The 85,390-nt window shown below is 56.0% G+C and carries 72 protein-coding genes and 1 pseudogene; 16 read left to right on the top strand and 57 right to left on the bottom strand.

Going from position 1 to position 85,390, the window contains the following annotated elements; translation table 11 throughout:
• Positions 1 to 86: 86 nt before the first annotated feature.
• Positions 87 to 398 (top strand): annotated as a pseudogene (locus ACOTWU_RS21110) (Rrf2 family transcriptional regulator); the annotation flags it as partial.
• Between the two features lie 66 nt (positions 399 to 464).
• Here the strand turns inward: ACOTWU_RS21110 and oqxB are convergent.
• Complete coding sequence (gene oqxB / locus ACOTWU_RS21105) at positions 465 to 3,617, bottom strand: multidrug efflux RND transporter permease subunit OqxB (RefSeq protein ID WP_017692935.1); 3,153 nt, start codon at positions 3,615 to 3,617, stop codon at positions 465 to 467.
• Between the two features lie 23 nt (positions 3,618 to 3,640).
• Positions 3,641 to 4,816, bottom strand: coding sequence for an efflux RND transporter periplasmic adaptor subunit (locus ACOTWU_RS21100; RefSeq protein WP_023304204.1), 1,176 nt, complete (start codon positions 4,814 to 4,816; stop codon positions 3,641 to 3,643).
• Between the two features lie 337 nt (positions 4,817 to 5,153).
• On the opposite strand from ACOTWU_RS21100, the gene ACOTWU_RS21095 reads away from it, so the two are divergent.
• Positions 5,154 to 5,507: a helix-turn-helix domain-containing protein gene (locus tag ACOTWU_RS21095; protein WP_015572178.1), complete on the top strand. Its 354-nt coding sequence runs from the start codon at positions 5,154 to 5,156 to the stop codon at positions 5,505 to 5,507.
• 101 nt (positions 5,508 to 5,608) lie between these two features.
• On the opposite strand, the gene guaA is transcribed toward ACOTWU_RS21095, so the two are convergent.
• Entirely contained in the window at positions 5,609 to 7,186 is a 1,578-nt protein-coding gene (gene guaA / locus ACOTWU_RS21090; protein ID WP_006811514.1) for a glutamine-hydrolyzing GMP synthase, read from the bottom strand.
• A gap of 67 nt (positions 7,187 to 7,253) precedes the next feature.
• Positions 7,254 to 8,720: an IMP dehydrogenase gene (guaB, locus tag ACOTWU_RS21085; protein ID WP_003860601.1), complete on the bottom strand. Its 1,467-nt coding sequence runs from the start codon at positions 8,718 to 8,720 to the stop codon at positions 7,254 to 7,256.
• Positions 8,721 to 8,879: 159 nt separating this feature from the next.
• On the opposite strand from guaB, the gene xseA reads away from it, so the two are divergent.
• The 3 genes from xseA to ACOTWU_RS21070 are packed head-to-tail and all read left to right on the top strand — an operon-like array spanning position 8,880 to position 11,682.
• Positions 8,880 to 10,253 (top strand): exodeoxyribonuclease VII large subunit, encoded by a 1,374-nt coding sequence (gene xseA, locus ACOTWU_RS21080; protein WP_032654466.1) that lies wholly within the window; start codon positions 8,880 to 8,882, stop codon positions 10,251 to 10,253.
• Positions 10,254 to 10,311: 58 nt separating this feature from the next.
• A complete protein-coding gene (locus ACOTWU_RS21075; RefSeq protein ID WP_032654468.1) occupies positions 10,312 to 11,331 on the top strand; it encodes a M4 family metallopeptidase in 1,020 nt (339 codons plus the stop codon).
• Positions 11,332 to 11,682: a protealysin inhibitor emfourin gene (locus ACOTWU_RS21070; protein ID WP_006811517.1), complete on the top strand. Its 351-nt coding sequence runs from the start codon at positions 11,332 to 11,334 to the stop codon at positions 11,680 to 11,682.
• Here the strand turns inward: ACOTWU_RS21070 and ACOTWU_RS21065 are convergent.
• The 17 genes from ACOTWU_RS21065 to ACOTWU_RS20985 all read right to left on the bottom strand — a co-directional run bounded on the left by ACOTWU_RS21065 (position 11,679) and on the right by ACOTWU_RS20985 (position 35,987).
• Complete coding sequence (locus tag ACOTWU_RS21065; RefSeq protein WP_015572176.1) at positions 11,679 to 11,900, bottom strand: zinc ribbon domain-containing protein; 222 nt, start codon at positions 11,898 to 11,900, stop codon at positions 11,679 to 11,681. The two genes, ACOTWU_RS21070 and ACOTWU_RS21065, sit on opposite strands and share 4 nt — an antisense overlap.
• A gap of 50 nt (positions 11,901 to 11,950) precedes the next feature.
• The gene (locus ACOTWU_RS21060) at positions 11,951 to 12,985 is read right to left on the bottom strand and encodes a Gfo/Idh/MocA family oxidoreductase (protein ID WP_220719667.1); all 1,035 of its coding nucleotides are present in this window, start codon (positions 12,983 to 12,985) and stop codon (positions 11,951 to 11,953) included.
• Between the two features lie 61 nt (positions 12,986 to 13,046).
• Positions 13,047 to 14,588 (bottom strand): peptide MFS transporter, encoded by a 1,542-nt coding sequence (locus ACOTWU_RS21055; protein WP_126498886.1) that lies wholly within the window; start codon positions 14,586 to 14,588, stop codon positions 13,047 to 13,049.
• Positions 14,589 to 14,887: 299 nt separating this feature from the next.
• Complete coding sequence (gene der / locus ACOTWU_RS21050) at positions 14,888 to 16,360, bottom strand: ribosome biogenesis GTPase Der (protein WP_022648998.1); 1,473 nt, start codon at positions 16,358 to 16,360, stop codon at positions 14,888 to 14,890.
• 112 nt (positions 16,361 to 16,472) lie between these two features.
• Positions 16,473 to 17,651 carry an outer membrane protein assembly factor BamB gene (gene bamB / locus ACOTWU_RS21045; RefSeq protein WP_017383525.1) on the bottom strand — a complete coding sequence of 393 codons (1,179 nt, stop codon included), beginning with the start codon at positions 17,649 to 17,651 and terminating at the stop codon, positions 16,473 to 16,475.
• A gap of 10 nt (positions 17,652 to 17,661) precedes the next feature.
• A complete protein-coding gene (locus ACOTWU_RS21040) occupies positions 17,662 to 18,282 on the bottom strand; it encodes a YfgM family protein (RefSeq protein ID WP_126498887.1) in 621 nt (206 codons plus the stop codon).
• Positions 18,283 to 18,295: 13 nt separating this feature from the next.
• Positions 18,296 to 19,570, bottom strand: coding sequence for a histidine--tRNA ligase (hisS, locus tag ACOTWU_RS21035; protein ID WP_022649001.1), 1,275 nt, complete (start codon positions 19,568 to 19,570; stop codon positions 18,296 to 18,298).
• An 81-nt stretch (positions 19,571 to 19,651) separates the two neighbouring features.
• Positions 19,652 to 20,770 carry a flavodoxin-dependent (E)-4-hydroxy-3-methylbut-2-enyl-diphosphate synthase gene (ispG, locus tag ACOTWU_RS21030; RefSeq protein ID WP_126498888.1) on the bottom strand — a complete coding sequence of 373 codons (1,119 nt, stop codon included), beginning with the start codon at positions 20,768 to 20,770 and terminating at the stop codon, positions 19,652 to 19,654.
• A gap of 26 nt (positions 20,771 to 20,796) precedes the next feature.
• Entirely contained in the window at positions 20,797 to 21,807 is a 1,011-nt protein-coding gene (rodZ, locus tag ACOTWU_RS21025; protein WP_032649072.1) for a cytoskeleton protein RodZ, read from the bottom strand.
• A 291-nt stretch (positions 21,808 to 22,098) separates the two neighbouring features.
• On the bottom strand, positions 22,099 to 23,265 hold the full coding sequence (locus tag ACOTWU_RS21020; protein WP_003860623.1) for a bifunctional tRNA (adenosine(37)-C2)-methyltransferase TrmG/ribosomal RNA large subunit methyltransferase RlmN: 1,167 nt from the start codon (positions 23,263 to 23,265) through the stop codon (positions 22,099 to 22,101).
• A gap of 147 nt (positions 23,266 to 23,412) precedes the next feature.
• Positions 23,413 to 23,844 carry a nucleoside-diphosphate kinase gene (gene ndk, locus ACOTWU_RS21015; protein ID WP_003860625.1) on the bottom strand — a complete coding sequence of 144 codons (432 nt, stop codon included), beginning with the start codon at positions 23,842 to 23,844 and terminating at the stop codon, positions 23,413 to 23,415.
• A 124-nt stretch (positions 23,845 to 23,968) separates the two neighbouring features.
• Positions 23,969 to 24,844 (bottom strand): 4Fe-4S binding protein, encoded by an 876-nt coding sequence (locus ACOTWU_RS21010; protein ID WP_126498889.1) that lies wholly within the window; start codon positions 24,842 to 24,844, stop codon positions 23,969 to 23,971.
• Positions 24,844 to 25,623 (bottom strand): dimethyl sulfoxide reductase anchor subunit family protein, encoded by a 780-nt coding sequence (locus ACOTWU_RS21005; protein WP_220719665.1) that lies wholly within the window; start codon positions 25,621 to 25,623, stop codon positions 24,844 to 24,846. Before ACOTWU_RS21005 ends, ACOTWU_RS21010 begins: the two co-directional genes overlap by 1 nt.
• Positions 25,616 to 26,245 (bottom strand): DMSO/selenate family reductase complex B subunit, encoded by a 630-nt coding sequence (locus ACOTWU_RS21000; RefSeq protein WP_045333754.1) that lies wholly within the window; start codon positions 26,243 to 26,245, stop codon positions 25,616 to 25,618. Before ACOTWU_RS21000 ends, ACOTWU_RS21005 begins: the two co-directional genes overlap by 8 nt.
• Entirely contained in the window at positions 26,242 to 28,620 is a 2,379-nt protein-coding gene (locus ACOTWU_RS20995; protein WP_304529361.1) for a DMSO/selenate family reductase complex A subunit, read from the bottom strand. The genes ACOTWU_RS21000 and ACOTWU_RS20995 overlap by 4 nt, the downstream gene beginning before the upstream one ends.
• Before the next feature lie 88 nt (positions 28,621 to 28,708).
• Positions 28,709 to 31,033: a peptidoglycan glycosyltransferase PbpC gene (pbpC, locus tag ACOTWU_RS20990; protein WP_126498891.1), complete on the bottom strand. Its 2,325-nt coding sequence runs from the start codon at positions 31,031 to 31,033 to the stop codon at positions 28,709 to 28,711.
• 1 nt (position 31,034) lies between these two features.
• Positions 31,035 to 35,987 (bottom strand): alpha-2-macroglobulin family protein, encoded by a 4,953-nt coding sequence (locus ACOTWU_RS20985; protein ID WP_126498892.1) that lies wholly within the window; start codon positions 35,985 to 35,987, stop codon positions 31,035 to 31,037.
• A 286-nt stretch (positions 35,988 to 36,273) separates the two neighbouring features.
• Here ACOTWU_RS20985 and ACOTWU_RS20980 point away from each other — a divergent pair, with 286 nt between their 5' ends.
• The 4 genes from ACOTWU_RS20980 to ACOTWU_RS20965 all read left to right on the top strand — a co-directional run bounded on the left by ACOTWU_RS20980 (position 36,274) and on the right by ACOTWU_RS20965 (position 40,903).
• Positions 36,274 to 37,818, top strand: coding sequence for a PTS transporter subunit EIIC (locus ACOTWU_RS20980; RefSeq protein ID WP_040117987.1), 1,545 nt, complete (start codon positions 36,274 to 36,276; stop codon positions 37,816 to 37,818).
• A 12-nt stretch (positions 37,819 to 37,830) separates the two neighbouring features.
• On the top strand, positions 37,831 to 39,198 hold the full coding sequence (locus ACOTWU_RS20975; protein ID WP_220719663.1) for a 6-phospho-alpha-glucosidase: 1,368 nt from the start codon (positions 37,831 to 37,833) through the stop codon (positions 39,196 to 39,198).
• Positions 39,199 to 39,287: 89 nt separating this feature from the next.
• Positions 39,288 to 40,133, top strand: a complete 846-nt coding sequence (sseA, locus tag ACOTWU_RS20970; RefSeq protein ID WP_017383536.1) for a 3-mercaptopyruvate sulfurtransferase — start codon at positions 39,288 to 39,290, stop codon at positions 40,131 to 40,133.
• On the top strand, positions 40,133 to 40,903 hold the full coding sequence (locus ACOTWU_RS20965) for a MurR/RpiR family transcriptional regulator (RefSeq protein ID WP_023295150.1): 771 nt from the start codon (positions 40,133 to 40,135) through the stop codon (positions 40,901 to 40,903). Before sseA ends, ACOTWU_RS20965 begins: the two co-directional genes overlap by 1 nt.
• A 17-nt stretch (positions 40,904 to 40,920) precedes the next feature.
• Here ACOTWU_RS20965 and sseB read toward each other — a convergent pair whose 3' ends face one another.
• The 11 genes from sseB to trmJ form a co-directional block, all read right to left on the bottom strand.
• Positions 40,921 to 41,697, bottom strand: coding sequence for an enhanced serine sensitivity protein SseB (sseB, locus tag ACOTWU_RS20960; protein ID WP_023325069.1), 777 nt, complete (start codon positions 41,695 to 41,697; stop codon positions 40,921 to 40,923).
• A gap of 141 nt (positions 41,698 to 41,838) precedes the next feature.
• Entirely contained in the window at positions 41,839 to 43,125 is a 1,287-nt protein-coding gene (gene pepB / locus ACOTWU_RS20955; protein WP_023304219.1) for an aminopeptidase PepB, read from the bottom strand.
• A gap of 61 nt (positions 43,126 to 43,186) precedes the next feature.
• Positions 43,187 to 43,387: a Fe-S cluster assembly protein IscX gene (gene iscX, locus ACOTWU_RS20950; protein WP_003860650.1), complete on the bottom strand. Its 201-nt coding sequence runs from the start codon at positions 43,385 to 43,387 to the stop codon at positions 43,187 to 43,189.
• 1 nt (position 43,388) lies between these two features.
• A complete protein-coding gene (gene fdx, locus ACOTWU_RS20945; RefSeq protein WP_003860652.1) occupies positions 43,389 to 43,724 on the bottom strand; it encodes an ISC system 2Fe-2S type ferredoxin in 336 nt (111 codons plus the stop codon).
• A 1-nt stretch (position 43,725) separates the two neighbouring features.
• Positions 43,726 to 45,576, bottom strand: coding sequence for a Fe-S protein assembly chaperone HscA (gene hscA, locus ACOTWU_RS20940; protein WP_032654486.1), 1,851 nt, complete (start codon positions 45,574 to 45,576; stop codon positions 43,726 to 43,728).
• Positions 45,577 to 45,590: 14 nt separating this feature from the next.
• Positions 45,591 to 46,106, bottom strand: coding sequence for a co-chaperone HscB (gene hscB / locus ACOTWU_RS20935; protein WP_003860657.1), 516 nt, complete (start codon positions 46,104 to 46,106; stop codon positions 45,591 to 45,593).
• A 76-nt stretch (positions 46,107 to 46,182) separates the two neighbouring features.
• A complete protein-coding gene (gene iscA / locus ACOTWU_RS20930) occupies positions 46,183 to 46,506 on the bottom strand; it encodes an iron-sulfur cluster assembly protein IscA (protein WP_003860659.1) in 324 nt (107 codons plus the stop codon).
• Positions 46,507 to 46,519: 13 nt separating this feature from the next.
• Complete coding sequence (gene iscU / locus ACOTWU_RS20925; protein ID WP_003860661.1) at positions 46,520 to 46,906, bottom strand: Fe-S cluster assembly scaffold IscU; 387 nt, start codon at positions 46,904 to 46,906, stop codon at positions 46,520 to 46,522.
• A gap of 24 nt (positions 46,907 to 46,930) precedes the next feature.
• Positions 46,931 to 48,145, bottom strand: a complete 1,215-nt coding sequence (iscS, locus tag ACOTWU_RS20920; protein ID WP_003860663.1) for a cysteine desulfurase — start codon at positions 48,143 to 48,145, stop codon at positions 46,931 to 46,933.
• A gap of 117 nt (positions 48,146 to 48,262) precedes the next feature.
• On the bottom strand, positions 48,263 to 48,754 hold the full coding sequence (gene iscR / locus ACOTWU_RS20915; RefSeq protein ID WP_015572158.1) for a Fe-S cluster assembly transcriptional regulator IscR: 492 nt from the start codon (positions 48,752 to 48,754) through the stop codon (positions 48,263 to 48,265).
• Between the two features lie 236 nt (positions 48,755 to 48,990).
• Entirely contained in the window at positions 48,991 to 49,716 is a 726-nt protein-coding gene (gene trmJ, locus ACOTWU_RS20910) for a tRNA (cytosine(32)/uridine(32)-2'-O)-methyltransferase TrmJ (protein WP_015572157.1), read from the bottom strand.
• A 132-nt stretch (positions 49,717 to 49,848) separates the two neighbouring features.
• On the opposite strand from trmJ, the gene suhB reads away from it, so the two are divergent.
• Entirely contained in the window at positions 49,849 to 50,652 is an 804-nt protein-coding gene (suhB, locus tag ACOTWU_RS20905; protein ID WP_003860668.1) for an inositol-1-monophosphatase, read from the top strand.
• Between the two features lie 61 nt (positions 50,653 to 50,713).
• Here suhB and ACOTWU_RS20900 read toward each other — a convergent pair whose 3' ends face one another.
• Both ACOTWU_RS20900 and ACOTWU_RS20895 read right to left on the bottom strand, forming a co-directional pair.
• Positions 50,714 to 51,694: a nickel/cobalt transporter gene (locus ACOTWU_RS20900; protein WP_040117989.1), complete on the bottom strand. Its 981-nt coding sequence runs from the start codon at positions 51,692 to 51,694 to the stop codon at positions 50,714 to 50,716.
• Positions 51,685 to 52,323, bottom strand: coding sequence for a DUF1007 family protein (locus tag ACOTWU_RS20895; protein WP_017692913.1), 639 nt, complete (start codon positions 52,321 to 52,323; stop codon positions 51,685 to 51,687). Before ACOTWU_RS20895 ends, ACOTWU_RS20900 begins: the two co-directional genes overlap by 10 nt.
• A 125-nt stretch (positions 52,324 to 52,448) precedes the next feature.
• On the opposite strand from ACOTWU_RS20895, the gene csiE reads away from it, so the two are divergent.
• Positions 52,449 to 53,726, top strand: a complete 1,278-nt coding sequence (csiE, locus tag ACOTWU_RS20890; protein ID WP_015572154.1) for a stationary phase inducible protein CsiE — start codon at positions 52,449 to 52,451, stop codon at positions 53,724 to 53,726.
• On the opposite strand, the gene ACOTWU_RS20885 is transcribed toward csiE, so the two are convergent.
• Positions 53,727 to 54,866 (bottom strand): 3-phenylpropionate MFS transporter, encoded by a 1,140-nt coding sequence (locus tag ACOTWU_RS20885; protein WP_023295157.1) that lies wholly within the window; start codon positions 54,864 to 54,866, stop codon positions 53,727 to 53,729.
• 172 nt (positions 54,867 to 55,038) lie between these two features.
• Here ACOTWU_RS20885 and ACOTWU_RS20880 point away from each other — a divergent pair, with 172 nt between their 5' ends.
• The gene (locus ACOTWU_RS20880) at positions 55,039 to 55,461 is read left to right on the top strand and encodes a DoxX family protein (protein WP_003860675.1); all 423 of its coding nucleotides are present in this window, start codon (positions 55,039 to 55,041) and stop codon (positions 55,459 to 55,461) included.
• A 52-nt stretch (positions 55,462 to 55,513) separates the two neighbouring features.
• Here ACOTWU_RS20880 and glyA read toward each other — a convergent pair whose 3' ends face one another.
• Complete coding sequence (gene glyA / locus ACOTWU_RS20875) at positions 55,514 to 56,767, bottom strand: serine hydroxymethyltransferase (RefSeq protein WP_003860678.1); 1,254 nt, start codon at positions 56,765 to 56,767, stop codon at positions 55,514 to 55,516.
• Positions 56,768 to 57,071: 304 nt separating this feature from the next.
• Between glyA and hmpA the strand changes: the two genes are divergently transcribed.
• On the top strand, positions 57,072 to 58,262 hold the full coding sequence (gene hmpA, locus ACOTWU_RS20870) for an NO-inducible flavohemoprotein (RefSeq protein ID WP_040117990.1): 1,191 nt from the start codon (positions 57,072 to 57,074) through the stop codon (positions 58,260 to 58,262).
• 80 nt (positions 58,263 to 58,342) lie between these two features.
• Here hmpA and glnB read toward each other — a convergent pair whose 3' ends face one another.
• The 5 genes from glnB to purL form a co-directional block, all read right to left on the bottom strand.
• On the bottom strand, positions 58,343 to 58,681 hold the full coding sequence (gene glnB / locus ACOTWU_RS20865; protein ID WP_003860685.1) for a nitrogen regulatory protein P-II: 339 nt from the start codon (positions 58,679 to 58,681) through the stop codon (positions 58,343 to 58,345).
• Between the two features lie 80 nt (positions 58,682 to 58,761).
• Positions 58,762 to 60,099 carry a two-component system response regulator GlrR gene (glrR, locus tag ACOTWU_RS20860; RefSeq protein WP_040117991.1) on the bottom strand — a complete coding sequence of 446 codons (1,338 nt, stop codon included), beginning with the start codon at positions 60,097 to 60,099 and terminating at the stop codon, positions 58,762 to 58,764.
• Positions 60,096 to 60,848 (bottom strand): two-component system QseEF-associated lipoprotein QseG, encoded by a 753-nt coding sequence (gene qseG / locus ACOTWU_RS20855; RefSeq protein ID WP_252049246.1) that lies wholly within the window; start codon positions 60,846 to 60,848, stop codon positions 60,096 to 60,098. The genes glrR and qseG overlap by 4 nt, the downstream gene beginning before the upstream one ends.
• Positions 60,845 to 62,278 carry a two component system sensor histidine kinase QseE/GlrK gene (qseE, locus tag ACOTWU_RS20850; protein ID WP_003860691.1) on the bottom strand — a complete coding sequence of 478 codons (1,434 nt, stop codon included), beginning with the start codon at positions 62,276 to 62,278 and terminating at the stop codon, positions 60,845 to 60,847. Before qseE ends, qseG begins: the two co-directional genes overlap by 4 nt.
• 532 nt (positions 62,279 to 62,810) lie before the next feature.
• Positions 62,811 to 66,698: a phosphoribosylformylglycinamidine synthase gene (gene purL / locus ACOTWU_RS20845; protein WP_421625794.1), complete on the bottom strand. Its 3,888-nt coding sequence runs from the start codon at positions 66,696 to 66,698 to the stop codon at positions 62,811 to 62,813.
• A 267-nt stretch (positions 66,699 to 66,965) separates the two neighbouring features.
• Between purL and mltF the strand changes: the two genes are divergently transcribed.
• Positions 66,966 to 68,516: a membrane-bound lytic murein transglycosylase MltF gene (gene mltF, locus ACOTWU_RS20840; RefSeq protein ID WP_017383549.1), complete on the top strand. Its 1,551-nt coding sequence runs from the start codon at positions 66,966 to 66,968 to the stop codon at positions 68,514 to 68,516.
• On the opposite strand, the gene tadA is transcribed toward mltF, so the two are convergent.
• Genes tadA through murQ form a run of 4 tightly spaced genes read right to left on the bottom strand, consistent with a single transcriptional unit; the run spans position 68,404 to position 71,877 of the window.
• Positions 68,404 to 68,943, bottom strand: coding sequence for a tRNA adenosine(34) deaminase TadA (tadA, locus tag ACOTWU_RS20835; RefSeq protein ID WP_023295164.1), 540 nt, complete (start codon positions 68,941 to 68,943; stop codon positions 68,404 to 68,406). The two genes, mltF and tadA, sit on opposite strands and share 113 nt — an antisense overlap.
• A gap of 24 nt (positions 68,944 to 68,967) precedes the next feature.
• Positions 68,968 to 69,603, bottom strand: a complete 636-nt coding sequence (gene yfhb, locus ACOTWU_RS20830) for a phosphatidylglycerophosphatase C (protein WP_023295165.1) — start codon at positions 69,601 to 69,603, stop codon at positions 68,968 to 68,970.
• Between the two features lie 3 nt (positions 69,604 to 69,606).
• The gene (locus ACOTWU_RS20825; protein WP_015572146.1) at positions 69,607 to 70,971 is read right to left on the bottom strand and encodes a PTS transporter subunit EIIC; all 1,365 of its coding nucleotides are present in this window, start codon (positions 70,969 to 70,971) and stop codon (positions 69,607 to 69,609) included.
• A 9-nt stretch (positions 70,972 to 70,980) separates the two neighbouring features.
• Entirely contained in the window at positions 70,981 to 71,877 is an 897-nt protein-coding gene (gene murQ / locus ACOTWU_RS20820) for an N-acetylmuramic acid 6-phosphate etherase (RefSeq protein WP_220719659.1), read from the bottom strand.
• A 118-nt stretch (positions 71,878 to 71,995) separates the two neighbouring features.
• On the opposite strand from murQ, the gene ACOTWU_RS20815 reads away from it, so the two are divergent.
• The gene (locus ACOTWU_RS20815) at positions 71,996 to 72,844 is read left to right on the top strand and encodes a MurR/RpiR family transcriptional regulator (protein ID WP_003860702.1); all 849 of its coding nucleotides are present in this window, start codon (positions 71,996 to 71,998) and stop codon (positions 72,842 to 72,844) included.
• Between the two features lie 56 nt (positions 72,845 to 72,900).
• Complete coding sequence (locus tag ACOTWU_RS20810) at positions 72,901 to 73,161, top strand: YfhL family 4Fe-4S dicluster ferredoxin (RefSeq protein ID WP_003860704.1); 261 nt, start codon at positions 72,901 to 72,903, stop codon at positions 73,159 to 73,161.
• Here the strand turns inward: ACOTWU_RS20810 and acpS are convergent.
• The 12 genes from acpS to ACOTWU_RS20750 form a co-directional block, all read right to left on the bottom strand.
• Positions 73,158 to 73,538, bottom strand: coding sequence for a holo-ACP synthase (gene acpS, locus ACOTWU_RS20805; protein WP_015572144.1), 381 nt, complete (start codon positions 73,536 to 73,538; stop codon positions 73,158 to 73,160). The genes ACOTWU_RS20810 and acpS overlap by 4 nt on opposite strands.
• On the bottom strand, positions 73,538 to 74,269 hold the full coding sequence (gene pdxJ, locus ACOTWU_RS20800; RefSeq protein WP_015572143.1) for a pyridoxine 5'-phosphate synthase: 732 nt from the start codon (positions 74,267 to 74,269) through the stop codon (positions 73,538 to 73,540). Before pdxJ ends, acpS begins: the two co-directional genes overlap by 1 nt.
• 75 nt (positions 74,270 to 74,344) lie before the next feature.
• A complete protein-coding gene (gene recO, locus ACOTWU_RS20795) occupies positions 74,345 to 75,052 on the bottom strand; it encodes a DNA repair protein RecO (protein ID WP_015572142.1) in 708 nt (235 codons plus the stop codon).
• Between the two features lie 17 nt (positions 75,053 to 75,069).
• The gene (era, locus tag ACOTWU_RS20790; RefSeq protein ID WP_003860709.1) at positions 75,070 to 75,975 is read right to left on the bottom strand and encodes a GTPase Era; all 906 of its coding nucleotides are present in this window, start codon (positions 75,973 to 75,975) and stop codon (positions 75,070 to 75,072) included.
• Complete coding sequence (gene rnc / locus ACOTWU_RS20785) at positions 75,972 to 76,652, bottom strand: ribonuclease III (protein ID WP_003860711.1); 681 nt, start codon at positions 76,650 to 76,652, stop codon at positions 75,972 to 75,974. The genes era and rnc overlap by 4 nt, the downstream gene beginning before the upstream one ends.
• Positions 76,653 to 76,875: 223 nt before the next feature.
• Entirely contained in the window at positions 76,876 to 77,850 is a 975-nt protein-coding gene (lepB, locus tag ACOTWU_RS20780) for a signal peptidase I (protein ID WP_006811565.1), read from the bottom strand.
• A gap of 15 nt (positions 77,851 to 77,865) precedes the next feature.
• Positions 77,866 to 79,671, bottom strand: a complete 1,806-nt coding sequence (lepA, locus tag ACOTWU_RS20775; protein WP_003860714.1) for a translation elongation factor 4 — start codon at positions 79,669 to 79,671, stop codon at positions 77,866 to 77,868.
• Between the two features lie 204 nt (positions 79,672 to 79,875).
• Complete coding sequence (locus ACOTWU_RS20770; RefSeq protein WP_165768118.1) at positions 79,876 to 80,049, bottom strand: hypothetical protein; 174 nt, start codon at positions 80,047 to 80,049, stop codon at positions 79,876 to 79,878.
• A 598-nt stretch (positions 80,050 to 80,647) separates the two neighbouring features.
• The gene (locus tag ACOTWU_RS20765) at positions 80,648 to 81,580 is read right to left on the bottom strand and encodes an RNA-guided endonuclease InsQ/TnpB family protein (RefSeq protein ID WP_048240400.1); all 933 of its coding nucleotides are present in this window, start codon (positions 81,578 to 81,580) and stop codon (positions 80,648 to 80,650) included.
• A 145-nt stretch (positions 81,581 to 81,725) separates the two neighbouring features.
• Positions 81,726 to 83,450, bottom strand: a complete 1,725-nt coding sequence (locus ACOTWU_RS20760) for a FliC/FljB family flagellin (protein ID WP_063978957.1) — start codon at positions 83,448 to 83,450, stop codon at positions 81,726 to 81,728.
• Between the two features lie 769 nt (positions 83,451 to 84,219).
• Positions 84,220 to 84,642: a hypothetical protein gene (locus ACOTWU_RS20755; RefSeq protein WP_006811569.1), complete on the bottom strand. Its 423-nt coding sequence runs from the start codon at positions 84,640 to 84,642 to the stop codon at positions 84,220 to 84,222.
• A gap of 116 nt (positions 84,643 to 84,758) precedes the next feature.
• Entirely contained in the window at positions 84,759 to 85,307 is a 549-nt protein-coding gene (locus ACOTWU_RS20750) for a recombinase family protein (protein ID WP_006811570.1), read from the bottom strand.
• Positions 85,308 to 85,390 lie beyond the last annotated feature (83 nt).

Genomic DNA, 85,390 nt, shown 5'->3' with positions numbered 1-85,390 from the left:
GATTTTTCGCGAAACCATTTGATCATATGACAAGATGTGTATCCACCTTAACTTAATGATTTTTACCAAAATCATTAGGGGATTCATCAGCGCTTGGCCGCAACGGCTCTATTCACCTTGGCCGCCCGGCGGAAGAGATTACCCTGCGTGATATCTACCTTTCCGTCACTGAAGATAAAAAGCTGTGGGCGTCCCGTCCTGACGTCCCGGCCCGCTGCGTGGTCAGCGCCAACGCCTGCTGGTACTTCAAATCAATCGCTGATGAAGCGGAGCAGGCTTCGTTAGCGGTTTTAGCGCGCCATACCGTCGCCAGCGCGCTGGAAGAGGTGAAAAAAGCCGATACCAGCGGGTGCGATCCGGTGCCGGAACTCTGCACACAGCATAAAAAAGCGCCCTAATCCTGACAGACTGCGAAAAAAAAGCCGCCTTCATTGTGAAGGCGGCTTTTTGCTATCTGCTACGTCCTACGCAGGCAACACCTCTCTTTCCGCTTTACCGCGCGTCACGAACTTACGCAGCGTCACGTAAAAGACCGGCGTCAGGAACAGACCAAACAGCGTCACACCCAGCATCCCGGCGAACACGGTGATCCCGGTGACGCCGCGCACTTCTGCCCCTGCCCCGTGACCAAGGATCAGTGGAATGGTCCCGGCAATAAAGGCGATAGAGGTCATTACAATCGGGCGTAAACGTAGGCGGCACGCTTCCAGCGCGGCCTCCATAATGCCTTTGCCCTGAATTTCCAGCTCGCGGGCAAACTCCACTATAAGAATCGCGTTTTTACAGGCCAGCCCCATCAGTACCACCAGCCCTACCTGCACGAAGACGTTGTTATCGCCCCCGGTCAGCCAGACGCCGAACAGCGCGGAGAGCATCGTCATCGGCACGATGAGGATCACCGCCAGCGGCAGCGTCCAGCTTTCATACAGCGCCGCCAGCACCAGGAACGCCAGCAGCACCGCGACCGGGAAGACGATCAGCGCCGTGTTGCCCTGGGTGGCCTGCTGGAAGCTCAGGTCCGTCCATTCAATATTCATCCCGTTCGGCAGGATCTGCTTAGACATACCGTCCAGTTGCGTCATCGCCTGCGCGGAAGAGAGCACGCGCGGGTCAGCATCGCCAATCAGATCCGCCGCCGGGTAGCCGTTGTAGCGGATCACCGGGTCCGGACCGTAGGTGGTCGTGATTTTCACCATACTGCCAATCGGCACCATTTCACCCTGACTATTACGGGTGCGTAAATTCGCGATATCTTCCACGCTGTCGCGGAACTGCCCGTCGGCCTGTGCCATTACGCGCCAGGTGCGACCGAACTGGTTGAAGTCATTCACATAAGACGAGCCCAGATAGGTTTGCAGCGTCCCGAAGAGATCGGTGAGCGACACGCCCTGCGCTTTCGCCTTATCACGGTCAACCTGTACATCCAGCTGCGGAACGTTTGCCTGGTAGGTTGAGATAGGGAAATGCATCCCCGGCGTCTGCATAATCGCCCCGGACATGGTGTTCACCGCGTTTTGCAGCGCGCCATAGCCCAGACCAGCACGATCCTGAATGTACAGCGAATAGCCCGATCCCTGGCCCAGACCTAAAATCGGCGGCGGCAGAATCGAGAAGCCAAAGCCCTGCTGGATTTGCGCGATTTTCGCGTTGATCTCCGCGTTTATTTCCGCCGCAGTATGTTTACGCTGGTCGAAAGGCTTCAGGCCAAAGAAGACCGTCCCGGTGTTCGGCGTATTGGTGAACTGGAGCGCATTCAGGCCAGGAAACGCGACCGCATAATCCACGCCTTCGGTATTCATCCCGATTTCGCTCATTTTGCGGATCACCGCATCGGTGCGCGCCAGCGACGAGCCTTCCGGCATTTTCACGCCGCCGATCAGGTACAGCTTATCCTGCGTCGGAATAAACCCGCCGGGAACGGCTTTAAACATCACGCCCGCAGCGCAAAGCAGCAGCAAATAAACCACGAACACTGCCCCGCGTCGGCCGAGCGTTTTGCCCACCAGCCCCTGATAGCCAGTCGAGCTGCGGTGGAAAAAGCGGTTAAACGGACGGAAAATCCAGCCGAACAGACGATCGATAAGCCGGGTCGGGAAATCTTTCGGGGCGCCATGCGGCTTCAACAGCAGCGCGGCCAGCGCTGGCGAGAGCGTCAGCGAGTTGATCGCGGAGATCACCGTGGAAATGGCTATCGTTACCGCAAACTGCTTGTAGAACTGACCGGTCACGCCGGAGAGGAACGCCATCGGAACGAATACCGCACACAGCACCAGCGCAATGGCAATAATCGGTCCGGACACTTCACGCATCGCCTGATGCGCTGCCGCAAGTGGGGCGAGCCCCTCTTCGATATTTCGTTCGACGTTTTCCACCACCACGATGGCATCGTCCACCACGATACCAATCGCCAGCACCAGCCCGAACAGGCTCAGGGTATTCAGCGAAAAGCCCAGCAGGTAGAGAATACTGAACGTGCCCACTACCGATACCGGCACCGCAATCAGCGGGATTATCGACGCGCGCCAGGTTTGCAGGAACAGGATCACCACCAGCACGACCAGCACCACCGCTTCCAGCAGCGTTTGCACCACAGCGCGGATCGAGTCGCGTACAAACACCGTCGGGTCGTAAGGCGCCGCCCATTTCATATCGTCCGGGAATCGTGTGGACAGTTCGTCCATTTTGGCGCGTACCGCGTTAGACAGATCGATGGCGTTTGCCCCCGGCGACTGGAAGATACCAATCCCGACCGCGTCTTTATTGTTCAACTGGGAGCGCAGCGCGTAGCTGCCGGACCCCATCTCGACACGCGCCACGTCGCGCAGTCGGACGACCGTACCATCCTGCGTGGTTTTCAGGACAATGTTGCCGAACTCGTCTTCGGTATGCAGGCGGCCCTGGGCGTTAATGGAGATCAGGAAATCGCTCTCTTTCGGCAGCGGCTCGGCGCCAAGCTGCCCGGCGGACACCTGCACGTTCTGCTCCTGCATCGCCGTGACCACGTCCGAAGCGGTCAGCCCGCGGGCCGCGACCTTGTTCGGGTCCAGCCAGACGCGCATCGCGTATTCACCCGAGCCGAAAATCTGAATCTGCCCCACGCCGGGCAGACGCGCCAGCTCGTCCTTCACCTTCAGCGTGGCGTAGTTACGCATATACAGTGAATCGTACTTACCGCCAGGCGAAAACAGATGCACCACCAGCGTCAGCGTTGGCGACTGTTTCTGAGTCGTGATGCCCAGACGCCGCACGTCTTCCGGCAGACGCGCTTCGGCCTGCGCGACGCGGTTTTGCACCTGAACCTGCGCCTGATCCGGGTCGGTGCCCGGACGGAAGGTGACGGTAGTCACCAGCACGCCGTCGGAGCCCGCGACGGATTTCATGTACATCATGTTCTCAACGCCGTTGATCGCCTCTTCCAGCGGCGTCGCCACGGTCTCGGCAATCACTTTCGGGTTGGCGCCCGGGTACTCGGCGCGCACCTGCACGCTTGGCGGCACGACGTCAGGGTATTCGCTCACCGGCAGCAGCGGGATGGCGATTAATCCTGTGATAAAAATCAGAATCGACAGTACGGCGGCAAAAATCGGCCTGTCGATGAAAAAACGGGAAAAGTCCATGGATTGGATTCTCAGGTAAGGGATCAGTTGAGGGCGGCGCTGGCGGTCATGGCAACGGTTTTCGCGTTAACCGGCATACCCGGCATAAACACTTTTTGTAAACCATCGACGATGACTTTATCCCCGGGATTCAGCCCCTGCTGTACGATACGTAAACCGTCGGCCAGACGCCCGGGCGTAATGTCGCGGCGCTGCGCTTTCCCGTCTTTATCCACGATATAGACATATTTACGATCCTGATCGGTCAGCACCGCCTTATCGTCAACAAGCGTGGCTTTAAATTCCGCACTGCCCGGCAGACGCACGCGGGCAAAGAGTCCTGGCGTGAACTGACGCTGTGAGTTATCCAGCAGCGCGCGCATGCGGATCGTTCCGGTACCCGGTGTGAGCTGGTTATCCAGGAAATCCACTTTGCCCTGATGGGGATAGCCCTCCTCGCCCGTCAGGCCAATCTCCACCGGCAGCGCCGCATGATCGCCGGACACCCGCTGCCCGCTGCGGGCCAGGTTCTGATAGTGAAGGTAGGTTGACTCGTCCACGTCGAAGTAGACATAAACCGTTTTCTGCGAGACCAGGGTGGTGAGCACGCTGGCGCTGTCGCCCGCCGTCACCAGGTTACCGCTGGTGATCAGCGCCCGGCTGGCGCGACCGTCGATAGGCGCGGTCACTTTGGTGAAGTCGAGGTTAAGTTGCGCAGCGTCTACCGCCGCCTGCGCGGCGCGAATATCGGCCTGCGCCTGGGTAGCGGCGGAACGGCGCTGCTCCCACTCTTCGCGGGACACCACGTTGGTATTGACTAATTTATCGGTACGGTTAGCCTCGCTTCGCGCCAGACTGGCCTGCGTTTTGGCTCTCGCCAGGTTCGCCTGCGCCTGTTCCAGCGCGGCGCGATAGGTTCGGTCATCAATCGTGAACAGCACCTCGCCCTTTTTCACCTCCTGGCCGTCGGTGTAATTCACTTTCTCAATGTAGCCGGAGACGCGCGGACGCAGCTGAACGCTTTCCACCGCTTCAATGCGACCGTTAAAGCTGTCCCACTGGCTAATGGATTTCACCACCACGTCAGCAGCGCTGACAACGGGCGCTTGCGGCGCGGCATTTTGCGCGACGCTGTCATCGCACCCGACGAGAAGCGCGGAGAGTAAAACCACCCCCATCGCGCTCAGATGAAAGTTAACCCAGGTTTTTTGCAGGCTCATTATTTTTATTCCGGTTATTGTAGCCGCCGGGCAAGACGCAGCGGGAGGCGCCGCGCCACTTCCTTTGTCCGGTAGCTGGCTGAAGGCCATTTGTGTCGTTCATCGCCACAAAACTGTAACAGTTGCGAATACACTATCGTGGCGATTGTAGGAAGGCGCTTAATTAAGTGCAAGAATAATTGTTGCACTTTATGTGCTATTTGCGGCGAAGATAAATCACGCGTTTTGAGAGGGGATTTAAATGCAACAATAAAACTTGCAATTAATGTAAAAACGGGTCACCTTTAAGTGCAACAAACAAAGATGCTTTTTAATGCGCGGCGTAGGGGGAAGCAAAATGAACACGGGTGCATTCATTCACGATTTACTCGACTGGATCGACAATAACCTCGATAGCCGTCTGGACATTGAAACCGTCTCCAGGCGAGCCGGCTATTCGAAATGGCACCTCCAGCGGCTTTTCAAAGAGCATACCGGCTCCCCTCTCGCCGAATATATTCGCGCGCAAAAGCTGCAAAAATCGGTTGAGCGCCTGGCCCACAGCGATGAACCGATTCTGAACGTGGCGATCGCGCTGGGCTTTGACTCTCAGCAGTCCTTCAACCGCAGCTTTAAGCGTCAGTATGGTCAGGCACCCGGCGCATGGCGACGCAGTATCGGCTGCCGTGAATCGCGGCAGATGAGCCAGTAGTTCACCGCCGGGCCGGATATCGGCCAAAAAGAAAAACCCTCTGTAAACAGAGGGTTTTATCAGTCTTACCTGCTTATAACTTCGCAGGAAAGGTTATGGGCTTACTCCCACTCGATCGTCGCCGGTGGCTTACCGCTGATGTCATACACCACGCGGGAAATACCGTTCACTTCGTTGATGATGCGGTTAGACACGCGGCCTAAGAAGTCATACGGCAGGTGCGCCCAGTGCGCGGTCATGAAGTCGATGGTTTCCACCGCACGCAGGGAGACAACCCAGTCGTACTTGCGGCCATCGCCCATTACGCCGACGGAGCGAACCGGCAGGAATACGGTGAACGCCTGGCTCACTTTGTTGTACAGGTCAGCTTTGTGCAGTTCTTCGATGAAGATAGCGTCCGCGCGACGCAGCAGGTCGCAGTACTCTTTCTTCACTTCGCCCAGCACGCGCACGCCCAGACCCGGACCCGGGAACGGGTGACGGTAGAGCATGTCGTACGGCAGACCCAGTTCCAGACCGATCTTACGCACTTCGTCTTTGAACAGCTCGCGCAGCGGTTCAACCAGGCCCATCTTCATCTCTTTCGGCAGGCCGCCCACGTTGTGGTGAGATTTGATGACGTGCGCTTTACCGGTTGCGGAGGCCGCAGACTCGATCACGTCCGGGTAGATGGTACCCTGCGCCAGCCACTTCACGTCTTCCAGCTTCAGCGCTTCTTCGTCGAACACTTCCACGAACACGCGACCGATGATTTTACGTTTCGCTTCCGGATCGTTCTCGCCTTTCAGCGCGTCCAGGAAGCGCTGCTCGCCTTCCACGTGAACGATGTTCAGACCGAAGTGGTCGCCAAACATGTCCATAACCTGCTGGGCTTCGTTCAGACGCAGCAGACCGTTGTCCACGAAGACGCAGGTCAGGTTTTTACCGATGGCGCGGTGCAGCAGCATCGCGGTCACGGAGGAGTCCACGCCGCCGGAGAGGCCGAGGATCACTTTGTCATCGCCAACCTGCTGGCGGATACGCTCCACGGCATCGTCGATGATTTTTGCCGGGGTCCACAGGGCTTCACACTGGCAGATGTCACGCACGAAGCGCTCCAGCATGCGCATACCCTGACGGGTGTGGGTCACTTCCGGGTGGAACTGCACGCCGTAGAAACGTTTTTCTTCGTTCGCCATGATGGCGAACGGGCAGCTTTCAGTGCTGGCAACGGTCACGAAGTCGGACGGGATAGCGGTGACTTTGTCGCCGTGGCTCATCCACACGTCCAGCAGCGGTTTGCCGTCTGCGGTCAGGGAGTCTTCGATACCGCGCACCAGCGCGCTGTCGGTGACGACTTCAACCTGTGCGTAGCCGAACTCACGCTCGTTAGAGCCTTCTACGTGGCCGCCCAGCTGCATCGCCATGGTCTGCATGCCGTAGCAAACGCCGAACACCGGTACGCCCGCTTCGAACACGTACTGCGGCGCACGCGGGCTGTTCTCTTCGGTGGTGCTTTCCGGGCCGCCGGACAGGATGATGCCGCTTGGATTGAACTCGCGAATCTGTGCTTCCGTGACATCCCACGCCCACAGCTCACAGTAAACGCCCAGCTCACGCACGCGGCGCGCCACCAGCTGAGTGTACTGAGAACCAAAGTCCAGGATGAGAATGCGATGTTTATGAATGTTTTCCGTCATTGACGCTAATTCCGAGGCAAGTGAAACAAAACAAAGCGCCCGGCATTGAGCCGGGCGCGGAAATTTATCAGGAGCCCAGACGGTAGTTCGGGGACTCTTTGGTGATCGTCACGTCGTGAACGTGGCTCTCCTGGATACCCGCACCGCTGATGCGTACGAATTCCGCTTTGGTACGCAGCAGGTCAATGGTACCACAGCCGGTCAGCCCCATACAGGAGCGCAGGCCGCCCATCTGCTGGTGAATGATCTCTTTCAAGCGGCCTTTATACGCCACGCGGCCTTCGATACCTTCCGGCACCAGTTTGTCTGCGGCGTTATCGGTCTGGAAGTAACGGTCGGAGGAACCTTTGGACATCGCGCCCAGGGAGCCCATACCGCGGTAGGATTTATAAGAACGACCCTGGTAGAGTTCGATTTCACCCGGGGATTCTTCGGTACCGGCCAGCATGGAGCCCACCATCACGGCTGCGGCACCTGCGGCGATCGCTTTGGCGATGTCGCCAGAGAAACGGATACCGCCGTCCGCGATTACCGGAATACCGGTACCTTCCAGCGCTTCAACCGCGTCAGAAACCGCCGTGATCTGCGGCACGCCTACGCCGGTGACGATACGGGTGGTACAGATAGAGCCAGGACCGATACCCACTTTCACCGCGCTGCAACCCGCTTCCGCCAGCGCGCGAGCGCCTGCGCCGGTTGCCACGTTACCGCCGATGATCTGGAGATCCGGGTATTTAGCACGGGTTTCACGAATACGTTGCAGAACGCCTTCGGAGTGGCCGTGGGAGGAGTCAATCAGCAGTACGTCAACGCCCGCAGCAACCAGCGCGTCAACGCGCTCTTCATTACCCGCACCGGCGCCCACCGCAGCGCCGACGCGCAGACGGCCATGCTCATCTTTACAGGCGTTCGGTTTACGTTCTGCTTTCTGGAAATCTTTAACGGTGATCATGCCGCGAAGGTGGAAGTTCGCGTCCACAACCAGCGCTTTCTCAACGCGTTTTTCGTGCATTTTCGCCAGCACCACGTCGCGGGTTTCGCCTTCACGCACGGTCACCAGACGCTCTTTTGGCGTCATGTAGACGCTGACAGGCTGGTTCAGGTCAGTCACGAAACGCACGTCACGACCGGTAATGATGCCGACCAGTTCGTTGTCTTCAGTGACTACCGGGTAGCCTGCGAAGCCGTTACGCTCTGTCAGAGCTTTCACTTCGTGCAGCGTGGTGGTTGGCAGAACGGTCTGAGGATCGGACACGATACCGGATTCATGCTTCTTCACGCGGCGAACTTCTTCCGCCTGACGCTCGATAGACATGTTTTTGTGGATAAAGCCAATGCCGCCTTCCTGTGCCAGGGCGATAGCCAGACGCGCTTCAGTCACGGTGTCCATTGCTGCGGAGAGCATAGGAATGTTCAGACGAATGGTTTTCGTCAACTGCGTGCTGAGGTCGGCAGTATTCGGCAGAACGGTGGAGTGAGCGGGAACGAGGAGGACGTCGTCAAACGTCAGTGCTTCTTTAGCGATACGTAGCATGGGCAATATCTCTGACCTGGGTGGTTAAATATTGCCGTGGCATTATACAGAGCGTAACCGATTGCATCCACACTTTTTTGAAAAAAATGCTTGCGCTCACCTCTCAGCAGGTTACTATCGACTGAATAACTTGCTGATTTAGAATTTGATCCCGCTCACATGTTATCCTCTCAATCCCCCTCAATTTATACTGTCAGCCGCCTTAATCAGACGGTACGTTTGCTGCTTGAGCAGGAAATGGGACAGGTCTGGATCAGCGGTGAAATCTCTAACTTCACGCAGCCTGCTTCCGGTCACTGGTACTTTACGCTGAAAGACGACACCGCTCAGGTACGCTGCGCGATGTTCCGCAACAGCAACCGTCGCGTGACGTTCCGTCCTCAGCATGGACAGCAGGTTCTGGTTCGCGCCAACATTACCCTGTATGAGCCGCGCGGCGATTATCAGATTATCGTCGAGAGCATGCAGCCCGCGGGCGAAGGCTTGCTGCAACAGAAGTACGAGCAACTCAAAGCCATGCTTTCGGCTGAGGGATTGTTCGACCAGCAGTTTAAAAAGCCCCTGCCCTCACCCGCTCACTGCGTTGGGGTCATTACCTCGAAAACCGGTGCGGCCCTGCACGATATTTTGCACGTCCTGAAGCGCCGTGACCCTTCCCTGCCCGTCATTATTTACCCAACTGCCGTTCAGGGTGACGATGCGCCGGGGCAGATCGTGCGCGCGATTGAACTGGCAAATGCCCGTCAGGAGTGTGATGTATTAATCGTTGGGCGCGGCGGCGGCTCGCTGGAAGACCTTTGGAGCTTTAACGACGAGCGCGTGGCGCGGGCAATCTTTGCCAGCCTTATCCCGGTGGTAAGCGCCGTCGGCCATGAAACGGATGTGACGATAGCGGATTTTGTCGCGGATTTACGCGCGCCCACGCCGTCCGCGGCGGCAGAGGTAGTCAGCCGTAACCAGCTGGAGCTGCTGCGTCAGATCCAGAACGGGCAGCAGCGCCTGGAGATGGCGATGGACTACTTCCTCGCCAACCGTACCCGCCGCTTTACCCAGCTTCACCATCGTCTGCAACAGCAGCATCCGCAATTGCGTCTGGCGCGTCAGCAAACCGTGCTGGAACGTCTGCGTCAGCGGATGAACTTCGCGCTGGATAACCAGCTTAAGCGGGCGGTATCTCGCCAGCAGCGCGTCACGCAGCGTCTGAACCAGCAAAACCCGCAGCCGAAGATTTATCGCGCACAAACGCGTATCCAGCAGCTTGAGTTCCGCCTCGCGGAAAATATCCGCTCACGCCTGAGCACCACGCGCGAGCGTTTCGGCAATGCGGTCACCCATCTGGAAGCCGTCAGCCCGCTCTCCACGCTGGCTCGCGGCTATAGTGTGACCACCGCGACGGACGGCAAAGTGCTGAAACAAACGAAACAGGTTAAAGCCGGGGATGTGCTCACCACCCGGCTTTCTGACGGCTGGGTCGAGAGTGAGGTGAAAGAGATCAAACCGGTGAAAAAAACGCGCCAGCGTAAAAGCGGATAAATCTTCGCCGGTTACAAACTATACTGCTGCTATTGCCTTTTTTAATAAGGAGAGCAGCATGCCCCATTTTCATAGCGTCATCCCTCCGTATATTCTTCGCCGTATTATCGAAAGCGGTTCTGAGCCGCAGCAGCGCTGCGCCCGTCAGACCTTAACCCACGTCCAGACGCTGATGGCCCATATGCCGGGCAAACCCGCCGCCCCGCATGTTAATAAAGCCGGTCAGCTTGAGCGTGACATCTACGATGCGAAACAGACCCAGGAGCTGCCGGGTACCCAGGTGCGCTATGAAGGCCAGCCCTCCAACGGCGATGTGGCGGTGGATGAAGCGTACGATTATCTGGGTATCACCCATGATTTCTTCTGGAAAGAATATCAGCGCGATTCGCTCGATAACAAAGGGCTGATCCTCACCGGCACCGTGCATTATGGTCGGGAATATCAGAACGCCTTCTGGAACGGCCAGCAGATGGTCTTTGGCGACGGTGACGGAGAAATCTTCAACCGCTTCACCATTGCCATCGACGTGGTGGCGCATGAGCTGAGCCACGGCGTGACCGAGACCGAAGCCGGACTGATCTATTTTGAACAGTCGGGCGCGCTGAACGAGTCGTTATCCGACGTGTTTGGCTCGCTGGTGAAGCAGTATCATCTGAAGCAAACCGCCGATAAAGCAGACTGGCTGATTGGTGAAGGGCTGCTGGCAGCGGGGATTAACGGCAAAGGGCTACGTTCCATGTCTGAACCCGGTACCGCCTACGACGATCCCCTCCTCGGCAAAGACCCGCAGCCCGCGCACATGAAAGATTTCATCAAAACGCGCGAGGATAACGGCGGCGTGCATCTTAACTCCGGCATCCCCAACCGCGCGTTTTACCTGGCCGCAACGGCGATCGGTGGCTACGCCTGGGAAAAAGCGGGTTATGCCTGGTACGACACGGTTTGCGATCGCAACCTGGCGCAGGATGCGGATTTTGACGCTTTCGCAAAACTGACGATAGCGCACGGCGAGAAACGATCCGGTAGCGACGTTGGGGCGGCCATTAAACAAGCCTGGGAACAGGTGGGAGTACTGTAAATGCAGGTTCCGGAACTGACGGATGACGCCGTGGTTGAGCTGGCCCGGGAAGGCGGCGTCGCCTTTATCCCTAAGCTGAGCGGCCAGCGCACCATTGCGCTCTCCTCGCTTAATGAGGCCCAGCGCCAGCGCCTGGTGAGCATTCTTGAGCAGGCTTTCCCGCGCGGCCAGCCGCCCGGGCAAGCCTCTTCCCCCGGCAGCGGTGATCAGCGCTATTTCCGCATCCAGATTATCTGGACCGGCCAAAATCAGGCGCACTACGCCGATATCATCGTGCTGGTACCCGAGCAGGAAGCACCCGAGTCGCTGGTGGAACTGTGGCAGAAAGGTGAAGGCTGCGTGTGCGATTAACCTTCGGCCCGAACAAACTCCACGCGTTTTTTAGAGATAAGACCGTGGCCGTTCTGGCAAAAATAGTCCACCGCACCGCAGGCTTTTAGTACCTGGAGTGGCTGATGACACTCCGGGCAGCGGGCTTCGAGCGCGATATCTTTATTACAACTTTCGCAGTGCGCTACCCCGTTCAGGGGCTCCAGCGGTGTCTGGCAATCCGGGCAGGTAATCGTCATGGTGACTCCTTCAAAGCGTTCAGGTCTGCGATAATTTTACCACGTCGTGTTCAGTGCGGGCCACGCAACTGTTGCTGTAAGGTCAGCAGCAGCGTCACCTCCTCGACCCTGCGGCGCGTCGTGCGGCTCACCTCGTGCGGATCCCGTTCAAAGAGACTTTTTGCCCCCAGAATATGCTCCGCAAGGCAATGCCCGTAGATCGTACCGGGAATATGCCAGCGCTGAATTTCTTTACCCTTAATCAGCTCCAGCACATCTTCTGCGCCGCGTCGGTCGTGGCTGACGATACGCCCGTCGCGCAAATGGAAGCGTAATCCCTTTTGCCCACCCGCAGGTCCCGCGTATTTGTTAAGCCAGATGTCCACCGGCACGCCGCTGATGCTTCCCTGCAAATGCGCCTCGCCTTCCGCCGTGGTCAGATCGCCCGTTGCGATTTCGCGGTCCAGGCGGTCTTTTGCTGTCACCACCTGCAACGTCATATCGTCACTGCCGCCCAGGTAACGCACCGTTTCACGCAGCATCGCCAGCACGTGCGTACCGATATCCAGAATCACACCATCTGGATGGCGAAGCGTTCGCGCGTCTGGCTCGCCGGTGGCGAAGTTGAGCGCAATGGGCTCTCCTTCGGCGTTATACCCGCTTGGCTCCTGCAAAAAGCCTTCGATTTTGACGATGTCAGAAACATGAGCGACCAGTGATTGCTTTACGCTATCGAGACGCGCCATCCAGTGATCGAGCGCCAGCACGCGGTCGGCGGCTCCCGGTTGAGCCAGCAGCGCTTTCAGTTTTTCAATTTGGGGCAGCGTGGCGACAATCGGTTTTTCTACCACAATACGCGACGCGGGTGAGGCCAGCGCCTGCTCAAGTACCTCGAGATGGTACAGGGAGGAAGTGGTGATAAACAGGGTATCCAGCGGGTGGGAAAGAAGTTCACCGAGCGACGCGCAACGTGTGACCCCTTCAGGCTGCTTCTCGGGATAAATATCAAAACCTAAACAGCGCGGAGTATCAGGAAAAAGATTTCGTATTGCCGGTAAGTAAGCCGTTTCAACCACAGCACCAAGCCCAACAAACCCTAACAGCATGTTCTTACCTCGTTAAGTCAATTGCCGGGGCATAACGCCACCCCGGCAAGGTCGAGGCTTATCAGGCGTTAGCGGCCGGTTTAGTCTGCGCATTTTCCAGCATGCGGCGCACCGGAACAATGAGGACGATCAGCACCGCAGCACAAATCAGCAGCGCAATGGAGCAACGGGCAAAGAGGTCTGGCAGCATATCCAGCTGGTCGGCCTTCACGTGACCACCAATCAGCCCCGCAGCCAGGTTACCCAGCGCACTGGCGCAGAACCACAGGCCCATCATCTGGCCGCGCATTCTCTCCGGCGCCAGCAGGGTCATGGTCGCCAGACCAATCGGACTCAGGCACAGTTCCCCGAGCGTCAGCATCAGGATACTGCCCACCAGCCAGAACGGAGAAACCCCTGCCCCACCGTTGCTCAGCACGTTCTGCGCCGCCAGCATCATCAGGCCAAAGCCCGCCGCCGCGCACAGAATACCGATCACGAACTTGGTGATGCTGCTCGGACGAATGTTTTTGCTCGCCAGCTTCGGCCATGCCCAGCTAAATACCGGGGCCAGCAGAATGATGAACAGGGCATTGATCGACTGGAACCACACCGCCGGGATCTCAAAATCACCGATCATGCGGTTAGTGTAGTCGTTGGCGAACAGGTTGAAGGAGGTTGGCTTCTGCTCGAACGCGGACCAGAAGAACGCGGCGGAGACCAGCAGAATAAAGCACACCAGCAGCCTTGCGCGCTCTTTGCGATTCAGCCCGGCGAAGATGAACAGATAGATGAAGTAGAGCGCGACGGAGGCGGCAATCACATACACCAACACGCTGGCGACCGCGACCGGATTAATCACAATCACGCCCTGGGCAATCAACGTTACGATGATTGCAGCACCCACAGCCAGCGCCAGCAGCCAGGCACCCACGCCGTTACGTTTCACTACCGGACTGTTCCAGGTGGAGTCCAGACCGACTTCACTGTCGTAGCGCTTCATGGCCGGAACGGCAAACACGCGGAAGATAATCAGGGCGACCAGCATCCCGATACCACCGATACCAAAGCCCCAGTGCCAGCCGTGGGTTTTAATCAGCCAGCCGGAAATCAGAGGGGCAATGAACGAGCCCATGTTGATGCCCATATAGAACAGCGAGAAACCGCCGTCACGACGCGCATCGCCTTTTTTATACAGGGTGCCGACCATGACCGAGATACAGGTCTTGAACAGGCCGGAGCCGAGCACGATAAACATCAGGCCGATGAAGAACAGGTTGTCGCCCATGATGGCCGACAGGGCGATCGACAGGTGCCCGAGCGCAATCAAAATCGAACCGTACCAGACGGCCCGCTGCTGGCCGAGCCAGTTATCCGCCAGCCAGCCGCCCGGCAGCGCAGCGAGGTACATGGTGCCGGCAAAGATGCCGACAATCGCCGAGGCGTTTTCACGCGCCAGGCCCATCCCGCCGTCATAGACGGTGGCGGCCATAAACAGAATCAGTAGCGGGCGAATACCGTAAAACGAAAAACGCTCCCACATCTCGGTGAAGAACAGCGAACCGAGCGGATAAGGATGGCCGAAGAAGGTTCGGCTCTCTTTTTGATTAACAGAGGATTGCATAATTCTCCCGAAAAGGTATGTGTCGTGCTTGTAAACACCAGCATGTACGCCGAACGGTTACGTATCCGATCGATTTTTTACATGCGGCGAAATGTTGGTTAACCATTTGATAACCAGGCGCTAGTTTTGTCTAGTACCGAACCCTGGACTTTAAGACGAAAATTCGATGATTGTCTACTTTCTTAGATATAAACATGGTTAAAAGCGAATAGTGATTGACATCACACAGGGAAGGCAGGCCTTTTGAATGGGCGAAAAAAACCCGCGACAGGCGCGGGTTTTAGTGAGTTCGGTAAGAATTATTTGCTTTTCTTAATGTGCTTAATCAAACGCTTACGCTTACGCATCTGGTTCGGCGTCAGGGTGTTGCGTTTATTCGCAAACGGGTTCTCCCCTTCCTTGAACTGAATACGGATAGGCGTACCCATCACGTCCAGCGACTTGCGGAAGTAGTTCATCAGGTAGCGTTTGTAGGAGTCCGGCAGATCCTTCACCTGGTTACCGTGGATCACCACGATAGGCGGGTTATACCCCCCGGCGTGAGCATATTTCAGCTTCACGCGACGACCGCGCACCAGCGGCGGTTGGTGGTCTTCAGCAGCCATGTTCATGATACGGGTCAGCATCGCCGTGCTCTGACGGCGGGTAGAGCTGTCATAGGCTTCACGAACGGATTCGAACAGGTTGCCAACACCACTCCCGTGCAGGGCAGAGATGAAGTGAACGCGGGCAAAGTCGATAAAGCCCAGACGGAAGTCCAGCGTCTCTTTCACCTGCTCGCGCACTTCATTGCTCAGGCCGTCCCACTTGTTGACGACGATAACCAGTGAGCGCCCACTATTGAGGATAAAGCCAAGCAGAGAGAGATCCTGATCGGAGATACCTTCACGTGCGTCGATGACCAGCAGCACCACGTTGGCGTCTTCAATCGCCTGAAGGGTTTTGATCACCGAGAATTTTTCTACCACATCGGTGATTTTCCCGCGCTTACGCACCCCTGCGGTGTCGATAAGTACGTACTCACGTTCATCGCGCTGCATTGGAATGTAAATGCTGTCACGCGTTGTGCCTGGCATGTCGTAAACCACCACGCGCTCTTCACCGAGAATACGGTTAGTAAGCGTAGACTTACCTACGTTTGGGCGACCCACGATAGCCAGCTTGATAGGCAGATCCTGCGGGTTGAAGTCGTCTTCCGGCTCTTCCTCGCCTTCCTCTCCGGCTTCAAACTGCGCCCAGTATTCAGCGTCCTCGTCCACCTCTTCCGGCGGGTTCACTTCATCTACCCACGGCAGCAGAACGGTTTCCAGCAGGCTGGTGACGCCACGACCATGCGAGGCCGCGATAGGATAAATATCGCCCAGGCCTAAAGACCAGAAATCCGCAACAGCCTGATCGGCATCGATGCCGTCAGTTTTGTTCGCCACCAGGAAGGTAGGCTTTTCGCGTGAACGCAGATGTTTAGCAATAGCAGAATCCGCGGGCATCAGGCCAGCGCGAGCATCCACCATAAACAGAACCACATCCGCTTCTTCGATAGCCAGCAGAGATTGCTCTGCCATGCGGGTTTCTACGCCGTCTTCCGTACCGTCAATACCCCCGGTATCGATACAGATGAACTCGCGTCCTTCCACCTCTGCACGACCGTACTTACGGTCACGCGTCAGCCCCGGGAAATCCGCAACCAGCGCATCACGGGTGCGTGTTAAACGGTTAAAAAGAGTGGATTTTCCAACGTTAGGGCGCCCGACAAGCGCGACCACAGGTACCATGTTTGAAGCCTCATAAAATTCAAAATAACGTCGCTTTCGCAGCGTTTTTAAAAATGTCAAAACGGCTCCTGAGTGAACAGGAGCCGTTTAGTATACTACAACCGCCGTGTAATTAACGCGTGATCGCGTACAGCGTGCCGTCTTTTGCCTGAATCAGCAGTTTGCCGTCAGCCACAACGGGCTCCGTCAGGAAGCCTGAGCTATCCACTTTCTGCTGTGCCACGAAGCGACCATTCTCTGGATCGATCCAGTGCATATAGCCTTCGCTGTCGCCCACCACCAGGCTGCCGTTATACAGTGCCGGTGCGGTCAGCAGACGGTGCAGCAGATCGCTCTGCGTCCACAGCGTCACGCCACCTTCGGTGCTCAGCGCCAGCAGACGGTCGTTCTGATCCACCATATAAATACGGTTGCCGTCGACGATGAAATCGTTCACGGAACCCAGCTCACGTTTCCACATGATCTGGCCGCTACGCAGGTCCAGCGCCGTCAGGTTGCCGTTGTATGCCAGCGCGTAAACCACACCGTCGACGATAACTGGCGTGGTGTCCACGTCACTCAGACGGTCAATTTCAGTTGAACCGGTCGCCTGGGAAATACGCTGCTGCCAGATCATCTGGCCCTGCTGCATCAGTACCGCGCTGACACGGCCGTTGTCACCGCCCACAATGGCGGCGCCAAAGGCGGTCGCCGGAGCAGATTCGCCACGCAGAGACAGCGCTGGCATATCCAGGTTAACCGTCCATTTTACCAGACCATCGGCTTCGTTCAGCGCCTGCAACTGGCCGTTGCTGGTATGGATCAGCACCAGGCCGTCGCTGACAACCGGACGCGACAAGGATTCACCGGCAACGGTGGTCTGCCATGCAACCGAACCGTCGCTGGCATTCAGCGCGTAAACCTGCGCTTTTTCGCTGCCCACATACACGTGACCGCCAGCAACGGTCAGGCCGCCAGAAAGCAGTGCAGGTTTACGGGAGAACCAGCCGTCTTTTTCCGCCAGGTTAATGGACCACACTTCTTTTCCGTCATCAGCGTTCAGCGCTTTAACGGTGCCTTTGCGATCGGCCGCATAGACAACGCCGTCAGCAAATGCCGGGTGCAGGTTGGAATAAAAATCGCCAATACCATCTCCCACGGAGGTGTCCCAGGCGGTGGATGGGGTGAACTGGTTTTCAACCGTCGGCAGCGGGGACATTTTAACAACGTCTTCTTCGCCACTGAACAGTGAACAACCACTCAATAACGTAACAGAAAGCAGTCCTGGCAGAAGTAATTTACGCAATTGCATTGGGTCCCTCTCAGACGGACAAATTATTTATTTTCATCTGCATCATTTCGCTCAGCGCAGGTGAAGCTTTACTATCCACGCCAGCTTGCCACGCTTTACGCGCGCCCGCTTTATCACCTTTACTCAGCAGTGCTTCACCGCGAAGATCGGCAACAATAGCGGCAAAGCCTTCGCCTTTGATGGTATCAAGCGTTTTCAGCGCGTCGTCGGCTTTTTTCTGCTGAACCTGGATACGCGCCAGACGCAGATTGATCACCGCTTTCAGATTTTCGTCACTGGCAGCAGCAAGCCCCTGAGACAGTTGCGCAGCGGCTTTGTCCAGTTCGTTTTTATAAACATACTGCTGAGCCACTTCCAGCGCAGCCAGCGCGCCGTAGGTGTTTTTGTTGTCAGCGGCAAATTTCTCCGCAGCCGTCAGCGTTTGCGGCTGATCGGCACGGATTGCGCTAACGGTATTTTCGTAGTTCAGGGACGAACCGCGAGCAGAGTCAGCCTGATGATTGTTCCAGTAACGCCAGCCTACCAGCGCACCAACACCTAAAATAACCCCTACAACCAGTGCCTTGCCGTTTTCAGCAAAGAAGCGCTTAACCGCATCAACCTGGTCGTGTTCGTTCTCGTAAATTTCCACGCAGTCCTTCTCCTTAGCCCAATAGAGTGCGCAAGTGCGCCGCAACGCCATCCTGCGTTACCGTAGTTTGCTCACCAGAGCGCAGGTCTTTGACTACCACTTCGCCGTTGGCCACTTCGGACTCACCCAGCACCAGTGCGATACTTGCGCCCCACTTATCGGCACGAGCAAACTGTTTTTTAAAGTTGCCGCCGCCGTGGTTGGTCATCAGCTTAACGTCCGGCAGCGCATCGCGCACGCGTTCGGCAAGCTGCATCGCCGCAGACTGCGTATCCGCACCTGAGGCCACCAGGTATATATCGACAACAGGATCGGCTTTAAATTCCGGATTAACTGCCTGAACCAGCAAAACAAGTCGCTCAAGGCCCATCGCGAAGCCTACAGCCGGTGCTGCGCGACCACCCAGTTGTTCGACCAGACCGTCATAACGACCGCCGGCACAGACGGTGCCCTGCGAACCGAGGCTGGTGGTGACCCACTCAAATACGGTGCGGTTGTAGTAGTCCAGACCGCGCACCAGACGCTGGTTAACGGTATAAGCAATGCCCGCCGCTTCAAGCAGCTTGCACAGGCCGGCAAAGTGTTCGCGGGAATCCTCATCCAGGTAGTCACCCAGCGCTGGCGCATCGTTCAGCAGCGCCTGTACGTCAGGATTTTTGGAATCGAGTACGCGCAGCGGGTTGCTGTACATACGACGCTTACAGTCTTCGTCGAGCTTCTCTTTGTGCTGTTCCAGGAACGCCACCAGCGCATCGCGATAGTTCGCACGCGCTTCCAGAGAACCGATAGAGTTCAGCTCCAGGGAAACGTGCTCAGAAATACCGAGCGCACGCCACCAGCGGGCAGTAAGCATAATCAGTTCAGCATCGATATCTGGTCCTTGCAGACCAAACACTTCCACGCCAAGCTGGTTGAACTGACGGTAGCGGCCTTTTTGCGGACGTTCGTGGCGGAACATCGGGCCGATATACCACAGGCGCTGCTCCTGATTGTACAGGAGACCATGTTCGATGCCGGCGCGTACGCAACCCGCCGTCCCCTCAGGACGCAGAGTCAGGCTGTCGCCGTTGCGGTCCTCAAAGGTGTACATCTCTTTTTCAACCACGTCGGTTACTTCGCCGATCGCGCGTTTGAATAACGGGGTCTGCTCTACAATCGGCAAACGAATTTCGCTGTAACCGTAGCTGCCGAGCACCTGCTTCAGTGTGCCTTCAATGCGCTGCCAGATGGCGGTTTCGCCAGGCAGATAATCGTTCATGCCGCGGATGGCTTGAATGTTTTTTGCCACGTTTATTCTCTTTCTATATACAAAAAAGAACCCAAAGAATGGGTTCAATCATACATGGGAAGCAGCCTGCTTCCCATCACGTTATTTTTCAACCTGCTGAACGCTGATGCGCTTCGCTTCGTCCATCATCGTCGCTTTCGCGCGAATCCGGGCTTCGAGCTGGTCGATCATATCACTATTATCCAGACGATCTTTACGAACGCCATCTTCATAGAGACCACTTTTCTTGTTACCGCCGGTCACGCCCAGCGTGGACACCAGCGCTTCACCCGGACCGTTCACCACGCAGCCGATGATGGAAACGTCCATCGGGGTGATGATGTCTTCCAGGCGCTGCTCCAGAGCATTCACGGTGCCGATCACGTCAAACTCCTGACGTGAACAGGTTGGGCAGGCAATGAAGTTGATCCCACGCGCGCGGATACGCAGTGATTTCAGGATGTCGAAACCGACTTTGATCTCTTCCACCGGATCGGCGGCCAGGGAGACGCGTAACGTGTCGCCGATGCCTTCAGAGAGCAGCAGGCCGAGACCAATCGCCGATTTTACCGAACCGCTGCGCAGACCGCCCGCCTCGGTGATCCCAAGGTGGAGCGGCTGATCGATCTGTTTTGCCAGCAGACGATACGATTCAACGGCCAGGAAGACGTCAGACGCTTTCACGCTCACTTTAAACTGTTCGAAGTTAAGGCGATCCAGATGATCGACGTGACGCATTGCGGATTCGAGTAGCGCCTGCGGCGTCGGCTCACCGTACTTTTCCTGGAGATCTTTTTCCAGAGAGCCAGCGTTCACGCCGATACGGATTGGAATGTTTTTGTCGCGGGCGCAGTCAACCACCATGCGAATGCGCTCTTCGTTGCCGATGTTGCCTGGGTTAATACGCAGGCAATCGACACCATATTCAGCGACTTTCAGCGCGATACGGTAATCGAAGTGAATATCGGCAACCAGCGGAACGCTCACCTGCTGCTTGATCAGTTTGAACGCCTCGGCGGCATCCATGGTCGGTACAGAGACGCGAACAATGTCCGCGCCTACGCGTTCTAATGCTTTGATTTGATTGACCGTCGCTTCTACATCCGTAGTACGCGTATTGGTCATCGACTGGACGGCGATAGGCGCCCCATCGCCGACTGGCACGTTCCCAACGTAAATCCGTTTCGATTTTCTACGTTGAATAGGAGCCTGGTTATGCATGTAAAATCTCCCGCATTGCCCGTCTGTTACTGTGCTGCTGATTGTTCGGCATTAACGGTAAGACGCGCAACCTGGTTAGTTCTGATAAAGCGGCTCAGATCGACAGGTTTTCCTTGATACTGGATCTGTACCGCTGCCGGTGCGCCGATTTTAAGCTTGTAAGGTGCCTGGCCCGTTAGATTTAACGTGCCATCTTTACGTTGCAGGCCGCTGAACAGCTTTTTACCTGTCGCATCAGTCACTTCCAGCCAGCAATCCGCCGTGAAATTCATCACCAGCGCATTCGGGTCAACGGCAGGTGCCGCCGTACCCGCCGGGTCAGTTGGCAGTGACGCCGCGGTGTTATCTGCCGGTGCCGTTGCCGCAGGGGCGGTATCAACATTGGCCTGTGAAGGTGATACGACCGCGTTCTGATCCTGGGCCTGGGTGGCTGGTGCGGTATTCGCCGTCGCTTCTGGCGTCGTCGCTGGCTCGGTTGCAGGCGTGCTGCTTGCTGCCGCTTGAGGTTCGCTGGAGGTCGCAGCTCCTTCGGTGCTCAGCGGCACGCTTTGCGCGCCGTTATTACCAGACTGATTGAGCTCAGCGGAGGACTGATCGGCCATCGTCGTGATCTCTTCCTGCTGCGCTTTGTGGTTTTGCCACCACCATGCGCCCGTCAGGCCGACAACCACGAACAGGACCAGCCAGGTAAAGCTCATCAGCCAGCCATCGCGTTTTTTACGACGTTTACCCAGAGAGAAGCTCTGCATCGGCGCAACTTTTGCCGCACGCACAGGCGCCTGCTTCTCCATCATCGGCAGTAATTCGTCTTCAGGGATATGAACCAGTTTGGCGTAAGAACGGATATAACCGCGCAGAAACGTTGAAGCCAGATCGGCGGGTGCCTTATCTTCTTCAATATCGCGAACGGTGGAAACCTTCAGGCACAGGCGTTCTGCAACGGCTTGCTGGCTGAGTCCGAGTTGTTCACGGGCGTTGCGAAGACGAACGCCAGTGGAGAGTGCTGCATTTTGATCGTGAGTGGCTTCAGTATTCATTCGCTACAACTACTGGTACGTGAAAATAAGGGTTCAGGTGCCGGTGAGTCACAATGCCACCCGCACCGCGAAACTTTAGGTCAGTTAACCTGGAACAAACAGTATAAGACTGTCGGGCCGCAGATGACAGCGCTGGCAGGCCTTCACGCTAAACTGTTGTTACGTCGTTACATACTGCCCGAAAGTCGTATGAAACGCACCGTAATTATTAATCAGTCATAATGATTGTGACTGAATATTCAGTAAATTAATGCTTCACGGCGCAAAAAACGCGCCGTGTCTGCATAATAATCAAACGGTTTTGACCGCGATTGACTCACCCTGCATGCGCTTACGCAGCGTACGTTTGGTACGGTCAATAACGTCACCCGCCAGCTGACCACAGGCTGCGTCGATATCATCGCCACGCGTTTTACGAACGATGGTGGTGAAACCATACTCCATCAGCACTTTTGAGAAGCGATCGATACGGCTGTTCGAGCTACGGCCATACGGCGCGCCCGGGAACGGGTTCCATGGGATCAGGTTGATCTTACATGGCGTATCTTTCAGCAGTTCAGCCAGCTCGTGTGCATGTTCGGTACCGTCGTTAACATGATCCAGCATCACGTATTCAATGGTCACGCGGCCCTGGTTCGCGTTGGATTTCTCCAGGTAACGGCGCACGCCAGCCAGGAAGGTTTCGATATTGTACTTTTTGTTGATCGGCACAATTTCGTCACGGATGGCGTCGTTTGGCGCGTGAAGGGAGATGGCCAGCGCAACGTCAATCATGTCGCCCAGTTTGTCCAGCGCAGGCACAACGCCGGAAGTAGAGAGCGTAACGCGGCGCTTGGACAGACCAAAGCCGAAATCGTCGAGCATGATTTCCATCGCCGGAACGACGTTGGTCAGGTTGAGCAGCGGTTCACCCATCCCCATCATCACCACGTTGGTGATTGGACGTGTACCGGTGACTTTCGCCGCGCCCACAATTTTCGCGGCACGCCAGACCTGGCCGATAATTTCCGACACGCGCAGGTTACGGTTAAAGCCCTGCTGCGCCGTAGAGCAGAATTTGCACTCCAGCGCACAGCCCACCTGAGAAGAGACGCACAGCGTAGCGCGATCGTCTTCCGGGATATACACGGTTTCAACGCGCTGATCGCCAACGGCAATGGCCCACTTGATGGTGCCATCTGAAGAGCGCTGCTCTTCCACCACTTCCGGTGCGCGGATTTCCGCCACTTCTTTAAGCTTATTGCGCAGCACTTTGTTGATGTCCGTCATGTCATCAAAGTTGTCGCTGCAATAGTGGTACATCCATTTCATGACCTGATCGGCACGAAATGGCTTCTCGCCCATCTCTTTAAAGAACTCGCGCATCTGCTGACGGTTCAGGTCCAGCAGGTTAATTTTTCCATTTTTATTGGGAACCGCAGGAATGGCGACTTCGGAGGTATTCACTAATTCAGACATAATGTTTTCCGGCCTCGTTGTTACACGTTGTGGCCCTTGGTGGGTTGAAAAGAAACGCCCCGGTAAGCAGTCTGCTCGTCCGGGGCGTTGCATTGTACAAAGTCTGGCGCAGGGATGCCACGTTTGCACGCGGCATTTACGAAATTATTAGCGAGTGCGCGGGCACACTTCGCCTTCAGCGAAGAAGAACGCGATTTCGCGCGCAGCAGATTCAACAGAGTCGGAACCGTGGGTGCCGTTCTCGGTGAAGCTGTCTGCATAGTCGGCGCGCAGAGTACCTGCCAGCGCGTTGTCCGGGTTGGTTGCACCCAGCAGATCGCGGTGACGCTGTACCGCGTTTTCGCCTTCCAGTACGGATACCACGATTGGGCCAGAGGTCATGAACTCGACCAGACCATCAAAGAATGGGCGACCTTCGTGCTCAGCGTAAAAACCGCGAGCCTGCTCAACGGTCAGGTGCAGCATTTTGGTGCCAACGATCTTAAACCCTGCTGATTCAAAGCGAGCGAAGATGCTGCCAATAACGTTTTTTGCCACCGCGTTTGGTTTGATGATGGAAAAAGTACGTTCAATAGCCATTGATAACCTCTGTAAAATGTTCTGTTGTTTTTGCATACCTGAGTATGGTGTGGCGCGGATTATAAAGAGCAATAGCGCCATTGCCTATGGTTATGCATAACATTTTTTTAAAATGAGACGAAGATTAGCAACAGCTCGTATTTCGCATACCGTGTTGATGATGAAAACAGAGCGGACACTGCTTTTCATCAGACGTAAATGACCAGAAATGACGGTGGCACGTCAGGCAAACGGCTTCATATGCCGGTATGGTCACGCTTTTCGCTGTTCCTTCTGTTTGCGTCACGTTTATCGCCGCATGCTGGCATACCGCTTCGCAGCCGCCGCACCCCGTACAGCGTCCGGTTTCCACGACCAGTTCAGCGTTCTCAAACCGAATCGCGTTTTCCGTACAACTCCGCCAGCACGCGCCGCACAGTACGCAGGATTCGGTATCGAGAGTTATCTCTGCCTCGCTAAACGCAGAAAACGCCCTGCGCAGTTCACGCTGACCGGGCACGACGCTACAGGCCTGGACATCCTCTCGGGGAACGTGCATCAGCACACGCCGGGCGGTATTAACCTCGTTGACGGGTATATATTTAAACGCCCACGCCGCTTCACCGCGTCGGCGAAGCGCCAGATTCAGCCGAGCAATCGCCAGCAACCAGTCAGGATTCTGCTCCGCGTCGATACTGATAAAACGAACGTGGTACTGCGCGTGCCACAGCAGAAGCTCATTCACCCCTGGCGCACGGTCAGTAAACGGCTCAACAAGCGTATCGCCACACAGAAAGCGTTTTCGCGGCGTGATGCCGGTGATGGCCTCAGCGGGGCAGACGAACAGGCAGTCACCGCATTCAATACAGCGGCTGTCATCAACCGAGACGCTTGAGTCGGTAAAAGAAAAAGCCTGCACAGGACAGACGTCCGCGCAGGCGAGGCAGGAAGCGTGGCGAAAACGGCGACGGACGCACGCATGCGTCACGTCCATCGCCGGGGCAAAGGTCAATCCGCCCATCAGCCAATACTGAAGAAAACGAAGCGCAGCATCAGCTCACCGACAATCAGCAATGCGCTTCCCAGCAGCATGGGAGATCGCGCCGCTTTCAGACCGCCCGCAGCAAAGCACAGCATACCCGCAACGGATACGCACCAGCTCAGCAGATGAACGGTTCGCAGTTGCTCCAGCATCTGTAGCGGTGCGTGAGGGAACGTCACCACGGTGTTGTCCATAGCCGTAATATCTGCCAGCCAGACGGGCTGCATCACCAGACGCACAAGCACCACCAGCGTAATAATGACAACCGCCGCACGCACGGTTGTCTGAGTACGCGTCCCAACGGCCATGCAGGCTGAACCGATAATCCCCACCGAACCGAAAAACAGCACCAGCGTGTTTACGTGCTGCCATGTCACCACGGATGCGTGCATGTAGATCTGCGCCATGCAGAACACGTCGACTAAACCAACCAGACCTGCCACAACCAACAGTGGCTTCCAGCCTGGCTTTTTGACAAACATCAGCAGCACGGCGAGACCAAGCGCCGCAAGGTAAAGACTGGCAAAGATAATCTCACGGCTCAGCCAGGAGCTGGATACGTGGCGCAGCGCGTTAAGAGCATTAAGCGGATAGCCCATGTGCAGCGCGGAGGCGAGCAGCCCCAGGCTCGCCAGCACAAACGCTCCGGCAGCCGGCAGCAGCGCGCTGCGTTGCGTGCTTCCGAACGCCAGCCACAGCGTAACGCCAACCGATCCTTGCAGGAACAGCGTAAAAATCAGCAGCGGTAACTCATGCATGACGTTTCCCCTCTTTCTCTGCGCCCTGATGCGCTTTGATCACCAGGTTTGGTTTGGTGATGGAGGAATCAGGCAAGCCTTTCACATCACAGACCGCACCATACTTCGCCCGCAGTTCATCAATCGGCCCGAATTTAATCGCTTCGAGTGGACAGGTTGCCACACAGACGGGCTGCTCTCCCTTCGCCTGGAGATCCACGCAGAAATCACATTTGGACATCTGCCTGGTCTGCTCGTTGAGCTGTGGCGCGCCGTAAGGGCAAGACCATGCGCAGTAGCCGCAGCCGACGCACTTATCAGTATCAACGCGCACAATGCCGTCCCCCGGACGCTTATGCATCGCGGTGGTCGGACAGTTCTTGGTGCAGACAGGGTCTGCGCAGTGGTTACAGGAAATGGAGAGCGTGTAGGCAAAAACGTTGTTGCTGACGCCGCCCTGCCCGGTCGGGATAAAACCCCCGCCGTTAACTTCATAAACGCGACGGAAACGACGTCCGACTTCAAGGTTGTTTTTATCTTTGCACGCCACCTGGCATGCCTTGCAGCCCGAGCAGCGAGAAGAGTCGATATAAAAACCCAGCTGTTTGTCGCTCACCGGTGCGTAATGTTTAAACTGACTCATGCTTTAGCTACCTCCACCAGCATGGTTTGATGGGAATTCCCTTTCGCAAGCGCGGTAATACGGGCGGAACTGAGCACGTTCGCGCAGCCGCCTTTATCGATACCCTGCGCGTCCGGCTGCCACCAGGCGCCTGCCTGCATGGCCACCACGCCTGGAATGATGCGCGGCGTGACCTCCGCCGGGATCTCGCAAATGCCGCGCGCGTTATGAATACGCACGGTATCCCCCTGCGCAATGCCGCGCTTTTGCGCATCCTGCGGGTTGATCCACAGCTTTTGCTGCTGCGCCTCAATTAACCACGGGTTGGCGTACTGGGTGGAGTTCGCGCGGTTTTTCCCTTTCCAGGTGATCAGCTGGAGCGGGAAGGTTTTCGCCAGCTCGTCTTCCGGCCCTTCATGGGCTGGCACGTAGTGCGACAGCGCCGGAATTTCCGGGTGATGCATGTCGTACAGACGCTTCGAGAAGATCTCAATTTTTCCGGACGGCGTCGGGAACGGATGATTCTGCGGATCGCGAATGTTGTCTTCAAAGGCAACGTACGGCGCGCTTTTGAAAAGATGCTGACGCGTCTTCTGTAGCGTCGCGAAGTCCGGCAGGTTTTCATCCGGCATGGACAGCCGCGTCTGCTCCCAGATGTGCTCAATCCACGCTTTTTCGTCACGGCCCTCGCTGAACGCTGGCTCGACGCCAAGCTTAGCAGCGACCTCCCGTAGCCAGTCGTAGTCTGAACGGCGTTCAAATTCAGGTTCAATCAGCTTTTCTGACAGGATCAGATAGCTTGCCGTGCCCCAGGTTTCGCCGATATTCCAGCGTTCCATGAAGCTGGTTTCCGGCAAAAGCAGGTCGGCGTATCTGGCGCTCGGCGTCATAAACAGATCGCTTGCGACGATAAACTCGATTTTCGACTCGTCTTCCAGGACACGGGTTGCCTGATGAAGATCCGGGTTCTGGTTAGCCAGATAATTGCCCGCCAGCGAGAACAGGATGCGGATATTGCTGTCCAGCTTCTCAGCATCCTTCAGGCCATCTTCCGCGGTTACCTTAGAAGCATCATCCGCGGCCTGGACCCAGTTCATGACCGAAATTTTGGCGTTGACCGGGTTGTCCGGCATCTCTGGCCCGGCCGCAAATTTGCGGTTTGCGCAGCCGCCATAGCCTGCTGCCCAGCCGCCTTTCACCCCGACGTTACCCGTTAGCGTGGCCAGTATCGTCGAGCCGCGCGCGGTGCGCTCGCCGCAGTTGTGACGCTGCGGTCCCCAGCCCTGGATCAGCGCGGCGGGTTTGGTGGTTGCGTAGTCACGCGCCAGCTGACGAATAGTTTGTGCAGGCACGTGGGTGATTTTCTCTGCCCACTCAGGCGTTTTCGCCACGCCATCCTTTGCACCGCTCAGGTAAGCCATCAGGGATTCATTGGCCGGAACGCCCTCTGGCATGGCGTCTTCGTCAAAGCCCAGGGTGTAGCGTTGAATAAAGTCGCGATCGTGCAGATTCTCCGTGACGATCACATACATCATCGCGTCCATCAGGGCGTTGTCTGTTGTGGGAAGCAGCGGGATCCACTGATCGGCAAGGGAGGAAACCGTATCGGAATAGCGTGGGTCGACAACAATGAAGCGCGTGCCGTTTTGCTTCATCTTCTGGTAGAAGTGGTTGCTGTGCCCGAAGATGGTTTCCGTCGGGTTATGCCCCCAGAGAATGACCAGTTTGGTGTCCAGCAGCGTGTCCAGAGAGCTGCCGCTGGCGGCGGTGCCATAGGTATACGGCGTTGCCGCCGCCGTGTTACCCATACTGACCGAGTGATAGCTTTCGAGATAGCCGCCGGTTAAGTTGAGCAGACGACGAACCATTTTATCGCCGGAAAAGGTCCCGCCGGACACCGCGGTGCCCACATGAACATAGCGTGACGCAGCACCATATTTTTGCGTAATAGTTTTTAATTGATTCGCAATGAGGGTGGTGGCTTCATCCCAGGTAATACGCTCAAATTTTCCTTCGCCACGTTTACCTACACGTTTCATTGGATATTTCAGTCGATCGGGGTGATAAACAAATTTCCGATAAGCCCGACCACGAACGCAGGCGCGCATTACTGGCATCTGCGGATCCAGCGCGTTATCCGGACGCGTTGAAATTCGGGTCACAACGCCATCACTGACGTGAGCACGAATATCACATTTGCCGCCGCAGTCAAACGTACTACAGGTTTGCACCACTTTTTCTTCAGGCGTAGCGTCTGAAACCGCCGCGCCCTGTGCCTGTACTTTGCCGGTTTTGACGACAAACGGCAGGGCGGCGAGCGCCGACCCTGCCTGAATAAACTGACGCCGGGATATGGCGGGAATAAGCCCTTCTCCCTGATGTTTATTTTTTTTCATTGCTCGTTCCTTCAAATAAAAACGCATTCTCGTTTTTTTTCAGGAACGAATATTGATAATTATCAAGCTAACTCTTGAGGGGTAATACTTAGCGATCTAATTCAAAATTCACTGTCGCCGTTTGTCCTGTTTCATCTAATACAATTAATTGATATTTACCCGGCAAATATAATTGCAGTGAATAATTCTTCTGATGCCCGTCCAGCGGTTCGCCATTCAAAAACCACCATCGTTGTCCCTCCCCGCCGCTGGTTGAAACGTTGAGGGTCATATTTTTCTCACCCGGAAGACGTTTAATTACCGCCCCTTCTCTGACGCCTGACAACATCATCGGCGCCGCATTATGGTTATCCAGCGGAGGGCAAATAGCTGAACGGGCGGGGAGACGAGCAGCCCGTTTTTCGGCAGCAGGCAGCCAGGGCTCCAGCGGCAGCGGCCAGACATCCAGCACTTTCTCTGTCGCATCAGGACAATCCGCCGCAACGCGCTTGCCTTCTTTATCCAGCCAGACCGGGAAACGGATCCCGCGAATACCTTCCTGTTCCGGCAGCAGCAGCGTAGGCGGTTCACTGCCTTCCAGCAGCCAGGTTGACAGCCGACGCCGACAGTTTTCGCTCCCTTCAGGCAGGGACTGGCCACCCGGCCAGCAAATCACGCCCCGTCCTACGCTTGCAGGACGCGGATCGCGCGGCAGGCGCGCTTCCACCATCGAGCGGGACTGAAGCATGTTATTGACCTGATTCAGGAGCGGTACCGCGCTGGCGAAACCAAACTGCCCGGCAACGGGCGTGCCGTCCGGGCGTCCGGTCCAGATTCCAATGACATACCGGGCATTCAGGCCGATGGCCCAGGCATCCCGGTAGCCATAGCTGGTGCCCGTTTTCCACGCCAGCGGCGCAACCTGGGGCAGCGCACTGTCCGGCAGGGGCTGTGCTTCATTAGCGAGAATGCGTCGAATGATCCACGCCGCCCCCTGCGATAACAGCGGACGTTCGATCAGCGGATCGCCCGGCTGTAAACGCAGCCGGCCCGCCTTACCCTGACGCGCAAAGGCGCTATAGGCGGCAGCGATATCAGCCAGGCGTGCGCCTGCGCCCCCCAGGATCAGAGAGAGGTTGGGCTGTGCCCCCGCAGGCAGAATGAGCGGTAATCCCGCGTTGCTCAGCATTCCGGCAAAACGTTTTGGGCCGTACGCTTCGAGAACCTGCACCGCAGGCAGGTTGAGGGAACGCACCAGGGCTTCGCTCATACTGACCGGCCCATGGAAGCCGCTGTCAAAGTTGCCGGGACGATAATCCCCCGTTTTTCTTGGCACGTCCTGCAATAACGAAGCGGGATGGATCAGACCATCGTCCAGCGCCATGCCATAGATGAATGGCTTGAGGACCGATCCCGGCGATCGGATCGCATTGACCATATCCACGTGGCTGAAACGGCTGTCATCATTGATATCTACCGAGCCTACCCAGCCACGCACTTTCATGGATGTATGATCCACGACGATCATCGCCAGCGAACTGCGGGCAGGCAGGCGTGATTTCCAGTTCATTGCCAGCTCTTCAAGCTGTCGTTGCAAAGCTGCATCCAGCGTGGTGACTATTTTTGTGTCACGACTTTTACTCAGCATCATGCGGGAAAAGAGCGGCGCCAGCTGCGGCATCTGCCGGGGAGCCAGCCAGACCGGCTCTTCACGGGACTCTTTGACCTGCTTTTCAGACCAGACGCCCTGAGTCAGCATGCGGTCGAGCACTTTGTTCCGCGCCGCTTCGGCACGCTCCGGCCAGCGGTCCGGGCGCAGACGGCTGGGTGCCTGCGGCAGTACAGCCAGCAGCGCCGCGTCGGAATAGCTCAGCTGCGACGGCGGTTTGCCAAGATAAGTCCAGCTTGCCGCGCCCACGCCCTGCAACGTGCCGCCAAACGGGGCACGGTTAAGATACAGCGTCAGGATTTCACGCTTGGAGAGATGCCACTCCAGCTGCATCGCCCGCCACAGCTGACGAATTTTACCGCCAAAGGTACGCGGATGCGGATCCAGCAGACGCGCCACCTGCATGGTAAGCGTGCTCCCGCCGGAAACCACTCTCCCGGAGGTGAGATCCTGCCAGGCGGCACGCAGTACAGAAAGCGGATTGACGCCCGGGTGATCCCAGAACCAGCGATCTTCATACTGGATCAGCGCCTCGAGATAGCGTGGTGAAACCTCTTCAATGGTAACCGGATAGCGCCAGATGCCTTCGCTGTCGGCAAAACGCCACAGCGGAACACCCTGCTCATCCACGACCACTCGCGCAGGGTTGACCTCTTTCAGGGGCAACGGCCACACGCGGTCAGCGACGACAATCAGCCCCCCTGAAACGAGAAGCGCTCCCGCCAGCCACAGCCAGCGGGAGCGAATCAGGCGTGCTATCCGCATTTTACGGAACAACGATCAGCGGGCCACTGGCCGCCCCCGTTGCCCGCCACTGCGGAACATACATGGACTCGACCATCGGAACAGGCACCTGGTAGGTTCCCGGCGTAACGGCACGGGCCAGGTAAACCAGCGTGACCGGCTGACCTTCATTGACCGGCACCGCGGCCACAAAGCGATCGTCGCGGAATTCCATGTGCTGAATATCAGACTGTTGCATCTGATTCAGCAGGTTTTGCACTTCACTGCCGCTGTCCTGCAAGCTGGCGCTGCTGCTCGCCAGATTCTGGTTTTCCAGCTCCAGACCTGCCGGGAGCAGATCCACCACCAGCGCATCCGGCACGTTCTGGCTGGCCTTCACTTCCAGCCATACCAGAACCAGTTCACCGCTCTTCAGAGAAGAGAGCGACTTGCTGCTGCCGTCTGTCGCCAGGATATGACGTTCAATCTGCAAGACATTAGAGGATGGCTGAGGCGCATACTCCGGATAGCCAGTAGTGTCCAGTCGTACCCACAGCGGCGTAGTGCCGGTATTCGTCACCTGCAACTCACCAAGCTGAGCGCCGTTCAGGTTTTCTACCTGCGCTTTATCACTGCTCTGGGTCTGTTCAGAGAGGCTGGTCGTTGCCTGCCACGCACCTGACAAGGTTTGCAGTGAACGTCCGGCCAGGAACAGCGCATTGCTCTCCTGGGTAGACAGCCAGCGCTGGCTGAACGCGTCTTCAGATAACGCGTTCAGCAGCCTGTTTTGCGCATCCGGCAGCAGCTTGTACTCTTCCAGCAGGGAGAGCATCAGGGCATTATCACGCAGCTGGCTGCCGTAATCCGCCATCCAGTTTCGGCTGTCGTTACGGGGAGTTTTGAGAGCCAGATCCAGCGCCTGCTGGCTGCGCGGTGCATCCCCCATCAGTTTGAGTGCCATGCCCAGCTGCATCAACGGAAGCCCGGAAGCAGCCTGAGCGTGGCGATCCCAGATTTCACGCAGCGCACCGAGCGGCGCTTTTTGCTGACGAGCCAGCACAAGTGAAGCATACGCCTGGACAGCAAATTTGCTGGCCTGGGTGTCGTCGCTGTAGCGGATGGACATCATCCCCGGATCCTGTAAATAGCGCAGCAGTCGGCTGTTGGCGTTATTCACTGCCTCGGCAGGCACGCTGTAACCCTGCTCACCTGCCCGCACCAGGAAGTCCGTGACGTATGCGGTCAGCCAATACTCTTCCGGACCGTTTTTATCCCACAAGGCAAAACCGCCATCGTCACGCTGCATTTGCAGCAGACGGGAGATCCCGATATCAATGGCCGCACGGCGTTTATCGTCGGTGTCGCCTTTAATGCCCAGTGCCTTCAGTTGGGCCGCGTTGGTGTAGAGGGACGGGAACAGGCCGCTGGTGGTCTGCTCAAGACATCCATACGGATAGGCCTGAAGTTCACGAATGTAGCGTGCCAGGTTCAAAGGTGGTTTACCGCTGAGCAACAGCTGCCCCTGTAGCGTGGCAGGCGAGAAACCGGCGATATGCTGTGCTGGCGCGCTCCAGGATTCGCCAGGGTTCAGCATCGTGCCCGTATTCACCGTTTGCGCTGGGAATGCGGGACGCACGCCAATTTTCCAGCTCTTCTGCTGCGGCGCAAACGTCTCACCAGGGAGCTGAAGTCCCGTCACCTGAGCAGTCACTTCCCCATCGCCATAGCCCTCCAGGGCACGCACCGGAATAAACAGCGTGGTACGTGCGCCAGGCGGCAGCTTAACCGGCTCTGGCTGAGCGCCTTCGAGCGACAACTTATCGGTTGCAGTTAGCGCAATGTTCAGCGTTTGCGGCTGGTCCGTCAGGTTAGTCAGGTCCAGCGTCAGGCGGGAGGTATCGCCACTTGCGAGGAATCGCGGCGTATTAAGCTCGGTAATAATCGGAGCCGCTACAATGATTTTGCTTTCGCTACTGCCGAAATCGTCTTCCGTCCAGGCCTGTGCCATCAGACGCAGTTCGCCGTTGAAATCGCCAATCGGCAGCGTGATGGTGCCTTCGCCGTTGGCATCAAGCGTAACCGGCTGCGCCTGCTGGGCAATTATGGTGACATGGTTCACCGGTGGCTTACCGCCGCGTTTCAGTTCATCGCCGTCTCCGCCGAAGCGCAGTGCGGCCAGACGTCCCTGACCTTCAATCACCTGGCCGTAAACATCATAGATGTCCGCGCCATAGCGCTTCTGACCGAAGAAAGCTTCCCACGGATCCGGCGTGACATAGTCGGTAATGTTCAGCACGCCGCTATCGACAGCCGAGACCAGCACGTTCACCTTCTGTGGCACAGCCCCCTCTTTTACGCTGGCTTTCACTTTCACAGAAAGCGTCTGGTTCGGACGCATTTTTTGTGGGTTATCCAGTGCGATGTTCAGGCGTCGATTTTCGTCTCCCATTGGCAGATGCAGCAGACCAACCGCCCGTTTTGGCGTGGCGGATTTGGATTTATCGCCAGGACGAACCACCAGCGTGCTGAGGTAGAGATCGTGACGTTTCCAGGCCTTATCCACCGGTATGGCGAGATCCAGACCGTTTGCTGGCACGTCAATCTCTTTCCACCACAGCGGCCCTTCGCTGGATTCGATCATTGCATAGCCCTTGCCTGCGGCTGGCGCTGCAATATGCAGGTTGATGGTATCGCCTGGCTGATAGGATGGCTTGTCCAGTTTCAGCGTCACACGATCCGGGCGTGCAGCGCCCGTGCCATCGCTGTTATCCTGCCAGCTGTACCCCGCCCAGAAGCGCACGCTGCTGACCATTTCATCAGGGGCTTTCACTTCCAGACGGTATGAGCCCCACTCCACCGGGAAGGTGACTTTACCGGTTTCATCGGCCTTGAGGTTTAGCTCCTGTTGGCCCTCAACCAGATCTTTTTGATCAAACTGGGACTGCCAGCCCTCACTCTCGGACCAGTTCCAGAAGTAGTCGCGACGCTCACGGATCAGACGCACCTGCAAACCGGATACCGCTTTTTTCGCCCCGCTGGCATCGGCATAGACGATGTCAAAGCTGGCGTTGCCGTTTTCATCGACAATCGGCTGATTGACGGTGGTATCGGTACGGTAGTCGTAAACGGCCTTGCTGGCGAACTGTGGGCGGATCCCCGGAAGTTCAGCCGCAGGCCAGATAGTCTGCTCGGCGCGTCGCGTTACCGGACGCCCACCTGATTCCAGCAGGCTGGCCTGCAAAATCAGTTGCAGCGGCGAGTGCGCCTCTTTCCACTGGCTTTCGGTGGTAACCTGCCCACGCCCCTGTTCGTCCAGCGTAAGCTGCACTTCATCCAGGCTGCGGCTCAGGTTCTCCTCGGCAATATCACCGAACTGGAAGCCAGGCAGCGCAGGCACCGCGTCACGTAGCGGACGCAGGAAAAGCTGGCCTTGCAGAGAATTGCCGTTAGCCGGCGCGCCATACAGGTAATAGCCCACAACGTTAAAGTCGACATTATCCTGCGGGGAAACCGGCGTTTTTTGCCCGGTCAGATTCAGCGCCATACGCTCAGGCATAAAATCTTCGACGTGGAAATCCCACATGCGCTGCTGGTTATCGCCCGTATTCGCGCGAATATGCCACATGCCGGTCTGGGCGCCGCTATCGAGCGGATAGTTGAAGCGATAAAGGCCGTTCTCAGGTTGCACAACGACCGTACGCGCCACCTGTCCGTCCGGGCGCAGCACGTCAAGTTTTACCGGCTGATCGGGAAGCGGTTTGCCATCGCTGTCGCGAAGCAGGCCGTTCAGGATCACCGTTTCACCCGGACGATAGAGATCGCGCGGGCCAAACATAAAGAACTGTTTGCTGTAACCCGGGTTACCGGCGATATCAAACTCCGCCAGATCCAGCGCCGGAAGTTTGAGGTCGAGAAGCGTCGTCTGGCCATCTTTACTGGCCAGGATCAGCGCGGCTTCTTTATCGGTTTCCAGTTTCGCATGACCATCGGCGTCGCTGTTCGCCTCGGCCAGGGTCTGCCCTTTATCGTTCAGAAGGGTAATGGCCACACCTGACTGCGCCGCACCGTTTTCAAGACTCTGGGTGAAGATGTCCAGGCGGTTATGATAACGGTGAGCGGACAGCCCAATATCACTTAAGGTAAAGAGCGTCGCGGCGTTACTGTAGTTATAGTGACCAGCCTGATTCATCACGGCGATATAGACGCCAGACTGCTGGAGCGGCTTAATATCTTTGAGCGGCAGGAGCAGTTTTTCACGCGTATTGCGCGCCGGGTTGAGGTCGAAACGGCCGGTGTAGACCAGTTCCGCCATCTTCAGCAGGTTGTCAGATTCCCAGTTGGTCAGCAAGTTACGGTACTCCCACTGGCTGACAAACGAGGCCAGCGACTCCGGCTTCACGCGATAGAAGTTCACATCCACATTGTTGACGTTGAGCGCCATCACCGGCAATCCTTCCACCACCTTACCCGGCAGCAGCGATCCGCGGCTGGCGAATCCGACCGTCGGTTCAACATCCCGGGTGGTGATCGCTTTTTCATAGTCGATGCCGAATGTCGCTTTGTTCAGCGCCAGCAAATTACGTTCGACGGTGACGACCAGATTACGATTCGGCTCCAGATGGCGCAGGCGCAGCTCTTTCAGATTGGGGGCCAGTTCCCAGGCGCCGTCCACTTTGCCGCTTTTTTTATCCACCACATGCACCGTTTTCGCAAAATCCTGGCTGGGCTCCAGCGGTACAGAGAAGGTCAGAACCAGCGTCGCAGCGCCGTCGAGTTGCACTTCAGAGGCATCCAGCAGCGTCAACGCCTTGCCCTGACTCTGCGCGGCCAGCTTAGCCAGCTTTTCAGGATCCGGTTTTGCCGGGGTTTTCTGTTCTGATGCAGTAGACGCTGCGGGGGCAGCGGCCTGAGGTTTGTCGTCGCTGTTATCACAGCCGACAAGCGTAAAGGTGGTGAGCAGCGCGAGAGAGATCGCAGCTAAGCGAAACGGTTTCATCCTGTGTCCCTGGCCTGAGGGGCCTGTTGGTCATCGTCCGGATAAGTATTATCCGCAAGTTTCGTTAATACAAAAAGTCCAATTTTATAATCTGGAAAGCACCTCGCAGAATGGCATCACGCAGCCAAACCGTGATGGAACGGCGATCACAGCGCATAACGTAACATGTTACCTTTCGCGTCATTTGTTTTTAAAACAAGAAGATAGCTGGATAAGCTCGCATCAGGCCTGCTAGTTTTATGACCATGACGCACCCCGAGTGCGCGGTTCAATAAGAGAGAAAGCCATGAAACGAGCCGTGAACGCCCTACAAAATTTCGGAAAATCATTGTACGGACCTGTACTTATCTTACCCATCGTCGGCCTGTTTATCGCCTTCGGGAATGTGCTGGGTAACGGCAATCTGGCCGAGTACCTGCCGTTTCTCGGCCACCCGCTGATCCAGAGTGTCGGCCAGCTGATCGCCAAATCTGCCGTGTCGGTGCTGGTCAACCTGGCGCTGGTGTTTGCCGTCGGGATCCCCATTGGACTGGCAACACGAGACAAAGGCTACGCGGCGCTGATTGGGCTGGTGACCTTTATCGTATTCATTAACGCGATGAACGTGACGTTACAGCTTCAGGGGGAACTGGCGCCTGCGGACCAGATGAAAGCCGCCGGACAAAGCATGGTGCTGGGCGTTCAGGTGCTGGAGATGGGCGTTTTCGCCGGGATCCTGACCGGGGCGCTTTCCGGTTATCTGTACAACAAATATTCCGGTGTCCAGTTTAACGGCGCGATGGCGATTTACTCCGGCCACTGCTTTGTCGCGATTGTGATGCTGCCTGTCTCTATGCTGCTCGGCGTGGTCATGAGCGAACTCTGGCCGTACGCACAGCATGGAATAAGCGCTCTGGCGCTGGCGATCAAAGGGTCCGGTCCGTTTGGCGTGGCGATCTACGGTTTCCTTGAACGCATTCTGGTGCCGACGGGCCTGCATCATCTGGTCTATACGCCGTTCCTGTATACCGAACTGGGCGGTACGCAGGAGGTGTGTGGCGCAACCTATCAGGGCGCGCGCAATATCTACTTCGCCGAGATGGCCTGCCCGGACGTGAAGCAGCTCAGCAGTACCGTGGTGTGGGATGCGCGCGGCATCAGCAAGATGTTCGGCCTTCCTGCCGCCGCGCTGGCGATGTACATGACCGCGAAGCCAGAGCGTAAAGCGATTGCGAAAGCGATTCTGATCCCGGCGGCGCTGACCTCGCTGCTGGTCGGCGTAACCGAGCCGATTGAATTCTCCTTCCTGTTCGTCGCCCCGCTGCTGTTCGTGGTGCATGCGGTGCTGACCGGCATCGGCATGATGCTGTTCTCGCTGTTTGGCGTTCACGCCATCGGCGCCAACGGGATTATCGATTTCATCCTCTACAACCTGCCGCTCGGCACGGAGAAGTCCAACTGGCCCATGTACATCGTGGTCGGGCTGATCATGTTCGCCCTTTATTTCGTGGTATTCCGCTTCCTGATCCTGCGCTTCAACATGAAAACGCCGGGGCGTGAAGATGAGGACCAGGAGACACGCCTTTACAGCAAGCAGGAGTACCAGGCGAAGGGCAATAACGACGAGCTGGGCGAATCCATCGTGGTGGGTCTGGGCGGTCGGGAAAATATAGAGGTAGTGGATAACTGCTACACCCGCTTACGCGTCACGGTGAAGGACGTCGCCATCATCGACGAACCGCGCCTGAAAGCGACCGGCGCGAAAGGGATTATCAAACAAGGTAACAACGTTCAGGTGGTCTACGGGCTGCATGTCAAAAAAATGCGAGAAGCCGTTGAGACGTTTCTCTGAAAGGAGCTAAAGATGTTTACACCCCCATTTATTCTGTCGATTGCCGGCGGCGGTAGCACCTACACGCCAGGTATTGTGAAAAGCCTGATGGTACGTCTGCATGATTTCCCTCTGGCAGAGATCCGCCTGTATGACATTGACGAGGCGCGCCAGAACACCATTGCGCCCGTGGTGGAGAAGGTTATTCGCGACCACAGCCAGAGCATCAAATTCACCGTCACCAGCGATCCGGAAGTGGCCTTCAGCGGCGCGCATTTTGTTTTTGCTCAGATGCGCGTCGGACAGTACAAAATGCGCGAGCAGGATGAAAAGATCCCGCTGCGCCACGGGGTGGTCGGCCAGGAAACCTGCGGACCCGGCGGGCTGGCATATGGCCTGCGTACTATCCTGCCGATGGTAGAGCTGATCGATCGGGTGGAACGCTACGCGCACGAAAAGGCGTGGATCGTGAACTACTCCAACCCGGCGGCGATCGTCGCCGAGGGCGTGCGTCGCCTGCGTCCCAACGCACGCGTGCTGAATATCTGCGATATGCCTGTCGCCGCGATGCGCAATATGGGCGCCATTCTGGGCGTGGATCGTCATAAACTGGAGGTGGACTATTTTGGCCTCAACCATTTCGGCTGGTTTACCCGCGTGCGGGTGGACGGCGAGGACAAGCTGCCGGAGCTGCGTAAACATATCGCGAAGTTTGGCCTGCTGACGGAAGATGCCGCGAAAACCGACCCGCAGCACTCGGATCCGTCGTGGGTGAAAACCTGGCGCAACATCAAGCCGATTATGGATAACTTCCCGGAGTACCTGCCGAACCCGTATCTACAGTACTACCTGATGCCAAACCAGATTGTGGAGCATCAGAACCCGCACTATACCCGCGCCAACGAAGTGATGAACGGGCGTGAGAAAAAGCTGTTTGCCGCCGCCGAAGAGTACCAGCGCACCGGAATTTTACCGGACGCCTTCCACGTAGGTGTTCACGGCGAATTTATCGTCGATGTCGCCTGCTCACTGGCGTTCAACCTGCGCCAACGCCATCTGGTGATGGTGGAAAACCGCGGGGCGATTACCAACCTGCCGTACGATGCGGTGGTGGAAGTGCCTGCCTATATCACCTCCGAAGGGCCGGAGCCTGTCCGCGTGGGTCAGGTACCACTGTTCCACCAGACGCTCCTGCAACAGCAGCTGGCCTCTGAACAGCTGCTGGTTGAGGCAACCATCGAAGGCAGCTACGAGAAAGCGTTGCAGGCGTTCACTCTGAACCGCACCGTGCCGACCATGGAGCACGCGAAAGCGATTCTGGATGAGATGATCGAAGCCAACCGCGACTACTGGCCTGCGCTGCAAAAGGCCTGGCAGGACGGTGAAGCGGTGAAAAAATAGGGGCTTGCTCGCGAGTTGAACGTGGTTAGCTTGTCGGTGTCAGAAAAAACACCGACAATCCTTTTTTACGGAAAAGAATGGAGGCAACCATGTCCACCTCATATTTTGTCGCTGCCGACTGGCTGATTGAGCACGGCGACGACCCGGAAGTTCAGATTATCGACGCGCGCATGGCCCCTCCGGGCCAGGAGCATCGTGACGTTCCCGCTGAATACCGTGCAGGGCACCTGCCTGGCGCGGTATTTTTTGATATCGAAGCCCTCTCCGATCACACCTCTCCCCTGCCGCACATGCTGCCTCGCCCGGAAGCGTTTTCCGTGGCGATGCGCGAGCTGGGCATCAGCAAAGATAAACATCTTGTTGTTTACGATGAAGGTAATCTGTTTTCCGCGCCGCGAGCGTGGTGGATGCTGAAAAACTTCGGCGTGGAAAAGGTATCGATTCTGGCGGGCGGACTTGCAGGCTGGAAGCGCGACGAACTACCGCTTCAGCAGGGTGACGTCACGCTGCCGGAAGGGGAATTTGATGCCACGTTTGACGCTAACGTGGTCAAGCGCCTGACCGACGTGCTGGTCGTGAGCCACGAAAACACGGCGCAAATCGTCGATGCGCGTCCCGCTCCACGTTTCAACGCAGAAGCGGACGAGCCGCGTCCGGGACTGAAACGCGGACATATCCCGGGGGCGCTGAACGTACCGTGGGGCGATCTGGTGTTTGAAGGCGAGCTGAAAACCACCGATGAATTGCGTGCCATTTTTGAACGTCAGGGCGTGGATTTGCATCGTCCGGTTATTGCCAGCTGCGGCTCCGGCGTGACGGCCTGCGTGGTGATCCTGGCGCTGGCAACCCTTGGCGCGAATGACGTGACTCTGTACGACGGCGCCTGGAGTGAATGGGGTGCACGGGACGATCTGCCGGTTGAACCGGCGAAATAATGGATAACCGCCTGGCAACGCTGTTAACGCGCGGATCGTCGCTGACCCGCGCGGAGTATCGCGTCCTCGCCCACCTCACTGAGCATCCATTGCTGGTGGGCAACATCACGGTGCGCGAGCTGGCGCAGGCGACATTTGTCTCTACCGCGACGATTATGCGGCTGTGTCAGAAGCTGGGGTTTAGCGGCTTTAGCGAGTTTATCTGGCACTGCAAGCAGCTGCTTTCTGACACGCCGCATATCACCGTACAGCCTGAGCAACATGCGGAAATGCCCGCGCTTTTTGCCCGGTTCATTGCTAACTATCAGCAGACCTTCCAGTGGGTCACCCAGGACAAACGCCAGCAGTTTGCCAGCCTGCTGCGCCAGAAAGAGAGCTTCTTTCTCTACGGCGCCGGGTTTTCATATCTTTTTGCCGAATACCTGACCAAGAAGTTGCAGGTGCTGGGAAAAACGGCGTTCATCTCCGGACCGGGGGACAGCCGGAATATTTTCCTCAGCAACGCCGCGCGCTATCAGGTGTTTATTGCCGTTTCGCGCAGCGGCGAAACGGAGCAGGTACTGGATAAAGCGCGGATCGCCAAAAACGTCGGCATGACCATCGTCGCGTTTACCCGCGCGTCGGCCAATACGCTGGCGGGTATGGCGGACGTGCATTTTGCCCTCTATGACGAAGCGGTACATTTCGCCGCCGAAGCCGCAGGGGTGACGTCGTTTGAGTCGAATCTGGTGCTGCTGATGGATTTACTGCTGCTTGAAGCAACGGGGTGAAGATCACCCCGCCGTAATCAGATAATGCGGTTGGTCTTGAGATCGCGCAGGAAGCCGCCCCAGCGACGCTCGTAGAACGGGGTGATGTGCTCGGTAATAAAGTGGCTGATCCCCTTCTCACCTTTCTTCACCTGACAGATATCAATCGGCTCATCGCCCGGCAGGGTGTCGGTTGCTACGCTTCCCGCCGCCTGGATGATCTCGTCGATATCGCCGTCGGCCTCAATCCCTATCAGCAGAACAGGTTTTTCGTCAGCGCTCTCTTTGATGGAGCAGAGGAACGCGCGTTTTACCGGCTTGATAGTTTTAAACAGCGTGGTCAGGGAGTCAATCATCTGCGCGGGCGGCTCGGCCACTTCAGACAGCAGCAGCGTTTCGCCCCCTTCCAGCACCTCCTGAGTGCTGAGCGGGTTGCCCTCGTCACCAATCAGGTGGCTGATTTCGCGCGGAGTAAACTCTTTCCCGGTCGGCAGTTTGGCGTTGAGGAACAGCGTCTGCCCCAGGGTCATTTCGAACAACGTGCGCACCGGCATCACCACGAACGCCTGTTCGTCTTCTACCGCTTCCTGCAAGGCCTCGAGCGAAGTAAAGAACGGGATCACCGAGGTGCCGTCGTCTTTCTCCCAGTGCAGCAGATCCAGCGCGCTGTCTTCGACAACCTGCTCCCCTTCCGCCGCGGTGCCCGGCACCCAGACGGTGGATTCCAGCAGCGTGCGGAAAAAGGCCGGACGGTGGGCGGGTTCGGTCGCCGCCTGCTCCAGCAGGGTTTCTAATTCGTTTTTGGTTTCTGACATAGTTTGGCTACTTCAAAAAACGCCGGGTGGCGCTTCGCTGACCCGGCCTACAAAACCGTAGGCCCGTGCAAGCGCAGCGCCGCCGGGCAATACGATGACTCCGAAGGCGCGCGTAAGCGTAGCGCTACCCGGCAAAAAAGATCACTCAGCCGTCAGCAGGTTCGCCACGGTACGCACGCCCAGACCGGTCGCACCCGCAGACCACTGCTCAACCGCCGCTTTACGGTAGGTTGCGGAGCAGTCAATGTGCAGCCAGCCTTCATGGTAGTTCTCAACGAAGTGAGACAGGAAGCCTGCTGCGGTGCTTGCCCCCGCCGGGTACGCCGCGCTCGCGGTGTTGTTCAGCTCGGCGAAGTTAGACGGCAGCTGGCTGCGGTGGAACTCGGCCAGCGGCAGACGCCAGAACGGTTCGTTTTCCGCCGCCGCGCTGGCCAGCAGGCGAGCGGCCAGCTTGTCGTCGAAGCTGAACAGGGCGTGATAGTCGTTACCCAGCGCCGTTTTCGCCGCGCCGGTCAGGGTTGCCATGTCGATAATCAGCTCCGGCTTCTGCGCAGAGGCGTCGATCAGGCCATCGGCCAGCACCAGACGGCCTTCGGCGTCGGTGTTCATCACCTCAACGTTTTTACCGTTGCGGTAGCGAATGATGTCGCCCAGCTTGAAGGCGTTGCCGCTCACCATGTTGTCCGCGCAGCACAGGTAGAGCTTCACGCGCTTGTTCAGGCCACGGGTGATGGCGAACGCCAGCGCGCCGGTAATGGTGGCCGCACCGCCCATGTCGGACTTCATGGAATCCATGAACGCGCTCTGCTTCAGGCTGTAGCCGCCGGTGTCGAAAGTGATGCCTTTTCCGACCAGACAGGCAAAGACCGGCGCTTCTTTATCGCCGGTTGGGTTGTAATCCAGCGCCAGCAGGACCGGAGGACGCTCGGAGCCACGGCCCACGGTGTGAATGCCCATGTAGTTTTGCTCGCGCAGGTCTTCACCTTTGGTGATGCGGTAAGACATCTTGTCGCCCGCTACGCCGCACAGCAGGTCAACCGCGCGCTGCGCCAGCTGCTCAGGGCCTAACTCTTCCGCCGGGGCGTTGATGGTGTCGCGCACCCAGTCGATGATTTGCAGGCGGCTTTCCAGCTCTTTCTGACCGGCTTCGTCGAGGTTCGCCCACTCGATTTTGCGGGTGCCTTTCGGGCCTTTGTAGCCTGCCCAGAACGCCCAGCTGCGGTCGGTGTCCCAGCCTTCGCCTTCCAGCGACACATGCTTAATGCCAAGGCCGTCAATTTTACGCGCGGCGCGCTGGATCAGGCCCAAATCATCATTGCCCGTCAGGTGCAGGGTAATACCGTCGTTGTTGATGCTGTAGGTGGCTTTTTCGCCCCAGCGTGAGTCGGCTGGCTGCGTGGAGAGCGTAATCTTCATCGCTTCGGTCATTTTATTTATCCTTATTAGCAACTAGCAAACGGGCCGCCTGAAGGCAGCCCGTTTATGTTATCTATTCTGCTTCATCTAACCAGACTAACAGAATCGCCTCCAGAATTTTTTCATTGGATGCGTTTGGATCGTCGTCAAAATCTTCCAGATCGCAAATCCACTGATGCATATCGGTGAATCGTACGGTCTTCGGATCGAGATCCGGGTTCGCGTCGTAGAGCGCCTCGCCGATTTCACGGCTGTCTGTCCACTTCAGTCCCATATCAATGCTCGCGTGCGTGGTTGATGGTGTAACGTGGGAACTCCACGACCAGATCTTCATCGGTCACCGCGGCCTGGCAGCTCAGGCGGCTGTCTGGCTCCAGACCCCATGCTTTATCCAGCATGTCGTCTTCGTCTTCGGTGCTCTCGGCGAGAGAGTCGAAACCTTCACGCACGATGCAGTGGCAGGTGGTGCAGGCACAGGATTTTTCACAGGCGTGTTCCACTTCGATACCTGCACGCAGGGCAACATCGAGAATGGTTTCACCGGTCTTCGCTTCCAGAACAGCGCCATCCGGACAGAGGTCCGCATGAGGCAAAATTACAATCTTTGGCATATTAAACCTCGTCCACGGACTGGCCTTTCAGCGCGACGCGGACAGATTTGTCCATGCGGCGAGCAGCGAAGTCCTGGGTTTGTTTATCAACGTTTTTAATGGCTTCTTCTATTGCGTCAGCGTCATTGCCTTCGGCGACTGCGCTTAAGCGCGCGGCAGCATCGTCAATCACCTGGCGCTCAGCGGCGCTTAACAGCGCGGCATCGGCAGCGAGCGCGCCGTTCAGGCTTTCCAGCACGCGTGCGGCTTCCACTTTTTGTTCGGCCAGCATACGCGCCTTCACATCCTGCTCGGCGTAGCTCATTGAGTCCTGAATCATGGAGGCGATTTCGCCATCGGTCAGGCCGTAGGACGGCTTCACCTGGATGGACGATTCCACGCCGGTCGATTTTTCCATCGCCGTGACGCTCAGCAGGCCGTCCGCATCCACCTGGAAGGTGACGCGAATATGCGCCCCGCCCGCCGGCAACGCCGGAATTCCGCGCAGCGCAAAGCGCGCCAGAGAGCGGCAGTCCTGCACCAGCTCGCGCTCGCCCTGCATCACGTGGATGGACATCGCGGTCTGGCCGTCTTTGAAGGTAGTAAACTCCTGCGCGCGCGCCACCGGAATGGTGGTGTTACGCGGAATGACTTTCTCCACCAGGCCGCCCATGGTTTCTAAACCCAGAGACAGCGGGATGACGTCCAGCAGCAGCATTTCGCTGTCCGGCTTGTTGCCGACCAGGATATCGGCCTGGATAGCGGCGCCCACGGCAACCACTTTGTCCGGGTCGATAGAGGTCAACGGCGTGCGGCCAAAGAATTCGCCCACGCGCTCGCGCACCAGCGGCACGCGGGTTGAGCCGCCAACCATAACCACTTCCAGCACCTCGCTGGCCTCCACGCCCGCATCTTTCAATGCGCGACGGCAGGCCAGCAGGGTACGCTTAACCAGAGGCGCGATCAGTTCGCTGAACTGATTGCGGGTGATCTCACCCTGCCAGCCCGCAACGTTAACCGTGACCGATTGCGCGTCGCTCAGGGCGATTTTGGCGTCGATGGCCGCATCCAGCAGTTCACGCTGTACGCGCGCATCGCTGCGATCGCTGATGCCCGCCTGCTCGCGGATGTAGTCCGCCAGCAGATGGTCGAAGTCATCGCCGCCGAGCGCGGAATCCCCGCCGGTCGCCAGCACTTCGAACACGCCGCGGCTCAGGCGCAGGATTGAAATATCAAACGTCCCGCCGCCGAGATCGTAAACCGCAATCACCCCTTCCTGACCGGAATCGAGGCCGTAGGCAATGGCCGCCGCCGTCGGTTCGTTCAGCAGACGCAGCACATGCAGGCCCGCCAGACGCGCGGCGTCTTTGGTGCCCTGACGCTGTGCATCGTCGAAGTAGGCCGGAACGGTGATTACCACGCCGTCGAGATCGCCGCCGAGTGTCGCCGTGGCGCGCGCCGCCAGCGCTTTGAGGATGTCAGCGGAAACGCGAATCGGGTTCAGCAGACCGGCAGACGTCGCGATCATCGGCAGGCCGTTTTCGCTGGCCTGTAGCTGATACGGCAGATGCGGGTAACGGGTCTGGATATCAGCCAGCGAGCGGCCCATCATGCGCTTAACCGAGCTGATGGTATTGGCCGGATCGCGCGCGGCGTTGGTGCGGGCATCAAACCCGACCGCGTGACCCTGCTGCTGGTAGTGGACCACGGAAGGCAGCAGATGGCGGCCCTGCTCGTCAGCCAGCGTTTCCGCCTGGCCGCTGCGCACGGTCGCCACGAGGGAATTGGTGGTGCCCAGGTCAATACCGACGGCCAGACGACGCTGGTGCGGTGCGGCGCTTAAGCCTGGCTCACTAATTTGTAATAAGGCCATAATTGCTTCCGAAATTAAAAATCGAGCAGCTTTTCTTCGAGTTGTTCAGCACTGCTTCGCAGTTTATCGAGAAAACGGAGTTTGCGCACAGTGTCTGCCGCCACGTCCCAGGTCTCGTTGTTCAGTTGCTCCACCATCTGCTGATGGCGGGTATCGAACATGCCCTTTACGCGCGTGATAAAGCTTTCCAGGCGCGCTTCGTCTTTAGCCTGTTCAATTTCATCCAGCTCTTCGCGCAGCTCCAGCTGTTCCATCAGAAAGGCGGTGTCGCGCACGGTATGCTGTTCGCTCGCCAGATCGAAACCGTGAAGCGAGAGCAGATATTCTGCACGCGCCAGCGGATGACGCAGCGTTTGCCAGGCCTGGTTGATGGTTGCGGAGTGTGATACCGCAGCCAGCTGCTCTGCCTGCGTCCCGCTGGCGAATTTATCCGGATGGTACTGACGCTGGAGATCCTGAAAACGGACCGTCAGCGCCTGGAGATCGATCGGGTATTGAGCGGGTAGTCCGAAGAGAGTGAAGTAATCCATAACAATCTCAGGGGTAGCCTGTTAGAACAAACCCCACGCGTAGCAAAGCCACGGTGGGGTTTCGGATGACGCGCGGTTAAACGTGGAAGCTTTCGCCGCAACCACACTCGTCTTTGACGTTCGGATTCGTGAATTTGAACCCTTCGTTCAGGCCTTCTTTTACGAAGTCCAGCTGAGTGCCGTTGAGGAATTGCAGGCTTTTGCCATCGACCACCACCTTCACGCCCTTGTCTTCAAACACGGTGTCATCAGACGCCGGTTCGTCAACAAACTCCAGTACGTAAGCCATACCAGAACAGCCGGAGGTACGTACGCCCAGTCGCAGGCCAAAGCCTTTACCACGGTTCGCCAGAAAAGAGCTTACTCGCGCGGCAGCGCTGTCGCTAAGGGTAATCGACATACTCAAACCTCAATTATTTTGCTTCACGTTTGCTTTTGTAATCCGCAATGGCGGCTTTGATCGCGTCTTCTGCCAGAATTGAGCAGTGAATTTTCACCGGCGGCAGTTCGAGTTCTTCAGCAATATCCGTGTTCTTGATTGCCTGTGCTTCGTCCAGAGACTTGCCCTTCACCCATTCGGTGACCAGGGAGCTGGACGCGATAGCTGAACCGCAGCCGTAGGTCTTGAAGCGCGCGTCTTCAATGATACCTTCATTGTTGACTTTAATCTGCAACTTCATCACGTCGCCACACGCTGGCGCGCCAACCATACCGCTACCGACAGATTCATCGCTGTTGTCAAAAGAGCCAACGTTGCGCGGGTTCTCGTAATGATCGATAACTTTTTCGCTGTATGCCATGATTGAATTCTCCTTATGTACCGATTAGTGATGTGACCATTCAATGCTGTTCAGATCCACGCCCTGCTTGAACATTTCCCACAGTGGAGAAAGGTCGCGCAGACGGCCAATGGAGTTACGAACCAGTTTGATGGTGTAGTCAATCTCTTCTTCGGTAGTAAAACGACCTAAAGAGAAACGGATAGAGCTGTGTGCCAGCTCGTCAGTCATACCCAGCGCGCGCAGCACGTAGGATGGCTCCAGGCTTGCAGACGTACAGGCAGAACCGGAAGAAACGGCCAGGTCTTTCAGCGCCATGATCAGCGACTCGCCTTCAACATAGTTGAAGCTGACGTTGAGGATGTTTGGCGCGCCCTGCTCGAGATCGCCGTTCAGATACACTTCTTCCATATCTTTCACGCCGTCCCACAGACGGTTACGCAGCGTACGCAGGCGTGCCATCTCGGTTTCCATCTCTTCTTTCGCGATGCGATACGCTTCGCCCATGCCCACGATCTGGTGAACAGGCAGCGTACCGGAACGCATGCCGCGCTCGTGACCACCGCCGTGCATCTGTGCTTCGATGCGGATACGTGGCTTACGACGAACGTACAGCGCGCCGATACCTTTCGGACCATAGATTTTGTGACCGGAGAAGGACATCAGGTCCACTTTCAGCTGGCTCAGGTCGATAGGCAGTTTGCCCACGCTCTGGGTCGCATCCACGTGGTAGATGATGCCGCGCGCACGGCACATTTCGCCGATGGTTGCGATGTCCTGCACAACGCCGATTTCGTTGTTAACGTGCATGATGGAAACCAGAATGGTGTCATCACGCATGGCCGCTTCGAGCTCTTTCAGGTCGATGATCCCGTTGCTCTGCGGCGCCAGGTAAGTCACTTCGAACCCTTCACGCTCCAGCTGACGGCAGGTGTCCAGCACGGCTTTGTGTTCGGTTTTGCTGGTGATGATGTGCTTGCCTTTTTTCTGATAAAAGTTGGCAGCACCTTTGATCGCCAGGTTGTCGGATTCGGTCGCACCGGAGGTGAAAACAATTTCACGCGGGTCGGCACCGACCAGGTCAGCAATCTGATTACGGGCGATATCAACCGCCTCTTCAGCATGCCAGCCAAAACGGTGAGAACGGGAAGCTGGGTTACCAAAGTTTCCGTCCAGGGTCAGACACTGCATCATTTTCTCGGCAACACGCGGGTCCACCGGCGTGGTTGCGGAGTAATCGAGATAAATCGGTAATTTCATTGCTCTATAAACTCCGTACATCGCTTCAATGCAAGGAATCAGGCAACCGGCTGGATGTACGACCGAGTACGCGGGGTGTGACCACCCCGGCCTGATTCTGAATACTTATCTTTTTAATTACGCGCGCAGTTTAACGTCGATGGCGTCCTGCGAACGGGTGCTGCGCTGTGATTCATGGCTTTGCTGACGACCCGACACGTCCAGAACTTCCTGGTTATTCACCAGTTCACCCAGGGTGATGTTGTTCAGGAAGCCGGTCAGACGGTCGCTCAGATCGCGCCACAGCGCGTGGGTCAGGCACTTATCGCCGCCCTGGCAGCCGCCTTTACCCTGGCAACGGGTCGCGTCGACGGATTCGTCAACGGCGCTAATCACTTCGCCAACCGCAATACTGCCCGCGTCTTTACCCAGCAGATAACCGCCGCCCGGGCCACGAACGCTGGACACCAGTCCATTTTTACGCAGTCTGGAGAACAGCTGTTCCAGGTAAGAGAGGGAGATCCCTTGTCGTTCAGAAATATCAGCCAACGGAACCGGGCCCGCTTCGGAGTTGAGCGCAACGTCCAGCATCGCGGTCACGGCATAACGCCCTTTAGATGTCAGTCTCATGTCTTACTTAACCTCAAACTCGCCCCTGCCCGGGGTTTTTTATTGTAAAATGGGGGTATTGCATAGCAGGGCCAAGTCTGACATTCCTGACTAAATTGGTCAACTATTTACTTGACTGTTTTAGTCAGGTATTTAACCTTCTGTGCCGTTTTTTTTGCCCGGCGGCGCTGCGCTTGCAGGGGCCTACGGGCTTTGTAGGTCGGGTAAGCGCAGCGCCACCCGGCGAACAGACGACACTATTCCTTATTCTTCTGCTCAATCGACGCCAGAATCCCGCGCAGGATGTTCAGCTCCTGGCTTTCCGGGCGCGCGCGGGTGAACATACGGCGCAGCTTATTCATCACCTGGCCCGGGTGGCCTTCACGGATAAAGCCGGTTGAGAGCAGCGTCTGCTCCAGATGACCGTAGAAGCGCTCGAGGTCGTCCACCAGCGGGTAGGCCGTCTCTTCTTTAGGTTCCACCGGTTTCTCCTGCGTTGCCAGCCATGCCATGCGCACTTCGTAGGCGATCACCTGCACCGCCATCGCCAGATTCAGCGAGCTGTATTCCGGATTGGCGGCAATCGCCACGTGATAGTGGCACTTCTGTAATTCCTCGTTGGTCAGGCCAACACGTTCACGGCCAAACACCAGCGCAACCGGCGCCTGTTCCGCTTCTGAGATGCTTTTCAGGCCGCATTCGCGCGGGTCCAGCATCGGCCAGGGCAGCGTACGGGAGCGCGCGCTGGTCCCCACCACCAGGCTGCAACCGGCCAGGGCTTCATCCAGGGTGTCCACGATCTGCGCATTCCCGATCACGTCGCTGGCGCCGGCCGCCAGAGCAATAGCCTGAGAGTCTGGTTTCACCAGCGGATTCACCAGCCACAGGTTCGTTAAGCCCATGGTTTTCATAGCGCGGGCCACAGAGCCCATGTTGCCGGTGTGCGATGTTTCGACCAGCACGATTCGAATGTTTTGCAGCATAATTTTTAAATGTCTGGATTCAGTGTCTGAAGAATATTCGGGCATATTATCATAAACGAGAGACATAATCCGATCCCGCTGCTATACTCTGCGCCGATTTTCCTGTTCTTTAACATCCAGTGAGAGAGACCGATGCATCCGATGCTGACCATCGCCGTGCGCGCAGCGCGCAAGGCGGGTAATGTAATTGCCAAACACTACGAAACCCCAGACTCCGTAGAAACCAGCCAGAAAGGCAGCAATGATTTCGTGACGAACGTCGATAAAGCCGCAGAAGCGATTATTATCGAAACGATTCGCAAATCTTACCCGCAGCACACCATCATCACCGAAGAAAGCGGTGAACATGAAGGTACCGATCAGGATGTTCAATGGGTTATCGATCCACTGGATGGCACCACCAACTTCGTCAAACGCCTGCCACACTTCTCTGTGTCTATCGCAGTACGCATCAAAGGCCGTACTGAAGTCGCCGTTGTTTACGATCCAATGCGTAACGAACTGTTCACCGCAACCCGCGGTCAGGGCGCGCAGCTGAACGGCTACCGTCTGCGTTGCAGCAATGCACGCGATCTGGACGGCACGATTCTGGCGACCGGCTTCCCGTTCAAGGCGAAGCAGCACGCAACCACTTATATGAATATCCTGGGCAAGCTGTTCACCGAATGCGCGGACTTCCGTCGCACCGGCTCTGCTGCACTGGATCTGGCCTACGTGGCGACCGGCCGCGTTGACGGTTACTTTGAGCTGTCACTGAAGCCGTGGGACTTTGCGGCGGGCGAGCTGATCGCTCGTGAAGCTGGCGCGATTGTTTGCGACTTCACCGGCGGCCATAACTATATGTCTACCGGCAACATCGTTGCAGGTAACCCGCGCGTTGTTAAAGCCATGCTGGCAAACATGCGTGATGAACTGAGCGATGCGCTGAAGCGTTAATTCAGTCTGTTAAGCCCGGTGGCGCTACGTTTACCGGGCTTACAACACGCCTCAGATACGGCTAGAAAGGCCGCAACCCCCTACCCACCGGCACCGCGCTCATCCACATTGTCACCGCAGCCACCAGCAGAATCACCCCGCCCGCCAGCGCAAGCGTTATCCAGCCAACCTGTCGCCACAATACCGGCGTTTTATTGCCGCTGAGTTTTACCGCCAGCTGACGGAAGCTGTGCACCAGCAGGGCTAACGAAGAGATCGTCAGAGACGTTCCCGCCGCCATCGCCAGCGCCGAAAGCATGCCCCAGCCAAATACGCCTGTCACTTTGCTGAACAACAGCACCAGGATTGCGCCCGAGCACGGACGCATCCCCATTGAGAGAACAATCATCAGGCGCGCACGCCAGTCCTCACTGTTCTGTAATTGTTCCTGCGTCGGCAGATGCTGATGCCCGCACCCGCAGTTTTCATGGTGAACGTGATGCGGTGTAAAGGATTTGAATTTTGGTTTTCGCAGCAACGCGCGCAATTTTTTCAGCGCCCGCCAGCAGAGGATCAGCCCCAGCACGCCTACCAGCGCGTAACTCCCCTTCTCCAGCCAGAAGCTGCTCATATGCAGCTGGCGGGCCGGCAGCTGTAGCAGCGAAAGGACGACCACGACCAGCGCAATCGCCACACCGCCCTGAAGTAAAGAAGAAGCCAGCGTCAGGCCGATACTCGATTTCAGCTTCGACGGATGCGTGGCAAGCCAGGTCGTGATGACGATTTTGCCGTGCCCCGGTCCCAGGGCATGCAGCACGCCATAGATAAAGCTGAACGCCAGAAGAGCGCCGCCCGCTTTGGTCGGATTTTCCGCCACGGCTTTCAGCAGACCGCTCATCTGCTGATTAACTTCCCGCTGCCAGAGGATGCTTTTCATCATCACCTGCGGCCATGCCTGCCACAGCCAGAGCGCGCCGCCAACCGCTAACAACAAAAAGAGCGCCAGAGGCCAGAGGTGCAGCCAGCGACGCGGCTTACTGACGGGAGAGGAGATCACTGACATTGTAACGTCACCTCCTGCGCAAACTGTTTACCTAACTCCATGTCTTCGGGGGGCGCATCCTCTTTATCAAGAGAAACGGCAAAGTTCAGCATCTCTTCGCTGGGTTTCGGGGTGTGCACGGCAATTTTGCAGCTTTTTTGCAGCGCGTCCGGCAGCCGTACGTCGCTGTCATTGTCATAGCGCATATCGACATAGTAGGTTGGGTCAAACGTGGAAAACCTGTACTTCTGCCCGGCCAGGGGTTGAGGGTGCGCCAGCGGAAGGATAAAGGTCAGCACCGCCTGATGTCCGTCGCGGGTCATACCGTACACCGTGGGACGGTTGAGAAATTTCACCTTTTGTCCGTTGTGCCAGAACTCGGTGAAGTAGTGCTGACCCAGCACGTTGGCCATCACTTCCGCCGCCAGCTTTTTCCAGATCTCATCGCCGGGCTTTGCGTTTCCGGCATCGTACAGCAGGTCGGCGGAGGTGATTTCATCCATCGTCCAGCGCATTTTCAGGCCGCTGAGCTGCGTGCCGTCCGTCACCAGTTCGGTTTTCAGGCTGATAAAACTGTGAGGATGTGCGCCGGCGGCACAAGTGAAAACCGCCAAAAATAACGCTACCGCGCTTTGTTTAACTATTTGCATCTGTTCCTCACGTCAAAAATTCTGTGATGTTCGCCAGCAATCCTGAGTGAAAGGCCTGCCGGTGCGCTTTTCAGCGCCCATCCTTTAGCTATTCTTATCAAACATTCACACTGGATACCCGACAGATGATGACGACGCTTGAAATTCCATCTGTGCTTTCCAGTTCGCAGCGCCGCTGCCAGGTGCTTTTGATGCTTTACCTGCCCGATGCTGCCATCACCGCACAGAGCATAATCGCTGCCAACGGCGTGGACGACGTCATGGCACGGCAAGATATAGCCGAGACGCGCGATGAAATCCAGCGCTATCATCGGCTTGATATCGTCACGCACCATGATGGCTGCTACCGAATTGAGGGTTCCGCCCTGAATCAACGTTTGTGCCTGCTGCACTGGCTGCGCAGGGCGCTTCGGCTCTGTCCACATTTTGTCGCCCAACAGTTTACCCCTGCCTTAAAAACCGCGCTTAAACAGCACGGCATTGCCCGCCCGCTTTATGACGATGCGAACCTTCGAGCGCTTATCAACTTTTGTGCGCGCAAGCTTCAGCGCCAGTTTGAGTCCCGCGACGTACAGTTTTTACAGCTTTATCTGCAATATTGTCTGATTCAGCATCATCTGGGCAATACGCCAGAGTTTTCGCCCGTTCAGCGCAGCTGGACGCAGTCCCGAGGGGAATACTTTACGGCGCAGGAAATTGTCCGCCACTGGAAACGGCGCGTCCCGCAGGGAACGCATAGCGATGAACAGCTGTTCCTGGCGCTGCTGTTTATGATGCTTCGCACACCCGACCCGGTGATGGATAAACACCAGCAGGATCAGCGCCTGCGTCGCGCCATCGTGCGTATGATTGCCCGTTTCCGGGCGCAAACCGGGATGAACTTCAGTGATGAGCAAGGGCTGACCGATCAGCTTTATATTCATCTGGCTCAGGCGCTGGACCGCTCCTTATTTGACATCGGCATCGACAACAGTCTGCCGGAAGAGATCCACCGTTTATACCCCCGGCTGCTGCGCACCACTAAAGAGGCGCTGTTTGAGCTGGAAGCCGAATTTGGTCTGCGATTCTCCGGTGAAGAGATGGCTCTGGTGGCGGTGATTTTTGGTGCCTGGCTGATGCAGGAGACCGACCTGCATGAAAAACAGGTGGTCCTGTTAACGGGGGAAGATAAAGCCTGCGAAGCGTTAATTGAGCAGCAGCTTCGCGAGCTGACGCTGCTGCCGCTCAATATTCGTTATCTTAGCCTGGAGGCGTTTAAGAAGGAGGGCGCCCCCCGCGAGGCGGCGCTGGTCATTACGCCTTATCCAACCGCCTTGCCGCTGTTCTCGCCGCCGCTCATTCATGCCGTTGAGGCCCTGAACACGCAGCAGCAGGAACATATTCGCGTTATGCTCGAATCATAGTTACGTGCGAGCAGCGACTTTAGGGCGGATGACGATGGCCGGTAAAGCGACCAGCGCCATCACCCAGAACACACCGTGCCCCAGGTGCTGATAGAGGAAACCGGCAAATACGGTCATCACCGCAATACTGCCGCCCATCGCCACCGCTGAATAGACCGCCTGAAGACGAATAACGTCCCCACCTTCTCGCGCCGCGATGTAGCGCATAGCCGCCAGATGGCACACGGTGAAGGTTCCGCAGTGCAGAATTTGCGCCACAATCAGCCACGGCAGCTCAGTCGTCCAGCCCATGATGCCCCAGCGCACCACGCCGCATACGGCGGAAAGCAGCAGCAGGTCACGCGCCCCGAAACGACGGAAAAGTTTTTGGCTCAGCGCGAAGATAATGACCTCCGCCACCACGCCGAGCGACCACAGGTAGCCTACCGCAGAAGCCGAGTAGCCCGCCCCCTGCCAGTAGATGGCGCTGAAGCCGTAATAGGCCGCATGTGCCCCCTGGAGCAGACAGACGCAGGCCAGGAAACGCCAGCTTTGCGCCACCAGCGAGCGCCAGGCGGGCCAGCCGGCGCTCTCCTGATGGCGGCTTTCGCCCTGCGGCATCACCGACGGACGCAGCAACATACCGAGCAGCATCGAGGCGATGCCGAGCGTTAACAGCGCCAGAATGGCACGATAGTCATAGAGGCTGACCAGTTTCCCGACCAGCGCAGAGCCGATCACGAAGGCAATCGATCCCCACAGGCGCACGCGGCCATAGTCCATGGTGATCTGCTTTTGCCAGGTGTTCGCCAGGGCATCCGTCAGCGGCACCAGCGGGGAGAAGAACAGATTAAAGCCAACCATTACCACCATCAGCCAGGCAAACTGATGGCTGACCCAGAAACAGGCCGCAAAGACCAGCGTCAGCAGGGCCAGAATTCGCACCGCTTTAATCAGTAAGGAGGGATCGCTGACGCGGGGCGCAATCAGCAGGCTACCCAGGAAACGTGCCACCAGCCCCGCGCCCAGCAGGATGCCAATGGTCTCAGGCGTCAGACCAATTCCCTTGAGCCAGACGCTCCAGAAAGGCAAAAAAATACCGTAACTAAAGAAATAGGTGAAATAGCTGAGCGCCAGCCAGCGCGTGGAATGCAAGACCATGAATCCCTCCCGAAATGGAGGCGATAGTCTGGCGTTAATCCCTGATTTTAGCAAGTCGTTAGCGCGCTATAAATTAACGATAAATTAACATCATGGACAGCCGGTCGGCGTATGGCGAGAGCGGCAAAATTGTATTACGTTTAAAGAACATCGCCTGAAGAGGTCGTTTGTCATGAACAGCTTACGTTATTTCGATTTCGGCTCCTCTCGTTCTCTCCTGCTTTTAATTGCCCGCATTGCTATCGTGGTCCTGTTTATTATTTTCGGTTATCCCAAGCTGACGGGGTTTAGCGGCACCGTTCAGTACATGACGTCGCTCGGCGCCCCCATGCCCATGCTGGCCGCCATTATTGCGGTGGTGATGGAAGTCCCCGCCGCGATTCTGATCGTGCTGGGCTTTTTCACCCGCCCCCTCGCTGTGATCTTTGTCTTCTATACGCTGGGAACGGCGGTGATTGGTCACCACTACTGGGATATGACGGGCGATGCGGTTCTGCCAAATATGATTAACTTCTACAAAAATGTGAGTATCGCTGGCGCCTTTATTTTGCTGGCGATTACCGGGCCGGGGGCCATCTCCCTCGACCGACGTTAGCCATAAAAAAAGGCCGCATGAGCGGCCTTTTTCAGTTCTGCGACGCAGAGAATTATGCGTACACCGGGAAACGTGCGCAGATGTCCAGAACTTTACCTTTAACGCGCTCGATAACCGCGTCGTCATTGATGTTGTCCAGAACGTCACACATCCAGCCGGCCAGCTCTTTCACTTCCGCTTCTTTGAAACCGCGGCGAGTGACGGCCGGAGAACCGATACGGATACCGGAGGTCACGAACGGGCTCTTCGGATCGTTTGGCACGCTGTTTTTGTTGACGGTGATGTTGGCGCGGCCGAGGGCAGCGTCAGCTTCTTTACCGGTCAGGTTCTTATCAACCAGGTCCAGCAGGAACAGGTGGTTTTCAGTACCGCCAGAGACCACTTTGTAGCCACGGTTCAGGAACACTTCCACCATCGCTTTGGCGTTTTTAGCAACCTGCTGCTGATACACCTTGAACTCTGGCTCCATCGCTTCTTTCAGCGCCACCGCTTTTGCCGCGATAACGTGCATCAGCGGGCCGCCCTGGGCGCTTGGGAACACGGCGGAGTTCAGTTTTTTATACAGCTCTTCGTCACCGCCTTTCGCCAGGATCAGGCCACCGCGTGGACCTGCAAGGGTTTTGTGGGTGGTGGTGGTCACAACGTGCGCATGTGGAACCGGGTTCGGGTAAACGCCTGCCGCAATCAGACCGGCAACGTGCGCCATGTCGACGAACAGGTACGCGCCGATGCTGTCAGCGATTTCACGCATTTTTGCCCAGTCAACGATGCCGGAGTAAGCAGAGAAGCCACCGATGATCATCTTCGGCTTGTGCTCTTTGGCCTGCTTCGCCATGTCTTCGTAGTCAATTTTGCCGGACTCATCAATACCGTAAGGGATGATGTTGTACAGTTTGCCGGAGAAGTTAACCGGGGAGCCGTGAGTCAGGTGGCCGCCCTGCGCCAGGTTCATACCCAGAACGGTATCGCCCGGCTGCAACAGCGCGGTGTAAACAGCGAAGTTAGCCTGAGAGCCAGAGTGCGGCTGGACGTTCGCGTAGTCAGCGCCAAAGAGTTCTTTCGCACGGTCAATCGCCAGCTGCTCGACGATATCAACGTATTCGCAACCGCCGTAGTAGCGCTTGCCCGGATAACCTTCAGCATATTTGTTGGTCAGCTGAGAACCCTGCGCCTGCATTACGCGCGGGCTGGTGTAGTTTTCGGAGGCGATCAGTTCGATGTGCTCTTCCTGACGTACTTTTTCCTGCTCCATAGCCTGCCACAGTTCGGCATCATAATCGGCAATGTTCATTTCACGCTTTAACATCCGCATCTCCTGACTCAGCTAACAAGTAAATTTTTGGCCTGAAAAGGCAGTCCTGTTGGACGACGGGCAACAGTATAACTGAATAGTTCTGCGATAACAGGTCTTGACAAACGATTTTACGCAAACGTTTACCTCCACGCCACGCAAGGGTTTGAGCAATAAAGCTCTCACCATTTTCAACGGATTTCTTTTCAGCTTTGTGATGCATATTTTTCACGATGCAAAGAACCATTTACATTGCAGGGGTATTTTTATAAGATGCATCTAAAATACATCATTAAAGTAACATCAGAAGGAAGCTGCTATGCTCGACGCCCAAACCATCGCTACCGTGAAAGCCACAATCCCCCTGCTGGTTGAAACGGGTCCTAAACTGACCGCCCATTTCTACGATCGCATGTTCGCGCATAACCCGGAGCTCAAAGAGATTTTCAACATGAGCAACCAGCGTAACGGCGATCAGCGCGAAGCGCTGTTTAACGCTATTGCCGCCTATGCCAGCAACATCGAAAACCTGCCGGCTCTGCTGCCTGCGGTGGAAAAAATCGCCCAGAAGCACACCAGCTTCCAGATCAAACCTGAGCAGTACAACATCGTCGGCAGTCACCTGCTGGCAACACTGGACGAAATGTTCAGCCCGGGCCAGGAAGTGCTGGATGCCTGGGGTAAGGCCTATGGCGTGCTGGCAAACGTATTCATCAACCGTGAAGCGCAGATCTACAGTGAAAACGCCAGCAAGAATGGCGGCTGGGAAGGCACGCGCGCCTTCCGCATCGTTGAGAAAACCCCGCGCAGCGTACTGATCACCAGCTTTGAGTTTGAGCCAGTGGACGGTCAGCCGGTTGCCGATTACCAGCCGGGCCAGTATCTGGGCGTCTGGCTGAAGCCTGAAGGCTTCCCGCACCAGGAGATTCGCCAGTACTCCCTGACCCGCAAGCCAGACGGCAAAGGCTATCGCATTGCGGTTAAACGTGAGGAAGGCGGTCAGGTATCCAACTGGCTGCATAACGAAGCCAGCGTGGGCGACGTGGTCCATCTGGCGGCACCGGCGGGCGATTTCTTTATGGCCGTTGAAACGAATACCCCGGTGACGCTGATCTCCGCAGGCGTAGGTCAGACGCCAATGCTGGCGATGCTGGATACGCTGGCGAAAGCAAACCACAGCGCGCAGGTTAACTGGTTCCACGCGGCGGAGAACGGTGATGTGCACGCCTTTGCGGATGAAGTCAAAGCGCTCGGAGCGACCCTGCCGCGTTTCACCGCGCATACCTGGTATCGCCTGCCGACGGAGGCAGACCGCGCAGCGGCTCGTTTCGACAGCGAAGGCCTGATGAATTTAGGGCAGCATGAAGGGGCGTTCAGCGCACCGGGGATGCAGTTCTACGTTTGTGGGCCAGTAGCGTTTATGCAGTATGCCGCGAAGCAGCTGGTAGACCTGGGCGTGAATAAAGACAACATTCATTACGAATGTTTCGGCCCGCATAAAGTGCTGTAATCGCCCGGCGGCGCTGCGCTTGCACGGGCCTACGAAGGGTTTTTTAGGCCGGGTACGCGCAGCGCCACCCGGCAAGAATGTTAAATCGCCGCGTCGTCTTCTTCGCCGGTACGGATACGGATCACGCGCGCCACGTCAAAGACGAAGATTTTCCCGTCGCCAATTTTACCGGTCTGCGCCGTGCGGATGATGGTATCCACACAGGTATCGACGATATCATCGCTCACCACGATCTCGATTTTCACTTTCGGCAGAAAGTCCACCATGTACTCTGCGCCACGGTATAGCTCGGTGTGGCCCTTCTGACGACCAAAACCTTTCACTTCAGTTACGGTCATCCCGGTGATGCCTACTTCTGCCAGCGCTTCACGTACATCATCCAGTTTGAAAGGTTTAATAATCGCATCAATCTTTTTCATGGTGGGTCCTTAAACTCTTGCCAGTAAGCAGCCTCGTAATCGGTTGCTCACAGTATCATATTCAGGCGAATTTTGCGGTATTACTCTTTAAAATCGTTCGCTTCCAGCTCGTGGCGTGAGAGCAATTTATAAAACTCGGTACGGTTACGCCCGGCCATGCGCGCCGCGTGGGTCACGTTGCCTTTGGTGATTTGCAGCAGCTTGCGCAGATAGTTCAGCTCGAACTGGTTTCGCGCTTCCGCAAACGTCGGTAAGGCCGTGTTTTCCCCCTCGAGCGCCTGCTCCACCAGCGCATCGCTGATCACCGGTGATGAAGTCAGCGCCACGCACTGCTCAATCACGTTCACCAGCTGGCGTACGTTGCCCGGCCAGCTTGCGGTCATCAGGCGTTTCATCGCATCGGTGGAGAACGCGCGCACGAATGGTTTGTGGCGGTCAGCGGCCTGGCGCAAAAGGTGATTTGCCAGCAGCGGGATATCTTCCGCACGCTCGGCCAGCGCCGGGATTTTAAGGTTGACGACATTCAGTCGATAGTAAAGATCTTCACGGAACTCGTTGCGCGCCATCACCTTGGGTAAATCGCGATGGGTAGCGGAAATAATACGCACGTTGATATCGATATCGCGGTTGCTGCCAAGCGGACGCACTTTTCGCTCCTGCAACACGCGCAGCAGTTTGACCTGCAACGGCGCGGGCATATCGCCAATTTCATCAAGAAACAGCGTGCCCCCCTCAGCCGCCTGGAACAGCCCTTCACGGCTGCTCACCGCGCCGGTAAAGGCGCCGCGGGCATGGCCGAAGAGCTCAGACTCAAGCAGCTGTTCCGGCAGCGCGCCACAGTTGATGGCAATAAAGGCATTTTTACTGCGCGGGCTGGCGTTGTGGATAGCCTGGGCCAGGATCTCTTTCCCGGTCCCGCTCTGGCCGTTGATCAGCACGCTAACGTCGGATTGCGCCACCATCCGCGCCTGTTCCAGCAGGCGCAGCATCACAGGGCTACGCGTCACGATGGATTCACGCCAGACGTCGTCGCCGGATGGCGCCGCATGCTCAAGGGCGCTGTCGATTGCTTTATAGAGGGCGTCTTTATCCACTGGTTTGGTGAGGAAGCTGAATACCCCCTGCTGCGTCGCGGCCACCGCATCAGGAATAGATCCGTGAGCGGTGAGGATAATCACCGGCATCCCGGGCTGCTGCTTCTGGATCTCCGTGAACAGTTGCAGGCCATCCATTTCATCCATGCGCAAATCACTGATCACCAGATCGATTTTCTCGCGGCTGAGCACTTTCAGCCCCTCCTGCCCGCTTTCAGCGGTGACCACGCTGTAGCCTTCGCTGACCAGACGCATTCCCAGCAGCTTTAACAGCCCGGGATCGTCATCCACCAGTAACAGATGGGCAGGTTTACGGCTTGTCATGGCTTCACATCCTCTTGTTTCGGCGTCTCACTGTCTGGCGTCGTGGCAGAGTTGCCTTTCGACCCATCGGGCAGATAGCTGCCTGCCGGCTTACGCGTCGAGAGCTGTCTTTCGATATCGGTCAGATTTTCGAGCTTGCGGGTGGTGGTTTCCAGCTGCTCGCGCAGCGACTCCTGTTGCTGGCGAAGCGCATCAAGCTCGCTGTCGCTCGACTGCTGCAATTTGCTGTAGCGGAAACGCTCTTCAGACAGTTGTAATTGCAGGGTTTGTCCATCCCGCCAGAGCTGATAGACCGGGCGCACCTGCGGGGGAATATTGATCACATAAGTATCCAGCCGCGTCACGTTGGCGCGGCGTTCGACAGGCGTGATTCTGGCATCCGCCATCACGATCCCACGTTTAAACGCGTCCTGCCAGGTATCGTCCACCATCATCGCCGCCTGGGCACGGGCCTCGGCGGGCGCCAGCCGCTGGGCGCAGTCTATTCCGCGCAGCCAGAACAGCGGATTGGATTCAACATCACGCCCCGACAGGTTCCAGATATCATCGCAACGTGTTGAAAGGAAATCGGCCAGCTGTTTTTGCGGCCATTTATCTTCCTGTTTGTGGCTAATTGCACTTTTCGGCGCATGGGTTACACAGCCGGCCAGCAGTAAGCAGGGCAGGCTCAGGCGCACATTTTTGCTGGAAAACACCGCGCGCAGTGCGCGGTAAAAGACGTGTGACATACTCACCAGGTTGTTATTCATTTCATTGATTTTTCCGGCTCAAGAGGCAGTTCGATACGAAAACAGACATCGGCGCGTTCATCACTCACGATGTTAAGCTCACCCTGCATGCGTCGTATGCAGTCGCGGGCAATACTCAGCCCCAGACCACTTCCTTTTACCGCACCTTTTCGCTGATGACTCCCCTGGAAGAAGGGCTCAAAGATCATCGTTTTTTCATCATCCGGAATCGGGCTTCCCGTATTCGCTACGTCAATAAATACCCGCGAACCGTTGTTATTGCTTCTGATATAAATGGTACCGGATTCAGTACCATAGTGCACCGCATTGGAATAAAGATTATCCAGTACGCTCATTAACAGCATCGGCTCTGCCAGGCAGGAAGGCGCATTGAGATCCACCTGGGTATGCATCATTTTAGCTCTTGCTGGCAGGCTATGGGCGGAGATCACCATGTCCACCAACGGTTCAATCTCAACGCTTTCAAGCACCACAGCACCATCCGCCAGCTTGCGGTTATAGTCCAGCAGTTGTTCAATAAGTTTTTGTAAATTGCGGCTACTGGCATCCAGAATCGCCACGATCTCTTTTTGCTCAGGGGTTAACGGCCCCGCTACTTCGTCTGCCAGCAGCTCCGTGCCTTCACGCATACTGGCCAGCGGTGTTTTGAGTTCGTGTGAGATATGGCGCAGGAACTGATGACGCTGCGATTCCAGCCACGCCAGGCGTTCAGAAAGCCAGATGATACGCTGACCGACCGAGCGCAGCTCGCGCGGGCCTTTAAAAACAACCGTATCCCCGAGAGATTTGCCCTCCCCCAGGCGGTTAATCATCCGCTGGATCCCTTTTACGGGGCCGATGATCATGCGGGTAAAGAGCAGTACCAGCCCAAGGCTGACGAGGAACAGCACCAGCGCCTGCCAGCCGAAGAACTGGCCGCGCTCGGCAATCTCCTGCTGGAGTTGCTGCCCACGGGAAAAGATAACCGTACGGGTGGACTGCACCATCTCCGTATTGGCGTTCGCGAAGGCTTCAAGTCGGGCGGCGGCGGCAGCATCAGGACCGCTGTTTTTGCACTGGAGCTGCGCCAGATCGTTCAGATCCTGACGCAGCGCCTGATAGAGTTTGTCATCCGGCAAGACCCCGGCATGGGCATCCAGCATTTCGCTGTAGCGTTTACGCTGGTTCTGATAGACCCTCTCCAGCGTGCGGTCGTCCAGCACGCAGTACTGGCGATAGCTACGCTCCATCTCCAGCGCGGCGTTGGTCATTGCCTCGCTACGGCGGGCATCAATAAGCGTGGTGCGGTTAGTCAGGGCCGCCTGGGCACTTAACGCATTCAGGCTTTGCCATGCCTGCCACGCCAGAACCAGCAAAGGTAGCAGGATCAGCAGGAAGGCCATCATAACGAGCTGTCGCAGGGAGCGAGGGAAAGCGGGCCAGCGTTTCAACACATTACTCTCATCATCCGGGTTTGAGGAGAGCGTAACTGAGTCTGCCCTTCAGATACAACAAAGCCGGGTAAAAACCCGGCTTTGTCATGGAATAAGGCGGTGCCTAACTCGACGTTTCGCCCTGGCCTGATAAAGCATTGCAATAATCAGTAGTTGGACGGCAGGCACCTTTTTGTGCGTCATTCGAAGTTTATGTAGCACGTCCCGAAGGGGCTGACATAAGAAGGTGAATGAGCCACTGGTTACTATTATGCAACGCGCGTGCCAGATTGCAAAAATTGATACTATCCTTATGATTAATAATCATTTTATTATTAAAATGCATTGATTGTCAGGTGAATGATTTCCAGGCTAAGTGTCGCTATTAAGCAACACCTTAACGGGAACCTGTCCTGACATATATAAATCAATAAGTTAAATGTCTCTTATTGGAGACACTCAACCCAGAGGATTGTCGCGATTTTGCGACAGGTACAAAAAAGCCCGGTGGCGCTCGCGCTTACCGGGCCTACAGTCAGTGCGTTGAAACTTAACCCAGTTGTTTACGCGCGTTGCGGAAAATGCGCATCCACGGGCTGTCCTCGCCCCAGTTTTCCGGGTGCCAGGAGTTGCTCACGGTACGGAAGACACGTTCCGGGTGCGGCATCATGATCGTCACCCGACCGCTTTCGCTGGTGACTGCGGTAATGCCATTTGCCGAACCGTTCGGGTTAGCCGGATAGGTTTCGGTGACCTTGCCGAAGTTATCAACAAAGCGCAGCGCTACCAGTCCTTTGCTTTCAAGCTGAGCCAGGTGCGCCGCATCACGCACTTCAACCTGACCTTCACCGTGCGAAACCGCGATTGGCATCTGCGAACCCACCATTCCCTGCAACAGCAGAGACGGGCTTTGGGTCACTTCCACCAGGCTGAAGCGCGCTTCGAAACGATCAGACTGGTTGCGCACAAAGCGCGGCCAGGCTTCGCTGCCCGGGATCAGCTCGCGCAGGTTAGACATCATCTGGCAGCCGTTACACACGCCCAGCGCCAGCGTCTGCGGACGGTGGAAGAAGGTCTCGAACTCGTCACGCACGCGGCTGTTGAACAGGATGGACTTCGCCCAACCTTCGCCCGCGCCCAGCACGTCGCCGTAGGAGAAACCGCCGCAGGCGACCAGCACCTGGAAATCATCGAGCCCGGTACGCCCGGCCTGCAGGTCGCTCATGTGGACGTCGATGGCGTCAAAGCCCGCCCGGTGGAAGGCCGCCGCCATCTCAACGTGGGAGTTAACGCCCTGCTCGCGCAGCACGGCCACTTTTGGCCGCGCGCCGGTCGCAATGTACGGCGCGGCAATGTCTTCGTTAATGTCGAAGCTGAGCTTCACGTTCAGGCCAGGATCGTTGTCGTTCGCCTTCGCGTTGTGTTCCTGATCGGCGCATTCCGGATTGTCACGCAGGCGCTGCATCTGCCAGGTGGTTTCCGCCCACCACATACGCAGCGTGGTGCGGCTTTCGCTGAACACCGCGTGGCCGTCGGCTTCAATCACGAAGCGGTCGCCCTGCACCGCTTTACCGAGATAGTGTACGCAGTCTGCCAGACCGTGCTGCGCCAGAATCGCTTCCACCGCGTCGCGATCTGCGGCGCGTACCTGAATGACCGCGCCAAGCTCTTCGTTAAACAGCGCCGCCAGGCGGTCTTCGCCAAGCGTTGCAATGTTTGCTTCAACGCCGCAGTGACCGGTGAAGGCCATCTCTGCCAGCGTCACCAGCAGGCCACCATCGGAACGGTCGTGGTAGGCCAGCAGCTTACGCTGCGCCACCAGCGCCTGAATTGCGTCGTAGAAGCCTTTCAGCTGGGCGACGTCGCGCACGTCGGCTGGCTTATCGCCGAGCTGGCGATAAACCTGCGCCAGCGCGGTGGCGCCCAGTGCGTTATGGCCTTTGCCGAGGTCAATCAACAGCAGGGCGTTATCTTCAGTGGAAAGCTGCGGCGTAACGGTATGACGCACGTCTTCCACGCGCGCAAACGCGGTGATCACCAGCGACAGCGGAGAGGTCATCTCGCGCTGCTCGTTACCTTCCTGCCAGCGGGTTTTCATCGACATGGAGTCTTTACCCACCGGAATGGTCAGGCCGAGCGCAGGACACAGCTCTTCACCCACCGCTTTCACCGCTTCGTACAGGCCGGCATCTTCGCCCGGGTGACCGGCAGCGGCCATCCAGTTCGCGGAAAGTTTGATGCGTTTGATATCGCCAATCTGCGTCGCGGCGATGTTGGTCAGCGCTTCACCGACCGCCAGACGGGCAGAAGCGGCGAAGTCCAGCAGCGCCACTGGCGTGCGTTCGCCCAGCGCCATCGCTTCGCCGTAGTAGCTGTCGAGGCTCGCGGTGGTCACGGCGCAGTTAGCGACCGGGATCTGCCACGGGCCGACCATCTGATCGCGCGATACCATACCGGTCACGGTACGGTCGCCGATGGTGACCAGGAAGGTTTTCTCTGCCACGGCAGGCAGGTGCAGCACGCGGTTAACCGCTTCTGCCACGGTGATGCCCTGGCGATCCAGCGCTTTGCCCGCCGCTTTGCGAGTCTGCACGTCGCGGGTCATCTTCGGCGTTTTGCCGAGCAGCACGTCCAGCGGCAGATCGATCGGCTGGTTGTCAAAGTGGGTGTCGCTTAAGGAAAGGTGCTGCTCTTCGGTCGCTTCACCGATGACCGCATACGGCGCGCGCTCGCGGCGGCACAGCTCGTCAAACAGCGGCAGCTGATCGGCGGCAACCGCCAGCACGTAGCGCTCCTGGGATTCGTTACACCAGATTTCCAGCGGGCTCATGCCCGGCTCATCGCTCAGGATATCGCGCAGGTTGAAGCGTCCGCCGCGACCGCCGTCGCTCACCAGCTCAGGCATAGCGTTAGAGAGTCCACCCGCGCCCACGTCGTGGATGAACAGAATCGGGTTGGCGTCGCCGAGCTGCCAGCAGCGGTCGATCACTTCCTGACAACGGCGCTCCATTTCCGGGTTGTCGCGCTGCACGGACGCGAAGTCGAGATCCGCATCAGACTGGCCGGAAGCCATAGACGAGGCTGCCCCGCCGCCCAGACCGATGTTCATTGCCGGGCCGCCGAGCACGATCAGCTTCGCGCCGACGACGATCTCGCCTTTCTGCACGTGATCGGCGCGAATGTTGCCAATCCCGCCCGCCAGCATGATCGGTTTGTGGTAGCCGCGCAGCTCTTCGCCGTTGTGGCTGTCCACTTTCTCTTCGTAGGTACGGAAGTAACCGTTCAGCGCCGGACGACCAAATTCGTTGTTGAACGCCGCGCCGCCCAGCGGGCCTTCGGTCATGATATCCAGCGCGGTGACAATGCGCTCTGGCTTGCCGAAGTCTTCTTCCCACGGCTGCTCAAAGCCCGGAATACGCAGGTTGGAAACGGAGAAACCGACCAGACCCGCTTTTGGTTTCGCGCCGCGACCGGTCGCACCTTCGTCACGGATTTCACCGCCGGAGCCGGTCGCTGCACCCGGCCACGGGGAGATCGCCGTCGGGTGGTTGTGGGTTTCCACTTTCATCAGGATATGCGCAGGCTCCTGGTGGAAGTCATAGCGCCCCGCTTCGCGGTCGGCGAAGAAGCGGCCCACCTCGGAACCTTCCATCACCGCGGCGTTGTCTTTATAGGCAGACAGCACGTGGTCAGGGGTTTGCTCCATGGTGTTTTTGATCATTTTGAACAGCGACTTCGGCTGCTGTTCGCCGTCGATAATCCAGTCGGCGTTGAAAATCTTGTGGCGGCAGTGCTCGGAGTTGGCCTGCGCGAACATATACAGTTCGATGTCGTTCGGGTTGCGATTCAGCTTAACGAATGCATCCTGAAGGTAGTCGATTTCATCTTCTGCGAGCGCCAGACCAAGACGCAGGTTTGCGTCGATCAGCGCCTGACGCCCCTGCCCCAGCAGATCCACGCTCTGTACCGGCGCAGGCTGATGGTGGGAGAACAGTTTCTGCGCATCATCCAGAGAATCAAACACGCTCTCCATCATGCGGTCGTGCAGCTCTGCGGCAACCACCTGCCACTGCGCGTCGCTCAGGGTTGACGCTTCCACATAGTACGCCACACCGCGCTCCAGACGGTTAATCTGGCTCAGGCCGCAGTTGTGAGCGATGTCGGTGGCTTTGGAAGACCAGGGGGAGATGGTGCCAGGGCGTGGCGTGGCGAGGATTAATTTGCCGGTCGGCGTATGGCTGCTCAGGCTTGGGCCATATTTAAGCAGGCGTTCCAGCTGTACGCGCTCCTCTGCATTCAGGGGGGCGTTCAGGTCAGCAAAATGGACATACTCAGCGTAAATATTGCTTACCGGAAGGTCGGCCGCCTGAAAACGTGCCAGCAGTTTGTTAATACGGAAGGCAGACAGTGCAGGCGAACCACGCAGAATTTCCATCATAAGTCTCTCGTCTTCGAAGCGCCGGGGCGCTTACAGTGTGCGCAAGGGGGGAAAACGGGCGTCATTATAGAGAATCCTGAGCGCCGACGAAACCGTTTGCGTCGAAATAAAATCATCCTTTATGTTTAACAATAGATGTGACCTGTCTCTCTAATTGGTTGCCAACTGGCGCTACTTTGCGCAAAATGCCGCTCAATCAATGGCAAACTCTATTCTTAACATGACTACAGCACACTGAGGCAACCGGCGTCGCAGAGAATTAACTAATTGAAAAAATTAAAGATTAATTATCTGCTCATCGGCATTGTTACGTTGCTGCTGGCAGTGGCCCTCTGGCCGTCTATCCCCTGGTTCGGCAAGGCCGAAAACCGTATCGCCGCCATTCAGGAGCGGGGGGAGTTGCGCGTCAGTACCCTCTCCTCCCCGCTTATTTACGACGATATCAACGGTAAAACTATCGGTCTTGATTACGAACTGGCACAGCTGTTTGCGGACTATCTGGGCGTGAAGCTGAAAGTTACCGTGCGGCAGAACATCAACCAGCTGTTTGATGATTTGGACCATGACCGTGCCGATATTCTCGCCGCAGGTCTGGTGTACAACAGCGAACGCAGCAAAAACTATCAGCCGGGCCCGACCTATTACTCCGTGTCGCAGCAGGTGGTTTATCGTGTGGGTAGCCTGCGCCCGCGCTCACTGGCCGACATCACCGACCAGCAATTGACCATTGCGCCAGGCCATGTGGTGATTGACGATCTGCGGGCGTTGAAAGAGAAAAAATACCCGAACCTCAGCTGGACGGTCGATCCTAAACTCGGCACGACCGAATTACTGGAGCAGGTAAAAGATAAAAAGCTGGCCTATACCATTGCTGATTCGGTGGCGATCAGCCTTTTCCAGCGCGTTCATCCTGAAATCGCCGTGGCGCTGGATGTGACCGACGAACAGCCGGTGACCTGGTTTACCCAGCTAGACGACGATCAAACCGTCTCTGCGGCTATGCTCGATTTCTTTAATTCCATCAATGAAGACGGCACCCTGGCGCGCCTGGAAGAGAAATATCTCGGTCACGGGGACGATTTTGATTACGTTGACACCCGCACTTTCCTGCGCGCGGTGGACAGCGTGCTGCCGGATCTGCAACCGCTGTTTGAGAAGTACGCCGAGGAGATTGACTGGAAGCTACTGGCGGCGATTTCCTACCAGGAATCGCACTGGGATGCTCAGGCCACCTCCCCCACGGGCGTGCGCGGGTTGATGATGCTGACCAAAAATACCGCTCAGAGCCTCGGCATCAGCGACCGGACCGATGCGGAACAGAGCATCAGCGGCGGCGCGCAGTATTTACAGGATATGATGGCGAAAGTGCCGGAGACGGTCCCGGAAGGGGAGCGTATCTGGTTTGCGCTGGCCGCCTATAACATGGGTTATGCGCACATGCTCGACGCGCGGGCGCTGACGGCGAAAACCAAAGGTAACCCGGACAGCTGGTCAGATGTAAAACAGCGCCTGCCGCTGCTTAGCCAGAAACAGTGGTACCAGAAGCTGACGTACGGCTATGCGCGCGGGCATGAAGCGTATGCCTACGTGGAAAATATTCGTAAGTACCAGATAAGCCTGGTGGGATATCTGCTGGAGAAAGAAAAAGAGGCGGCCGAGGCGCAACAGCTGGCTGAAAGCTATCCGGTGGTCGCACCGGACGAGCTTAATCATCCTGCGGTTTCAATTCTGCCTTTTGTTGCTTTTTCTGCTGCCGACGCATTCGAAAAAAGTCACTTAACAGACCCGAACATTCTGGTGCAAGTACCCCGCCGATAGTTTTCACCTGGTGGTTCATCCCCGGATGCCCAAGTACGTCCATCAGTGAACCAGCAGCGCCCGTCTTTTCATCCCGCGCGCCAAACACCAGCGTACCGATTCGGCTGTGCACCATCGCCCCGGAGCACATTACGCACGGCTCAAGGGTGACATACAGGGTGGTATCAAGCAGACGATAGTTTTGCAGCACCAGTCCGCCCTGACGCAGCGCCATAATTTCAGCATGCGCGGTAGGATCGTGACGGCCAATCGGACGGTTCCACCCTTCCCCAATCACCTGGTTGTTATGAACCAGCACCGCGCCCACGGGCACTTCGCCCTCGTCCCAGGCGCGCTGAGCCAGCGCCAGCGCGTGACGCATCCAGTATTCATGATTGTGTTCAGGGTTGGACAAGGGTTGATACTCCAGTCGAAAAGCGGGCGGCATTATACACAGCCCTTATAGATAAGACTATTCGAGTTGCTGAAGTTCACCGAGGGGAGTAACGCGCCAGCGATGCTGGCAAAAATAGAGCAGCGGGTTGTCCTGCTTGCTGTCGCTGTAGCCGCTGTACAGACGCAGCGGCGTACCGATACGTTTCTCCAGCTGTACCACTTTTTCATGTCCGAGGCAGCGCATAGTCAGCACCCAGCCGCCGTAGCCGCGCGCGATCTGTGTCGCAATAAGATTCACGCGCGGCAGCCAGGGCGTATCAAAATAGACCTTCTCCACCAGCGTCTGCGGGGAGCCGGTAATCAGCCAGATATCAGCATCGTTGGCGTCGAGATAGCTGGTCAGGCGCGCCTGTACCACGGGAAACGCGGCGACGTGCCCGCGAAACCAGTGCGCAAAATCCTGTTCGAGCTGCTTAAGGCGCGCTTCGCTATGACCAAACGTGCATCCCCAGAGCAGCAGGCTCATCGGCCAGCGCGCTGCACGGCCTTTCACCAGCAGCGCGATACCAATAACGGGTAACAGGGGTAATACCAGCAACGCGTTAAGGGGCTGGCGCCGCAGCAGGTAGCGCATAAAGGTGCCGAACATATCCTGCTGATGCAGCGTTCCATCCAGATCAAAAAAGACAACGCGACGCTCGTGACTGGCCAAACCTTACTCCTCTGGGTCGTTGAATCCTAACAGCCAGGTAAACAGGAACCCGGCGATCACCGCTACCAGATAGCCTAACAGATAGAGCATCACTTTTCCGGTCACGATGGTTAATGCCAGCGGTAAACCGGAGATCCCGAAGGTAATGACGGTCGCCACTTTCCAGTAGCTGATTAACGCCCCGCCCACCGCGCCACCGAGACAGGCGGCCAGGAACGGCTTACCCAGTGGCAAGGTCACGCCGAAAATCAACGGTTCGCCGATACCGAGTAACCCGACCGGCAGCGCCCCTTTAATGACCTTTTTCAGACGCGCGTTGCGGGTTTTCATCAGCACCGCGATGGCCGCGCCGACCTGCCCAACGCCCGCCATCGACAGGATCGGCAGCAGTGCGTTATAGCCGTGCGCCTGTACCAGTTCGACGTGGATCGGCACCAGCCCCTGATGCAGACCGGTCAGCACTAACGGCAGGAAGGTCCCGGACAGCACGGCCCCCACCAGCAGCCCGCCGCGATCGATCGCCAGAGACGCGCCGTGGGCGATGGCTTCAGAGATCGCGCCGCCTAACGGTTGCAGCGCCACAATCGCCACGCTCCCGGTAATCAATGTGGTCAGCAGCGGGTTGAGGATCAGCTCAATCGAGCCTGGCAGCAACGCGCGCAGCTTTTTCTCGATCCAGCACATCAGAATGACCACCAGCAGCACGGCAATCACCCCACCGCGGCCTGGCTGAAGCGCCTCGCCAAACAGCGTAATCTGCGCCAGCTGCGGGCTGGAGAGGATACCCGCCATTACGCCGCCCATCGCCAGCGAGCCGCCGAACACTTTGGCCGTGTTTACCCCCACCAGAATGTTCATGATGGCAAACACCGCGCTGCCGAAAATCGCCAGAATACCCAGCAGGTTCGGATACTGGGTGGCGAAATTCCCGACAATATCCGGACGCTTGAGGATATTGATAATCCCGGTGATCAGCCCCGATGCGATAAACGCCGGGATCAGAGGAATAAAGACGTTTGCCAGCTGGCGCAGCGCATCGCTCATGGGGGCTTTGTATTTGGCTTTCGCCTGCGCTTTGGTGCGTTCCGCGTCGTCAAAGGCGGGAGCCGTTTCACTGCCCGTCATCAGGGCGCGCATGGCATCAACCACCTGCGCCGCTTTGCCCGGACCGACAATCAGCTGGTGCTGTTGCCCCTGTTTAACGTACCCGCTCACGCCGGGGAGCTGCTTCAGGCGCGTTAAATCAAGCTTTTCGTCGTTGTGCACCTCGACGCGTACACGCGTCATGCAGTTTTCCAGACGCTGAATATTTTTTTCCCCACCGATCCCAAGCAGGATGTCGCTGGCGAGCGCTGCTGTTTTGTCCATACACGCCTCTTATTGGTGTTCTAATGCCGCCCGTAAAAACCCGTGATGGGCTTCGAGCCTGGCTCTGGCCGCGGCTGCATCCAGCCCGGTTAATATCATCAGAATGGCGGGTTTGACGTCGTAATCGGTCTGTTTGAGTACCGCTTCCGCCTCTTCCCGACCTGCCCCTGTCGCCTCTATCACCATGCGGCAGGCTCTGTCCACCAGCTTGACGTTGGTGGCCTGCATATCCACCATCAGGTTTTGGTAGACCTTGCCGAATTTCACCATCGCGCCGGTGGAGATCATATTGAGCACCAGCTTCTGCGCGGTTCCCGATTTCAGGCGCGTGGAGCCGGTGAGCGCTTCCGGCCCGACGACTGGAGAGATGGCAATGGCGGCCACCTGCGCAATCGGCGAACCCGGGTTACAAGAGATGGCCACCGTGGTACATCCCGTCTGTCTGGCGTATTCCAGCCCACCAATGACGTACGGCGTACGACCAGAAGCCGCCAGCCCGACGACCAGATCCTGCGCGGTCAGGTTCAGCGCCCTGAGATCGTCTTCCCCAAGCTGTTTATTGTCTTCTGCCCCTTCCATCGCTTTCAGCAGCGCGCCGGGGCCACCGGCAATCAGGCCAACGACCAGACCGTGCGGAACGCCAAAGGTCGGGGGACATTCTGAGGCATCCAGCACACCGAGTCGCCCACTGGTACCCGCCCCCATGTAAATAATGCGTCCTCCTGCTTTCAGAGCGTCGGCAGCGGCGTCTACGGCTTTCGCCACCTCGGGCAATGTCTCTTTGACTGCCAGCGCGACGAGGGTATCCTGTTGATTAAAGCGGTTTACCAGCTCCAGCGTGGACAGTGCATCAAGATCCATGGTTTGCGGGTTACGCGTTTCAGAAACAAGAGAGCCTAGATTCATGTTATTTACCTCTGGAATTTTTAATTCATAATAAACGCACTATAATGGAATATAAAATTCATTCAGGCGAGCAAAATTCGTATTTGCGCGGGTAATCACATTTTCGCCAGGAGACCGTATGAACTGTTTAATTCGTATTCGCCAGCGCTACGCAGGGTTTGCCCAGAGTGACAAAAAGCTGGCGGATTATTTACTTTCCCAGCCCGATCGCGCGCGACACCTCAGCTCCCAGCAGCTGGCAGGCGAAGCCGGGGTGAGCCAGTCGAGCGTGGTGAAATTTGCCCAGAAGATAGGCTATAAAGGCTTTCCGGCGCTAAAACTGGCGATCAGTGAAGCACTGGTAAGCAACCCTAATCCGCAGTCAATGCCGGTGCATAACCAGATCCGCGGCGACGATCCGATGCGTCTGGTCGGCGAAAAGCTGATCAAAGAGAACGTGGCGGCAATGCATGCCACGCTGGATGTGAACACGGAAGAGAAGCTGCTGGAAAGCGTAGCCATGCTTCGCGACGCGCGGCGTATTGTATTGACCGGGATCGGCGCCTCCGGACTGGTTGCGCGTAACTTTGGCTGGAAGCTGACAAAAATCGGCTATAACGCCATCGTTGAACAGGATATGCACGCGCTGCTGGCGACCGTGCAGGCCATGGATCCTGACGATTTACTGCTGGCCATCTCCTATTCCGGCGAGCGTCGTGAAATTAATATGGCTACCGACGAAGCCCTGCGCGTAGGAGGAAAAATTCTGGCGATTACTGGCTTCAGCCCGAATGCGCTCCAGCAACGGGCCACCCGCTGTCTGTATACCATTGCCGAGGAACAGGCCACTCGCAGTGCGGCGATTTCGTCGACGAGTGCGCAGATGATGCTGACGGACCTGCTGTTTATGGCGCTGGTTCAGCAGGATCTGGAGCGTGCGCCAGAGCGTATTCGTCACAGCGAAGAGCTGGTAAAAAAACTGGTCTGAACAACGAATGAGCGTATAATGCCCGCCCTGTTTGTGATGTTTCTGAGAATTTCCTGATGGCGCTGTTAATCACCAAAAAATGCATCAACTGCGATATGTGCGAACCCGAATGCCCGAACGAGGCGATTTCGATGGGCGACAGCATTTATGAGATTAACAGCGACCGCTGCACCGAATGCATCGGCCACTATGAGACGCCGACCTGCCAGAAGGTGTGCCCCATTCCCAATACGATCTTAAAAGATCCGGCACACGTCGAGAACGAAGAACAGCTGTGGGATAAGTTTGTCCTGATGCACCATGCGGACAAAATTTAACTCTCGATGATCACCGTCGCACAGGCGTAGTGGCGTTCATCGGCAAGCGTTACGTGCATGTGCGCCACGCCCAGCTTTTCCGCCAGCTTAAGCGCCTCGCCCCATAAACGTAGACGTGGCTTACCCAGCTCATCGTTAAACACTTCAAACTGGTTAAACGCCAGGCCGTTACGAATGCCCGTGCCGAACGCTTTCGCCGCCGCCTCTTTTACCGCGAAACGCTTTGCCAGAAAGCGCACCGGCTGTTGATGCGCCTCCCAGATAGCCCATTCGTTATCGCTCAGCACGCGTCTTGCGAGGCGATCGCCGCTCCGGGCGATCACCGCTTCAATGCGGGCTATTTCAACGATGTCGGTGCCTAAGCCCAGAATAGCCATTACTGACGCGCTTCCAGCATCAGGCGCTTCATCTCGGAAACCGCTTCTTTAAGACCGCTCATCACCGCGCGGCCAATGATGGCGTGGCCGATGTTCAGCTCGTGCATTTCCGGCAGGGCAGCGATGGCTTTTACGTTGTGATAGGTCAGGCCGTGACCGGCGTTAACCTTCAGTCCCAGGCTCGCGGCGTAGGTTGCCGCTTTGGCGATTCGCTCCAGCTCTTTCGCCTGCGCTGCATCGTTTTCGGCATCGGCATAGCAGCCGGTGTGAATTTCAATATACGGCGCACCCACGTCGGCAGCGGCTTTAATCTGGGTGAAATCGGCGTCGATAAACAGAGAAACCAGGATACCGGCATCCGCCAGGCGTTTGCAGGCATCGCGCATTTTGTCGAGCTGCCCGGCCACATCCAGACCGCCTTCGGTGGTCACTTCCTGACGCTTTTCCGGCACCAGGCAGCAAAAATGCGGTTTGGTCTCGCAGGCAATCGCCAGCATCTCTTCGGTGACCGCCATCTCCAGATTCATGCGGGTGTCCAGCGTCTGACGCAGGATGCGCACGTCCCGGTCGGTGATGTGGCGACGATCTTCACGCAGGTGAACGGTAATGCCGTCGGCGCCAGCCTGCTCAGCGATAAACGCCGCCTGAACCGGATCGGGATACGCGGTACCGCGTGCATTACGTAACGTGGCGATGTGATCGATGTTGACGCCTAACAGTAATTCAGCCATGACAATCCTCGGTATTTTTGTTCATTTACCTTCTCCCTCCCCCTCCGGGAGAGGGCTGGGGTGAGGGGTAAAACATTAGCGTTTCGGCATAAACTGCCTGAATAATTCGCGGCTCTTTAAAGGTTTGCCCCCAAGATACGGCTTGAGCGCAATTCGGGTAAAGCGTTTTGCCGCACGCAGAGTGTCGGCGTCCGGGAACTCGCGTTCATACAGTGCTCTGAGCTGGCGCCCGGTAAAGGTGCTGTTATCGACGACGACACTGGCAATAAAGCCCTTTTCCTCACGATAGCGATAGGTCATGGTGTCTTCTACCTCGTCTCCGCTTCCCGCACAGTGCAGAAAATCAACGCCGTAACCAAGGTGTCCGAGCAGCGCCAGTTCGAAACGACGCAGCACAGGCTCAGGGGTGCCGGTTGCGCCAGCAAGTGCCTGAATACAGTGCAGGTAATCAAAGAAAAGTTCAGAGAAGCGGGTCTCATGTTCAAGAACCCGTGAGATGAGTTCGTTAACATACAAACCGCTGTAGAGCGTGATACCAGAAAGAGGAAGCGCCAGGGAGACGGCTTCAGCACTGCGCAGGGTTTTGACTTCCCCTCGCCCGCCAAAGCGGACCAGCAGCGGGGTGAAAGGCTGCAAGGCACCTTTCAGATTAGAACGTCTGGAACGTGCGCCTTTGGCAACAAGGCGCACGCGACCGGACTCTTCCGTGAAGACGTCCAGCATCAGGCTGGTTTCGCTCCAGGGACGACTATGCAGGACAAAGGCGCGCTGCCATCCATCCATATGCTCGTCGTCTTAGGTTACTGATCTTCGCCGTAACCGAGGCTGCGCAGCGCACGCTCATCATCGGCCCAGCCAGATTTCACTTTCACCCACAGTTCCAGGTGAACCGGTGCTTCAAACATGTCCTGCATGTCTTTACGGGCTTCGATTCCGATAGTTTTGATCTTGGCGCCTTTATTGCCGATCACCATCTTCTTCTGCCCTTCACGCTCAACGAGGATCAGACCGTTAATATCGTAGCCGCCACGCTCGTTGCTCTGGAAACGCTCGATCTCCACCGTCACAGAGTACGGCAGTTCAGCGCCCAGGAAACGCATCAGCTTCTCACGGATGATTTCAGACGCCATAAAACGCTGAGAGCGATCGGTGATGTAGTCTTCCGGGAAGTGATGAGTCGCTTCCGGCAGATGCTTGCGCACGATACCCGCGATGGTATCAACGTTCAGACCCGTTTCCGCAGACAGCGGGACGATGTCCAGGAAGTTCATCTGGCTGCCCAGCCATTGCAGGTGCGGCAGCAGATCGGCTTTTTCCTGCACGTTGTCCACTTTATTGACTGCGAGGATCACCGGCGTTTTGCCGTCGCGCAGCTTGTTCAGGACCATTTCGTCGTCCGGCGTCCAGCGGGTGCCTTCCACAACGAAAATCACCAGCTCTACGTCGCCAATGGAGCTGCTCGCCGCCTTGTTCATCAGACGGTTGATGGCGCGCTTCTCTTCCATGTGCAGGCCCGGTGTATCGACGTAGATCGCCTGATACGCGCCTTCAGTATGGATACCGACGATGCGGTGACGCGTGGTCTGCGCCTTACGCGAGGTGATAGAAATCTTCTGCCCAAGCAGATTATTCAGCAGGGTGGATTTGCCAACGTTCGGACGTCCGACGATGGCAATAAATCCGCAATAGGTTTTGTCGATGCTCATTCCAGCTCCAGCATTTTTAACGCCTGTTCGGCGGCAGCCTGTTCAGCCTTACGACGGCTTGAACCCGTGCCGACCACCGGTTCACTCAGGCCACTGACCTGGCAATGGATGGTAAATTCCTGATCGTGGGCTTCGCCACGCACCTGCACCACCAGATAGGATGGCAGCGGCAGATGACGACCCTGCAAATATTCTTGCAGACGCGTTTTAGGATCTTTTTGTTTATCGCCCGGGCTGATTTCGTCCAGGCGGGTCTGATACCAGTTAAGGATCAGCTTTTCTACGGTCTGGATATCGCTGTCCAGGAACACGCCACCGATCAATGCCTCGACCGTATCGGCAAGGATGGATTCACGACGGAAACCACCACTTTTCAGCTCACCTGGCCCCAGACGCAGGCATTCACCCAGCTCAAATTCGCGTGCGATTTCAGCGAGGGTATTGCCGCGCACCAGCGTGGCGCGCATGCGGCTCATATCACCTTCGTCCACGCGCGGAAAACGATGATAAAGCGCATTTGCAATCACGAAACTTAAAATAGAGTCGCCTAAAAACTCGAGACGCTCATTATGTTTGCTGCTGGCACTGCGATGGGTTAATGCCTGTTGCAACAACTCCTGATGATGAAAAGTGTAGCCCAGCTTCCGTTGAAGCCGATTAATTACGATGGGGTTCATGCGATACCAATAAATGAATGCGTCAAAAATGCAGCACACGAAACCGACCTGAGAAAACCAACGCGGTTTCGTGTGCCGTGGCACCCTTGCAGGGCCAACCTTAAACTTCGGGGGAATATTCTATACACAACGACAGGGGATGTCGTTAGTTCAAAGAGATTTATCGCTGAAATAATTCACGTAGCGGCGAATAAAAGCCGCTACGTGTTATTTTTGGCGAAAATTAATGAATTCCGCCAATACGATTCAGGCGAACGCCGGTCGGCCACTCGCCTTCCTGCTTCTCAAAACTCATCCAGATAGCGGTTGCTTTACCGACCAGATTCGCTTCCGGCACAAAGCCCCAGTAACGGCTGTCCGCAGAGTTATCGCGGTTGTCACCCATCATGAAGTAGTGTCCCGGCGGCACAATCCAGGTCGCCAGCTGTTGGCCTGGCTGCTGGTAGTACATTGCCAGCTGATCCTGTGCGATGGGCACGGTCAGAATGCGGTGAGTAACATCGCCCAGCGTCTCTTTGCGTTCAACCAGACGAATGCCATTCTCTTTGGTTTCACCTTTTGGCACCTGGAAGAATCCGCTGGTCGCTTCACCGCCGTTACGGCGGGCGAAGGTCTGCACAAAATCAGCTGGCTCAACGTTGGAGTAAGTGACTGGCAGCGCATTTTCACATGCGGTGCCAGAGCTACAGCCTGGCTGAATGGTCACCTCTTTCGCCACCGGATCGTAGGTCACTTTATCGCCCGGCAGACCTACCGCGCGTTTAATATAATCCAGCCGCGGATCTTCCGGATATTTAAACACCACGATGTCGCCACGTTTCGGATGACCCGTTTCGATCAGCGTTTTCTGGTAGATCGGATCTTTGATGCCATAGGCAAACTTTTCAACCAGAATGAAATCACCGATCAGCAGCGTTGGCATCATCGATCCTGACGGGATCTGGAACGGCTCATAGATAAATGAACGCACCACCAGCACAATCGCCAGCACCGGGAATACCGATGCCCCTGTCTCCAGCCATCCCGGTTTTGGGCCGACTTTTTTCAGGGTTTTCGCGTCCAGCGCATCGCCCGTGGCTGCCTGCGCGGCAGCCTGACGTTCACGGCGTTTTGGGGCGAAGATAAACTTATCCAGGCACCACAACAGACCTGTCACCAGGGTAGCGATGACCAGGATCAGGGCAAACATGTTCGCCATGCCAACTCCTTAAGGTTATTTACCGTTACCGTCTTTACCAACATGAAGGATGGCAAGGAATGCTTCCTGCGGCAGCTCAACGTTACCGACCTGCTTCATACGCTTCTTACCTTCTTTCTGCTTCTGCAACAGCTTTTTCTTACGGCTGACGTCGCCGCCGTAGCACTTAGCCAGAACGTTTTTACGCAGCTGCTTCACGGTTGAACGGGCAATGATGTGGTTACCAATGGCCGCCTGAATCGCAATGTCAAACTGCTGACGCGGGATCAGATCTTTCATCTTCTCAACCAGCTCACGACCACGGTACGGTGCGTTATCGTTGTGGGTGATCAGCGCCAGCGCATCCACACGCTCACCGTTGATCAGCACGTCCACACGAACCATGTTCGAGGCCTGGAAGCGTTTGAAGTTGTAGTCCAGCGACGCATAGCCACGGGAGGTAGACTTCAGACGGTCGAAGAAGTCGAGCACCACTTCTGCCATCGGAATTTCATAGGTCAGCGCCACCTGGTTACCGTGGTAAACCATGTTGGTCTGCACGCCACGCTTCTCAATACACAGGGTGATCACGTTACCGAGGAACTCCTGCGGCAGCAGCATGTGACACTCTGCGATTGGCTCGCGCAGTTCCTGAATATTATTCAGCGGCGGGAGCTTGGACGGGCTGTCGACGTAGATCACCTCTTTCGATGTGGTTTCTACTTCGTAGACAACCGTCGGGGCGGTGGTGATCAGATCCAGATCGTATTCACGCTCCAGACGTTCCTGAATGATCTCCATGTGCAGCAGACCGAGGAAGCCACAGCGGAAGCCAAAGCCCAGCGCCGTTGAGCTTTCTGGCTCGTAGAACAGGGAGGCATCATTGAGGCTCAGCTTTCCGAGCGCATCGCGGAAGTTTTCGTAATCGTCAGAGCTGACCGGGAACAGACCCGCATAAACCTGCGGTTTCACCTTTTTGAAGCCTGGCAGCGCTTTATCTGCCGGGTTACGTGCACCGGTCAGGGTATCACCCACCGGCGCGCCGAGGATGTCTTTAATGGCACAGACCAGCCAGCCCACTTCGCCGCATTTCAGCTCGGTACGGTCAACCTGTTTTGGCGTGAAGATGCCCAGACGGTCAGCGTTGTAGACCTGGCCGGTGCTCATGACCTTGATTTTGTCGCCTTTACGCATGGTGCCGTTTTTAATACGCACCAGCGAGACAACGCCGAGGTAGTTATCAAACCAGGAGTCGATGATCAGCGCCTGTAGCGGCGCATCCGGGTCGCCTTCCGGCGGCGGAATATCACGCACCAGACGTTCCAGTACGTCCGGAACACCGACACCGGTTTTCGCCGAGCAGCGCACTGCATCGGTCGCATCAATACCGACGATGTCTTCAATCTCTTCCGCTACGCGCTCAGGATCGGCGGCTGGCAGGTCGATTTTATTCAGAACCGGCACCACTTCAAGATCCATTTCCATGGCGGTGTAGCAGTTTGCCAGCGTCTGGGCCTCTACGCCCTGCCCGGCATCCACCACCAGCAGCGCGCCTTCGCAGGCCGCCAGCGAGCGTGACACTTCATAAGAGAAGTCAACGTGCCCTGGGGTGTCGATAAAGTTCAGCTGATAGGTTTCACCATCGGAAGCTTTATAGTCGAGCGTCACGCTCTGCGCTTTGATGGTAATACCGCGTTCGCGTTCCAGGTCCATGGAGTCCAGAACCTGGGCTGCCATTTCACGATCAGACAGGCCACCGCAAATCTGGATAATACGGTCAGACAGCGTCGACTTACCGTGGTCAATGTGAGCAATGATGGAGAAATTTCTTATGTTCTTCATATGTATGGATTTATTTACTCGCTATGCGGATTAAATCTTCTTGATGGACACAGCGGTGGACACTCCACAGTAACTACCCCATCAACGACTGGCATGCATATTACACTGTAGCGCCCAAATCGTCAGCATACGATCTCCTGTTCATTGAGTGATAACGAGTGCCTACAGTTAAGCAATGTAAATTAAATTGTTGGGCAGTCATCATCACCCAGCGCGCGGTTGATGAAGAACGTCACTCTGCCAAGCACCTCCCCCTTCCAGAGCAGCACCTTCGCTCGCTTCGCCATCATCTGTCATGAGTGACAGCCCCATCAGATTGGCAAACTGTGTGTGGCAGTCGCACAGAATCAACAACACATCACTTGGCGTCTTCTTCATTACAGGTTCGATTACCGCAAAGCCTTTATCAGTTTCGAAGCTCGCTCTGCAACTCTTACTATCGCCCCATCACCGGCCATTCGCCGCCCGTTTTGCATAAGACGGGCGGCAGTTTACTTTACTCGTTCTATTAAGGATATTGCGTGTTTTACTCAGCTTTTTTTATCTTCTTTTTCTGCCTCGTAAATTGCTCCTATACTTCAATTTTCACTCATTGTTCCGTACACAGCCAATAGAGCAGTCAAGTAATTCTATTTTGTAAACAAGCTTGGTAACCTGAGTCTGTCGCTGACCCAGTAAGTTTTAAGCCTATTTTCAAGAATCACTGAGGGGAGGTACTAGTTGAGATACCGAGTAGTTTATAAATTACGTTTTGAGTTAGCTTTTAGCTTTCACAACCGAAAACTCGCAAATCCATTTCAACACACTTATATACTTCCGCTTGTAAAGTATTGGACCAGACGTTGACATTCTCAATAACAATCAAGAGATTCTTGCTTCAACGGAAGTTGAATTAACCTTCCTCCACAAGCATAAACGACATGCCCTGCCGCTTAAAATTCATCACATAGTACAACATCATCACGGAAAAAAACCGTTACAAGAGTTTACTTTCTCGGCGAATAATTTCACCACCCAGCCACTCTTGTTTGTATATCAACTGCCTGACAAATTCGTATCTCATACTCAGAGTCTTATCGTTCTTGGCAGATACAGAATCCATCAAGTTCACAACCTCAACAACTGCGTGATTTTTACAAATTGCCGTGGTTGCTTTATGGATATTATCAAGTCTTATCCTTGCTGCCTTTGATCTTACTCTATCAATTTTACCTTTGGTTTTTAGCCAATTTTTGCTGTATTTCTTTCTTCTCGCCAGTGTTTTATTGAGACGGATTAACTTTTTCCTTTCTTCCGCTTGGTAAGTGTTATCACCGCCAACCCCAGATGACAGATGAACGCTATTCACATTATTAAGTACAATTGTAGTTTTGATATCAGAGGGGTGTATTGGATCAGGAACTGTTTGATCTGTATTAAAACTGATATACCATTTCCCCTGATTAAGGGAAATAGTTGCATTTTTTAAATCACCAATGATTTCACGGCTCTTGCGATACTTTACCCAGCCGACTTTAGGGAGAGATACCAGTTTTTTTTCTTGATCTACTCTAACCCTTTGGCATGGTATACGGAAAGAATCATGCCGACCTTTCTTTTTAAACTTTGGATATTGTGATTTGCCGGTGAAAAAGTTTCTGAATGCTCTGTCTAAATCTCTTAACGATTGCTGTAAACACTGAGATGGAGCTTCTTTCAACCAAGAAAGGCTCTCTTCATTCTTCCATTGCACTAATTCAGAAGCCAGCTGATTGTAGCCTATGAATTTTTTACCCGAACGGTAACTCTCGTTAAGAAGAGCAAGGCCTTTGTTGTAAACAAAACGACAGGAACCAGCAAAGGCCAAAAAGTCAGATAACTGACCTTTGTTTGGTTCAAGCAAAAATTTGAATGCCTGTTTTTTAATCACAACTGGACCTGTGTAAACGGAGCGAAACTGGTGAAATGCTAAATCATCGTGCGAGCTTTGATTAAAGGATTTGACTACTTTTAACGACCTTATTCAGCCAATAAAAAAGCCCCACATATATGGGGCTTTGACACTTAATATGAAATTAGCCTTGCAGCAGAGACAGAACCTGCTGAGGAACCTGGTTAGCTTTGGACAGCACGGAGTTACCAGCCTGCTGAATGATCTGCGCTTTGGACATATTCGACACTTCAGTCGCATAGTCGGCATCCTGAATACGGGACTGCGCTTCAGACAGGTTAGTGGTAGTGTTGTTAAGGTTGGTCACAGCAGAGCTCAGACGGTTCTGTACTGCACCCAGAGAAGAACGGAACTTATCGATAGAGGCAATAGCATCGTCCAGCGCTTTCAGTGGGTCAGCAGTGGTTGCTGCTTTAGTTGCTGCATCTGTGGTGAATTTCCCATCTTCCTGTACATATACAGCCTTACCGGAATTGTTAGTAATGGAGCCGTCTTTCTGCAGGAAAATCTCAGTTTCATTCTTGGCAGCTAACGTACCGTCAGTCTGAGTGTAAGCTTGTTTACCACCAATTGTAACTTTGCCAGTATTAGCTGCTACTGTCGTTGTGCCAGTTGTGAAACCAGTCGTTTTGGTAGCAGACTGCATAGCTTCAGCGCTGATTCGGGCACCAGTAACTACAATTGCACCACTCTGACCAGGAACAGTTGCACCCGCTAATTTGATTTCAGTCTTATCTTCGGTCGTAATGGTGACTGGAACTGCCGCCGCAGGAGTAGTTGTGTTTTGAGTAAGAGCATCAAGAGTTGCAGGCTTAATACCAGCACCAGCACTGTTCTGAGTCAGGTTGCCATCAATACCAATGAAAAGCTTGGAACCATCTTTCGCAGTGATTTTACCATCGCTTGACAGAACAACATCTACAGATGTTGCACCAATCTTAACGTTCAGATTAGCGGTATCACCTGCTTTAGGAGTCAGGATAGATTGTAACTTGGCGCTATTACTTGGAGTTGTTGCGTCACCAGCTGCAATAGTAGCATTGAATGTAAAATCATTAGTATCTTTATGATACGTATAGTTATTACCAGTAACAGCGTCGAAACCACTGGTAATATTAGCATTAACTACGGCAGTATCACCTAAGCCAGCAAACACGTCAGCTACGGTAGATTCGTTCAATCCCGCGCTTACTGTATACTTAGTTACGCCATTAGCATCTGCAGCAGGAGCAGCGATAGAACCGCCAGCAGCTGTTGTAGTGAGCTGAGCAGCTGTCAAATCAGCTTTAGTTGCTGCCTTATTAGCTACTGAACCTTCACCATTAACGTTAAAGCCAGTCAGGTTCAGAGTAGACGAGTCAATTTTTTTCAGGTCGATAGTGATGGTCTGGCCATCGTTCGCGCCAACCTGAATTTTCATGGAGCCGTCTTTTGCCAGCACGTTCACGCCGTTGAACTGGGTCTGACCGGATACGCGGTCAATTTCGTCCAGACGGGATTTGATTTCGTCCTGGATGGAGTCCAGGTCAGACTTGGAGTTGGTGCCAGTAGAAGACTGAACAGTCAGCTCACGGATACGCTGTAAGTTGTTGTTGATTTCAGACAGTGCGCCTTCAGTAGTCTGTGCAACGGAGATACCGTCGTTGGCGTTACGGGCAGCCTGAGTCAGACCTTTGATGTTAGAGGTGAAACGGTTAGCAATCGCCTGGCCAGCAGCGTCATCTTTTGCGCTGTTGATACGCAGACCGGAAGACAGACGTTCAATGGCAGTAGACATTGAAGACTGGTTTTTGTTGATGTTGTTCTGGGTGATCAGCGAGAGGCTGTTGGTATTGATGACTTGTGCCATGATAGTAATTCCTATTTGACTGAACTTAAATTAAGTTTACGGCTTCCACCATTTGGCTCCTGCGCCGCTATGTTCACTATCGGCAACGTACTCTGGACCTTTAGAAGAAAAAGTGAAAAACCATCCCCATCTGCTTTCAGGCATCAAACGAAAGATAGTTGTTTACTTTTAATACAATGTGATAAGTTCGTTTTAACGCCCCCTAAACCACCATGATAAAGCTAAACAATTCAATATGTTGAGCATCATAAATAAACTATCTCGTTTGACAAACTGGCTACCTCTTATAAACCTCTAATCTCTTCATTTCTCAGCACTCAACAAGCGAGCATAACCCGATGTTCCGATGGTAAGACCTATCCAAGGCGCAAATGCTTAGCTATCTCATCGGATGGCACCTTGTTTTATCTGTCTTTTTTAGTAGGTGTATGTAAGATGGTTTTACATTACAGTCATTCTCTGTCTAATACATGATCAGGAGATTTGTTCAGTGAATGTTTCTGCCCGTTTTGTTATACTATTAAATCTTGCATGCGCTGCTTTATTATTTACTCTACTCAATGCCAGGTTTGATTTATTCTGATCAGGATCTCATTTTACTTACTCGAAATCCCTCCTAAGATTCATGCATGTACATATCTTACATCCAATCGAGTAGTAAATCGAAAATCATCAGGGAGAATAATGACTTGATAAAGGACGTGATCATTGACCATCGTCCTAACTTTCCATAAACAGGTGGGTATTTAGTGTATGAACCCTCGTCCAACTAGTTCCTTCCGATTACCCTTAAAGCACTTTTCATGGTGATGTTTTTCCTTGTTACATATTTGGATGCTTGTTTTAAGGCATTATTCATTGCTATTACAGTCACAGGCCTAGCTAACCCTTTAACTCGATTTGATCTACTCTGGAAAACATAAATATCAGAAGGATTGCAATCCTTTCTGTACGCAATTAACTTAGAAAGCAATAAATTTAATCTAATTGTTCGTGGCTCAAATTTTGGAGTTCCAGCCAAGTGCAGCATGTCATCTTCGATATCGGAATATCTAATAGTAATCACCCTGCTACCTTCAGCACGGAGAGAAAACAATGTTAGCCATAAGTCTGCCCAAGTTGATGAGATTTTAGACAATTCAAAGTGAATAGCCCTAAACTCTTCAGGTGTAATAGAATCTGTTTTTGCCATGAATACCCCCAATGCTCAACCCAACCGCTTACCAAAATTTCAACAACTTTATTACATCATTTCAATACTTTATTACGAAAATTGGATTAAATGTTCAATATTTTTTTCCTCTACCCCTACCGCGCCGGAAATTTTTTATACAAGGTGCACACCGCAACGTCGTAAATAATCGCCACCTGCTTTCTGTCCATTCCGTTTGCGATCAGCCTGCCAGCCTGCGCCCATTGCTCAGGGGTTAACTTCGGCCTTCTGCCGCCTATGCGCCCTTTCTCCCGGGCTGCCGCCAGTCCTGCCCGGGTGCGTTCCACGATTAACTCCCTCTCCATCTCGGCCAGGGCTGACATGATGTGGAATATGAAACGCCCCATTGGGCTGGAAGTGTCGATGCTGTCCGTAAGGCTTTTGAAGTGGATGCCGCGCTGCCGGAGTTCGTCGACCAGCAGTACCAGATTTCGCATGCTTCGCCCGAGGCGATCCAGCTTCCACACTACCAGCGTATCGCCCTCACTCAGCGTTCGAAGAAGCTTTTTAAGCGCTGGCCGGTTCGCTACCGTCCCGCTCATTTTTTCCTCAAAAACCTGTTCACATCCTGCGCGTTCGAGAGCTTGTCGCTGAAGATCTGTGTTTTGGTCATTTGTTGACACCCTTACGTAGCCAATTAGCATGTTTTTCACCCAATGTTTTCTGCAAAAAATCAGGTGAAGTTATCGGCATGGATGCCGCAGGGCAATCTATAAAACGTCGGTTT

This window comes from Enterobacter cloacae complex sp. GYL001 (assembly GCF_049237125.1).
Classification (GTDB): Bacteria; Pseudomonadota; Gammaproteobacteria; order Enterobacterales; family Enterobacteriaceae; genus Enterobacter; species Enterobacter hormaechei_C.
This window is presented reverse-complemented; position numbering and strand designations above follow the sequence as displayed.

Bases quoted from the DNA above. Each gene is read 5' to 3' on its own strand.
- oqxB (WP_017692935.1), bottom strand. From the start codon at position 3,617: ATGGACTTTTCCCGTTTTTTCATCGACAGGCCGATTTTTGCCGCCGTA.
- ACOTWU_RS21100 (WP_023304204.1), bottom strand. From the start codon at position 4,816: ATGAGCCTGCAAAAAACCTGGGTTAACTTTCATCTGAGCGCGATGGGG.
- ACOTWU_RS21095 (WP_015572178.1), top strand. From the start codon at position 5,154: ATGAACACGGGTGCATTCATTCACGATTTACTCGACTGGATCGACAAT.
- guaA (WP_006811514.1), bottom strand. From the start codon at position 7,186: ATGACGGAAAACATTCATAAACATCGCATTCTCATCCTGGACTTTGGT.
- guaB (WP_003860601.1), bottom strand. From the start codon at position 8,720: ATGCTACGTATCGCTAAAGAAGCACTGACGTTTGACGACGTCCTCCTC.
- xseA (WP_032654466.1), top strand. From the start codon at position 8,880: ATGTTATCCTCTCAATCCCCCTCAATTTATACTGTCAGCCGCCTTAAT.
- ACOTWU_RS21075 (WP_032654468.1), top strand. From the start codon at position 10,312: ATGCCCCATTTTCATAGCGTCATCCCTCCGTATATTCTTCGCCGTATT.
- ACOTWU_RS21070 (WP_006811517.1), top strand. From the start codon at position 11,332: ATGCAGGTTCCGGAACTGACGGATGACGCCGTGGTTGAGCTGGCCCGG.
- ACOTWU_RS21065 (WP_015572176.1), bottom strand. From the start codon at position 11,900: ATGACGATTACCTGCCCGGATTGCCAGACACCGCTGGAGCCCCTGAAC.
- ACOTWU_RS21060 (WP_220719667.1), bottom strand. From the start codon at position 12,985: ATGCTGTTAGGGTTTGTTGGGCTTGGTGCTGTGGTTGAAACGGCTTAC.
- ACOTWU_RS21055 (WP_126498886.1), bottom strand. From the start codon at position 14,588: ATGCAATCCTCTGTTAATCAAAAAGAGAGCCGAACCTTCTTCGGCCAT.
- der (WP_022648998.1), bottom strand. From the start codon at position 16,360: ATGGTACCTGTGGTCGCGCTTGTCGGGCGCCCTAACGTTGGAAAATCC.
- bamB (WP_017383525.1), bottom strand. From the start codon at position 17,651: ATGCAATTGCGTAAATTACTTCTGCCAGGACTGCTTTCTGTTACGTTA.
- ispG (WP_126498888.1), bottom strand. From the start codon at position 20,770: ATGCATAACCAGGCTCCTATTCAACGTAGAAAATCGAAACGGATTTAC.
- rodZ (WP_032649072.1), bottom strand. From the start codon at position 21,807: ATGAATACTGAAGCCACTCACGATCAAAATGCAGCACTCTCCACTGGC.
- ACOTWU_RS21020 (WP_003860623.1), bottom strand. From the start codon at position 23,265: ATGTCTGAATTAGTGAATACCTCCGAAGTCGCCATTCCTGCGGTTCCC.
- ndk (WP_003860625.1), bottom strand. From the start codon at position 23,844: ATGGCTATTGAACGTACTTTTTCCATCATCAAACCAAACGCGGTGGCA.
- ACOTWU_RS21010 (WP_126498889.1), bottom strand. From the start codon at position 24,844: ATGGGCGGATTGACCTTTGCCCCGGCGATGGACGTGACGCATGCGTGC.
- ACOTWU_RS21005 (WP_220719665.1), bottom strand. From the start codon at position 25,623: ATGCATGAGTTACCGCTGCTGATTTTTACGCTGTTCCTGCAAGGATCG.
- ACOTWU_RS21000 (WP_045333754.1), bottom strand. From the start codon at position 26,245: ATGAGTCAGTTTAAACATTACGCACCGGTGAGCGACAAACAGCTGGGT.
- ACOTWU_RS20995 (WP_304529361.1), bottom strand. From the start codon at position 28,620: ATGAAAAAAAATAAACATCAGGGAGAAGGGCTTATTCCCGCCATATCC.
- pbpC (WP_126498891.1), bottom strand. From the start codon at position 31,033: ATGCGGATAGCACGCCTGATTCGCTCCCGCTGGCTGTGGCTGGCGGGA.
- ACOTWU_RS20985 (WP_126498892.1), bottom strand. From the start codon at position 35,987: ATGAAACCGTTTCGCTTAGCTGCGATCTCTCTCGCGCTGCTCACCACC.
- ACOTWU_RS20980 (WP_040117987.1), top strand. From the start codon at position 36,274: ATGAAACGAGCCGTGAACGCCCTACAAAATTTCGGAAAATCATTGTAC.
- ACOTWU_RS20975 (WP_220719663.1), top strand. From the start codon at position 37,831: ATGTTTACACCCCCATTTATTCTGTCGATTGCCGGCGGCGGTAGCACC.
- sseA (WP_017383536.1), top strand. From the start codon at position 39,288: ATGTCCACCTCATATTTTGTCGCTGCCGACTGGCTGATTGAGCACGGC.
- ACOTWU_RS20965 (WP_023295150.1), top strand. From the start codon at position 40,133: ATGGATAACCGCCTGGCAACGCTGTTAACGCGCGGATCGTCGCTGACC.
- sseB (WP_023325069.1), bottom strand. From the start codon at position 41,697: ATGTCAGAAACCAAAAACGAATTAGAAACCCTGCTGGAGCAGGCGGCG.
- pepB (WP_023304219.1), bottom strand. From the start codon at position 43,125: ATGACCGAAGCGATGAAGATTACGCTCTCCACGCAGCCAGCCGACTCA.
- iscX (WP_003860650.1), bottom strand. From the start codon at position 43,387: ATGGGACTGAAGTGGACAGACAGCCGTGAAATCGGCGAGGCGCTCTAC.
- fdx (WP_003860652.1), bottom strand. From the start codon at position 43,724: ATGCCAAAGATTGTAATTTTGCCTCATGCGGACCTCTGTCCGGATGGC.
- hscA (WP_032654486.1), bottom strand. From the start codon at position 45,576: ATGGCCTTATTACAAATTAGTGAGCCAGGCTTAAGCGCCGCACCGCAC.
- hscB (WP_003860657.1), bottom strand. From the start codon at position 46,106: ATGGATTACTTCACTCTCTTCGGACTACCCGCTCAATACCCGATCGAT.
- iscA (WP_003860659.1), bottom strand. From the start codon at position 46,506: ATGTCGATTACCCTTAGCGACAGCGCTGCCGCGCGAGTAAGCTCTTTT.
- iscU (WP_003860661.1), bottom strand. From the start codon at position 46,906: ATGGCATACAGCGAAAAAGTTATCGATCATTACGAGAACCCGCGCAAC.
- iscS (WP_003860663.1), bottom strand. From the start codon at position 48,145: ATGAAATTACCGATTTATCTCGATTACTCCGCAACCACGCCGGTGGAC.
- iscR (WP_015572158.1), bottom strand. From the start codon at position 48,754: ATGAGACTGACATCTAAAGGGCGTTATGCCGTGACCGCGATGCTGGAC.
- trmJ (WP_015572157.1), bottom strand. From the start codon at position 49,716: ATGCTGCAAAACATTCGAATCGTGCTGGTCGAAACATCGCACACCGGC.
- suhB (WP_003860668.1), top strand. From the start codon at position 49,849: ATGCATCCGATGCTGACCATCGCCGTGCGCGCAGCGCGCAAGGCGGGT.
- ACOTWU_RS20900 (WP_040117989.1), bottom strand. From the start codon at position 51,694: ATGTCAGTGATCTCCTCTCCCGTCAGTAAGCCGCGTCGCTGGCTGCAC.
- ACOTWU_RS20895 (WP_017692913.1), bottom strand. From the start codon at position 52,323: ATGCAAATAGTTAAACAAAGCGCGGTAGCGTTATTTTTGGCGGTTTTC.
- csiE (WP_015572154.1), top strand. From the start codon at position 52,449: ATGATGACGACGCTTGAAATTCCATCTGTGCTTTCCAGTTCGCAGCGC.
- ACOTWU_RS20885 (WP_023295157.1), bottom strand. From the start codon at position 54,866: ATGGTCTTGCATTCCACGCGCTGGCTGGCGCTCAGCTATTTCACCTAT.
- ACOTWU_RS20880 (WP_003860675.1), top strand. From the start codon at position 55,039: ATGAACAGCTTACGTTATTTCGATTTCGGCTCCTCTCGTTCTCTCCTG.
- glyA (WP_003860678.1), bottom strand. From the start codon at position 56,767: ATGTTAAAGCGTGAAATGAACATTGCCGATTATGATGCCGAACTGTGG.
- hmpA (WP_040117990.1), top strand. From the start codon at position 57,072: ATGCTCGACGCCCAAACCATCGCTACCGTGAAAGCCACAATCCCCCTG.
- glnB (WP_003860685.1), bottom strand. From the start codon at position 58,681: ATGAAAAAGATTGATGCGATTATTAAACCTTTCAAACTGGATGATGTA.
- glrR (WP_040117991.1), bottom strand. From the start codon at position 60,099: ATGACAAGCCGTAAACCTGCCCATCTGTTACTGGTGGATGACGATCCC.
- qseG (WP_252049246.1), bottom strand. From the start codon at position 60,848: ATGAATAACAACCTGGTGAGTATGTCACACGTCTTTTACCGCGCACTG.
- purL (WP_421625794.1), bottom strand. From the start codon at position 66,698: ATGATGGAAATTCTGCGTGGTTCGCCTGCACTGTCTGCCTTCCGTATT.
- tadA (WP_023295164.1), bottom strand. From the start codon at position 68,943: ATGCCGCCCGCTTTTCGACTGGAGTATCAACCCTTGTCCAACCCTGAA.
- ACOTWU_RS20825 (WP_015572146.1), bottom strand. From the start codon at position 70,971: ATGGACAAAACAGCAGCGCTCGCCAGCGACATCCTGCTTGGGATCGGT.
- murQ (WP_220719659.1), bottom strand. From the start codon at position 71,877: ATGAATCTAGGCTCTCTTGTTTCTGAAACGCGTAACCCGCAAACCATG.
- ACOTWU_RS20815 (WP_003860702.1), top strand. From the start codon at position 71,996: ATGAACTGTTTAATTCGTATTCGCCAGCGCTACGCAGGGTTTGCCCAG.
- ACOTWU_RS20810 (WP_003860704.1), top strand. From the start codon at position 72,901: ATGGCGCTGTTAATCACCAAAAAATGCATCAACTGCGATATGTGCGAA.
- acpS (WP_015572144.1), bottom strand. From the start codon at position 73,538: ATGGCTATTCTGGGCTTAGGCACCGACATCGTTGAAATAGCCCGCATT.
- pdxJ (WP_015572143.1), bottom strand. From the start codon at position 74,269: ATGGCTGAATTACTGTTAGGCGTCAACATCGATCACATCGCCACGTTA.
- recO (WP_015572142.1), bottom strand. From the start codon at position 75,052: ATGGATGGATGGCAGCGCGCCTTTGTCCTGCATAGTCGTCCCTGGAGC.
- era (WP_003860709.1), bottom strand. From the start codon at position 75,975: ATGAGCATCGACAAAACCTATTGCGGATTTATTGCCATCGTCGGACGT.
- rnc (WP_003860711.1), bottom strand. From the start codon at position 76,652: ATGAACCCCATCGTAATTAATCGGCTTCAACGGAAGCTGGGCTACACT.
- lepB (WP_006811565.1), bottom strand. From the start codon at position 77,850: ATGGCGAACATGTTTGCCCTGATCCTGGTCATCGCTACCCTGGTGACA.
- lepA (WP_003860714.1), bottom strand. From the start codon at position 79,671: ATGAAGAACATAAGAAATTTCTCCATCATTGCTCACATTGACCACGGT.
- ACOTWU_RS20770 (WP_165768118.1), bottom strand. From the start codon at position 80,049: ATGAAGAAGACGCCAAGTGATGTGTTGTTGATTCTGTGCGACTGCCAC.
- ACOTWU_RS20760 (WP_063978957.1), bottom strand. From the start codon at position 83,450: ATGGCACAAGTCATCAATACCAACAGCCTCTCGCTGATCACCCAGAAC.
- ACOTWU_RS20755 (WP_006811569.1), bottom strand. From the start codon at position 84,642: ATGGCAAAAACAGATTCTATTACACCTGAAGAGTTTAGGGCTATTCAC.
- ACOTWU_RS20750 (WP_006811570.1), bottom strand. From the start codon at position 85,307: ATGCTAATTGGCTACGTAAGGGTGTCAACAAATGACCAAAACACAGAT.